This window comes from Pseudomonas sp. NPDC089569 (assembly GCF_050280625.1).
Lineage (GTDB): Bacteria > Pseudomonadota > Gammaproteobacteria > Pseudomonadales > Pseudomonadaceae > Aquipseudomonas.
This window is the reverse complement of sequence record NZ_JBNNVQ010000002.1, coordinates 101191-190935: the sequence shown is the minus strand read 5'-3', so window position 1 is coordinate 190935 and position 89745 is coordinate 101191. Positions and strand designations below refer to the sequence as shown.

Below are 89745 nucleotides of genomic sequence, written 5' to 3'. Positions count from 1 at the left end.
TCAGCCCTGCAGCGGTTGATTCAGGTAGGCACCAGCGCCGGCGGTGCTCGGGCAAAAGCTGTCATCGCGATGAACAAGGCCGGTGAGATCCGCTCCGGGCAAGTCAAAGCACCGAAAGGATTTACCTACTGGCTTCTGAAGTTCGACGTCGCGAAAAACACCGATGTCCTAGCTGACTCCCAAGGCTACGGCCGCATTGAATACGCCTATTCGCTTATGGCCAAGGAAGCTGGCATCACCATGAACCCGTGTGAGTTGCTTGAGGAAGGTGGCCGCGCGCACTTCCTTACCAAGCGATTTGACCGGACTGATGACGGCGACAAAATTCACATGGCCACGCTGTGCGCCTTGGATCACGCTGACTACAAAAAACCAGGCGGCTACTCATATGAGGAGGCTTTTGGGGTTATGAGGAGCCTGGGGCTTTCACGGGAAGAAGCCGTAGAGTTCTATCGTCGCATGGTTTTCAACGTCGTAAGCAGGAACCAAGACGACCACACGAAAAACGTTAGCTTCCTAATGAATGAGGAAGGCACCTGGTCCCTCTCTCCTGCCTACGATGTTTCATGGTCCTATTTACCCGGCAATTTCTGGGTTGAGACACATCAAATGACCGTGAACGGGAAGCGCGACAAGTTTGAACTCGCCGACTTGGAAGCAGTGGCAAAACAAGTGCGTGGCATCGATGCCCACGCCATCATCAAAGAGGTCTGCGCTGCCGTCAAACGGTGGCGCGCGATCGCTGAGTCAGTTGGTGTTGCAGCGAAGATGATCGACGAAATCGAGATAACACACCGTCTCTACCTCGGCGATACCCTAGCCTAGAGAACGCTGCTAGCCCCGTAAAACACTTCCAAATATCAGGGCACCGCGAGTGCCCTACATGGCAAGGCAGCTATGTCGACTGACAAAACAGAATTCACCCTCGATTACTCGATCCTCAAGGTGCCGGCCGAAGGCGGAAAGAACCACACAATCCTCATCACAACGTCTCTCAAGACATCGACGTTCGTAATACAGGAAACAGACCATCAAGTGGTCACCCTCGATATCCTTGCGACATATCTCGACGGCCCGATCACCCCTGATAAATTCACCTCAGGGCTCATCAGCCGAATGGGCGGAAAAGTCGATACGCTGAATAAGAGCGTCAAACTCACCAAGGGTAGCGTGGAGGTCGTGCCGTGCATGCAGGGCTTTGGCGTTGGAACATTCCTATTTAATCAGGTGGTGTGTTGGGCAAAAAAGCATGACCCACAGCTCCAAGTCGTGCCCATCAAGGTCGCGTACACCGATGCTACAGAGGACAACCAGATCAGGCGCAACAAGTTCTACGCCAGCTTTAGCATTTACTTTTCCGATAGTCCAACGAACGAAGGGGTCGTCGACGCTCACTCAATCCCCATGCGGATTGCAGATCTCACACCCCACCAAAGCCAGAAAAACAAAATGCAGGAACAAAGCGTCGAGCAAACTTTACGGCAGATGTGCGAAGAGCAATACGAGTTGGAGAAGCAAATTCGCGAGTTGACTCAAAGCCTACAGGGCAAAGACAGAGTCATCGCGCAGCGCGACAGATCGAAAGCACGCGTGGTCAGGACCTTTCTAATCATCATCGGCGTGCTGTGTCTCGCCCTCCTATGGCGGTGGTGATATCACTTCAGGGGACAAGTGAGACGCGGACGAGTTGCCGGATTTTTAGCCCGGGTTTTGGCTTGCGCCGAGTAGCCAGCCAGACAGACTGGAGTCCCCTTAAGAAGAGGTCCGTCGGTTATGCGCGCGCACTGGTTCATGTCCTTTCTGCTCATATCATTGGGCACCCTCCTACTCGTTTGTTTCGCCGTCGACGGTGTTGTCCTGAACCTTGTGAAATTCTCGGCAGTCGCACAAGGCTTTCCTCTCAACTACTGGAACAAATGCATTGGAGTGGGGCTGATCGGCACTGTGGGCTGCCTTCTGCTCGTTGCAAAAAAACATCCGGTACCGGCGGCCTTGGCGATCAGTGTCTGGTGGCTGCCCGTGGCCCTGCCCGTTTTCACACTCATCGCGTCCTTGTTTTTTCTGAGCCCAAATCGGGTTGCTGTGATGGTCGGACTCCTGGGCTCTCTCGGATTCTCTATCGCGTTGTGCTTGTTGTTGGGCCAGCTACTGGTCGGAGGATTCCTCTTTGCCAGCAATCTCAAATCATCAACGGCTACCGGTGAAATCTAGCCACCAGGCATCCACCCCTTCGCGCCCACCTCGCTTCATTGGCCAAGATTGGGCACGAAAAAGGACGGGATCTCGGCTTGAACCCCGGAGCCCGGCCGTTAATCTTTGAGCGCTGAATCTGGCCCCGATAAGGAACGCTGAATTGAATAGCTGCATTGAAATCGTGCCACCAGCGATATCGAAAACCGAAGAGAAGCGAGCGCGGAAAGCCACCGACGCTTCAATGATCAAGCTGCTTCCGGCACTGATCCAAGCGGCGATCTATCGTAATCAGCGGGAGATGATCTCGGTAAGTACCCAACTGCTGGCCGCGACTGAAGGTACCCATACGCTGGTTCACGAAAAGTTGAAGCGCTTACTGCGGGGGCCGAACACAAGCGCTCAGGTCAAAGAGCCCCCGCACACCCTGGCTAACATTGGCTTGCCCACCATCGCGCTTGACGATGTCGTGCTCGAAGATGACCTGGAAGCCGACGTTCAGGAACTGTTACTGGAGCACCAACGGCGCGCAGAGCTACAAGCGTTTAGCCTTGAGCCTCGTCATAAAATCCTGCTGGAGGGTGCTGAGGGTAATGGCAAGACCATGCTGGCTGAAGCAATGGCACACTCCCTCGATCTTCTTTTCATCCAGGTAAAATTCAGTGGGTTGTTGAACTCCTATCTGGGAGAAACAGGCAAGAAGCTCGACGAGATCTTTGAATACGCTGCCGGCCAACCTTGTGTGTTGTTCATAGATGAGTTCGACACCATCGCCACGCAGCGCGGCAGCAATGCCAATGACGTGGGGGAATCGCAGCGCATTACCAATCAGTTGCTGCTATCGCTGAACAAATTGCCAGCGCATACGGTATTCATCGCGGCCACGAACAATCTGAGCGCTCTTGATAAAGCTGCACGCCGGCGCTTCGACTGTGAACTGTCCTTGGGCAAACCTACCCAGGCTCTTCGTCAAAAGCTCGCCAGCAAAGAACTCTCACCCACGTTGACTCCCGGTTCCGACCTGAGCAAGTGGGTTGCACCGGTGGCCGCACTCGAACTGAGTAATCTCGATGCCCTTGTGAAGCTCTGTCGCCGCATTCGGCGCGACCAGGCTCTCTATCAAGGGGCTGGAATCCAGTCCATTATCTCAAGGGCCCAGGCCCCTCTTCTGCCTGCGTAAGCGAGTTTTGCCCTTGATCGAACAGTTGCAAGAAAATGTCGTTGTCGTGCCGGACCCTGAATATGCATTGGCCTGGGTGGCGTGCTTTAAAAATGGGTTCCCCGAGTTGAAGGATCGCGCGCGTGAAATCTACCTCACGTTGACCGGTCACGTTGATTGGGAGGCGATGGAGAAATCGTGCTCCCCAAGTGCCGAGATCCTCGACTTCGAATCGCTTTCCCCTGAGATGCGGTACCGCAAAAGTTCTCGCATGCGGAAACTTTTAGTCGAATGCTTCAACATGCGTCCGTCGGTTGCCAACCATGTAGCGTGGCTCAATCCGCCCGGTTGCTACATCTGGGAGTTGCACGCTCTTGAATCGTCGGCCCTCCTCCAAGGCGGCACGCCGCCGAACCTTGAGCAGATCTACGCAGATCTCGACACCCTCAACATGGGTTACTGCGCCAGCACCGAACAAGGCCAGGCACGCCTTCATCGTCGCCCAGAAATCGGTGCTCACCTTGGGCTTTGTAAATATCTCGGTTGGGATCTCGAAATATTAGGGGACGTCGATCAACAACTCACGGAGTTGAAGAACCATCGGCAGTTCGTGGCGGAGCCTAAAGGATTCGTCAAAGATCCAGACCTGGGTCGCGTCCCGGTGTTCGTAGCTGGTTTCAGCTCCACCCCCGGGCACGCTCACGACGAGGTACTGGTGGAGTACTTGGCCGCGGCTCTCGCCACTGCCGAGTTGTTAGGTGGCGATGGCGCGCCGGGGATCGTGTTCTACGAGACCTCGGTATGTCGGAAGAAGGATGGGGATTTTTACTCGTGCTTCGGTTCAGTCGTCATCAACAATGACTGGAAGGACTTATTTCTGAACGAGTCCTGTAACTCGGTTGGCGACCTTCTGGTGAACTTGGTGACCTCCAAGTTCCAGGACAGCAACATCGTCACGTTGGCCGATCAAGACCTTTACTTGCAGCAGATGTTCGAGAAGGCAAGGCAAAAGCACCTGCTGCCGCCGGGCACTTCGGGGACGATCTTCGGCATCGAAGGGCCAAGTGGCTGGGCCAACCTCGAATTGCGCCCAAACTCATAGCGATTGGTACCCCGCCAGCACCGTAGGTTTTCAGAATTTTTTGAACTTTTTTCACGATTTTTGGCATTGCAAGCGGAGGTGCTGCGCCGGTTCGCCACGCTCCTCCATACTGGCCTGAAGTACCACACTCCTTAGCCTAAGCTTTGACACTGAGAGGTTGCGTAAACACCAGCGATCACAGACCGGTTCTGCTCAGGAGAGACGCCGATGAAATTTACATGGCCAGGTACCATTCCTCCCCTCCTGACGCTGCTCAGTCTTTGCCTGGTACTCGACGATGCGCCAGCAGACCAGTCAGCCCGCGACAACGGGCCTGCGCCATCGGAAGATGCATTCAGAATTTGTGAGGGTCATAACGAACGAGACCTGATCGATATACCCGGCGACAACGGAGAAGTGTTTCATGGGGTTTGCCTGGAGTATCGCGGCCGCCTGGCGTTGCAACCCGCACACCGACATGGAACCCACCCAACTAAACCGAAACCATCACCAAAGCCGGCCAACTGATCAGTCGGCCGCAAAGAAAATTCCGATCGAGAGAACCGACATGACACAACGTTTTTTCCTGCTGGTGAGCCTTTACCTCTGTGCTGCTTCGAGCACTGCCTTCGCCGTTGAACCGTCGCTTGGAGTAGAAAACGACACGCCCCCGGCGATCGCTGTCCAGGCTTGCGAGGGTGAGGCCGAAGGTGCTGCCGTCGAGTACACCCTGAAGGGCGGCAAAATCTTCCAAGGCAACTGCGCAATGATTGATGGCCGCCTCGTGGCGGTACCGGTGACGCCGATCCAATCCCCGCTGAATGACAGCCCGGTAATAGCCCCCTCCCCGCGCACATAGTCCAGGAAGACTTCGACCTACTACTCATTTCCTCTCGCCAAATTCCTTTTCAGCGGCCCACTCCATGACGTCCATTGAATCATGCTTGATTGAATTTCCACTCACCGAAGACCAAGTGCGGACCTTCAACGTCAATCAGATCCTGGCCGGCTGTAAGCCTGCACAGGGGTTACGCGCGGCCATGCTATGCCCTGAGCATGAAAGCGCCGGCCACGTGCCTGTAGCGGGCGTAGTAGGCTTGATGGTTGCGCTGCGCGGAAAGCTTGTTTGTCCGTGCTGTGAATACACACAGAAAACAATGAGCCGGGAAATGCTCGATGAGCTTCCTGTCACCCATGGTTCGCTGGATGACCCTGAATTTTCAGGCTTGCTCGAGCTTCTCAGGGATGCTGATCGCCAGCTTTCGGACTTACTCAATAGCGAGCGTTGTTACGTTGGGATCAACGTCCTGCAGCCAAACGTCAGCCAGTACCTGAAAGAGTTGTGCAGCAGGTTTCGCCCCAAAGGGCCGGAAGTTGAATCGGTACCGCTAGCCCTTCTGATCACCCTACATAACCAGGCCCCGGCCGATAGCCCAATCCGGCGCACGATTATCGGGTTCATCAAGGCGGACAACGTCCGAAAGCCCCGGCAACATTGGATGGGCGGCCTGTACCTCAATGCTGAGAATGATCTTTGCTTTGACGAGGCGCTGTATGAACGTACGGTGTGGCGAGGGAAGCAGGAGACCTACTTTGAATCGGTAGAAGATGGCTACGCAAAACTCCAACGCGGACTGTCTTTCTTGCATAGTTTCCAAAAGGCGGAGGACGCATCCACCGGTCTACCCGCCCCCCTAAAGCCACTGTTGCCGGTTAGGGACCTTCAGGACCAGGTAGCGCATCTGAAGCGTATTCAACCCCGGATAGAAGCGCTGGTAGGAGCGATGGAAGGCCGATCGTTTGCAGAGTTAGCGTCGAACCTCCGCCCTGAAGCTTCAGTAGTTATTGAAGCCCACGCTGGGCTGATGGGGCTCGAACACGAATAGTGGCATGAACTGAAAAGCCCCGGTTAGTGACTGGGGCTTAGTTTGCGGCAAAGCACGATACTTCTGATTTGTGGGGTTACCTGAGATTGCGCTCACGAAGCCTTTCTTCCTTCAAAAGCTCGTTTGCAATATCTGGGCCCCCAATACTCCAGACCCACCCGGTTGCGTGCTGCTGTCGAAAATACCTCACGCGCGTGACCCCGGGTGGGCTGTTCGTCAGCGGGTTCGCGAAATCCAAGCTCTCACCCTCTACTTCGAAGGTCGCATTTGACACCTCCAGGGTTCCCCCTTTCCACGGTCCATCAATGATCGGCAGTTGACCACGAACGTTTATCTTCATGTTGTCTGTTCATCCCTCATCGCAAGAACCAAACAGAAGATTCAGCTACGCAGCAACGCTACGGACGTGACGCCCCGTCTTCTCAAGTCGGGTTTGCTCCTCGATACACAGCGCTGCCGTGGGGTTCAAGAGCAACCGACGCAGTCCAATTGGTTCACCGGAAACGCACCAGCCGTAGACGTCGTCATCAATACGAGTGAGGGCCTGGTCGATGGCCTTCATCTCGGCACGCTCCCTCAGGAGCAGGCCCATGGTCAAATTGCGCTGCTCCTCGATACTGCCGGCGTCGGCAGCATCCGGGACTTGCTCACAGACGGTCAGGGACGCTTCACGTTCACCAATCCGCGCAACCAGTTCACGTTTCTTGGTTACAAGAAGATTCCGGAAAAATTCCGTCTGGTCAGCTGACATGTAGGCGCTTGCTGGCATGCTCAGCAAATCGTTCTCATCACGGATCATGTGCACTTCTCTATAGATACCTTTGGAATGGACTGAGGATAACCGGCCAATTGCGGCCTTCAACCCAAAACGAGGGCTGGAAATTTCAGCATTCCTGGCCTTGCAGAGGTACTCGTTGGCGTTATGGTTTTGAGTTCACAACCCCGAGGAAATAAACATCGTGAACTTCCGTACCACCACCACAGACAGCACACATTTTGAAAATGTCTTCGGCACTGCCGCACCCAGTGTCCGCAACCAACTAAGCTTGGCGTACGGGATGGCGGCAGGGGAAGAACCATCGGCCTGGGAGAGTCGCCTTTACGAAAATGGCCTGGTAGCCCTCGCACCCGTTGCCGGCACCAGCGAGCTTCAAAAACGCTACGACCTAGTCAATCTGCCCGAGGCGTTCTGTAAAGCAATCGGCCGCGCCGCCGAGGCACTCGCCCATCAGGATGAAGAACACGAAGCACTCGACATGCTCGCATCGGTGATGGAAAAGGCTGAAGAATTGGCTGCCGCGGCGTAGTCTGGATGGCAGAAGAGACAAAGGAGACAAACATGCTTGCCAGCACCCCACAAAATGAACGCGCCGTGCAAATCGGTCGCTTCAGCTACAGCCACAACCGGTTTCTGATCCTGCTGGCGTGCATTGGCGCGCTGGCGTACGTCGTCGCAGACGCCGTCGGCTTGCCAATCCACAGCGGCAGTACCGGCATGTCGAAACTGGCTGAGCAACAGATGATCTGGGCTGCACTGCTCGTACCAATTGCAGTCTTCGGTGCGTGGGCGCTCAAACGAGCAGGACACCCTGACAGTGCCCTATCGTGCGGTTTGATCGCCGCTAGTTTTATGGTCGGGGCCTGTGTCAGAACGTTCTTGTTGTGAGCGCCAGCGTCAGGCTGCGAAGAATTTCTGGCCCCTACTTTGGATTTGATTTTTAAAAAAGCCCCATATACTCGGCTTAGCGATACCCGAAAAGCCTTAAAAATCCGCACGGAGCTGACATCTTGAACAAAACTGAACTGATCGATGCGATCGCCGAAAAAAGCGACATTTCCAAGACCCAGGCCAAAGCAGCACTCGAAGCAATTATCAGCGTAACAACCGACCAGTTGAAGCAAGGCAATGAAGTGGCTCTCGTAGGGTTTGGCACTTTTTTGACAAAGCCCCGACCTGCACGCACAGGCCGCAACCCACAAACCGGCAAGGAAATTCAAATCGCCGCCGCGGTCGTCCCAAGCTTTCGTCCAGGAAAAGGACTGAAGGACGCTTGCAACTAAGCGTACAGTCCGATCCAAAGAACCCCGCTCATTTTCGAGCGGGTTTTTTTTGCCCTGCTATCAGCAAAAGGCCGAATATGGATCACTACCAACCCACTATTTGAGGTAGAGACCTTTAAGGCGGTGCAATGCACACATTTTATACCGACGAAGCCAAGTCACTGATCGACGACACGTACCCCTTCAAGTACGTGACTCTTAGACGAGGGAGCCTTCGTAAATTTCTCCATGACGGTTCAAGCGTGATTTTCGCTTGCCGTATGCATGAGCGTTCCTCGGCTGCCACCCACTTCACAAGCGGCGTTGATGCCGCGATGGCCAAATTGAATGAGATGCTGCAGCCCTACATTCACCTTGAGAGTGCAGGCCTCTTCGATGGCTATACGCCGGCGAATGCCTATCCGGAAGGTATGTGGTACTGGGACACCCTCCTCTGCGCGGCCGACCTCATCACCGTCTTCGATATCCTTGTAGCGCTGACTTACATGTATCCGAAAGAGCTTGGGATGAGCCCAGAGGAAATGCGGAAAAAGGCGATGATCATCACCATGCGCCCTCTTGTTCGGACAGCGCGCGCGACCCGAATCGTCAATAGCGGTCGGCCATTCGAGCAGGGATGAGTATGGAACGAGTAACCGAATCCTCGGATGGGATGGTGCGTGAACAGGCGACATTGGTCGCCATCCAGTTCAAAGACCCAAGCGGCCCCTGGTCCATTTGTACGTTCAAACGTGAGGACGGTACTGTCTTCAACGGTACAGGCAGCTTTGGAAATGCCGTCCTGTACGAGGACTTCATTCTCTATGGGAAGTGGAGTCCGGACATTCCAGGTGGCGACTTCGATACATCGATGTTCAATTCGATGCCGCCGAAGTCGATGGACGCGATGGCCAGCTATCTCTCGACACTGACTCGGGTGTCACGCGCCAGCACCAACAAAGCAGTTCAGCATTTTGGTGAGAACCTCCTGAACATCCTGGAGAAAGCACCGGGGCGTCTGGTAGAGGCTGGTCTAACCGAAGCAGAAGCACTGCGCCTGGGTACCACTTGGGCGGAGCAGAGATCGGAGCAGCTAGCCCTTGCACAGATTGACCTCGAAGGGATTCCGCCGGCAAAGCTATCCACACTCCAGCGGCGACTCGGTTACAACGTCGATCTCAGCCAGGTTCTACGTGAGGACCCCTTTCTCCTCTACGTCCACTTTGACGACATGCTGTTCACAACCGCTCAAAGCCTGGCAAAACGGTTCAGGGTTCGTAACGACAGCCTTTCAGCCGTCAAGGGAGCCATTGTGGCCATTCTGAGGCGTGAAGCCTGGCTTGGACATAGCTACATCGCAGGAAGTCCTCTGATGGAGGCTGTTTGCCGTTTGCTGGGGATCACGCGTGATCAGCTACGCCCTCTGATCGCGGATGCGGTGACCCAGTTGTCGAAGGCAAAGGTTGCGCATGCGGAGGACAAAAAACTTCAACTCTACAACCTATACGAGATCGAGAAATCGCTGGTTCAGAAAACCCTTGAATGGGTCGAACTGAATGCCGATGAACTTGGTGACATCGTTCCTTCCGAGGAAATGGCACTGAAGCTACTCAGGCCCATGAACATGGGTGTGCCGGCGACCCGACAACTCGCAGCTGGCTTATGTTCGCTCTTGGCGGAGCGCTTGGCATTAATCCAGTGCGAAACACTCCATGATCAGTTGGCCATCGTGCGGGGCATCTACCTCATTCTCAAAGCCTTTGGCACCGACGTCGTGTTTACCGCCAACACACTTGAGATGGTTGCAGAGTTGAAGAGGACAGTCGGGGCTGAAGCATCGGCCGTAGGCTACGCCGAGTTGATTGGACTCGACCCAGACACCGGCGTCCCCTTCAACCACAAATCCAGCCCCATCAGTGCGGACGTCGTGGTCTTTGTCGGCGCCGATGCGCTTGGCATCGAGGAGACGAACTTCGTACTCGAAGCCATGCCGGCCAACGGGCGAATTTTCTTCATTGGAGTTCCCAAAGATCTCCCGGCCCAAACTGTTGGCCAGCCATTTGATGAGTTGGCGGAGGTGAAGCAGATCCGCAAGTTTCTAGGTAGCTTCTGGATGCCCTCTGATTCAGATCACCGACAGGCCGTAAACAGGGTTTGGTCAGGGGCCATTCAACCCAACGCGACCTTTGACCCGACACAGCCAATCAGCTGGATCAAAGCCCCGCGGGAAAGCCTGCCAGATGCGCTCAACCTGGTAATCAAGATGTTCAGCGAGGAATGCGAATTCGATCCGCTACATGACATCAAGACAGTGGTGGTCAAGCAACAAGCGGACGTGCCCACCGGAGACGCTGTGACGTGGCTTACGACTGCGATCGCTAAAGAGTTCGTCAATCAGGATGAGCCCGTAGAGTTTCACGGCAAGGAGTTGTTTAAGGGGCTTCCAGTTATCGTTCGACAGCCTGCATCTGGCATACACCCGGCGTTCTCGGTGTTCACCGCTACAGAGTTGAATCCAGAACGGATGGTCGCAAGTCCAAGGAACGGGCCCCCTATCGAGCTCGACCTGAAACGCAACCTGAATTTGTTTCACGGCGCAGTGATGACGCCCAAATTCATCCGCGGCCGCGTATACGAAATTGTTGTGCTGGTCGTGCTGCAAGAACACCTAAAGCTCATCAACGCTGAATTGCTATCGACACTTTTGAACAGCACCAAACGAACCCTGGTGCTGGTCGGCGAGATCGACGACATCGTTGAGCATTTCCCTGGCAGCGAACCGACCCGGGTGCGCTCGACCTTACCAAAATGGATGGCACAGAATGGCGATCAGATCGTCTCGGCTTGATGCCTTAGACAAGAAGCGGGCGGAGATCCAGCGTCGCCGAAATATCGCTATCAGCATCCCACTGGTGGGGGCGGCAATTCCTTTCGTGTCACTGCCGTTGGCACTGTCCATCGCGGCGGCCTGTGCAGCATGGACGTTGTTCCTGCAGCGGGAAGAGGAAGAGCTCGAGACCCCAATGGTTTGGGACCGCAGCTACACTGAGGCCGAGATCCCGGATTGCGACTTCAGACGCTCCACCTTCTTTGGCAAGACCTTGCCATGGGTGGAGTGGAAGGAGCGCCTGGATGCAGTGACCAACGCGAATGGTGTGGCAACTGCGGATGATGTACGCACTACCCTGCTCGATGCATACCCCGGGATGATCCCGTTTTTACTGTCCGATGACATCATGACAAGGCACGTCGCGCTGCTCGCCGCGACCGGGACCGGTAAAACCGAACTGATTCTTAGTATCATTCAGCAACAAATCAAAAAAGGGGCAGGCCTAATTCTGGTCGAAGCAAAATCAGATTCTGATTTTGCGGGTGCCATTTACGGAATGATGGAGGCTGCTAACCGACTCGATCAGCTGAAGCTGATCAACTTCGAATTCCCCGAGCAGAGCCATACCTACAACCCATTCTTCTACGGTGGCGTCCGGGCTAGTCTGTCCACCGCGATGAAGATGCAGGCCAACTCGAAGGAAGAGTTTTGGAAGGACGTCAACCGATACTCGTTGTCCGCGGCGATCCTCTGCATGAAGCTGCAGCCTGGCGAGCCTGCGTTCCATATCAAAGATCTGATGGCGCTGTTGTCGGATTTTGATCTGCTCAAAAAATTCATGGGCCGGATTAGAGAGACTGATTCCATCGCTCACGCTGACGGAAAAGAATTTTTGCTCTCCTACCTTCGCTTCTGGTGGGACGATGACAAGCAAGAATGGGATTCAAAAAAATTCAAAACACTGCTCCAGGGCGCAATCTCGAAACTCTCCGCCTTTGCCCACTCCGAATACTCGCGGATCGTTAACACCTACAACCCAGATGTCGACATCAAAGAGTCGATCCTCAACGGTGAGGTAGTCATCCTCTCGATGTCGTCGCTCGCCGACAAAGACGGTGTGGAACTCTTCGGCAAGCTTTTCATCTCGGACCTGGCCCGCGCAGTCGGCGAAATCCAGCTTGAGAAAACCAAGCCGCTGATGATCTGTCCGGCCATCTTTGACGAATACCCATCGTTCATGGATGAAAGCCAAGTGTCGCTATTCCAACTGGCACGAAGCGCCAACGTCCCAATCATCATTGCCTTCCAAGGCGTCGGCTTCCTACAGGGCATCTCACCGGACTTCGTTGAGAAAGTCTTGGGTAACTGCTGGACACACGTCTACTGCGACGTCAGGGACACAGCAACACGAGAGTTCGCATGCAAGCTTGCGGGTACGGTACTCAGATCGTTTGAGCAGACAACGGAGGCCACAAGTAAGGGCTCCAGCCTCAGCACTGAACAGTCCGGCCTCATTACCAACGACAACGAGGGCTCAAGCTCGAGCGTTGGGGCTAAGGCCACACGCGAGGACCTGCTTCAGCCGGAAGACTTCCAGACCCTGGACCAAGGTGACGGCATCATCATCGCCAAATCGGGCACCTACCGCGTCCGGATGCCGATGGTAAGAAACACATTCCCATCTGTGCACTTCAGGGACATGAAGCTGACGAAGCGCCACCGCCGCGGCCGTGAAGGCGTGGGAGCGTGGAGTTCCTTTACTGATAGCAATCGCCGGCTCCTACAAATTTAAAAAAAACATTTCGCATGCTGAATTTTTTTGAGAGGAACCCATGAACTGGCTCGACTACATCAATCACTGGGATTACAGCGTGGGTCCAGTAATGAACTGGTTCCTAGACATTGCTGAATTCCACATTCAGCGCGCAGGGTGGTCAGCGTATATCGCCATTGCAGCGTTCATCATTGCTGTCGGCCTGAGCTTCCCGGCTACAAGGACGATCACCTCGCACATCGTTACTGGCACCGTTCGAATGTTCTTTACCATCATTCAAGCTGTGTTCGTTCTGCTAATCGTCCAGTTCATTGGCTACCTGGCCAAGGTCTTGATGGCACAGTTCCACAGGACTCGACGCTGGATCGTCGAGATCATTCGCAGGAACTGGCCAGCCGCCTGAATTAAAAAAACCCGGGCAATCCGGGTTTTTCGCTCCAAAGAGCCGAAAAGAGGTCACTCCCTTCCCACTATTACCGGAAAGGAGGATTTCTTAATGATCCCAAAATTTCTGGCTCTCTGCGTCTCAATCTCCGCGATCACTGTGGGGGCACAGGCAACTGCTGCTGACTCCTATGTCATCGACCAGCGCGATCCACGCTACCAGGCTGCTGTAGAGCACCTGGCGAGCGCGGCACAAGCCCTTCGCCTGGCTCAGACCGAACTCAAGCTTGCAGAAGCCAGCCACCCCCTTCCTGGGTTGGATCTCGTCCGGATGCTGAGTCAGGTCCGCCCTATGGAAGAAACCATCAACGTCGTCCTGACACCCGAGCGTAAGCGCCTTCGGTATCAGGAACTCACGCCTGATGGACAGTACTTCACCCCTACCCGAATCGGAGAAAGACGATGACCGTCGAAGGATTCAACATCAACGTTCGACAGGAGGAAATGAGGCGGTTCATGGTCAGTTTGTTTTTGCTGATCATGGTCGCCACGTTTCTTTTCTTCCCTGAAATGGCCCATGCCGAATGGAGCGGAAAGTTTGGTCCAACTTCGGACATCAAAAACAACACAACCGAAAGTTTGAAAGATTGGTGGCACACGGTTGCAGGTTGGGGCCTTTATGTGTCGCTTGGCTGCCTGCTGTTTTCCATCGTATTTGCCAGTGGTAAGTGGTGGTACATACCCGTCTGTGTGTTCTTCCTGTGCCTATTCGGTGAAAAAGTTGTCGTTCAAGTCGCAAGTTGGGCTGAATTCAACACGGCTGGCACGGGAACATAACTATGCGCCTTAGAACTACAACTGAAAGCGACACAATGGCCTATGCAACTTCGCCAATTAACTTTGGCGGATTAGAATTGGAAGACCTCCTCATCTGGCTGATTCCAATGGCTGTCTCCAATAACATTGTGGATGACAGCTTTTATGCATTTGCCATCGGCTGCGCTGCACTGTGGTTCTATAAAAAAATAACGGGAAAACAACCGAGAGGCCATCTCACTCTTCGGGCTTCACTTTTAGCCGGTGAAGCTTTGAAGAGTGATTTTGTTGCTCGAGTTCCCGTATTACGAATTGTGCTGTACCGCCTAAATAGAATGATGTCAAAACTCTGGATTGAAAAGGGTTTGTTGCCATCCCCCACTTATTGCAATCGTTACGAGCCTTGACATGAGCGATAATTACGGAGTTCCGCTTAGATATTTCAATTTGCTGGGTAAAGGCGAATTGCGCTCAGGGCGTATCATTGTCGCTTTCATTGCAGCGACTGCAGTGCTGTCCGCAGTAATCTGGGCCCTGGTCGATCAGAACAAAGAGTTACAGCGAACAAACACGGAGCTCCAGGCCCAGCGAATCATGTACGGATTCCCTAACGCCGATGGCGTGTTCGTTAGCGAATCGCAAATTCCAGACCGGCATATCATTGCGTTTACCTCAGTATTCCTTGATAACTTTTTTAACTTTACTCCGGAATCATCGTTTACAAACGCAAACGAAGCCATGCGCCTCATGTCGCCAAAGATGCGTGCTCTCCAAGAGGACAATCTGAAGAACGTCGCCAAGCAGTCTGCGGATCAGCAAATCACACAAGTATTCGTTCGCACCACTAAGTACACAATCGAATACGACAAAGCAGTCGGCTTTATTGTTTCTTTCGGGGCATCACGTTACCGGGCGACACTTAACACAGTGTTCGACCGGAAGAAGTACAACGTCAAACTTCTGATTAAGCCCGTAAAGGTTTCAAAGCACTTTGAGTGGGCGGTCGTCGCCGACGACATGCAGCAGCAGGAGATCACACAGTGAAAATAAAATTACTGGCCGCGATGGTTGCCGCTGCCTTAACTACTAATGTCTATGCAAATGAGGAATGCAACCGTTCCCCGCGAAGTGTGGTCTACGAGAACTCGCCTGTTGAGGTTTTCATCTCCAATGATACACAGCGTGCAGAAGTTATTTTTCCTGAGACTTATTTGGAAGGGATCAATCCTGAAGTAAAAGAAGGTCTTTCGATTTTCCCCACCCCAATCAACAACAAATTGGCGTTCCAAAGCAAAGATCCAATGTACACCGGAATAGCCTATGTGGATGGCCCGTCCAAGCAAACGTACATCCTTAAGCTTGTTACTCGTCCAGGGTGCGCAGATAGCCAGGTAACAATCACCAATGAAGGGCCCGTGGACCGGTCGCGCCTTTCAAAAGACTCACGTGGCCGCGTAAAGGGTTTGATGAACTACCTCTATAGCGGGAAGGTTCCAAACGGCTACCGTAAAAATGATTTCGCAAAGCTAACTCGCGATCAGCGCGTAGTTTTCCGCCAGGGTTCAGTAGAGTTCATTCTTCAGTCGCAGGTAGTTGGGCCAACCTACGTCGGAACAACCTATGAAATAGTCAACAATGGTCGGACGCCGTTTAAGGTTGCAATAGACCAAATCGACTATTCCAACAAAGACGTCCAGGCATCAATCGGCATTGCTCGACAAGCGGCGATGCTACCTAGTTCCCGCATATTGGGCCCATCACCTGAATTCATTTCTGAGGTATATGGCGACTCCCATCGTGGACTACTTTTCATTGTCTCGGAGAAAGTTCAATGAGCGATGATAAGAACCAAAACGCCAATCCAAAGAAAAAACTCATTCTAGGCTTTGTAATCATCGGCCTGGCAATGATGCTGTACCAAGGTTTTTTTACTAATCCGAAAGCCACACCCAAGAAGACCGAGCAAGCTGCGAACGCGGTGGAACTTGGCGATAATGACATCAACCGTATTAACGCGAAGGATAAAGACGCGGCACTGACTCAATTCCAGAAACAAATGGAGTCATATAAGGACAAATTAAGCCGTTCCGAAGCAGAAGCTATAAAACGTGATTCCGCTTTTAAACAGCAATTGCGTGAATTAGAACAAAAAAACAACGCTCAGGTTCGCACCCTCACCGAGGCGATGGCCGACCTTCGTAAAGATCAGATTGAGGGCGTTTATCAAGGCATAAATGGTAAGGACCAAGGGACAAAGCTCCCAGACCACTTGCCGAAGGCTCCATCAGGCGGCCTTTCCTTTGACAATGATTTTGACCTTGGCCCTGCAGCTGCGCCGGCTACGCCCGTTGTCCCAGCTAACCCTTATGGCCCTAACTACATTGTGCTGAAGCCTCAGGCTCAGGCTTCGTACAAAGGTAAGAGTGGTGGTGGCCAAGGTTCTCAATCAGAAAGCGAACTCTTCGCTGAAATGTCTGCACCTGATCAGAGCACTAACGGGCGTCTGAACACCCAAAACAGTGGCAGCACCGATGCCAATTTTAATGGCGGTTATGGTCAGCAAGCTTCAACGTCACAACAAACGTCTAGCAGTCGCCCTGTAGCACTCACTTCGGAAGAGCAAGCAAAGAAAAAGCTGAAGGACGACTCTTACGTCATCCCTGCTTTCTCATTCGTCGAGGTCACAACACTTCACGGTGTTGCATGCCCAATCGGTGCAAACGCACCTGGTGCATCGGACAGTTCAAAGATTCCAGCACGGCCGGTTGTTCTACCGGTACACGGAATTTTCCATGGCCCGAATGGTGTAGTACGTGACCTTGGAACAATTCACCTGATGGGGCTTTGTTCTGGACGTCGCACTTCAAGCTCGAGTACAGGCCGGGCAACGATCCGGGTTGAGCAACTGAGCTATTGGGATGCGTCCGGCGGCGCACAGATGGTTCCGGCTACTGGTTACATCGTAGACGTCCGCGACAACGAGCAGGACGTGTATGGAAAGGTCGACAAGGCTTCAGGGAGAACCCTGGCACTCCAATCGGCAGCGGCTGCAGCTGCTGCATTTGCAACGACCCTTAGCTCAAGCGAATTTACCAATACCAGTTCTGTTCAGAACGGCACTTCGTCAGCCACGAGCCAACTTACCGGTGATGCCACCAAAGCCGCGGTCTCCCAGGGCATTGGCGCGATGTTCCAGAAAATTTCCGAGCGCTTTGAAGCTGAAGCCAACTCTGCCATCGACACCATCCTAGTTGAACCTGGCATTCGGCTCCAGTTCGTGAGCGACCAACCAATCAGTGTTCTCAAACCCCTTGAACCGTTCGACATCGATTCCTCGATGTACGACACCTTGATTTGACCCGGACTTAAACATGAAAAGAACCCTCTTCGTGACAGCAGCTGTGCTCCTCCTCTCAGGCTGCATGAGTGACCCGGCACCATTCAAGAACAGTGCATCGATGGACCAGATCTACGACACCGTAAACACCAATGGTGGGCAAGACACCGTTCGCCTTCTTCGTGAAGGGTTGCGAGCGCGGCCTGAGCTTGGTTCGTCTGAACCGTATTACCCAATTCGTAACCCGGACGTCGTCGCCCCGGTTTGGATCGTCCCCTATGCAGACCGTAAGACAGGTGTAAAGCACGGCGGCAGCTGGGACTACATCGTGGTGGAGGAAGCAGATTGGGCAAATTGATCGCTGCCCTCGCCCTCATTGCGAGCACGACTGCTATGGCAGAAGGAATTCGCCAAGAGCAAAAAGACGGCATCCGGGAGTACTACGAAAAGCAAATTCTGGGTAGCGGAACAGACCTGACTGCACGCCAGGCAGACGTCCAGCTTTACAGGAAGATTTTTTCGAAGCCAAACACGTTGGACACGCGCGAACTGCCAGAACCGGACGAAATTCCATGGCCGCAATTGTTCAAAAACCAGGACCTTTCATTGGGGCAAATTTTGAAACTTGCCTCTGCAGCAAGTGGCTATGACGCGGAATTCGACCCGCAGATTAACCAGGACGAAATCATAAAGCTCAATACCCAACCGAACTCCCTCGCCGACATTGCTGAATACCTTACTCGTGTCAGCAGCGCCCACGTCACGGTGTACCCAGAGGCGCGAGTCATAGTGGCAACCAAGAAGGTATCGACCAATGGCTGAGAAGGCTGATCTCCATTTATACGACTCTGAACTGCAGGGTCTGGCCCGTCGTAACTACCAGGGTGGGATGCCGATCCAGCTTTTGTCAGACGCCTTCGTGTACGAGCCAAACGGTCGTTACTTCCACACCACAGATGGGCGTTTTGCGAAGATTTGGAAATTTTCAGGCGTGGATGCATCCATGCTCAACAACAACCAGTTGTTTTCGATCACTGGTTACTTTGCTGATGTCCTGAACAAATACCCCGCTGGCAGTTCAGGGCAGATGCTTCGCCATACTCATCGGGACATCCGCGAGGTTCTAGGCCGATACAAGGACCAGATCGACCCCGAAGCTGGAGCGTTCGCTTCAGAAATTGCCCACTCCATCATTGATCGCCAGGCTCGCGCAGCAAGCTCTCCACAGGGCTTCTTCAGCCAGGCATCGAACAGCGTCATGCAGCAAATGAAAGATGACGCCCTTGCGGAGTTGGATGACGCTGATGACGATGTTCGGGAGGAAGCAACTCGAGCAATTGAACGTGAAGTCCGAGAAGGTCGATTTCCCTTCACCAATGACTTTTACCTCGTATTCATGTGGTCGCCAGAATACTTGTTCGGCAAATTCATTGATTCTGCCTTTCGTTCATCGCTAGCTGCCGTCGGACTCGCCGACGCAAACAAAATGGTACAGAAGGCATACAACAAGCAAGCCAAACAATTTGGCCGCTACTGCCACGAAATCGAACAAAGCATGGTGACGTATAACTTCCAGCCAGAGGTACTGACCGGACAGGGATACATCAATCTTCATTACCAACTGCTCAATCCAATTCGCGCCTTTGAAATTGAGCCTCCCAGATATCGTGCCGACATTCCAGTACTGGAAGCGCTTCAGAATCCGAACCTGGTCAATCACAGGGAGAGCCTGTCAGCAACTGCCAGCTTCGCACACGTTGAATCTGAGCCTGAAGGTTGGACCATTCACGACCGGGGTGTGCCCTACTACATCCGTCCCGTTTCGGTCTTGGGTAAACCAGTCCGCAGCATGCCTGGCATGCTTCAGCAAGTCATGGCCGGCGTCGAGTCGGAATGCCTAATCGCCCTGAACTGGACCGTACCAAGCAACATCCTTGTAATGGCACGGCTCTTAGTACGTGGTCGGATGATCGCGGCAAAAGAAGCGATGCGTATCGGTGACAACGTCACCTTGGCACAACAGAAAGACGACCTTAACGCCGTAAGGAACAAGATAAGTTCAGAGAACGTGAACGACAGGTCTCAGTTTTTTGATGTTTCCATACACGTCAACTTAATGGGGTTCGATAAAGACAACATAGATGATCAAGCAATGCAGCTTGAAAATCTGCTTTGGCGAATTGGGCACAAGGAAGATCTTCGCGGCGATGTCGTAATACGAAACAGCCTGCCATTTAACTTCCGTCAAAGCAGCATGAAACTGCTTAAGCGTGATATCCCGCATCTAACTGAAAGCTTATCTCATCTTTCACCGTTATTTGTTGAGTACCAGGGTGTCACAGACCCGGCTATTTTAATGAATAACCGTGCCGGCCAACCAATTTTTCTTGATCTTTGGGGCCGCAACGTCAACACCGCACATTCTCTTATTTGTGGGACAACAGGCTCCGGAAAAAGCTTCACGTTCAACAATCTATTAATGGCGCTGCGCGTCAAATACAGACCGAAAGTTTGGATCATCGACAAAGGTGATTCATATGAAAGCCTTTGCATGGTGCTCGGTGGCAACTACGTAAGACTCGCAACAGAGCCCTTCGTAGACCCTGTAACTGAGCGCACCATCAACCCAATTTGTATAAATCCGTTTTACCTTCAAAAAGATGAGAACGGACGAAACGTCATGCCGTCACTGGAGGACATGTTCTTCATCGCGCGCATGTTGATCATGATGATGGAAGCAGGTGACGGCTCGAGCAATACCAAGTCATCACTTACAAAGGTTACTGTCTCGCTTCTATATCAAGCGATGGCGGAATTTTACGAAGACTGGATCGAAACTAATCCCACAAAAGAACCGCGTTTTAGCGATTACATCCCGTATCTCATCAAAACCGATTTCGATGAGCAGAAGGGTAATGTTCTCGCTCAAAACCTGACCCTTTATTACGGGAACGGCCCATTCGCTGCGCTGTTTGACGGATTCCTTCAGGTTGACTGGGACAATGACTTCACAGTCCTTGAAACTCAGCGAATGGCAAAATCACCCGCTCTGGGTGTTGTGACGCTCGCCCTATTCCGTCAAATCGATATCTATTGCAAATTCAAACTTGAGCGAAGTCGCAAAAAAGTAGTTGCAGTAGACGAGGCCTGGGCGACTCTATCTGATCCGAACGCAGCAAATGCACTTTCAAGTTTCTACCGAGAACTTCGCCGGTATGGCGCTGGGTGCCTGTTGATCAGCCAGACCGTCAAAGACTTCGTAAATCTCATTCGCGCTGAAGGTAACGGTAGCGGTGACACGCAGGACGGCATCCTAGAAAACACCAGCCATTATTTCTTCCTTGCCTGTTCGCAATCAGACTACATGATCGCTAAGACCGAACTTGCATTCACTGATGAAGAAATTGACCTCTGGCAATCATTGGCTTCCCTTCCGCCTATGTATTCGGAGGTATTTTACCGAATGCGAACAAGCCAAAGCCTTTATTACTCAGGTGTATTTCGCCTTTTCTCTAGCCCAATGACACTTTGGATCGCGAGCTCTCATCCTGATGATTATCGCATGCGTGAACTCAAAACTGAGGAACTGATGTCTCAGTATGGTGACGCAACCATCGCTCGCCAAAAAGCCATCAGCTTACTTTCGACTACTCACCCATATGGAGCCCGTTATGGCCAAGTTGCCTAAAGCAGTAATGTGCGCAGCGCTTTTAGTACTGCTGGCTGGCTGTTCGGAAAAATACGAACCGCGCGAGACAATTGTTGATCAGGCAAAGAAACCTGTGAAAGAACTTTATGCGCCTAAAACTGAACTAGAGCGACGGGCATACGCCGAGGGCGTGAGTCAGGTTTTAACTGACATGAAAGGAAAGATGCGCGCAAGAGATCGCTTTACCTGGGACGCCCCGCAGGTTAATTGCGGCGTGAAGATTCCAGGGCGTGTCGTAAACGGCATGCTCATTCCAGAACATGAGGAATGTGTCCAGATCGCCCCCGGCCGCTGGACCGAAGAAGCACCTACCTATCTGCCAGTCTTAGGAGCGCAGTGAACATGAGTGATGATAAAAAAAGCGGCCTTGGCGATTTGGTCAACAGTTTGAAAGTCGGACTTAACGGAATGAAGGGCGCTGGCAAGAATAAAGCTGCACCTGCTGACCCAACAATTACCGAAGATTTCATCGAAGCTGGGTCAGAACCGCAAAATGGACCGGAGCAGCAACATCACGACGACGATCTGCTAGTTGATCCGCTCGAACCATCCAACACCGACAAGAAAAAGCCGAAGCACAGCGGCGGCTTACAGAACTTATCGGCCAAAAAGAAGGCTTTGTTGTGCGCATTGTTGGTGGTCGGTTTCTTCGTAGTGAGAAACGCCATGGTCACACCACAAGTGTCCGTCACTCCTTCAGCATCCCATGACACCCCAACTGCCAAACCTGGCGAATTGGCAATCGACTTTGCACAAGGGGCGTCACAGAAGGGTGAGGCGAATATAGCCTCCACACTGCCCTCTCCTCTTGGAGAGCAACCTCGAGAGGATGACGCTGTAGGAAAGACGCTTGATGATTTGAACCTTGATGGGCCTGCGCATGGACCTGATGAAAAAGCAGATCTGACCGGCACAACAAAACCAACTGCTGAGCCAGCTGCCCTGGACGCTTTCGGATTCCCAACTAGCGCCGAAAAAATCGCCGTTAGTGGCCCTACCCCAGGGACTTCGAGCAATAGCGTGCAGCCAGCAACGGTGGCCGCGCCACAAACTGAACCAGCTGAACTCTACGGTGCGAATGCAACATCAACCACGCCAGGCGCCCAGGAAAACAAAGCCGAAACCAATCCGTTTGGATCTCCGAAACCAGCACCCGCGACCTCCCCAGATACGTCGCTGATGTCTCCCACCATGCTGGGAAAACCAGCCCCTGTTTTGGCTGGCACGCAAATTTCAAACCCGGATAGTGGTAGCCAGCCGAGACTGCAGGACAATTCTGGTGCAGAGCTGGCTTTGATGGGTGCCCAACTGAAGGCCAAAGACGAGCTGATCAAGTCTTTGGAAGACCAGTTAAAAGTTGCGAAGAACGATAAGCCTCTCAAGGCGCAATCCAAACCCGCAAAACCACACGCAGTGGCGCCTGCGAAGCACTCCCCAGTGATTGCCAAAAGGACATCCCCTCAGGTCAAACCTGTGGCGGTGCTTCAACCGAGGCCGAAAGTTTGTGTGAAAGCGGTGGCACCAGCTGCCCGGAACTGCGTCACCTGCGTAGCCCATGCCTTCATCGTCGATTCAGGCGAGGAAAACATGGTAGGCCAAGGCGACAACCTCCATGGGTACCGCGTTTCTATCACCGGCGATCGGCTCGACCTTCAGGACTCGAATGGACAAGTAATGCACAAGTTCTGGAGTCAGCCGTATGGGTGCGCTTTATAACGTACATCAGCAGGTTTCCGAGGCCGACCAAGCATCTTTGAGATGGTTGGCCGAGGACGTAAATCGCTGCTTTTTTAGCTCAAAAATGGACCTCGCTGTGCTCTGGGGTATTCCCAGCGCCAGTGAGGCCGATGAGCCAAAGATGGAAATTGACGGACTCAGTGATGACCTGAAAATAAACCTCCAGTTTGCGCTCGATCGAATGGCCGGCAATGACTACTTGCAGGCCAGGTCGGCACTGCTGCCTCTGGTTGAAATCAAGCACATAGAAGCGACGAAACTCTACGTGAAGGTGCTTCAAAAACTTGACGATTCGTCGTGGGAGAACGTTGCAAGGACCATCAATAAAGTGAGTACAGACACCCTTTACGTCCCTGCCGGAAGCACCGAGTCCCGGGACGGTAAAGAGGTGATCATCATTCACCAGAGCCTCAGCAAGTCAATTGGATATGACGCCCCCAAATGCGTTATCCGGTACGCGTTGCATCACGAGATGTTGCACAGACTTCTCGGTACCGATCCTAGTGACCCGCATCCCCCGTTATTCCGAAGGCTCGAAGCCTGTTTCCCTGAACGCAAACGATGTGTTGTGTGGTTGAAGAAACACCTTTTCACAACGCTTGAGGGGTGATCAACGTGAAGTACATATCAATACTTCTCTTTAGCCTGATCTCAGCCAGCCAGGCCTCCGCGTCGCCCTATGACCCTCTGATCGACTATGTGGCAACTCAAAAAGGAGTTGATCCTATTGTTTTAAGAACAATAGCTGCGCAGGAATCAAACAAAAATCCCTGGACCTTTAATGCCGACGGAGAAGGATTTCAATTTGGGGATAAAAACTCGGCTGTTCAAACACTTTGGGCACTCACAAAGTTCCCATGGATGGTCAAGTTCGTATCAAGCCGAAAGACCATGACTCGCCGGTTTTTTGCTAACCAATTAGAAGCCCAAAGCTTTGCTGAGACTGTACGCCGTTCAAACTCAGGCAACGGTACGGCCTTCCTTTTAAGAACCGATGACAGTAAGGATGTCGAACCAGGCCAGGTGAGGTTCAGACAGCTTCGCTTAATCAACACTGACATCGGAATTGCTCAAATTAATTACAGATGGCATGGCCAAGGTATTGCGACGGTTCAGCAATGGTTTGATCCAAGGTTCAACCTGAATTACGCAGCTGACCATTTAGCCGATCTAAAGAAAAAGTATGGAAGCGATCTGGCAGCAGTCGGGTATTACCACTCAAGCACACCAGCACATCGTAAACGGTACATTGCAGATTTCATGCCGAAATATAAAACGGAGAAACGGAATGCGTCCGTACCACTGGCCATTGGTAATTAGTTTATTAACAACCATGGCATATGCCGAGCAACAGCCTACTACTCAAGACCAACGGGTAGGTGAAGGCTTAATGTTGTCGCTGAAAGGGGAAAAAGAAAAGGCGTGGAATATTCTATTTCCTGAAGCTAAGGCCGGTAATGTCATTGCCATGTATCACCTGGGCGTGCTGATGCTTCGGTCAACTGAATACCCTGACCATCTAGAAAGAGCTAAGAAGTTTTTTTCCGCCGCTGCTGATCGTGGGCACAAGGGCAGCGCGGCAATGTTGAAACAGGTGGAAGCGCTGATGGCTACTGCCGGCGCTCCACCTACGATTGGTGGCACAAGTGGTATTCCTCTGCCCAAGGATATTGAATCCGCAAAAGCGGCGTACGCAAAGGTCCAAGCACAAATAGCAAAATTTCAAGGACCACAACCGACAATCCCCCCGCAGGTAACAGTTAAAGCTTTTATATCGGACAATTCAGGGACTGTTAAAGATCTGATCGAAATGTCAGAACAAACAAAGGTCCGATTTGGCGACAAGGTTGAATTTCAATTTTTCGTGCTGATTGACCCAGAAACTTGGGACCCGAAGCAGGTATTTACGCCCGCATCCGGATCGATGCCAATAGTTGGGTTCAGGCCGGACCTGAATGGCGAAGAAGCCAGAAAATACGGTGTTCGGACAACACCCGCAGTCGTGCTCGTTCCCGAAAATGGAAATGCAAGAATTATCAACAATACGCATAGCTTAATTAGCGAATTATCAATGGTTTTAAGGTAATAACTCATGAACCAGAACCTAAAATTTATCTTAGCTTTTATTGCAGGTGGCATCGCGCTTAACGCATCAAGCGTATTCTCAAACGCATCGAACCCAAATGATGTTCTTGCAGATGCGATCGCCAGCGCAATGGACAAAGTAGACCGAAATTCTCAAGAGCGTGAGAATGCAGCGATTGATAAGCTACCGAATATTCTCGATTGCCAGAATATGGAATGGATGAAGAACTGCACTGAAATGAACAGAGCAGCAAAAAAAAACCCTTCTGCCCCCATGCGCTTCGTGAATAAAACTGGCCTTGAGTTTAATTTCTCACCAGGAACACCTAGCGCCATGATACGGCTTCAGCTGGAGCAGAGCCCTGAAGCTGCGAAAGACTACCTTATGTATATGGACAAAACCTGGGGTGAGTATACGAAGTCGGCAGAGCTTTACAAAATGGCAACATGGCAGGCTGGCGAACTCCAGAATATGAAAGGACTTGATGCCGCTAAAGAGAAAGCCACCGCTGTCAAATACATCAACACAGATCAGATCAGCATGTCGGTATTCGTTGAATCGACATGCCCAGTTTGTGAGCGGCAACTTGATATTCTTTCCAAGCTACAAGAAAAGTACCCAAAATTAAAAATTAAAATTTTCCAACTCGACAGCGATAAAGAAGCATTCATAAAACATGTCACAAATCGTGGGTTGACCGGGCGCATTGTCTCTACCGACGAGCGTGCAAAACTTGAAAAACTCGGCATCACAGCCTGGCCTATTTCTTGGGTTGACAATTCAACCAAATCCGCACGAGCCACGCTAGTTGGTAATAAAACCCTGAGCCAGCTCGAAGATCGGTTACAGGCAATGACATACATTCAAGCCGCAAGCAAGGAATCTGACAAATGAAGTATAAAAACCTCACTAGTTTTCTTGCGGCAGCATTGATTGCGGCGTCCACTTCCGCTTTCGCCAACTATGGATACAACGATGAACCTCAGGCCCCCACATCTGATGATACTCCGTGGAATTTGCGGATGCAGGATGTCAATGGTCTGTTCGGAACCAGGATCAACGGCAGCGCTGTGAACGACGCTAAAGCTGGTGTTGGCTATAGCAGTGACACATTTACACCATTTCAAAATAATCAAACAAAACTTGTTGGCGCATATGGCTCTACAGAAGTTGGGATTGGCTGCAATGGCTTAAATCTGGGCGGGGTACTTGACGGTCAGATGGGTCAATATTCCGGCATGATCGAGCAGTTTATTCAACAAGCCCCAACACTGGCCATCATGTACCTTGCGTACAGCCAGCCAACAGTAAAATCAGTGATTGACCAGATGAACAACGTTGGGCAGTTTGGCCTGGACATGTCCAACATGACTTGCAGCGGGGTCCGCCAGAAAGCGGATCTAGCGTATGAACAGAAGAAACAAGAACTTGCTGAGGCCGACTGTACTGCTGATGCCGGGTACAAAAGTACTGATTGTATGACCGGCGAAGGCATCACACACTCTCTGGTTAAAAAAGCCAGCGAGATGAAATCGATGGCTAGTGATCGCGCTAAGAGCTTAATGGGTACTGTATCAAGTGCATCAGGCGGGCTCGTTGGAGTCAAGAGCGGCGGATCGGGTTCTGGATCAAGCGCTGGCTCTGGTTCTGGTTCTGGTTCTGGTTCTGGAACAGGGTCCGTTTCCGGTTCGAGTGGTAATGCTGGAAAAATCACAAGTAAGTCTTGCAGCAATGCAGATACCGAAGGGTCCCGTGCACTCGTATTGGCTGCGTCAGAACTGGGCTGCGATGATATTAAGAAATACGCCGGGCTGATTCCGTCATACAGCTCGCAAGATGGCGCAACTACAGTAGAGCCTCGAACCACTAATCTTGAAGCGCTATCAAAAGAAATGACTACGGGTTACATGGAAACATATCATGGCATCTACAGCGCTGACCGCAAAACCTTTCAACAAAGCAAAGAGTTCAAAGATCTAGTCAATAAAGCTGATATTGTTGTTACTGACGCTGAATACACGCTTATGCGAGGACTTGCGAAAAACAATCCAGCATTATTTGCATCGACTCAAAGAAATCTGGCGACCCTCGCTATGATGAAGGAACTTGACGGTGTAATTTCTAAAATTGAGATTGGTGTATCTACTGGCGTCGCAAACCAAGCTGACGGGCAACTGCTCAGTCCTGACAATGTCGCCAGGACCAACCTATCAGTTGACGGCCTGCGTAAAGAATATAACGCCTTAAAATCGAAGATTGAGCACGATAAAGAACGTAATCAATTTTTGCAGTCTACTGTAGAGGCAATCAAATAATGACTACCAGTGCCGATTCAACTGTAGACGTTGAAACTGGTATTGCCAATTACGACTTCCTAAAGCTCGTAGATGGCTACTTTCTCGACATTGTCAGCCATTACGTCAACATCTGGCAGGCGTATCACCAGGTCTTTACAAAGGCAGCTTTGGATCTGGTCATGATTGGCGGTATTGCATGGGTTGGTGTATTGGCTCTAAAGTCACCCGTTGATAAGCTTAGAACCGCCGCTGGTGCAATGGTAATCGTTATTTTAACGGGCATGCTTTTACAACCAGGCAACTACAAAGTCGGGCCCAACCAGAGCGAGGTTGGCTTAGCTGCAGGAGCTGGCTATTCATTGTCGATTATTGGGAACGTTTATGCATTATTCAAAAGCGCCTTAGATAGCGTCAATAAAGAAGGCGCTAACGAACTAGCGTTCAATAATGCCTACCACGTGACTAATGAGGGTACAGTCGCACGATACGCGGGTAGTCCACTCGCAACAATGATGAACGACTATATTACTCATTGCCAGAGCGCCGTTGAGCAATCGGCAGGCATGACAGAGGAGACTAGAAAAACTGGGTGGGCAGTCGGCCTATTTGGGTCATCGGGTATTGGTCAAGCAGAAGCACAATTTACAATGAGCAAGGAAATGCTCGAGGCCATTAAAAATAAGGACAAAGACCTGACTAAATACATGTCCAGCTCTGTACCCTTTACAATGTATGACGAGAACATGACGGTGGCCAATTCTGAAAATAAAATTCAGGATGGAATCGCAAAAGGGATTGCAATGTTAAACAGCATCCCCGACACCGCCAATCCTTACTTTAGCGGACAATTTCCAGCTGGAGGGTATCAATTACCATCCCAATCCTACTGGGAAACTGCATTAAAAGGTAAAGGCTCTGGCCCCGAACTTGAAAATGCTGTTTCTGGACCTTTCGGATCTGAATACCAAAATTCCGCATATGGACAGGACGGCGGCTCACCTTTACCAGAAGATCAAAAAAATGCTTTTTACCCTAAGAGCTGTGCGCAAATGTATTTGTTAGTCGCAAAAGGCGTTGCGAATTACAATGCCGCAGCAGCAGCGGTAGGTTTAGGTGGGCAAAAAACAGCCTTAATGCGTGATGGTATGTCAGCTCAAACTATGCTGATACAGCAAATTAATGCAAAAATCGCCCAGGACAAACTAAAAAATACTAGCCTCCAGAATATGAAACCGTATGCCAATCAACTCTACCCAGGGCAAGAAACACCGTCCCTGTTATCGGCAGTAGCGGATAGCACCATGACTGGAATGCAGGATATTGGTATGAAATTCAGAGAATGGATGCTGAAATTCAAAATCCCGGCCATGATTAACGGCTGCGCAATGTTAGCTGGGATGCTTATAGTCCTATTCCCCATCATTTGTATATTCGCCGTTTTTATCTCTCCCAACATTCTAATTAGCTATGTCAAACTTCTGGTTTTTGCTTTCACAATACCCTTCATAAATGATATGTGTCTTACTATGGCATCATCTCTTTTAGCCATGAATGGTGAGCTTATGGAGGGTTACAATGCCGGAAACTACACTGAAAACTGGGCATTGCTCATTTCTGCGGGTTCTGCCCAGTACATTATCTTTATTGCTCTCACGGCCGTTGAAATAATCATCGCAAAAATGCTCATATGGGATGACGTAAAGGGCCTATCCGGCTTCAACCCAGGCGGTGCGGCTACAGGTATGGCAGCAACTGGCCTTGCCATCTCTGGAGCTGTCCTTAAGGCCGCCAGCATGGTGGCCGGCGGTGGGAAATTGTTAGCGAAGGGTGGATCTGCAATCGCAGGCAGTGCAGCTGCAGGCGGAAAAATTTCGGGGGGTGGAAATTCTATTGCCTCGATAACCAATGCGTACGGACAAATGTCAGCCAAATATTCTGTCCCGAACGCCTCTTCCGGATCACGAAACAGCATTGGCCTCAATCCGGTCAAATCAGCGCCTAAGCCTTCAACCAATAACAGTGGTGGATCTTCTGGAGGTGGATCTTCTATTGGCGGTGGCGGTGGCGGTCAGAATAGTGGGCATTCAAATCAAAATGCAGGTAGTAACACCGGCCGGGCGCCCTCTTCCTCCGGTGGATCAACTCCGGGACGAACCCAACCAAATAACAGTGGGCAGACGCCACCAACCAGCGCTGGAAAATATCCGAACCACCCAAAACCACCTCCTCCTAATGGGCCGAAAAAACCCTAAGCAGAAATAACCCGTCGATTGACGGGTTTTTTCTTTCTGATTCTGGGTACTGAACGGTAGGATCTCAAGCGCAGGAGCTGCAAAGATGGACAAACCAACCCTGCGTTCTTCTTTTTTGATTTTTGTTCTTGGAATCCGGGCATTGGCCGTTATACGGATTAACGTCCTCTGATTGGAGATGAATGATGAAGAAATTTTTTGTTGCCACCGTTATCGCTCTCGCACTCTATGGTTGCGGCGATGATAAACAAGAATTACCGGTGATTGGCGGGGACGTAAGCGGGTCGCCAGCGTTTCGTCTGCCTGGCTCAGTTTTCCGGTTGGATTTCAGAACAAACGATAATGCAGCGACAAAACGTGAATGGTTTTTCCAACGAACCACATGGAAACCACGCGGGTGGTCGATTTGGGTTGCTTCAAACGTCTACTCCGATGCCCGAGCGCCAAAAGGTGACTTGGCATTTCTGAACAAAGGGTTCACTAGAGCAGCTACCGCCGCCCAGCGAGCTAAGGAGCAAACTCAGTTTCTTGCACAGATCAGTAAGTTCGTTCGTGACAACAAGGTGCCACTTGAAATCAACTACCTTGGCTACGACAGTCTGCCCGACTCGCTCATAAACCGGGATGACAACTCGAACGGTAATTGGCTGTCGTTCAACAATGAACCTTGCGAGAAAGCATTCCGGCTCTGCATCGACAACTACATGGTGTCCCCTGCTGCTCGGTACTCAGGAACCGATCGTCTCTCGTACAAGGATTGGATCGCACCATTCTTGCCCCAGGGCAATAGTGATCACGCAACCATTCAAAAGTATGTGATCGACCACATGGGAGGTAGCACGGACGAAGCAAGTCCGTTCTATGACTATTGGCCGACCATGGTTTTCCTGGTTAACGGTGATGGAAAAGTAGTCCGAGCCTGGTTACCACAGAAAAATGATACCGCTACTGCCCGTCAGGTAGAGGCGGCAATCGTCACTGATATGGGTGGACCATACAAGGATCTTGAAATTGCAGACAACAGGCATTCTGCTGGGCTTCCAAGCGCCGGCTACTACGGCAAGTACTACATCGAAACAGGCGTCGATCGCGTGCTAGAAACCTTCAAATTAATCGTCGATAAGAAGTAGTCATGATTGGTGAACTGTTTTTTTCATCCAACGGGTCCTCTCATCCTGCTTACGTGCTCGATTGCCTTGGCAACTTGGTGCGTTGCAGCGGTGAGGGTGCCAGCGAGGCTCTGATTCCTTTCTCAGTGGAGCTCGTGTCATTGGCCGCGGACCTGAAAAACCCGTACCCATGGACCATCACAATTGAGGAGGTAGTATCGCGCATTGAATTTGTGGCAGAAGCCTTACCCCAAATTTCTTCGGTGTATCCTGGCCGCAAATTGCAGCAAGCGGAGCATCCATTCATGAGCCCGGGCGCACTAAAGGAAGAGCTGAAACTTATCGATGAGGCTATCAGCATTTTCCCGAACCTCCCCGCAGAACAGGCCGCTCTTCTCCGCGACAAGCTGGGGGAAAATGGCGTCTTTGAGATTCCGTACTGTTCGACGTTCAACGCCCACATCCATGAAGCTGTAGGCGACGGGATTTTCGTTCCACCAATTTCGTATGTCTCTGCAGGCTGGATGTCACACATGAAGGTCTACCGCAAGGCGTTGATTCGATCTGCCTAGGTTACTCACTCATTTCTGTGCCACTAGCGGTGCCGGTTCGTTTTCATAAGAAATTATGCCAACACCAGAAACCGGTAATCCAGGATCACGATTTGTGCATTGGCGATTCAGCATGGAGATTTCAGAATGGGCAAGCAGGAAGTCATCACTGCCGTGGCTGAACACATCGTTCTGCTGGCGATGAAGCAATCCAGCACCACAATGTGCTTTCGCTTCACGCCGAAGACTGGTGAGGTTGAAGAAATCTTGGAAGCCCCCCAACTGCCGTTTGCAACGGTAATGGGCTGCGCGAATGAGCTGAATGCGTTGCTACAAAGCTTTGGAGACTGGGAGGGAGTGTTTAAAATCGGAGTCCTCCCGGACCAAGGACTCCTAGATTTTTGGATTTACTAGCGGGTGGATTCGGCCACCCGGCTAGAATTGCATCGGTGGTATTTCAGCTAGCGGATCGATGCGCACTTTTTCCTCTGGCGCCGGCGCAAGCTTTGAATCCTCCTGAAGCGGATCAACCTTCGGTGACTCAACCTTAGGTTCCGTTGATGGCGACGCTCCAATCTCAACTTTCTCTGCAGGTTCAGCTGCAACAACCTTGGTCTCAGACCCACTGCCAGGCAGCACTCCAAGTTGCCGCTCATGCATCCTCGTCACAGCCGCATTCACGCCTTCCGGGTCCTCAGCTTTGATCATCTGATGGCGATTGAACAAATTACAAAAAATCTGCCCTTTCGACCCCAGACCAATCGAGCGATACAACCGATACAGGTTTGGATGTCTATCCTCGCGGATTGTGAATTTCATCCTCGTTCGTTCCAGCAACTCATCAGACGGAGGCTCATAGTCCGACATGCTAAGTGGCCAGGTTGGCAAACATGCTTCAGATATTGAAAGCACCAGTTGGTTGCCTGCTTTGCGGTGATGCAAATGCAGTACCGCTAGCAATGCATCATGGTGCCCAGGAACAAGGAACTCCCGGAGCTCGATTTTCCTCGGCTTATCCGCGGGCATGCTGCACCACCGCATGCGCTTTGAAGAATTGCGTTACGTAGAACCGGTACAACCCACGCACGATTGAAAGCTCTGGGTCTTTTGCGCGGAGAATTTTCGTTTTGATGTGCTTCTTGAGAAGGTCTGTGCCCAAGATTACTGATCCGCCGCCGGCGCAGATCACAGCTCTCAGAAAGTCAGTGCTTCCCCATTGTTCCTTGATGCAACGCGGTAACACTTCATCTGCAAATTTTGCCCGGGCCGGCAAGCTAATTTCCTCGAGAGGAATCTCTTCTCCCCGCCAAGGAATGCTGCCAGCACGCATCCATTTATCCATAGTGAATACTGTGGTCTGCGAGTCCAACCGGAAGTCTTTGGGAAGCCTCGACTTTGGGGACTTGATCAGTTCATTCAGCGCGTCTGGGGTGGCCAACTGTGTGAACAGGTTTTTGTGGATGTTCGATACACCATGGGACTCGCCATAGCGATGGTCCGCCACTTTGCCATCCTCAAACTGACCGAGATCGGTGGTGCCATGGCCAATATCCAGAATCCCAATTTTGCCGCGTAAGACAAAGTCAGGCTCGATCGGATTTCCATTTTCATCAAGCAGGTTAGGGTCGAACCAGGGAGCTGCATATTGCGGCATGATTTGGATCTTGCTTGGGTTGAACCCTTCATCGATAGCCCACTGTTTGAGTCGATTGGAGAACTCCTCGCGGTGGTTGTTGAAAAACTCCGTCGGCAAGCCAGTCACAATCACAGGGTTCTTGACGTCCACTTCTCTGAGTACTTTAAGGAAAAGCACTCGAATTTCGTTCGACTTATAGAAGCTGGAATCCGTACTTCTAACGAGCGCACCTGATTCGCGGCAGTCTTCACCCACGTAATACGAACTGCCGTCTTTCAGTTTAAAGGCCTCTCGTACAAAGCCACTGCCCAGCCCTTGCCCGCCTTTTGCCGCTGCGACGAGTGAGGAGAAACTTCCACTTTTTCCGTTACCAGCCTGGTAGCTGGTCACCCCATTGCCAAGATCAATGGCAATCAACTGCTCGATCTTATCGGACATCTTCCTTCTAACCCCATTCAAAGCAGCGCTTGGAGGAAAGCTCGGTGTGCCTCCCATTCGTCCATAGCATCTGCGATTTTTTTTTGCAGCCGGAGTATCCCAGCTGAATGTTTACCAAGTTTGCAGTGCGAGATCAGTTCTGATGTGATCTGTGCATTGGGCTTTCTCATTCTCTGTTCAGCCCGACGCGATTCTACCTCAGCCTTCGTTGGCTCACGATCTAGTAGCCGCCTCAAATCAGCAGCAACCCTCGTTGTGGCCATCAGCAGTTTGTAGGACTGCACGTCACGGCTATTCCTCTTTCCGGTCCTACGATCAAAGAACGTGACAACACGAAACTTGGGTGCCGACGGCGCAAGCAGATCAGAACCATGCACATCCCTTCGGCAGATGATCGAGTGGAATCTTACTGGCTGGCGTGCCTCATTGAACTCGAAAGTGAGGGCATTTAATTCCGCGTCGATGTCGAGAAACCGTTCGACAACCCCTGCCACCCGTTTACCAGCGCTTTCACACGTCAGGCAAACACCCTCAATCCAATTGAGTAGGCCAGAGCGAACCCCACCGTTGTTTAAGATTGAAGGTTGGTTGCCGGCGCTACCCCAGCGAGCTGCGAGGTCCGCTTGGACCAAAAACTTATCCAACCCTTTGGAAAAGTGGGCAGCCTTTCTCTTCCCCATTGAAGGAGCCAACAACTCAACACGAGTTGAATGCTCGCGTAGGGAAACCATTCTTTGAGTGCGCGGTGTTTTACTTCGATCATCAATGCAAAGAAGCACCTCAATCGAACGGACCTTCGTCACGTTGCTATGCGGACGCCAGCGCCAGACGATGGTGTGGATTTCGCCGGCATGATTCGCTGGGAACATTTCGAGCTGAGCAAGAAGAGCAACCGCCGACTTCAACAGTTTCTCGTGGGCGAAAGTGATCTGATCGACCAACTCGTGAAGCATGGCGTGCCTAGTTGCGATAGCAGATTTGAGTTTGTCGACAAAGGGACCCACATGGTCCAGGTCACGAATATTCCGGCGCATAGTTGCAATTTCATCCTAAAAACATGGCTTTTCGTTGCTTTGGTAGCAAACGGGTACTGCTAGGCCACTTAGCGCCACGACCAGCCCCTACTCCCCACAACTATCCCTCTACTTACCCCATGCCGCCCCATCCTTCCCTTTTGACCACCTCATAAACCCCCATCCCCTTTCCAGGCGCACCTTGAGCAGCGCCGCCATAAACCCTGTATTAACACCATTTCTCCACGTAAATCCCCGTAACTACCCAATTATCCCTATCACCCCCTTTCGTGCACCTCAAAACACCCCCTAGAATTTCAAATGGATCATCACGGCGCCTTTTGGGTGCAAACATCGCAGGTCTGCTACATAATCGACAAAAAAGGAGGCGCTAATAAACCTGCCCCACGATGGTTGCGCTGTACCTGTGAAACGCTAAATCCCCGTCTAATGTAATAATGAGATAACCGATTGGATTTCTTGAGTTTATTGACCTTCGATAATTTGTCGTAGTCCCGGAAGTAATTCTGAGAAATCAACGTAAGTAGTCGTGGAAATCCGAAGATGCGTCCCTCGTTTTTATGACGATCCTCGACGCACTCCCCCACCTTTTCTCCAACAAGGACTGCCCAGCTTGAAGACATTCACAATCACTCAGGCTGCTGTGTACTTGATGATCTCCAGGCATACGCTTGGCCGCATGGCGGAAGATGGAAGACTTCCAGCTGATTCGCTGTCTGGCTCTGGTAGAAAGCTCTGGAACAAATCGACGCTTGATAGCTACCGACTTGGCAGTTCACGAACGGGATCTGTAGCGCTGGTTGATTGTCCGATGCTTCCGGAAATGGCCGTCACCGTTCTGCCCGGGCAAACACTGCTGGGGTACCGGTGTGTCGTATCACCACTGTCCTCAGCCAATCGTGCTGAAGCCCTCGCTGAACTCGCAGCATTCCTTGTGGCGAAGAAACCAGCTGCGCTGGCACTGCCTTCAAAAAATCATGCCGCCCATGCCGTGCAAACCGTGATCGACATTTGTGGCAATTCAGGTATCGCTGTGCTTCTGCTGCCTTAAGGTCCTGTCCAACACAACGCCCCAACGCCTCTGATTGATGCCCCGCGAGCCCTGCCCTGGGCCTTCCTCTATTGCTGCAAAAGGGCGACACCAGCTGAACGCGTGTGTGTGTTCCAAACCATCACACTCCAGGAACCCATCCCGATGCCAACAGAAGCCGGACTGGTTCATTCAGGCAGACATCACTCAGCAATACACTCACGACCTGCTTTGCTAAATCTGAGGTCCGGCATCCAGAAGGCTTAACAACCTATTTGGATGAGTGGCGGTATCACGGGGCAGCATCGGGGATGGCTGCAGACGTAAGGATGGATCGGGTTGGCGGGGGCTGCTGTTGCCATTTCGCACAGTGAGAAACATGCCGACCTGGCCAAATGATCGAGGAGGATTAACCCGCAACCCAAACCGAGGACTTGCGAGAAGTGCTTAAGCGCCAAACTCCCGCGTGCTTAGTATCGACCAGGGTGACGCCGTGCTCACCACCTTCAACATATGGCCAGCCCAGCCCCAGCCAATTGGACGACACCAGTAGGTTGACCATCATCATTTCGCGTGTCTTGGACTTCACCAGGCCAATACCCTCGCGCCGAGGCCGAGCTGGAGAATTGATGGCGTTGCAGGAAAAGGTTGCTGCGCAGTCTTGCCTTCTTTTTCAATCGGTCCCTGGGAACATCCCGCAGGTGCAGCCGATTCAATAGATCCCTGGCCAACCCCACTTACCGACCTTCCCCTCCAGCACAGCGCTGATCGCCGGCAGGCTTGATCGCAAGACTGTCGCTCAATGCGTCTGGCAGAAACCCACACGCTGGGACTGGCGCTGACAGGCCTAGCGGGTCCTGGCTGACACCATGCACCTGCAGCTCGCCGTTGTCAGTCGATCGACCGTTAGTGCGCTTCACACGCTGATCAGCAGTCAGCTGACGTTGCTTCGTTCAGCAGCGGCCTACATCAGGCTGTGGGCTTCAGGCATGTGGCGCTGGCCAGTGAAACGAACTGGCGATGTGCTGCTATACCGTATGAACCTCTTGCATGCTTTCAAACCGGAATTGATCACCATGAGCAGCCCAATCGTTCATTCGGCTATCACCATTTGCTCGCTCGCATTGGCTGCCTTCGTCATACCCGTGCAAGCTGAATCGGGCCAAGGTTGGAGCAAGCAGACGCTGGATGATTGGCGAACGCTTTCACAGGGCTCTCGCTTCATTCCATTCTCCTGGGCAGTCGCCTTGGAAAAGCCGTCATCGACGGAGAGGTTTTTTACTAAAGACAACATCGAGAGTTACGGCTATATCCCGGTCACGCTGCGGTTTCAAGGTAAGGCATTTGACATGCCATTGGGCTTCATTCCGGACGTTGCCGTCGAAAAAGGACTCAGGCTAACAAAATTGCATTGGTATGACGGCCAAGACCAGAGTGAGCCTTGGCTGGGGTTGAACTGCTCCGCCTGCCACACGACTCATGTGACTTACCAAGGCAAATCCATGCGAGTGGAGGGGGGCCCAACCAACGGCGATTTCCAGCGAATTTTCGAAGACCTCAACAAGGCATTGCAGGAGACGGCCAGAGACCGCAGCAAATTAGAACGTTTTTCGAATGCGGTATTGGGAGCTAACCCTTCTAAAAAAGATGCGGAAATGATGAGCACGGCGCTTGAGACTTTAAATACCTTCTACGCCCAAAGCGCTGCACTCAATGAAACAACACTTCGCTATGGGCCTGGCCGCCTCGATGCAGTGGGCCACATTCTCAACAAAGTGAGCCAAATTAACGGAGCAGCCGTCGCGACGCCGAATCCTTCGGATGCGCCCGTGAGTTACCCCTTTCTCTGGAACGTGCCCCAGCACGACAAGGTGCAATGGAACGGTATTGCTGGGACCGACCGTTTGTGGGCTGTGCGTGGAAACGGACTGGATATAGGCGCGCTGGGGCGAAATACCGGTGAGGTCATCGGAGTCTTTGCCGATGTTTGGCCAGTCAGCAATCCAGGTGTACTGGAAGGCTATAAGTCCAGCGTCAAGACCAAGAATCTTGAGACAATGGAGCACGCACTCGAATCATTAAACGCGCCTGCCTGGCCGTTCGAGGTAACCGAATCAAAACCTATTCAGAAGCCCGACGGTACTGTCGAGACGGGAAGTAGCCTGTATCAGAAGCACTGTTTAGCATGCCACGCGCTTCTGCCACGAACTGATCGCGAGACCCCGATTAAGGCGGTAATGATACCGATTGCCAAAACTGAAACCGTAGACATGCTGCAGCCCGAAAAGTCCACAACGTCAACGGACCCGTGGATGGCCTGCAATGCCTTTCAGTTCACCACTGACGCTGGCGTACTAAAGGGCATGAAGAATGTGCGGGGAAAAGGCGTGATACAAAGCAACGATCATGTCGCCAATATGCTCGCAGTCACGGTTAAAGAAACCTTGATCGGGAAAAAATATGACGTTGCCGCACTCGCGTTTAACGGTTTTCTGGGTATCGAAACCCGTCCAGAAAGAGTACCGGGCGTTGGTGTCCTCTTCACACCTCAAGATGCCAAGGATTTGCGCAAGTACGAATGTTACAGAGAATCCGCCGACATACTCGCCTACAAGGCACGCCCATTGAATGGCATCTGGGCCACTGCTCCATTCCTCCACAACGGCTCCGTACCTACGCTGTACGATCTCCTGCTGCCCCCTCATGAGCGTCCCAAAACGTTCTTCACAGGTACTCACGAATACAACCCTGAGCGAGCTGGCTTCCGCACCGAGCAACGCCCGGACAACACATTCCAGTTCGATACAACACTCAATGGAAACAGTAATGAAGGGCATGACTATGGCGCGGGGTCGCTCACGTCACCAGAGCGCAAGTTGCTCCTGGATTACCTGAAAACCCTGTGAGGGAATCACATGCACCGGGCAATGGACAGGATGAATTGAAATTCTGGCTAGCATGACCTGCATAAACACCCGACCCAACGGGGAGCCATAGCGAGCGTGGAAGGTAAGAGCTCCCTGGATCACACCAGCCAGACATCAGTGAATTGCAATAGAGGTACTGACGCCTCGAGTTGCGGGATCTAAATGCAAGAGCGATCTGCTGGCCGCTCTGCTTGCATATTGCGAAATTAGCGACTCGACCATGGTGACACCAACGCCGGCTTCGCTATTCATGTGAGCAGCGATCATGGTGAGATCTGCGCGCTGCAGATGGTCTACCCAAATTACCGACGCTTCGACCTCCCCTTCTTCTGTATAGGAAAGATTTACCAGTGCCGGACTCCCGTCCACCTCTCGTACCGTCCAGGCACGAAGCCGGTTTCGGGTACTCGGTTCGGCGCTACGGGCAATCTTCAGTGCAGTCTCATTTGCATCGTTCAAGCGATTTTCTCCACTACTTGTGTTGAGAACATAACGGCAAGAAAAATATTTTCCATCGCTCGACGGACGGTAGTCGCAGAGTGAAATCCCGACCAACTGGCCATCAATGTGCCACTAATGGCCATTTTGTGGCGTCAAAATCCTTACACTGCAAGGCTTGTAGGCATTTTCGCGTTGAACGCTACTGCACACAGTCTCATCCGCAATGGCGCACATTCCGCAGCAGGTGGCGGATTTCCTTGGAAAAACTGGCCATTTTTTGAGTTGCCTGTCCCATCTTCGCCCCCTAGAATCGCCAACAAATACCTCTGGACAATCTACGGATGGCCAGCGGAACGAAGCAGCAGAGCAAAGCTCGCTGCAAATAGAAGGAGGGGCGGACACTGTCGCGGTGGCCGCAAAAGCAGTTGAAGGTTTCGGCCTCGCTGCGCTTAGGAGCCGGTCTCACGACCGGAGGAGGGAGGCATGCGCCTCATCAGGAGCAATTGGCTGACAGGCCTTACCTGCCATCAGTTCAAAGAACTGAATCCGTGGGACTTCGTCATACACCCTGAGTCGAAAGAGCAGTGGCTGGCCGAGATTCGGCAGCGGCTGTCCATTCGACTTCAGGATGATGAAGTCCTATCGATTCTCTATCCTGGTCTCTTCAGCACCGTTAAAGCGGCGATAAAGAACTACGGCGATAGGCCCGCAGAAAACCGCGGCAACTTCTTGATCGGTTATGCGCTCGAGTACACCCGCAAGTATGGTCTTGCCCTGGTCGTTGACGAGGTTCCTGGCTCCAACAGCTACAACGTGGCTGAACTGGACACCATTGAGCAGACCCCTCGTGCACACGCGCTGCAGCATGAATACATGCAGAACAGTGCGAATTTCAACGAAGGCCTGGACTCCCAACCTCAATTCCTTTCCGACGGCGTCGTGCTCAGCAACGAAGCCCTCCAAATCCGCCATCAAAATATTGAGCAGATTCGCAGGTACTTGACCCCTCGCGAACATCAGATTTTGCGACTTTCGGTTCTTGAACGACAAGAATCCACCGACATCAGCGACATGCTCGGCCTTGGAAAGCGGCAAGTTTGGAAGGTTCGTCGCTCTCTCAATCGGCGGCTTGCAGAAATCGCGATCTCTCAGGGCGCCTGCCCTAAATACATAGCGAGCATCCATCAGAAAGCAATACAGGCAGAAACAGCATGAGCAGTCCTATTTCGGACTTCATCAAGGAGAAGGTTTACCCGAACCTCGACGCTGTGGAGGCGGGACTGCTGAACTCTTTGCATCCGGCCGCCATGTCATCGAACGGCTCGTACAAGCTAGATTGCCCTGCTTGTGGCAAGCGAGAAGCCTTTTACTACCCAACCCGAAGCCACGTTCAATGCAACCGCAAGATTGAATGTCGGGCTAGCACATCAATATGGGATGTGCTCGTAGCAGAGAGCATGACCAACAACGAGATCCTCCATCTCCTTTGTGAAAAAGCTCGAGTCGACTTGCCGGAGAATAAACAACAAAACAATGGAGCACCTGGTGCTACCTCACGCCCTGCGGGTATGAGCCCTGGCAAGGCGATCATGCAGGTCACCCAATACCTAGCAGAGCAGAATCCAAAGGTTCTGTCGGTCTTTCAAGCCGCCCGCGGTTATAGCGACGAGCAGATGAAGACGATGCGCTTCGGCGTTTACACCACCGCTGAGGAGGTGATGAAGCTGCTCGAAGCCCGCGGCATCTCGAAAGAAACCGCAGGCGAGAAAGGCTACGTCGGCTACGACCACAACAACCCTAACAGGCTTTGGAGCGGCATGGTTGGCCGAGTGGTTGGGTATTGGCCACATCCTGATGGTGAAGTGCGTCTCTGGGGACGCCTACCAACAGGTAAAGGCGATAAACAAAACCCTAAATATCGGTTCGCTGACAGCCTGAAAAAGGACATCCCGTATCTCTTTTCCAAACGTCAGCAAACCTTACTCGTGGCCGTTGAGGGGACCATTGATGCCTGGGCTCTCCAGCTCGAGGAGATTTGGGGAGCCGGTATCGGCCAGGCCTCAATCAATAGTGCTCAAGCTGCTTTCTTTGTGACGCAGGGTATCGAAGAAGCGGCCCACTTCATCGACGGTGATGATGCCGGGTACGAAGGTGCACTTTCTTCAATCAGGGCGTGTGAGTCAGTTGGCATCACTCTTGGAATTGTCGCAATGGGCAAGGGTTTGGATGACCCCGATGCCATGCGTCAAAGCGGGAAGGGAAACGAGTTACGCCAGATGATCGCGAATAGGCTGAACGCTGGTGAGTTCTTGGCTCACTACTGTGCCGCCCTCCTCGCTGAATCTCCCCCAAATCTTCGTGGCGTCGCTCGTGTTCGGCACGCCGCAAGTTGCCTCGGACCCGTTTCAGCTCGCCGCTGGGATGACATGAGCCGAAGTCTGGGAATTCACCTCGACCCTCAGGAGCAAGCTGTACGTCTCTTATCAGGCTACATCAATGCTGGCCTATCAATGACCGACAGTTTGTATCAGGTCCAGAAACGTACCGGATTAAACATCCGCTTTGAAGAGATAACTGCAAATGGCTGAGGGTAACGGAAGTTCCCAGCGTGGCCCGCTCGCGGCCTCACTCACGCTGATCTTACTAGCCCTCCTCATTATTTACGTTGGGAAGATCTGCTTGCGTGCACCGGAGTATCGCTACGTTGAGGTTTGCTACCTCCCCCATAAAGTCGCCCATTGGTTTTGGGTTGACGCATGGGGATCAATCGTTCCTGACGACAACGCGAGTTACATCAAGCACTCGCGCGACCTGACCTCATTTTTCATCTCATGCACCCAACAGACTGCCCGTTGGGATTGGCTGAGAACAATTGGCCCTAACCAGTAAGGTACCCCCCATGGCTAATGAAACTAACCAAAACGGCGACAACGTCGAACAATCCGGAATGCCAACACGCATTCTGCGTATTGACGGCGAGCGAACTGGTCGCCTGTTTACGAACGCAATTCGTGTCGGGCGAATTGATAAAAGACTGCGCGAACTGTCGTTGAGCACTAACGCGGATTCGCGTCGACAGTTCCGACTCGGAGACGAAGGCTTTTCCAAGGCAATCGGTGATTTCGAGAATGCCCTCGATCAAATCGAAAAAGATCTCGCGTTCACCAGACGATCGAGCAAAACCACCCCGCAAGGTAATCGCCAGCAGGCCCAGAGCCCCCAAAGCGATCAACGTACGGAACCAAAGAAAACAACTACACAACGGGTAGTCGCAGGGCTCATTCAACTCATTCAACCTAAAGAGCAACCAATACCTCCTGGCGCAGCAGCTACGCCAGTCGCAAAACCAGCCCTTTCGGGAAATCAACAGTCACAACAACCGCAGGCCCAGACGAAGCCTAAGAAGCGGAAAAAGCGCAAAAAACCTACTACGGCCAACCCGCAGGGTCAGGTCGCCGTCGTTGGGGGCCAGAAGCCTGACGGTGCTAAACAACCCGACGCTAAGGGCGGAACTGTGCAACAAGCACCGACTAAAGCGGGGGCTGCAGGTAAAGCCGGCCAGTCGAAAGCTCCGGGAAGTACTCAGAGCGAAGGCCAGCAGCAAAGGCCAGCAGCTGAGAAAACACCCGCAGTGACCCCTGCCCTTTTGTAACGGAGTTGGACAATGAGCAGTTGGAATAATCTGAAAGACGCGGGCCGAATGCTTCCAGCATGGTTTTTCCCATTTCTGATGTCGGTGGGGGTGATCGGCCTGTACGTGCTTGCGCGGTACACCGCCACCGACAAACCACATGAACTCGTGGCATTCGCCTCGCTGACTGCCATTGTCCTCTCGTTGTTGGCCGGTTTTGCCTTCCTTGTCACCGCAATTGTTAAGGCCAAACCCGGTAACGTGCTCACGGCAGTGGGCGAAGGTTTTCACCGCGGACTGACATACGTTTGGGTTTGTTCCGCCACCAGCTTGTTTATGTATGTCTGCGCATCGCCAGCCTATCGCCTCGTATCGGAAAACATCTACAACAGCCTGACTGTTGTTGTGGTGGCTGCTGTGCTGGGCGTAGCCTACTGGGCCTCGGGCATCCGCATCAAACCGGAACCCATGGTTGATACCATTACCGGGCTTCCAAGCACCGCACTCGCACCGCCGAAAGACTTCGCGCCGTCGGTAGAACAAAGGCCGGCTTTTCAGGTGACCATGGCCGACCAAACGCGTCTGCTCATCCATCTGGCCGGGCGCATCGTTGCTTACCAGGGCAGCAACTGCATCATCTCAGGCAGCTTCAGCGCTTATCTGGATCTAAACGCCCGCACAGGCAAGATCTTCAGCGACATGAATCTGCTCTCTACCAAGGAGATGATCTACTGGCGGCTGCACATGCTCATGATGGGGACAGCTGCCGAGCAGGTCATTCGTGGCACGAGTTCTGACGCAGCCTTTGACGACTTGCAGAACTTTGATGACTTGGCTGTTCAGTACCTGGCGCTCACAGGTAAAGGATCATTCTTCAGACCGGTATCTGAAGTTGAAGCCACCATGAAAGCCAACCGTTTGATGATGATCCGCCAAAGCGTGCTGTCGCGCTGCGCTGCCGCGGCCACGCAAAACAAGTCTCTGATCCTAGACCTGATTCGGCTGATGCGCGGTCGGACTACCCTGCTGTTCGAGGACATCAAGCACATCATCGATCGCGTTGAATTGCCAAGTGACTTCCCCCGTGCTGAGTTCGACACCAACGAAGTAATGGAACGTGCACTACTGCAACTCACCCACGAAGCCCCCGAAACCTTTGACGCAGAAAGTCTGGAGCCGATCCATTTAGCCCCCGAGGCCCCAACAATCCCATCGAATGTGTCTCAATTCCGGCACCAATCGACTCAAGCCTCACTCAAAGCCTAAACCTCGGAAATGAAAAAAGCCCTGCGATGATGCAGGGCTTTTTTTGTTTCCAAGGATTGGTCACCGACCAGCAATGACCACTTGATCCCGGCCGTTGTGCTTTGCCAGGTACATCGCTTCATCAGCAGCCTTGATGCTGTCGGATATCTTGCCATCCAGAATCGCAATCCCTGCGCTAAACGTGCAGCTAAAGGCGTTGTCCGGAACGCTAGATTCCCCCGGTTCAGAATTGAATCGAACAGATGAAAACAAATCCCGAAGACGGTCGATGACCACCTTCGCCGCATCAAGATCAGCTCCTGCCATGACGACCGCGAACTCCTCGCCACCCAACCGTCCAACATAATCCGTCGACCTCAATGAATCACTGAGGATTTCAGCCAGGGCCACGAGGACTTTGTCACCGACCTGGTGCCCGTAGGTGTCGTTGACCAGCTTGAAGTGATCGATGTCGATCATGACAATGGAACTTGCTTGCGCCCCGCCCTTCGCCGTCACCCTGCCGGCCGACGCCATAAATTGGCCGTGGTTCAGAAGTCCAGTCAGGGGATCACGCCGCATCCTGGTCTCGTAACTCTTCGATCGCGAGATAAGGGATTTGAGTGCCTTGATGAAGGCCCCACGCTGAACCGGCTTCTGGACAAACCCATCAGCCCCCTTGGCCAGCGCCATAAGCTGGGTCTCGGCATCGTCCTCGCTGCTGAGAAATATAATCGGCATCGTTGCTTCCCGATCTTGGCGAATGATGCTCGCTACCTGATCCCCATTGGCCCCTGGCATATGGAAATCCGTGACCACAAGGTCAGGCCGGAACTCCTCAATGGCATCAAGCACCTCCCTTGGGTGCTGAATCTGCTTCACCTCAAGACCTTCTTCGCGCATGTACATGCACGCTCGATAACCGTCGGTGCGGGAGTCATCGAGCAACAGCACTTTGAAGCCATTCAATTGAGAGTCTTTGGCGCGACTACGCACCAGACTGCGCAAAACCTTGAGATCGGCTTCGGGTCCGAACAGCGTCACCGGACCGAACGCCGTGGCTTGCATACGCTGCTCAAAGGTGAGATCGACATCCGTTGCGAGGATTACAAGCAGGTCCGAGTCGTGATGGGTGGCCAGGACGGTTAACGCATCCACACCGGCCGGGTCGTCGAGCACACCATTTCCAACCAACAACAGGCCAGTGCGTGGAATTCGTCCCTCAAGATCGGATGCGAAGCCAAGGCTCGCATTCGGGTCCATTGTGAGGACTTTAATACCCATTGAGCCCAAGCCTTCGGCCACGAACTCTGCACGTTTCCCGTATCCGGAAAGGTAAATGACAGCTGGGCCATGATCACCGGCGCGGGCATCGCTTGCCCGCCGGCTTGCTTCCTGGAGCCTGTCCATTTGTTGATCGATACCTTCTAGGTCATGAGTTGAAAATGATTGCGTGCGCCGGACCATCAAAATCAAGTCTGTCAGCACTGCGACAAAATCCTGATCTCGGATCTGGCTTACGTCACGCCATGCCTTGAACACAACGGTGCGAAAGGCCTCGAACGTGAAGTGGTTTGGCCGCGGCAAGACCTGGAATCGCCAGGTGGTCTGCAGGGCCATGTTTAAGGGTGAATGATTCATGCAAGGAGCCTCCACCTTAATAGTGGCTACTGAGTGACTCTTTTTTTGCCATCTGGAGGCCAAAACTGAAAATAAACCTGGTCCTTGGGTACCAACCAAGCAAAAACGGGCTGTTCAGACGGTGATGGTTGCTGGTGGTGGCACGGCCGGGATGAGGGGAAATTGGTGTGGGACAAAAAAGGAGACCTCTCTTGCAGGCGATCAACTCTGCTGCACTCACCAACATCGCGGCTCTCATTCACGCCCGAACGGTCAATCTGGACATCAAAGCAGGTTTGGATTTTTGCGAATCCGTCCACCGCCGGCAGGTGCCAGGCGAGTACGTGTCACAGGTAGACGAAATCATCAAGGCGATCGCCGCGGGATGGTTCGAAATTCCGCGCGGCGTCGACCTCACCTTCAGCAAGGACCAATATGGCCGCCTGAGGCAAATGGCGTCACGCGCTCCCTGGGTGATCGAAATCCAATCTGAAGCGTTGGCCTTTGAAGAATTCCGGTTCAATTTCAGGCCCAAAGGTGGGAAATCATTTGGGGTCAAATCAATCCCTGACATGGCAGAGGAAGCGGCAGTTGTTGGCAACAGGCTCAGCCGTCTGCCTTTGGAACACGCCGCCGGAGAAATCACTGTCGAACTTTGGCTCCAGATCCTGCAAGACACGCAGGCCCGGGCCCAGCAAATTCGCTTGCAGATCGAATGCCTATCCTTGGAATGGATGTGGAATCCGCATTTCACGCTGACACAGCAGGTCGCGCGGCTTCGACAGTTCGACTGCATGCACCTCTTGGCCGAGTACATCTCAGAGACCCGCAACCGCCATTTGGATCGGTTTGAAGGCAAACTCCTGGATACCGTCAAACACCGCAACCTCCCCGTCACGGAATATGAGATGCAACTCGCCATTGAGCTCAAGCGCAGACACGATGAGGCCCGCGCCACATGGCTGAAGAATTTCGCACTCATTAAACGCTTGGCGGCAATCCTGGACGGGGTTACCACTTACCACCATGCGACCTTGAGCCGCCGCCTCAAGCAGGAATCGAAGGGCGAATTTCGCCTACAGCGTTCGCCTATGAATGGCGCCCTAGCGATCGAGATTCGATACCAATATGAGGTTGGCCATACCTACAAATTCGAGACACCTTTCCTACTGGTGAACTACTGCCTGGCGCTGGCAGATGAACTCGAAGGCGTTGAGCCCGAATTTGAACGCTACCTTGAGGCCAGCGATCGCGCACACGCTCGCGTCAAGGATCTGGAGACTGCAGAGTCAGATGGCCAGAGACACCCGGCAACGCGCCGCCCGGACGATATCGAGGGAGCAGCAGCCTGAAGGTGGTCAAGTTCAACGTAGGTCCCCTGCCCTTCCTTGCGACGCTTCTCCCCGGATATGTGCCGCCTACGTCGGTTCGCGTTCAAGGCCCAAGGTCGGATTTCTTGGTGGGCCAGCCCTCAAAGACCAAACCATCAACGGCGACCGCGTAGGGTTTGAATTCAGGTCCGGTCCTCGGGTTTCAACTACGCATGGGACTCAGGAGCTGTCCACGGTTTTGAAGACCCACCTCGTTGATTCCCCATCTCAAACCGCGAAACGTAATTCCTTACCGGCTTCTGGCACGCTGAAAGCTGATGAGAATGGGCGCTCACTTTCGCCAACAAAGAGATCACCCATGACCATCAATGACTCCCTGATTCAGCCAATGAACTTCTCACGCTTTGCGGTGGAACGCTGCATTCGCGTATTGCGGGAGGGCGACGGGTATCTCATTCACCCGATTGACAGCCGCCAGGTTGAGTCCATTCTGGAGCCGATCTGGAGGGACATCGGTTTTGGCCCCAACTTCGATCTCAGCCTGATTGAAACCAACGTCGAAGGTCAGACCTATGCAATGGTCGTTGTATCCGAAAGTGATTTCGACAATATCGCGCGATCGGCGAACGTACCTGGAATTCGACTAGCATCCGGCGAATACGGCGGCGTCTGGTGGCGGGTCGTGGCCTTCGAGGACGGCTTCCCAAATGAACCTTTCGTCCTGGCGACTACCGATTGTGAAAACTCTGCGCAATGCACCTGCATGAGTTTCCAGAGACTGCTGGAGCCGGTACGCGTTGCCGTTCGACTCGTGAATGGCAACCAGATCGAGACTGTCTCTAATCGTCCGGCAGAGGTTTTGCTGCTGAATGAAACGGATGAGGTTTGTGAGGTTGATGAGGAAGAGACATCAGAACGCGACACAGCTTCACCGTGGGCAGGTATCAAAGCCACTGGTGCACTGGTCATTCCGGAGAAAATACAGTCGCTCTGGGACCTCTCCCGATAACAGCCCATTTTCATGCAGCCAAACGGACACCGTTCTCGGGATTGTGTCCGCTTGAATGAACGACTGCCAGTTAACGCGCGGAGCGGATACCAGAGGGTGTTCGCTCCGCGTTTGCATTCAAGAGGAATAGCAGAGGCGTAAGACGCATTCACCACCCTTTCGCCCTGGGCGAGTCCGGGGGCGCATTCGACCCCGGCGCTCGGACATGCAAGGGTCGCGACCACACTCCGGGGCCTGGCATTCAAGCCCAATAGTCGGAATCCATTCCCCGCCCGAGCCTCCTCAAGCGTCCACACAAAAACAACTCAAATTTCTTTTCTGATTGCTCGTGGCACGCGTCAGCACCGGTGAAGATGGCTCCATCAACTTACCGAAGAGGAACTACCCATGAGCAAAACCACTATCGCAGCAAACCAAATGTCTGATGCCGCCCGAGTGGCTCTGGCCGGCTGCACCAGCGTACGCAATATGCACGACGTGTCGAAGAAACTGATTCAGGACAAACAGCTGGGTCTGGATTTCGATCCGAAGCGCCACAACGCTTTCGATATGCCCATCGCGCTGCTGCGGTGCGACATGAAGGAATCGATCCGCAACGGGTTGAACCCTGAGCAGGTGCGAGGCTTCGCCGACACCTACAAAACCGGTGGCTACGTTGAGCCGATCGCGGTAGTGGCAGAGAACGGTACCCTGCGTGTGGTGGGTGGTTTCCACCGATATGAGGGCCTGATGCTGGCGCTCTCCGAAGGCGCAACCCTCAAGCAGGTAGGGGTGATTCAGGTTACCAGCGGTCGTCGTGCCGAAATCACGCATCAGCTGCTCTCCAACACCCATGAAGTACTGGACCCTCTGGAGCGCGCCAACGGTTACCGCATGCTGCTGGACGAAGGCATGAGCGTGCAGGAGATCGCTACCGAGATGCGTCGAAACGTATCTCATGTGAATTACTACCTGGAACTGAGTGCAACTGAACCCAAGGTTCAGGAAATGATCGCGTCCGGTGAGGTGAAACCCACCACGGCGATGAAGGTTGCTCGCCAGTGCCGCAAGGAAGGTACTGACACCGCCGAGGTGCTGAAAAAACAGCTCGCAGTCGCACACAGCAACGGTTCTGCCACGATCACACCGAAGAGCACCAATCAGGCATCGGCGCTGTACAGCCGCAAGGATCTGGAGAACACCCTACCTGCCCTGCTGGCGCTGGCAGAGCAGCTGGAGCAGTCCCTGCCGCTCATGGGCGAGATCCCTTCTGAGGTAACCGTGCAAGTGACCCTCAACGGCGAATTGGCTGAACTCGTCCGTTCGTTGGCTGCCATTCGCGCCGCTTACGTATCGGCCAATCAAGGTGTAAGCACTCGCGTAATGGTGGGCTAACCTCAAGGACAGTCCTTACCCCTTCAGCCCGGCTCACCGCCGGGTTTTTTTTGCCTGCTTCCGGGGTGGAGTGTGGCCGCGGGTTTGGGGTTCGCATTCGCGACCAGGGATTGGAAACAAAAGGGGTAGAGGATAATTCTGGCCGATACCCATCTTATGGGGCGAATCACACTCAGCCATTCGCCTCAAATGATAGGGGTCCAGCAAGTTGCAAGCGCTGGACGAAGGCCGAGGGGTTTATATGAGCTTTCGTTGCTTCTGGCACGGAAGAGGTGGAGGGACCATGGCGTCACAAACCAACTGGAGTCCTCCCATGTCGACTGAAATTGTTTTTACCCATAATGGCCAACTCATTCGAAACCCCTTTCTGACACCAGATGGCTCCCATCTAGTCGATCCGGCCAACTACTACGGATTCGTGATGACGCATACCGGCGGGTGGTGCGCGGCTCTGGTTAAGGACTTGGGCGACGGTCGTGTCATGCTGCTGACCGATAGCAGCGGCAACTCAACTCCGGACCTCCATTCTTGGGAAGAGTCGCGTGTAGGGCTTCAGAACAAGGCTTCCTGCGAAGACTGGGAATCGGAACTTGTTGGTCTTCAGGATTACGTAGAGAACTTGATCGCCAACGTGACGGCCGGGGACCTACCGAAGGGTTGCCTGGCTGCTGAAACACCGCCGCCTAGCTTCGCTTTTACCCATGAGGGCCAAGTCATCCACAACCCGTTTCTGTCCCCAGACGGCTCCCAGCCCGTGGACCCAGTGACATATGGCTTCGAAGAAACGGAAACGAGCAGCGGTTGCACGGCGCTTGTGCGCGACATGGGTGACGGTCGCGTCATGATACTGACCGACAACGGCGGCGCGCATACACCGGACCTCGAGGACTGGGGTTGGTCGCTTGTAGGACTCGATGCTGCCGACGGCGAAGAGTTGGCTTGTGTGTTAGCTCGAGACCTTCCAAAGGGTTGACCGGCCCATGGCACTGGTGAGGTCGCAGTGAACTCATTCAGTGCCAAACACAGCGAGTGGCATCACGGCAGCATGGATCGCGCCCCAGCGGTATGTATTGTCTTCGCCTCCTCCGGTACCGAGCTTAGGCCATATTTTCCTTGGGGGCTGCTGGCACGCAAGGCGTCGGGGGAAGATTTCTCCACTGACCAACAACCACCGAGGAAGTCCCAATGGAAATTCACAGCCTGCCTGTAATCAGTACCGCCCACGTCACTCAGGAAGTCGCCGATCGCCTGACCAAGGAAGGCAACAACAACCCATGGTGCCCTTGTGCATCGTGGGAGCACGGTTTCTTCCTGCACCTCGACGAACTGGAGGCGCGTGAATCGGATGATGTGACCATTCCACAGTGCTTGATCGACATCCGTGATTGGCTGCGTGCAAAGGATCTGCGTAACACCTGCGGCGATTCCACGACGCGTGCCGACTGGGTGCGCCTGGATCAAGACTGCGACACCGTTGAAGGCTTGCCGACTTACGACTGGTAAGGCAGCTATCAGCTTAGGGCGTGATTCAGCGCCCTACCGGCTACCAGCAGGCTGTTCAGATAAAGCGTTGGTTCGAATCAACCTAGTACCCGGCACCCTCTGTGCGCCCCCCAACCAAAACCCTACTTCGGGCCTTTCTGAATTTCTAGCCCAGACTTTGGCTGTGGGAGTCAGGACGGCGCCGGTAGGATACTCACCACACACGCTGGCCACCGGGGCGAACTCTGGACGGCACGCGTCAAAAATCAGCTTCGGGCATCAAAGGAGCCTCAATGACCGACAAATACAAATCGCTGCGCGATAGTTGCGAGGAGCTGCGTACGGAAGCACAAAAGCAGGGTGCGATGAATCCTCGTGCCATGTTGATTCTGGAACTACTTCAAGACTACGACGCCGGCATTGCCCGTGAAGCAGGTTTGCGCACGCTGCTTGAATCGAATGCCGCGGACGCGGAGCTGATGGGGGTCATCAATTCTCGCCGAATCGGCATCGAGCACGAATACGAAGGCCCCACCATCGCCACGGTCTGGGATGACGAAGATGAGGCCGTCGCAAAAGCCGAAGGTCGAACGGCGCAAGAAGCCATCCTAGCCGCCGTCGCCCAGGCCGATGCCAAGGCAGCATCAGAATGAGTACCCAGGCGCGCGCCACAGGCGCAGCAGGTGCCAGCCGAGCATTCCCATGGGTTTCGAACGGGATCACGTTCAGAACTCGTGGGGAGTTTGAGCAGATTGTGGAGCGCTTTGTCACGGCAGGCTCGCCCCAGCACCTGGCCGCGGCGAGAACCTTGGTGAACGAAGCCGTCGCCAACTACAAGCTGACCAAGGATCAATACAACGACCTCAAAGAGCGACTGCAATTTTGATCGGCGATCCGACAAATCTGAGCAGCCACCAACGGACCGTGCAGATCTGTGAGGGTGGCGTGCATAAGGACAAGACACCGGCCACGCAGAAGCCAGCCACCGAACCTTGGGAACGCTGCGCAATGAATCCGAAACCAATGATCAACCTACCCCGCGAGATCATCGAGAGACTGCTGAACAATCCCCCAGGGCACCCTGACGAAGTGAAGGCGCGCGATGACCTTCGCGTCCACCTCGCCGGGGCCGAACTGATCGACAAAGACCCGAATGAAACTGCCTTGCGCCGCGCCCTGCTCTACCTGAAGAGACGCGACACCGGCTGCAATGAGGTGAAAACGTTGCGGCACCTCGTGACGAGTGCACAGCACCAGCGCAGGTCCATCACCGGCAACGTATCCGCATACACACCAGGGATGAACCTGGTGGAGATTCGTTTACCAAAATCGGAACGGATACCCGCATGGCTGGAACTCGGAGAGAAAATTAACCTGGTCGAGATCCCAGCACCGGAGGTCAACCATGAGCAGTGACGAATTGGAGCCAGTAGCGCCAGCGACAAGTACCACCAACACCAGTGGTCGAGGCCACTGCCCGCACTGCGGTGTTTGCCATACCTCCGATGAAACCTGCATTCAGGCCCTACAACGACTGTTGCTGGTGACCAAACCCGGGGCGAATGTTCGCGCCATTGCTGAGTATGTTGCCGACCTAAAGGCAAACCTTCATCCCAAGGAGACGTGCCCAACGTGCAGTGGAAGCAACGATCCCCGCGAACAGATTGAGTGCGAAACCCTCCCCTGTTTGATCGGACGAGATTTTCGCCGGCCGCGGCTGGAAGAAGTCATTCACCGGATTGAATCGTTGCTGGTACCTGGTGCGGACGCCACCGGTGAGGTCGCCGTAGGGACATTTGATCCTGACGCCGCCGGCTGCATCCGCTGGAACGACGGGATTGTCAGGGGCGACTTCAAGGAAGGCGATGTTTTCTACTGCCGCCCGAGTGTCGTCAAGGCTTCCGGTCCAACTGCCAGCTGAATAGAAACCTGGCCACACAGCCTCGCTAACGCGGGGCTTTGTAGGCCCCGAGATTTGGTATCCAACCAAAAAGGAGAATGCAGATGACAGATTCATCGAAGGACGTTCACGACCTCAAAATTGACATGGTTCCCATGGGCCATGGTTCAAGCTGTGCGTCGAAAAGGTTGGTTGACGAAATAATTCGCGATCAAAGCCAAATGGGCCGCAAGTTGAATACTTACCTGATCAAGCCACTGTCACAGACCCGCGGCTACAAGAAGCCCACACCCTGGCCATCGAAGTGAGGGTGAACCCATGACAACCGCACTCGTAATGGTCGACGTGCCCGCTAAGGGCCTATCTGGTGCAGCTCTTGATTGGGCTGTGGCGTTAGCTGAGGGACTTGAGCCCGCACTGACACCACCGAACTATGGCGATCGTGAGAGCCTGGTTTATATCGTCAACACGGAGCCACTCTACCGTCCATCCACCGACTGGAGCCAAGGAGGCCCACTGCGCGATAAGTACCGCGTGGCCGTGTACGAGGTGTATCACGAGGTATACCAGAACTGTGTTGCCGCGATTCTGCGGGGTGAAAACCCAGAGCCCTGGATCGACATAAGCGAGGGGTTTGCCGACGCGTACGGCCCCACAGCGCTCATCGCAATCTGCCGAGCAATCGTCGAATCCAAGCTTGGCGTGACAGTCTCTGTCCCCGGCTGTCTGTAAACTCCGTGCCCAGCACGGCTATTCCAAACCCACACCTCGGGCGTCACTTTACTCATGATCATTTTCAACCTGGTGCTGCTTGTAGCCGGAGCCTTCCTCGGCAGGCAATGCGCACTACATGGTAGTCGTACACACGGGCTTGTCGTATTCACCTGTTTCGTAGCCGCGATTCTATTGGCGGTGGTTGGCCTCAAGTACCCTGTGGTCTCGGATATCGACCTCCAGATGTGGACCTCAACAGGGGCGGGACTCTCGGTCACCATGGGTATAATCGTAGTTGGCCACTGCTTCAGCGGGCCAGGCAACCATAGCTACGAGCTTCGGGTGAACGGGAGGCCAATCGCCAGCGGATGTGCATCGCTGGTCGGGATCTTCCGAGATATGACTGACCCGGATTCCGAAACTCACAAAATTAGTGAGCAAAGCTACTCGGAATACTTGGCTTGGTCGGAGAGTTTTTACTCCTTTCAATCCAAGGGGGCGAAGCTGACCCTACACAAAAACGGCAATGAAACCGCCCAGTACACTCACATCTTCGCCTAGCCAATGGAGCAAGGAGGTTCGTCATGATGATGCTTTTCAGCCAAGTGATTCTGTTCTTCACCGCGCTCACCGCCGGTAAAAAGTGCGCAGCAAGGGGATATCGTAGCCGCGGACTTGTCGCGTTCATGGTACTGGAGGTTGGGTACCTATTGATGGCGTTCCAATCCTGGCTTGCGTCTGTAATCTTGATGGGAGCCGGTGCATGGATCGTTCTGCGATGCATCAACCTGCCTCGGCGCGCCACGCTGCACACCTCCAAGGGTGGCACTGTTTAGTCCTTCCTCCTCACTCCACACTCAGCCTGGTGCTCACCAGGCTGATGCTTTCACAGCGCTCCCAGAGCGCGTCATCCCGCTCGACCTACCGACCTCTGACCCAAGAAGGCCATGCCGACTTCGGAACTTCCAGGGGATGTTTTGGCGTGCGGACGCTTAATACTTGTTCATATAGTCCGTGACCCATGAGGGATTACTGACCTTCCTATCTTCGAAAAGGACAATCCAATGCTCACTGCGTCCCGCCAGCATCAAATACTGGCTTCGATCTCAGGTACCACTCTCGGTATTTCTGCCGCGGCAGCGTGCCTGATCGGCACTTTTTCAAAATCGATCAGCTTCTACCCCACGACTGCAACAGGTGAAGACATTCTGATTTTCGTCGTACTGTTTGTGCCAATGCTTATTGCCTCGGGAGCAGTAAAGCTGACACTGATGGCAGTGCAAACGCACGTATCGTCAGAATCGGATAGCAGCGTGGAGACAATACAACGTAATCAAACGCTTTACCTTGTATGGCAAGGAAGCCTTTTATGGATGCTGGTTATCAGCCAACGACTCGACCCTAGCTGGATGAATTCCGTCAGTTATGTGATCAGTCCAGAGCACATCCAAACCCTGATGTTCGTTTATTGCGTTATGGGTTCGTTTGGGCTGATCGTCTGCTCGCTGCGTAATCTCTTCCTGGAGTTGAAGTCCCCACTTTGTGAGCACAGGACGGTAGCGGGATGACACGTCCTATTGGAGGGTGTTTATACGCCCTCCGATAAGCTCTCTCGGTAAATCAACCAGGCTTCTGGCACGCAAAAAACCGCTCGACACTTCCCTTCGAATCAACCTCAAAGGGAACCCCCAAACCATGTCGCCTTCACTGAACATCCAGAGCACCGCCGGCCAGCAATTGACCCTGGTACCCGTACCAATGAAGTTCCTGCCACGTTCTGATTCCAAAGCCTGGCGCTCATTCGTCACTGACCGGGCCGATCTGGACATCCAGCCTGAAGCGCTGACCCAGATCCAATCGTTTATGGACGCCAATGACACCGACGCCGTGACCGATGGACACCACTTCTACACCGTCAATGCAGGGCTGATGCACTGCGCGCCAGAGCGGATCACAGACAGCGTTCGCTACGAGCTGCGAATCAACGGGGAGACCTTCCTCAGTGGTGATGCATCGCTCCGGGTCATTTTCCGCAACCTCAATGGTGCGAACTTCGAGACCCCCTGTACATGGCGTGCTTTTACACACGAGGAGTACATGGCCATGATGGAGCGCGAGTTCTCCTTTCAGGCGGCAGGGGCTGTTCTGACCTACCACGTTGCCGGCAATGACACTTCCCTCCTCACCCATACATTTCAAGCACCTGAGGTGGTTCTCCAATGAGCGACAAAACACAGATCGAGTGGACTGACGCTACATGGAATCCGATCCGGGGCTGCTCGAGAGTCTCGGATGGCTGCCGTCATTGCTATGCCGAGGGCCAGGCCGCTCGGATTATCCGAATGGAGCGCGGGCGCGGCGTGGCAGAGGGTGAAGGTTCGTACGATGGCTTGCTGGCCAAGGGTGGGCAATGGAACGGGCGCATCAAAATTGTTCCTGAGGCGTTGGAGCAGCCCTTACGCTGGAGCAAGCCCCGATCGATCTTCGTGAACTCCATGTCGGACCTGTTCCACGAGAATGTGCCCAACGATGTAATCGACCGCGTTTTCGCGATCATGGCCAAAGCCTCGCAGCACACGTTCCAGATCCTGACCAAACGCCCAGAGCGGATGGTGCAGTACATGCAGGGCCTGCAAGCCGCTGCCGACGACTGGGCGCCAAGAACCGCCCACGGTGTCTTCACGCCAACCCAGGTGCTGAATTTCCGCTATACGCATCGTAGGAAGGGTGCCCCAGTTTTCAGGGCCCCATGGCCGTTGCCGAACGTCTGGATCGGTGTCAGCGTAGAGAACCAGGACGCGGCCAACGAGCGCATCCCATTGCTGCTGCAAACACCAGCGGCAGTTCGGTGGTTGAGCATGGAGCCTCTGCTGGGACCGGTAGATCTCAGCGCATGGCTGGGTACCGGACTTGATTGGGTCGTCGCCGGCGGCGAATCCGGACCACAGGCCCGGCCGATGCATCCACAGTGGCCCCGGCAGATCCGCGACCAATGCGCGGCGGCGAATGTGCCTTTCCTGATGAAACAGTGGGGAGAGTGGGTTACGCCAGAAGATGCGCCAGCCGAAGGCCTGATCTTCAACAGCGCCACGCGCCAGGCAATCGTGGCAACTGACGGGGCGGCCCGCGATGCCGTCCAGGGCGTTGCCCCTGCCACCGGTGAACGCCTCATGTCACGCCTCGGGAAACGGAAGACTGGCCGGCTGATCGATGGCGCGCTGCATGATGCTTATCCGCCCACCCCTGTACTGGTCACCCTCTGACGCTTCTAGGGCGCTAGACGGACACGAACCGCACTTTTGTGTCCGCCTAGCACCAACTTCGCGCGCCACACTCCCTGGTATCAAAGTCAGAGCCTGCCCGCCGACAAGTGAAAACCAAGGCAGGTTCTGACCACGATTCGACGCCACCCCAATTGATAATGGGAGTGCTTGCTTGGGAAGTGACTGCGTGGAGCGGCAGTCAGCGGTACCAGGTGCCTTTTGGGGATTTCGTTAAGCTCGAAATACGGCCAGTGTCATCACTAATACGAAGGGGATTTATGAAACGTAAACTGACCATGAAACAACGATTCACCGCCATCGCTACCATCCTGGGTCTGTCGTTGTCCTGGTACGCCCATGCCGACACAGGTGCGGCCGCAGCGACTGCCGCTGGGGCATCAGCAAACGATCGCCAAAGGCATTCGTTCATGGGGCAAAGCCTTAACAACACGGGATACGTGTTTGTTATGGGCCAAGGCCAAAAGGATGCGCAAACGCTGTTCTGCGAACCAAGGGTGGGTCATTACATCTATGGCAAGACAGACTACAGAGGGTTCGAGGTCAAAGCTGGAAAATGCTTTTCAAAAGTCATACTCGGTTACGATAGTCGCGAGTACCGGGCACTCTCTGCGCAAGAATATCTGGATGAATTGATTGGGCCAGGAGTTGCTGAGCCAGTTGGGATCGCGCCAGCAACTACCCCAGACGGAGGGCTCTTAGCGATCATTTACTACCGAGCCATCAAACCAAACGACGGCGACTGCAATAACCAGCCAGGCGCATGCAGTGGGTTCTAACCGAAACACCAGACTGGCATTGATTGGCTTAGCCAGGCAGGACATCTACCCAGGACCATCCGCCGCACGCTGATAACCGACGCGAATCGGACATAAAACCTCGCGTTTATGTCCGCGCATGGCTATCCGCCTGATTCAATACCCTCCGCCTACTCAACACCAAGGCACGCAAGTCCCGTCGCTGCAAAAGGCACCACTTGGAAAACGAACGCCGGCTTTGGCTACGGAGGACCGAGCATGCGAGAGATAATGCGGCCCTCGCACTGGAAACGATGGGCGCATCAACTCGTACGGAACGATGTACCTGGTGGTGCCTCGCTAAAGGCCAAAAAGCGGCTCTTCAGAAAGAGCAGGTTATGAAGGATCTGGCGAATACTTGGAGTGTACCGGCAGCCCGCCTTGGGCCTCACTCGGTGTAGGTGGGGAAACCGACTGGGGTTTTGGATGGCACCACCTGGCGAGCGTTGATATCGTCCGCCAGCATCACCGACATGTCACATTCAAACCCTGTCCCCGGATCTGAAAGATGGAATCAAAAAGCCAAAAGGATCAAGGCGTGCTTCGTCTTCTTCGCACCGCAGCGCGAAGGACTCGAGATGTGCTGGGTGTTTTCATGATCTATGTGGTGGGGATGTTTGCGCTGAGCGGTTTTGCGGACCTGGTGCTGATTGGAAAGGACCTACCTCCGGTGGGTGTGATCGTCTTCCCGCATGAAACCCATGTGTGCCTGGCGGTGGCAATCGTCTGGTCGCTCTGGAAAATCCGCAGCTACCTTCGAACCCGGGCCCTTCGTGCGACCGCCCTCACTACAAATCAACAAGCCCAGTAGAACCATGGCTGAACAGCACATGTCACTCTGGACGGTCAATGACAAGCCCATCGATTACCCGACCCAGTTCATCGCGTGTCGCTGGCTGGCCACCCTGTCGCCGACGCCCACAAGAGACATATTGGTTGCCGATGATCTGTACTCAATACGCAAGATGCTGCCGCCGGGTTTGTTCTGCATCCCCTCTTCGCCGCTTGACGGCCCTTCCATAGTCGAAACTTGGATCTAACTGCGCCACGAGGACGGCAAGGCGATTTGGGGATCTACGTTTACTTCATAAGGCTGGCTTTCACTTCGGCAATAGCGGCGATGGCCTGATTACGAGCAATGCCCAGCGCCTCAGATGGAAAATCCCCGATGCCTGTGAAATCAACGGTTCCTTCGTGTTCCAGGAACGCCTCCAGTGCTCGCAGGAGCAAATCACGTTGCGCCGTCATTAGGATCAACTCCGAGTTAGTTTTGTCGCGGTCAGACAGTTCAGTTTCGTGCTGGCTCATCGGTTCACCTCAATCGGTTCAGGGGCGTTGGCTGCGTTTGTTGATGCTGTCGATGTTCGCTTTGAAATACGCGAGGCAAGCGTCAAACCCATCATTGAGCAATCCAGCGTAGGCGGCCCGATGGTCACCATTGAGGATGTAGAACGCCTGCATCTGACCAAAGACCAAAGCGGTCGTTACGTCGCCATAGAGGGACGGGGCCGTGTCATGGTCATTGAAGCTGATAAAGAACCCGTCGCCTCGCATTACGGAGTTGTAGGTGAAGACAGGAACAGTCACCCCGGACGACAGGGCTACGAGGTTGCAGGTTGGCATTGTGGCTTCCTTGTTCAATTCGCGGATGGGGTTAACACCCCGAAGGTGGTTGGATACTGACGCCCATCATCTGGCCACCCAGCGCGTGCCACCACCGACATAACCATTATTTTGTTCGTCACTCGACGACCTGGTTACTGGCGCTTCCCGCTATTCGACATCGCCGGTCCGGAAATGAATTGGACGAGTAAACACTGATGTTTGGAATTCGTTCGTGATGGACCCACCGGCTGGGATGTCGAACCAGGTGCGGTCGATCAGCTCCAACCCTTCATGGATACCAACGACACCGACGCGGTGTCAGATTGAATTGAGATCCGACGTCTGCCATTCAACCAGCCAGCTGTTGCTGCAAAACGCTGGCGCTGGCCGGTGCCCTCGAATCGCGTGTTGTTCCCAATGTTGGGTTCTGGATAGCGAATACCCCCCGGGCGCGGCCGCAAGCAGGTTTGAAAAGGGTTAATTTCAGTCCCCGGCCTGGCCGCTGTATCGCGGTGCAAACCTCACTAATAATTTTGATGCCTAGGTTCTGGCACACCTTTTCCGCCCTCATTCTGGTGATCACTTGCTGACAACCAACTACAAGCCGAGAGCGATCACGACATGACTACCTTCAACATCTACTTCAATGGCACCTGCATCGATGCTCTGGAGAACAGCACCGCGCGCAAGGCCCGCAACTACGTCAATCGCACCTACAAGAAGCCAGAGCAGTGCGTGGTTGTCGGGGCAGATGTAGACCAGAGCGAGGCGATCGCTCGTTCCAAAATGCTGCACGTAGTAGACCCGGCCTTCAAGGCCGAATGCGCAGAAGTGCTGAGCGACGAACAATTGACTACGGCAGCTCGCAAACGCAGCGGCGAGACTGTCTGCTTCAGCAACAAGGACGCTGGACCAACTCATGGGGTCGTTGTTCTGACCACTGACCTCAAGTGGGTAACTCTGCTGGAAGGGGTGACGCGAGAAGAAGCACGGGAATTCATGAGCAACTTTAACGGCCGGCCTGAGCACGTCCCAGCCAAGGTCATTAAGACCAAGATCGGCATTGTTGCTGGGTTCAACCGGGCGCATCAAATCGTTCAGACAACTGATTGCCAAGGCTACGAAAAGCGTTTCGTGAACGCCAAGGCCGCCCAGAAATTCATCAACACCTACGGCGATGCTGGATACGGCCTGACAGTGGCTGATTGCGAAATCGTGGACTTCTCCTACGATCTGTTTTCTGAATAAGGGATTTGACCATGGCACCCTCCAACGCCAAATTGACCGGCAAGCATGTAAAGAAGCTGGAAAGTGACAAGGCGAAACTCCTTGCCACGCTGCGTGAACTGGCTGATTACTGTGGTGGTTCAGACCTTCCAAAGAGCCACCCGCTGGGCGCGGCGCATATGCTGCTCAGAGAGTTTGAGCGCCGCGAGTCAACATCAGGGGCCGATACTGAAGGCCATTGAAATACCCAGCTAAGGCACGTCAGCGCGCTGGCATTGCGTTGACGCCATACTCGCCCGGAAGAGTTCAGGCTTAACGCTTCGCCAGCACTCCGCAGGCCGCGCAGCACGTCGCTCAATCTTGTGAGATGTCTCATAAATTTCAGGACCGACTATGAGGTATCAGGTTCGCAGCATGCCGGCTTCTGGCACGCTCCATTGGGCCTGACTATGGGTGCTCTCACATTTGGAGCGCCAGCAATGACTTGGACTATCAAAACTCACCCCGACGTTACTCACGCTAAGCTCGGCAATCAAAACCTTCCCTATCTGCTCGATGGCGGCCCGGTACCGGTCCTTCTGGCGGGCAGCTGCGCCGCCGACTACTGGCTGCTGGACGAACACGGCAACCGCCCCAAAGCCCATGTGATCATTTCACTCTTCCGCCGGGAGTGTTCGCCGCTGCACGCCGTCCACCTGACCGTCTACAACTCAGGGCTCTATGCGATCGACTACATCAACAACTCTCCGGATGACTTCCAGACACTGGAACACTTGCTGGAGTACCTGCAGGGGGAAATTCACCACGCCAAGGTCGCCGCCGAGCACCTTCCGAGCCTGAGAGCGGAAATGAAGGCCGTGGTTGACCGTATCAACAGCGAGATCACTGCCGATACCGGCCGGGCCGGGTACGAGAAGATGTGCTACCTGTTTGGTCTGAAACCCAAGAGGGATGAGCAGCTCGTTGAAGACGGTATCCTTCCCTACGGAGCACTCAACGCCCTTGAGTACCCTGACTGGACCCGCGAAGAGATCTACGAGAATTCAATCGACTCAGCGCGGTGCACCGTTCTATACCTCGCGCAGGGGTTGCACGTCGAAGCTGACGAACGTTGCCGCTGTGAACACTGCGTTGACCGCATGAACGGTTAACTGGCCACCGGCCGCCAGCGATCTGGATCGATTCGAACCCGATCCTGGCCCTCAAACCGTGGGACAATCCTTCCTGCAAAGCTCACCCCTTAGATTGTTCTCTGCCCCTTCTGGCACGCACAAGACGGCCTCAGACTTTACTCATCAACTACAGAACACCCTTGAGGCCAACCCCATGACCACAACCACTACCGCCGCTACCAACCCAGCCACCGCAAGCTTCCACTTCATCAAGTTCCAGGTGCAGCGCTGCATGCGTCTGGTGGGTCTGCAAAACGACTATTTCCTGCCGATTGATGCCCGGCAGGATGAAACTGTGCTGGCCCCCATCGCTCTGCAGAATGAGCTTTACGCTGCAGACTCGCGTTTGCACCTGATCGTCAATGAAGTTGATGGCCAACAATTCGCGATGATCGTCCAAGAGGGCGACGAATTGTTTGATATCGCCGGCTCTTTCGCAGATCCAGCTTGCAGCTTTCCCTCGGCCGAATACGGCGGTGTTGTCTGGCAAGCCCAGGGTTTCGCCTCGGATAAACCGAACGATGCCTTCACTTTGTCGAGTGGGAACGATGAAGCCGGGGTCCGCAACATCTGCGCAGCCATGCAAACGCTGGTCGATGCGCGGGATAAAGTCCGAAACTACAACGATCAACTCAATGCTGCGGGTCGCGCGCCTGACGGCAATGACTACAACGCCGTGCTCGGCATCTTCAACCTCTGAGCCGCGACTGCAGAAGCCCGGGCATTTCGGGTGAATAGGCACCGATAACAGAAAGCCCCACCCTCTATCCTCAATAGCTGAAGCGCGAAGGTTGGGATCGAATGGTGGGGCTTTCTGCTTTGAGTGAACACCGGTGACGTGTCGTGACAGCATTCTCAGGTCTCCCCCTTTACTGAGGCTGCACAATGACTACAACCCGCCGTTTCCATTGCCCACTACTCAATCGCTCTATCACACTCACCCGGGAGCGGCTCAGGTTCGCATTTTCCGGAATCGGTAGCTCTGAGTCCTTGCGCCAAACGAATGTGTATTGCGATGCCTGGGAGAGTTGCCCCTTCGGCGGCAGCGAGGACTGCCCCCGTCGGATCTACGAGAAAAACCTCAACAAGGAGTGAAGGCGAGCAGTGTTCGCGAACAGCCACAGGGAACGTCCGGCGCTAATCCCTTGAGCACCAGCGCGAGGAATAAAAGCGCTGGTGGTTCTGGCACACAAAAATCACCCTGATCATGGCTCCAGTGTCCAAAGACAGATACGGAGCCTCACACATGAACCAAGCATTTCAAGAAGCCCTCGCTGCCCGCCTGCGCTGGATCGATGTTGTCGCCTTTGAGAACATCGAAGGGTGTGAGGCTATGGTCGAAGCGGCACTGCAGGCCTCCTATGAGGCGGTACATCAGCTCGCTGCTAACGATGTACTCATGCACCGCTACTACGGCCCCAAAGCGCCCCAGCTGCTTTTAGACGTCCCCGAGCTGGCAGACCAGTACGAATTGGCCCACGAGGTCTATACCGACCTCACGAACCACAAAAACGGGTCGATTGGAAAACTTTCAGCTGCTTGGATGACGCAGGCTGTGCCGATGATTCAACCCCACAGCAAATGGCTGGCTGCAGTTTCTGTTCAACTGGCTACCCGGATACAAGGGAGCGCCCTAACGGTAGATGACGTGATCAAGGGCCACGCCAGAATTCTGCTGCTGACCTGGAGCGAAGGTCTTTCGGTAGAAGAAGCCGCAAATGAAGTACTCGAGACGTATGAGGAAAACCGCCTTTGGGTGGAAGAAGAAGCACATCGCCGGCACTGTGAAGACATCGCCGACACCTACGCATTCATTGAGGCCGAGTTGTGGGCGGGTTGGCGCGAAGACTGCGCCGATGTTGGGATGGCAGCCTGAGAAGGAATTGCCGGCCGGCTCTTCAAGATAACAATCCCAGTTACCCACTATTCAGCCGATCTTTAACCGATTCAGTCAGCGCACTAGGAAACCCAATGTCGGCTCCGAAAATCCACAAGTACAGCTCGCACGTCGCAGCTGCCTCGATCATGCCGGACTACGTTCGCGACCAGTACCAGCGTGAAGGACTTCGAGGCACTCTCTGCGGTTACATGCGACCATCGCCCCAGGTGCCCTACTCGCACGACAGTGAAGCCACGGCGATAACCTGCAAGCTGTGTCTGCGGGAGAAGGCAAAGGCCGCGTGACACCTCCTGCATCAATCCCAAAGCCCGGCATGGTCCGGGCTTTTTCATGCCCGGTCGCAGGGTACTTTTCATTTCCAAACTGAGGAATCCGAGCGCCAGCTAAAGGCTGGAAGAATCGTTAAGAGGGGTTCTGGCACGCCGGGATCGACCTGAAACTGGGCACATCAAAACTCAGTCTTCCAACCATCCAGGAGCAAATCACATGGGCGCTACAGTAAGCACATGCAAGCTGGTAGGAGCATTTCGCGGCAGCAACGGCCAACCCTGCTATGTGATGTTCGAGCAAACCTATTCGAAGAACGTTTATCCCCATACTCCAAAGTGGAATGCACAATGCTTTGGCGACCTCGCAGCCACCCTGAAGATGATCTTCGCTTCTGCATCGTCGTGTGAAGGCGGCATGCTACAAGGCGCTGGTGGCCGCAGCATCACCCCTGAAGGCTACATCGCCGGTTGGCTGAAAGAACTGGAAAACCCTGTTTCGATGCCTGACTGCCTAATCGAATTGAACGTTGCTGATAAGCACTACTCTCCTATTGCCCAGGGCGACTTTGACCGGGTCAAAACTGTGATGCAGGCGATGGGCAAGCAGGACATGGTGACCGAGCTGGAAGCCGGTAATACCATCGCGGTTTCGCTTCACCGTGACAATGAACTTCTGAGTGAGGTTTTCGACGGTGTGCACGCCGGCGCATGGCGTGTCATCCCCTCCTACGAAATCCCAGTGCAGGGCATTCGTGACGCCAGTCTTGGCTACAAGCCACAGAAAGCCAAAGTGTATGACGTGACGGTGCCGCGATTCCTGAAAATCCATGAAGGTGACAGCAACATCCTGATGCAGGGCGCGGATGGCCGCTGGCGATGCGCAGGCTGGGCCTACAGCATCATTGCCGAATATGTGACCGGGCTATGGCAAGCCGAACTGGATGAGCCAGGCAGTTATCGGGCCCGGGTAAAGGCGTACCGCAATGCCGTGGAGGCTGCTGCCAGCATCCCCGCCAGTGGGATAACCGTGGTCGTGGACACCACCGTGCCCCTCGAGAGCTACCAGCAAAGCAACGTGGAAGGAGTTCTCAAAAAAATCGCACATACCCGCGTAGGCGGCGAGGTGCACCTGTGCGTGCCAACAGACCAAGACGAGCTTTACTACGTCGCCCGGCTGCCCTCAGCTTGCACCTCGTGGGTTATGACAGGAAGTGAACCCACAATGGGCGCTCCGATCGTGACAGCACCCATGGAGCAGTTGAGCCTGTTGGCCTGATTTCGGATCGTTGCCACGCGCCGGCCACAAAGCTGGCGGTGCGTGGCAAATTGGCCGATCGCGGAGCTCTACCACTTAGCCAGTGTTAACTGGTTGATCCGCCCCTGAAGAGTCGACAAAAGGGCAAGAATATCCGCGATGGGGTACACGTGACCATTGAGCATCCCCGACCCCTGCATCTCGCGGTAATCATTTTCTAACCGTACGAGGTTCTCGGAATCGGGCATCAAGTTCAATTCCCCAGTGAGGCATCGATCGTACTGAGCCGAAGCACTCCGATAGAACACTTTCTTGAGTCCTACTACATCCGCAAGCAGATCCAGATCCTCCATGGCACGCCGACCCGCCTCATGTTGAGCGAGCATTGCGAGGTCATACCAGTGCCTGGAAACACGATTGCGATCATCGGCAAGCGGTCGATTACATTCAGCGTGTACCAGGGTCACTTTTTCCCAGAATGTGCGCTCTGGGGCGAGTACGACAACACCCTCTGCAATGGGGAAGTCGATGTTTGGAAATAGCGCTGCAATGTCCGGCTTAATCGTGTAGTGGGAGTTAGGGTTTATGAGGTTCCGGCCTCCAAACTCGACGAGCACATGCTCACGCATGTATTGGCCACGTGCAAAGGCACGAGTGGGATAAACGACGTACAACTTTTCCCCGTTCTCGCTGACCGTGACATCACACTCCTGTCCACACGCCAGGCTCGCCAGCTGCGACTGTAGGTATGGGCGCACAATCTCATGGGTATATTCCCTGACCTTGGCTTTAAGAGCTTCACCGATCTTGTCGCGTTTACCCCCCGAAAGACGTGATAGCTCAGCGACCGATTGCTCGCATCCAAGCTCCCGGTAATCGATGGTGACATCGACGTCCTCAGAAAAACGCTGGATTACGGAGTAGACCTTGGAAAGCGAGGTGCCCCCTTTGAATGCCATAGCCTTTCGACCAGGCATCGCAAAGAGATCTTTTAAAACGAGGGTAATCCAGATGTCTTTCTCGATCACAGCAGTCGCACGGTGGGTCTCTGCTGCGGCGTTTGCTAGGAGTTCGCTTTGAACTGAAGATGGTAAATCGAAATAGGAGGTTGCCACTCATGTTCCTTAGCGCCCCGGCTCAGCGCCGACCGCATCCATTCCGGCATCCTGCAGGCCCGGAGTTTTTTGAATTCTTCTTCAGTCAGCGATTTCACAATCTTGGACATGACTTCTTCGGTGGCTTCTTCCTTACCCAGGTAGTAGAGCGCCGTGAGGGCAACCCCCACCTGAGTGCCGGCATGTTGTAGGCGTGCTTTGGAAACGTGACACAAGCGCACCACAGCGTTGCCTACCCTGATTTCACGGGTCGAACCGCTGGTGTAGTAGGTCGGCAACACCTGCATTTGGGTACTGAGGCCCAGTCGCCGTACAGCTTCGGCCCCGTGGATCTGGACGGTCTCACCCTTTGCCCGGGTGATCACTTCCATTACCTTCACAGGGTTGGCACGAATCTGACCGATGTAGACGCTTACTTTCGGGCGCATGTAGACACCGCGAGTAACGCGCTCGAGGCTGCCGATTTTGACCAGCCTGGAAAGTGCTTTGTCTACAGCCGCGCGCGGGCCTTCCTCAGCGAACATTGCGCCAGCGAAGGGCCGACCTTTCTGCATGTGCTTGATGCGCTTGGATATGGATTCTGCGACAGTCATATGAATCTCCGAGGTCAGAAAAAAGACACAAGTTCCTGACAGACCACCAAACTATAAGCGTTGTTCCATGGGGTTTCCAGAGGGATGACCCTTCATGAGCAACATCCAACGGTCTTTCGGACGAAGCGCCCCCACTCCCCTTCAAAACCCTAAGATCGTCAACAAAGCAAATCATGCCGAGCTTTGCCCTTCAAAACCACTCTTGGGATTTGGTTTCAGGTTGATGCAGGTGTCATTGAAAATTGCTCAACCCAGGGTTCTGGCACGCGCAACCCAACACGAAACTGTGCTCATTCCGAAATTGAACACAGCGAGCTCGCCATCATGACCAACGCCCAGACCAAGCTGAATGAGTCCATCCAGGCCGGCCTCTTTGAGGAAATTGAGCCGGTGACCATGCACACCCTTCTGGTGGAAATGAGCTTTGAGGAAAAGGTGGCCAGCGCGGTTGAAGCAATCAAGCAGCAGGTGCGCGAAGGTCGTCACCCGCTGGTTGCATGGTCTGGAGGAAAGGACAGCTCAGTTTTGCTGAACCTTACCTTCACAGCATTGCGCGAGATGAAAGCTGAAGGGTACGAGGTGCCTACCCTGCATTTGCTGCATTCGGATACCAAAATGGAGAACCCCAGAATTTTGATGTACAACAAGGGCCAAATCAAATCGATTGAAGCCTATGCGAAGGCATCCGAAATTCCCACCCGAGTGTGGGTCGCCTCCCCCAACCTGAGTAACGACTATTTGGTTGCCGTCTTGTCGGGTCGGTCAATCATGTCAGTTGGGGCGAACACGAAGTGCCAACAGATGGCCAAAGCGTCAGCGTTGGACCGGATCAAGCGCCAGGTTCGCGCCTACGTGGCCGAGAAAGACGGCGTGAAGCCGAAGGATGCAAATCTGGTCAGCCTAATCGGGACACGCTTTGAGGAGAGTGTATCGCGCGGCATCAGGATGAAAGAACGCGGTGAAAGCTCCACCGAAGCCGTGGATGTCATGGACAACGGCCAGATGGTGCTGAGCCCAATCGCTGACTGGACTACCTTCGATGTTTTCACCTACATCGGGTATGTGCGTTCGAATCAGCTACCGGCATACGACTCATTCGATGAGCTTGTCGAAATCTACCGCGACGCCAATGGCGGCGAATGCATGGTTAATTTGTACATAAGCGGTGTTGAGCAAGCCCGGCCGGCATGCGGTGCCAGGACCGGATGCTGGACCTGCGGGCGTATTACAAAAGACACGAGCGCTGACAACATGATTGCCACCGATGGTGGTAAGTACGAATGGATGGCACCTCTGCGAGATCTGAGGGCATTCATGCTCGCCAAACACTTCGATCCATCGGCGCGCTGCTGGCTGGCCCGCACGCTCAATGAGGAGACCGGGACCATCAAAATCGCGCCGAACGCGTACTCGCCGGCACACGTACTGGACCTACTTCGGATCATGCTGACCATCCAGATCCGCGAGGAGATCGCCGCCAGCAGCCTGGGCATCGCCCCACGCTTCACCCTACTGGATGAGCGTCAGCTGATCGCGATCGACTTTATCTCGGCTCGCTACGGCTACCAAAATTCATTCGTGGCGCTGCGCACCTACAAAGAAATCTACGAGGGTGGTAAGCGTTACGAGATCCCGGCTTTGGATTCGATTCCGACCTTCACCGAGAAAGACGTGTCGTTCCGCGCTGAAGTCCCGTTTGCCGACGCTGACTATCACAGCGCCTGGCGCGGGTTCCGCAACTTGGCTCACGCCATGGTCGACTGGGAGGCCACCACTACCCTTGCCGACGGAACCATTGTTCAGAACGCCAATCTTGGGGATTCATTTGAGATCGACCTCGAAGGCTCCGAATTGTTTATGGCATTTGACTTGGACTACGCACTAAAGCGCATTGGCCTGTTGGACAATCCGATGGGAGTGGTCGACTACTTCGTTGGGCTGGGCACCGTCACACTCTTCAAAGGCAGCCTTGGGGAATGGGACCGAATGGCGAAAATGAGCAATCAAATCTTTGTCCATGGGATCAAATCGATCCTTCATGATCCGCATGCACTGGTTAAGGCACTTCAGGAAAAATTCAACGTTGAGCCGCAAGCCGAAGCTATTCAGCCTGCGCAAAATGGACAATTTCAGCTGGGTTTGTGTCTGTGAGGCGTTGGAACTGAGTGAGGGTTCTGGCACGCGTTCGATGCCATGAAACTGGACTCATCAAAAGGAGCCTCTCATGACCCAGACCGCACCAGCACCAGCACCAGCACCAGCACCAGCACCAACGATCATTCCCTGTGACGCAAAAACAAACCTCAGCAAGCTTGGGGTCAAGCCCGGATGGTTCGTCCGCTTCGCTTGCTGCTCGATCTGGTTCGAGATCACCTACGTGGCTAATCGGTGGGTGCAGTGCGTTTCCCGCGACCCACACAAAAAAACTGATATTGCGTTTGTCGGCGATCACTACAGCGCCATCAACGACCTCTGCGACGGTAACCCAGGCCCGTATAAGAGTTGGATCGACAAGGACCGCCGGAAATCGTTTTTCGACAAGTTCCACCCTGAGCGCGAGAACATAGTGCGAGCGGAGCCAGTTGGAGCATCACAATGACTACTACTCCCAACACCCCGATGCCAATTCAAACCCTGAGGCAAGCCAGCATGTCGCTATACGATGATCTGGAGAAAACCCTTCGCTCCACCGGCTACGTCACCGGTGGCCAAGCAAATGAGTTGGCGCGTGCTGTAGAGGTGCTCATCAACGTCCGGGAAAAGGCACTTCATGACGGTGTGGCTGCGCTGCAAGCTCGGTTGGAAACCGTTCAGGCTTTGCTAAACACTGCGCAGGAAGGAACCGACGCCATGAACTCGGATGAATACCGAACCCGGGCCGTGGAGACAATGGACGCCCTGTCAGACGCCGGTCTGTTTGAGCCGATCGACGTGAATGCCATCGTTTCCCAAAGCAAGACTCCACTCGGCCGTGTGCGGCTCGTGATCGACAACACCGGCGGTACCGTCCACTCAACACTCTCCAATTATCCGGTAGACATCGTCATCGTGCGCCGTGACCAAGAAGAGGTCGACGACTCCGACAACGGCTACATGGATCTCAATAGCGTGCCGGTTGCACTCTTTGAGGCAACAGCAGATGGCTATGGCGATAACGAAGAGGTAGAGCACTTCTTCTTCGAAATCACGAGCGGAAAGGCCGTGAAGGCCCGCGAAGGCCGTTAGGGCGCACCGCTTAGGTACTACTTCCACCGGGGCGATAAGTACCGCCTCAGCTCGATCTCATCTGCCGAAAGCCGTTTTGTTTGCACCAGGTAGCGCGCTCACCCTCGCGCAGCTCCAACACGTTTTCGTAGGGCTCATCGACAATTAGGTAGCGCTTTGTTTCAGGGTCCTGACAAAGAGTCGAGTGGTCATTCCCAGGGGGCGTGATTGCCTCATGAACGTGTTCCCTTGCCAATGAAATGTCTGATTCGCTTTCTATCGGTTCCTAACCCTCCACCAATCACAGATACTGGCCGTAGGTCCCCATCCAGCGGGGGCGATTTCCTTGAGTGACGGAACACCCATGAGCACACCGGCCAGAAAGCCCAAGGCCAAGCCTAGTCAGAAGCCATTCAAGCCCACGCTGCAAGTACCGCGGTTGATTGGTTACCGTTCCTGGGTGAAACACGTTTACGACTTTACGCGGTACGTCCAAGACGACCCAGATGAGCAGGACCAGTTTGCCTATGCGGAGTGGGTCAGCTCTGGAAGCAGCCTAACTGGTGATCTCCCTTACCTGCTGCACCTTGTCACGCTAGAGACAGGCTGGAATCGTGGGTTGCAACTTGGTGCTGTCGAAGAAGCTCCCCGGCACCTGTACGTCCACGATGTTGAGGATCTTCTGGAGTTCACGACCGATGACATTCGTGCGGCATGGGCGCTTCGCCCCCAGTGTTGCGGATCGATGGAAGCCGCAGCCGAGCTTTATGCTCTATATCGAGTTCTCAATGGCGACGACGAATTCTATGCCGGCCCCACCACCTATCTGGGCCATCCTGACGTTGTCGCCATATTTGCTGAGCCGGAGAGCGAAGAACAGGCAGTTCAGATTGACGCTTCACTTTCCAGCACAGTTCACGATGCTGGGCCCATGGTTGAATTCGAATCTGGAGCAGTTACAGGGCTGAGCCTTGCCGATGTTTGCGATTTAACCACGGAGGGGTTGAAGGCGGCATGGGCCAACAGACCCGAGAGCTTTGCTTCGCTGGAGGCCGCAGCAGAGACGCTGGCCATCCTTCGATCCCTGAACGCAGAAGATCCTGAGCGGCCCAGCTTCCACCGCATGATGCAACACCAGCTTGTGCAGGAACTGGAAGATGCACTACCACTTGAACTTCAGGCCGCTAAGCCATCCCCGACAATAGAGCTTGCACTCCTACGCGCCGATCGCCGGACAGTGCGCAACCAGGTGTCGGTCATTCGCCCTGGCCAGGGAAACTTCAGAGCCAAAATGCTGGAGCGGTACGGTGGAGAGTGCTGCATTACTGGATGCCGGGTCGACGCCCTAATTGAGGCTGCGCACATCATTCCCTATCGCGGGGACCAGTCGGATGATCCAACTAACGGCCTCCTGTTGCGTGTCGACCTACACCGACTCTTCGACGCACACCTGGTGTCGATTGACCCCACCACACTCACTGTCGCAGTGGCCGCCGCGTTGGACGACGACGGGTATCAGTCCTTCCACGGAAAACGTCTGTTCGCATTCAGCCCAAAACCTCGGATTTTATTCCTTGAGACCCACTTCTCGACATTCAAGTCTCAGACCAAACCTGGGGTGCTGCGGACAAAGTAAGGAAGTGAACAGGTCATTATCCCGGGCCTAATGTTCGGATCGCAAGCGGGCGAAGACTTTGGATGGGCTCGGCCTGGGTTGCTTTGGGAATTACGTGAAAGACGCCGGGGCCAAGACAGTGCGTAAGTCAAAGGCGCTGCAACTGAGTGAGGGTTCTGGCACGCGATCGATGCCATGAAACTGGGGGCATCAAAAGGTGTGGTACTACCTAACCAGATTCTGACGGTTGACTATTAAGCTCGCGGGGCAAAGCGCATCGACGTTGCCTCCGGGCTTTCAATTGACAACACGCTGTCAGGCGATATCTGAGTAACGAGGAAAACAGGAGTAGGTCATGGACATTCAATCTCTGAAGCTAAACCTGAACAATGTAATGCCGATTCTGGATGTGAATCTCGGTGCCGCATATCGGGAGTATATGTCCGGAGATCTTCCCGCAGGCGCGTACCACTATGTCCGATCAAGGCATGAGGCGGCTCTTGCAGTGCTGTCCAGAGACGACCTGGAGCCCGAAGCCGCTTATAGGTCTTGTGCCTTGCTGGCAATTGATTTGCGCGGTGGACTGAAAGAATCAGCACCAAACACTTCAAGTCCTGAGGCTCAGGTGGAAGCGTGGTGGCAGTGCTACCGGGAGGCTGGTTTCACCGAAGTAAACCAGTTCTTTGATGCACCCATGCTGCCTTTGCCAGTTAATAGTGCCGAAAGTTAAGGGAATTGACCGATGTTTACCAAAGGGAACATGACAGTTTTCTTCTCCGAGAAGGATCAGTTTTCAAACTGGTTCATTTCGGAATTTGTGGTCAAAGGTGTGCGTTTCAACTGCGTTGAGCAATTCATGATGTATTGCAAAGCGAAGCTCTTCGGAGACGAATTGACGGCAGACAAAATCATGCGCGCTGCGCATCCCCGTGATCAAAAGGCGCTAGGCCGTAGCGTGGCTGGGTACAATGATGCCGCTTGGTGTGAGCGAAGAGGTCGAATCGTTGCACACGGTTGCTATGCAAAGTTTTCTCAAAGCCCTGTTCTACGTGATGCCCTTTTAGCCACAGGTACAACGGTGTTGGTCGAGGCAAGTCCCTATGATCGCATTTGGGGAGTTGGTCTAGGGGAACATGACCCGCGAGTCCTTGATCCTCGTCAATGGAAAGGTAAGAACCTGCTTGGCGTTGCGCTGACGGAAGCGCGGGAAAAACTGGTCGCTGACTTATCAGCAAAGACTACCGACTAAATCGAGGCGCAGCCGAAGCACACTCATCCGCGCCAGGTCACGACAAAGTGAATATCCGGTTTTCGGTTCCACGCACCAGTGTGAGAGGAAACCCAAACCGTTCGCTACCCGGAATGACTACCCAACCGAAGAAATGAAGCGTGGTTAAGCGCTTCATGTCCTCCTCACCGATGTGCAGATCTGGAAGCACCCTGTGAAGGTTTTCAGCTGCCTCGGCGTGGTTTTTAAAACGGCAAAGCGAGACGTACGACGGCGGTGCGGTTTCGTTGTTTGGCTTTGTCACAAGCCAAACTATGGCGTTCAGGGTCAGTATCGGTGCAAGCAAGCCGCCAATCGCGCCCATCAACCCGAACCTCGACATTCCTTCAATAAACCCAACAACCGACAGGGTGACCACTGTGATCGCATAAATAGCTATGAACGGCATTTAGAACCCTTGTATTTCTATTTTGGTGTGCCCGCGCACAAAGCCTTAACCAGCAACAACGGGGAACGATTTGGTTTCGGTACCGCGCACCAATGACAGTTGATGTCCCTCACTGCCCGGCGCGATGTCCCAACCGAAGAAATGAAGCATCACCAAACGCTTCATCTCTTCATCGCCGATCTGCAGTCCTGGGTGAGCCAAAGACAGTGCAGCCGCCGCGTCAGAGTAGTTCTTGTAGCGCCAGACACGTTTGGCAGTAGGTTTAGCAAAGCCATACAGTGCTACCCAACGGAGCCAGAGGAACAACCCGGCAATAATGAGGCCGATGCCGACTTGTAATGCCACTTGTTGAAGGAGTCCCAATTCAGTACCTATAGGTTCAAGGAAGACATCGGCCAATGTACCGAAGCTGGATGGAGTCGCCAGTCAAAACCAAGGCTGGAAATTCACGCCTCGAACCTGACAGGTAACCGAGGTGAAGTAGCCGGCAAAAGGAGCGGCCATTCAGAGGAGAGTGGGTGAGAGGAAGACCATCCGTTAAACTTAAGAACTGATCGAAAACCTTCTGAAACCAGGGCGACAGGGAATCATATTGTGACTTTGAACCAAACATTCGAAACGCCTAAACATCTGGTCGACGTTCTCGAAAAACGGCCATGCAATAAAGCTGAATTCCTCACATTCGTGGCCAACTGGACGGTGTACGGCGATTTCCTGTTGAGCCAGGCTAAGACCCGCAAAGATCTGCCACATCACCCACTCAACACCGAAGACGGCCAATCCAAATTTGTTGCCGAGGTGACGCGCATCCAGGAAACGTACAATCAGGTTTCAGCAGATGTGCGTGCACAAAAATTCAACCTCTCAGGCGCTGAGATGCGTCGGATTGGTGACCATTTCAGCCAGACAGCTCTGACAATGGAGCAGGCCTTCGCAATCTTCCAAATGCCATAGGGGCACCCGCCGCCTTCCGCCATCTAAACCTGGTCATCGACCTAGCATGGCTTGCGGTCGAAATGGTGGACCAGTTCCGAGTAGATCCTGGGGAGATTGTCCATGTGGACATCTGTAATTTAGTAGCGCCGCCAGGGTATGACACAGCGCACACACCCTAGCAACGGCTCACCCGATATGGAGACACCCATTGAATAGCAGAACTGAATCGCCCGGCGGGCAGCCCACAGCGACACCGGCGGATATTGTGCTGAACGCGGACGAGCAGGCCGTGGTGGTTCGGGAAGTCAAATCAATGGCCTCAACGCTGGGTATCCTGGTACACCTGACCGCCAACGGTAGTGAAATCTCCCACGAGACCGCCGCAAGTGCTTTACGCAGTGTGGAGTACACGATTCAAAAGGTGGGAAAAATCCTGAATGTGGAAACACAGACTGCCGCCGACATCGAAGAACGCCATGCAAAGTTGCGCACCGCGAACCAGCGCGTGCGTGAACTGGAAGCACAACTCGGCCAGGCCCAAACACCGGCAACGATATTGATGGCATTGCGCTGCCTCAAGGAGAAGCTGACTCGGTGGTGGGAGTTGGAGGGATTTGGTCACGTAAGTGAGGTTATCTTTGAAGCGTACGGCTGCCGGGTAAAGCTATCCTGTCATCTGTTCGGTGACTTCCCACTCGTTGATTCCCCAACACCACTAACCGACAGGGAACGCAAAGTCCTGTGGTACGAGAGCCTGCGCGATCGAGGGTACGAGCTTGAAACCTCCAGCGGAGATACTGCTATCGTCGACAATGACGCAAGCCGCAAGGCTCTGGCAGCTCTGATCGCCAGTCGCTTCCCTTCCGGGACTATTATTGGCATCAGCAACATTGGCCGCCGTGGCTCGAGCACACTCACCATGCGTGATATCGAACTAATGATCACCAACCTCGAGGACATCGCTGCCCTTCCGGCAAGTACCCAGTAACTTCGATCATCGTCTAGGGCATGCTGGATGATGGTAAATTCGGGCATCGGGGACGAAGATCTCTCGCCACATCGGATTTCAACGACTTGAAGGTAGTGACCGCGTTTGCCGAAGCCATGCGAGAGCAGAACCACCGTGCACACTGCACTCGGCCGAATGCTCTGCTGCATAGAGGTGGCGTCTTTTTACAACCTACACATTCCATCTCCCGCGCTTGGAAGTGGCCTGGCGGCCCAGGACAAGCGGCACTTCAGGAAGAAGCCATCGATGCGCATGTTTGACGATATCTCCCCACGCTGGAGCCAGGACGCTAAGCGTTCGACCAAGCCACTGACCATACTGTCGCCGTATATCACCGGTGACGTCGCCCTCGGCCTGGTCAAGGGCAAGGTCGGCGCGCGGATCTACACGCTCTTTGACGCAGAGGTATTCGCCGCCGGCGGATCTTCGCTGAAAGACATCAAAGGTTTAATGAACGCGCACCAGGTGTATCGACTAGACGGACTGCACGCAAAACTGGTGACCGATAACGCCAGCTTTGTCACCGTCGGTAGCCAGAACCTCACCAGAGGCGGCCAGTTGAACAATGAACTCAGCGTTTACCTCAAGGATGAGCCGGCGCGCCTGCAGGCCATGGCCGTGGTTGAGCCCTGGCTAGAGAAGGCCTCGCTGATCACACCAGCAATGGTCGCTGACATGGAAAAGGACATCGAGCGGCTCCGGGCGATGTACCGCAAGTTCAAGGAAGAATGTGACAAGCACCAGGAGAAGGTTGATGCCGCGGCAAAGCAGCTTGCGCGCCGGGAGCGCCAGGCGGCTCAAGCGAAGACCCGTGCTGCGATCGGGGCCAAACTGAATAAGGCCCTCTCAACGGGTACGACGAAGACCGGTCAGGTGACGCGAAAGGACGTGGAGTCCACACCATTTCTCAAGATCGACAACAACGCGAGTCTATTGAGGTGGGAGCGCAAGCGTGGCAACGATATCGTCCTACGCAAAGGGATGAGGTATTTGTGCTTCCAGGACTCAAACGCCTTCGGATGGGCCCGGGTGGCGGAGAAGCAAATCACACGGATCGGATTGTCAATCCTGTACGAAGCGGGCGCGCTCAAAGAATTCCCAGAGCTCACGATGATACTGTCGGCGCGCCCACAAGACCTGACGGGCAAACCGGACGGTACAAACCTGGTGGTCAAGCTTTTGGACGGGAAGAAAATGGTCTGCACAGTACCGGTGTCATTCCTGCTTGATGAAGTCACGGCTTTCCCCGCGCGCCGACCAGGTTACCCACAACTTCCAAGACGCTTTGGCACTCCTGCCACGCCGCCGCCAGCCAGCCCTACGTTGTCCAAAGCTGTGGCGGCCTGGATTGCCGCCAACAAAGCAAAGTTCGAGTTGCTCGTGTGCAAACACGTCACGGAGAGCTTCGAGTATGCCGACGGGGACAAACTGGCCGGCGTGAACGCTGCTAGTTTCTTCGGGAAGATAGGTAGTCGAGTCGACGTAACCGTCACCAAGCTGGGCAACCATCCAATCCTGCATGTAGCACCACAGGAACGCCGCGGGTAACAGGACGCACCTGCAGCGGTCTATCATAGGGACAGACCGCTGAGAGAGCTCTGAAATGTGCAGCCACTACGAAGCCCCAACGACAGATCGCCTCTTGCTAGGCTACGGCGTAACCCCTGATCAGCCGTTCAAAAATGACCTGTGGCCAACGTACAGTGGTCCGTTCATTCGTGCCCGACCTGAGGAATCCGTTGACGAGGGTGATCACAAGTTCGAGGCCCTGATCGGACAGTTTGGTCTGCTCCCCTTCTGGGCGAAGGACAAAAACCTGGGCCGTCGAACTTATAACGTGCGCGCAGAAACTGCCGATAGTAAGCCCTCGTTTCGCTCAGCCTGGAAAAAAGCTCAACATTGCGTGATACCAGCGGCCGCGATTTATGAGCCAGACTGGCGAAGCGGCAAGTCGGTACCGACCAGGATCACACGCACTGACGATGGCGTCATGTCGATCGCGGGGTTATGGGAGCAATGGAAGAGCCCAGAGGGCGAGATAGTACATAGCTACTCGATGTTGACGATCAACGCCGCAGAACACGACCTGATGAAGAACTACCACAAACCCCAGGATGAGAAGCGCATGGTGGTAATTCTCAGCAATGGACTCATCGAGGACTGGTTGAATGCCACTACTGATGAGAGCCATGAATTCTTGCGGATGTATCCTGCTGACCGTCTGAAGGCGGAAGCCCAATCAAGCTGATCAGCTTGGCTGGAGGTGCTGCATTCAGCCCGTGATTGGTCCCAGGCGAGTGCTTCCGCTTACTCAAATGCGCTTCGCTCATTGGCCAGTTGTTCGTAGTTCTCAATCTTGTAGGTTGTGGGCCATGCGAGTGATCCACTCAGGATGGTGCTACAGCGCATGAAGGTGCCGTTGTCTTTCTCGAAGAAATCCCAACCACCGCGCCTGTGGCAAAGTTCTGTTAACCCGCTAATTCCGTTATCACCTTCTGAGGCGACGGTAACCTTGTGGCTCAACAGATCTGGATAATGCTTCCCGTTGACCATGTACAAGTGATCGATTAGAAGTGCGCCGTAGTACGCCATAAAACAAGCGAACGCTGCGACGATGATGGTTTGAAACGTGGATAGAGTTACTACTTGTTGATCTTGCATTTTTGGATTCCTATGGCGGGCGGCTGAACTGCGGCCTGGCCCTTGCTCGAGCTGATCAGCTTGACCGGAGGGTGACTTTCATCAACGTGCCGGCCGGGATCGGTTGCAACATCTCGCCGAGATTGATGGTGCCATTTACGGTTTCAATGATGCCATCGCCACACTGTTTGCGCTGTAGGGTCAGTGTCCAATTTTGCAACGGTCCATCACCAACGGTGTCCATAACATGTTGGCCCAGACGCGCCAGGAACCCGTCCGCATTGGGTTGCTCCTCGCTTGACAGCGTGCCCACATACCTGCAGCCATTGACGCCGACCAGTGACACCCCGAGACGGAGATCCGGATAGATCTCATGGGCTGGCATGACAACTTCCTCGGCAGCGAATGCAGCGGTTGTAAAACTCGCCAATGCCAACGCAATCAGTAGAACGTGTGAGCGGCGAAATGTTTTGTGCATGTGGTCATTCCTTAGATTGAGATTTGATTGGCCCAGCGCCAGCGCGGGGAAGTTATTTCGACGGCAAACGATCGAAGGCCTTCAGCCGTTCCTCACGCGCCCTCTTTTCCGCCATGTATTCAGGTGTCTGAGCAATCCCCAGCTCATCGATGCCATAACGTTGCTCATCGCTGAGAAAGACCGGAAGGACGTAGCGCAGAAAGAGAGCAACCAACCCTATACTGATAAGCGCGCCCAAGAAATTGAGCAGCAAGATCATTCCTATTTCTTCCATAGTCTCTGCAGTCCCTTTCAGTGCCTTGACTGCGCCGTCGACGGGCCAGAGACCAAGTGAAAGTTTCGCCCGATCGCCTGCTCAGAAACGTTACGCCGGAATTTCGAAGGCGTATTGGCGCTGAGCTCAGGCTGAGCATCTACCCTGGTCATCCAGTAACCGCGACCTGACTCCCAGGAATCGCAGTAATACTGATGCCCGTCCCAGGCATGGAACGTGCGGCCAATGGTGCGGTGGGCCGGGTGAGTCTCCGGCGTTTTGATTACGGTCTGAATCACGATGTTCAATCCTCAATCCGGGTATTACGCCTTCAGCGCTTATGCAGACGGGGCAACGCTGGTGACTACAAGCCCCAACTCAGTTGCATAGGCCAGTGCCGCACTTTTGGATTCGACACAATCAATCCAGTACGCTGGATCTTGAACAACGGCGATCGCAAATGGGGGGACTTCTGACACTTCATCTTGAAGGTAGATGTAAACCTCCACGCCCTGGCGAAGGTAATCTGCCATTGACGCCCGACTTTCAGGGAAGACCCGCATGACGTGATCCTTTTGGGACTGGCTGAGGCCATCCAGGTTGGGTTCCCGCGACGCGTACAGCTTGTGGTTCTTCTTCATTGTTCCTACCTTGCCGAGATGGCAGCTGCGATGTCACGGCGGCTTACAGTGCCATCTTGATTGATCCGATATGACTCGTTAAGCGGGGATAACACCTCGTCCGTCAGTTCGCCTGCCCTGCACATCACGCCCCCGAACAAAAAATCCCAATCCAGCGTGCTTGAATCAACCAAATCGTCCTGTTCAAGCACATCCAAGATAGGTGCTACACCAAGCACTTCGGCTGCAGCCATCTGATGCGTCCCCTCCAAAGCAATATAGAAGTCTACGCAATCGACAACACGAATCCTTGGCGCGCCCAAGCCACGCATTTTATGAATAACTTCGGTCAGCTTGTCCTGGTCCACACAATGGATGGTGAAGAGGCTATTCATGAGGAAATCCTATGATTCTTGGTTATGCATGTCAGTGGTCTCTTCCCACTCGACCACATCCCAGCTGTAGTCGATTTCTGAGCCATCATCAGCTGTTCGCCAGGTGCAGTCATCCTCATCAACATGGATCAGACGGTGATCTTTGATGCTCCCGCTGAAAACGTGCTTGAGCCGGCATAGCACCTCCTCACCCGGATTGGGGATTCGATCCTTCGACTTAATCCATGCCATGGCGGATTCCCCTAACTCTTGGTAACAGAGGTGTCGCGTGTCAGAAAGTCCATCAGGAACTCAACCCACAGGCCTGAGTTGTCGTCGCCAAGCTCAAGTGGGAAGTGATCGGGATTGGCGGAGTGCTGGGCACGGTAGTCCGCGCCAAACGCTTCGATATCTTTCCGTACCTCAGCGAGGAACTAATCTAGATGCTGCGCCATTGGTATTTTCCTCGGAATTTCATTTTGCCGGCCCATTGTGGTTTGGTGCCAAGGCAAGGTTGTTCAACTGGCTGGCTGGCCCGGGCGAAAAACGCATTTATTTTCGTCGAAGTGTGCGATGACCTTCCCGTCCTCATCGAAGTACTTCACCTTCCACGTTGGGTGAAAGCTGCGGGCTGTCTTCCCGTATTTCAGCTGGTTTGCCATTTGCACGTTCAAGTTGGCACTGGCATTCAAGCCAACGATTGTGCCCATCTTGCCGTCCACCTCGACCTGCATGCCCAGGCGAGCGAACTCAATTCCACGGGTGCGGTTCATATCGTCGACAAACTGTTGGGCAATGACTTGTTGTTTTGGAGAGGCCATTTTCTATTCCTAAAAGCGGCACTTCAGGATTGATCTGTTTTTAGCCCGGCTACTGGGGCCTAGCTGGGCGCAGTCGCACAGATCTAGCGCCGCAGGGTGCGATCAATGGCGTAGCAAAGCTCTTCGCCAACAACCACCAAATCAGCGGCCCCAGATTCTACGTGCAGAACTGGGATGCAACCATCCGCACCCTGAGGGCCCACGGTGAAGGTCATGCCATCCACCCTCACGGTTTCAACGCCCTGAGCGTCGCAGCCTAGGTACTCACCATAACGCCCGTTACCTTTCATGCTAATGATGGTTTCAACCGCTTCACCAATGCTGGTGGTAGGGAATTCTTCCTGAACACTTGTGGTCATTTTCGCATTCCATGAATTTTGAATTTTAGTTCGAGACGGAGGCCACAGAGCCTTCATCGGTGCTATCTACGCGCTCCCACTCAGAGAAGTACCCGTGATCGACCAGACGTTCGACGCGGACCTGGCCGGGGGTATCAACCCACTCGGCAGAGCGCAGCCATTCGACGAACTCTTCAGGGGACTGCCCAGATCGCATCTGGAAGGTTGCCAGTGAGCCTTGAAGCTCTATTTGAGACCATTCGTTCCCCTCATCGTCATATCCACCACCCCAGCTTACCTGGTCCCAATCACGGAGCATTTTTGCGACGTGGTCGCCATAAAAGCGGCGCACATTGGTCTCGCGCCAGCCGGCGTCGAGCAGATAAGCGCGATCGACATTGTCCGTGAGGCTATAAAAATCGGGACCATTCACGCTCGCTTCACTGACGAAGTACCAATAGAGCGAACCTACAACTGGATGGGTGGCCGTTACGACCACACCAGTACGGGTTCGCACGTCGGAAGTGTTGTAGTTGCTCATCTGATGCGTCCTCAGTGAATTGCTTTAGTGACGTCATCATCGAGCAGGTCGAAGCGTGCCAGAACCCGTCACTCACACTTTTTTGCTTCTAAATCACCATCCGGTCCGGACCCCACGAGTGTCCGGTTACCCACACTTCTCACCTCAGCATTCAGGTCGGAGCTTTGGAACTGAAGCCTTGGTATTCAGATTTGGGGTTCCAACCAAATGACACTCGATTCAAGTTCAAAGAACGGAACCACACGCTCCGATGCCCGGGCGACCTCAATGTGGGTCACAGGATGCAAAACCGTATCCTTAGCCATGACCCTTTGGAATTCTTCGCTGGAAAGCTTGTGTCGATGATTCTCTTCATCAACGAACTCGCCGCAGGCGCGGAAGATCGCGTATTCGGATTGAGTCAAAATCGCAAGAGCGGCAACTGCGTCTGGGGTTAGCGCGGCCGCATCGAGCAAATTCAGAATGTCCGCCATGCGCCAGGTTGTTTCTGGCGTTTCTTTCGTTTCAATGGCGTCAATGATTTTCAAAGCCATAGCGGCGGCCGGCACATTCTTCCAATGCTCACTGATCGCGGATTTCAACTCGGCAATGCTACGAGCTTTGACCATACCGCCTTTTCCGTTCATGCGTGTTTTCCTCTGTTTTCGATATGGGCCAAACGGCTCGCGGGTAACTGGAAACGCATGCCTACGATCGATCCTTTCCAGGTGTGCCATAAGCACTGCTTAGAGAAATTTCTGCTCAAGGAAAGACCTGATAGTTACGACGCTGCCACCGGTCCAGCCCCGTACCGAGGCTAGAGGTGATGCAGATCTGGCTACCCGTCGTAGCCCGTGAGTGTGAATACGTTCTCCCACTTCTTATCGCAGTCATCGCAGGACGAGGCCTGGCCGATAGAGTCACCGTGAAAGGTCAGGTTAGTGCCTGAGAACGTAACGTTTGGGCTCTCACACCATGGGCAGACGTAACCCTTGGGATGATTGACGAATTGGTGGTCTGTCATCGGTTTTAACGCCATGTTCACTCCCCCTCTTCTTCAGTCTCGACGGTCAAGCCGAGGGTCACGATTTCAGCTGCAGCGGTCGCCAGGCCGTCGCCCGCAACGATCAACGCTTCACCTAACCTAAGGCCCTCGGGAGTTGCTTCGCCGTAACCGTGTGAGCAAACAAAATCTTGCAGCAGGTCGACATCGATCGCCGGCTTCGGGATCGAAGAGTTAGCGGCTGCGGCATCACCCTGGGCCTGGACTGCATCAATCTTGCGCATCAGCTCGGCGTATTCTTTCGGTGATGTCAGAGTCGGGTTTTTGACCCATTCCGCAAGGGTGGTAAACGGGCCAAAACGCTCCAAGCACGAAGCATGGCCGTAGATGCCACCTGTGAGCTCGCCGGTGTACGCTTCGCCGTTGTCGCGCTTGTAAACCCGTTTTGTATGAGCAACGAATGCCTCAGACATCGGCTTGCCGCACTCTTCGCATGGCCCCAACTGATCCCCGCCACGGTTCGCAGGCCGGATGGTTTTGATTACGTTGCCGGTGAATGTACCCATGATTGTTCTCCAGTGATAAAGGACTGTGGCCATCATCAGGTGACGCAAGGAGTGCCAGAAGCGGGCGACATGACTATTTCTGTGACGTTGATTAACGGCCGGCAGCCGAGGCAGGGCCTGTAGTGGTCGTTAAGTACCGAGGATCAGGAATGGTGGAATGACAAAGCCCCGGACAATGCCGGGGCTTGGGAGGGTGGAATGGCCGATTACTTCAGATCATATTGATCAACGTAGCTCCCCGGCCCCAATTCGTGTTCTTTGCCATTGCCATTCGATTCAGTGACAACGAATGTCTGGTCGAGTCCGTGGGTGTCGCCCTCCAGTCTCACCCCGATTGACACGTTATGCCGTACCAGCAACTCGCGAAGCTCCTGACGGAAGACATCAACATCAAATGCCATTATCCAATCCTTCTTTTACGGTGGTGTTGGCTTGAGCCAGGGCAGCAGCCTCAACCTTCGCGGTGACGTCCTGTTGGTCAGTTAGCGGATTCCCGCAGCGGCGAATGGAGCGTGGACCGGTACGGATCTCAGATTTGCAGCTGGTCGGCTTGCTCTTCTGTTTGACCTTGACGATGCCGCAAGCGCTGCAGGTACCCAGCCAATACTTCAGGGTGCTGCCCGGGTTGTTGATAGCCGTTTCAACCAATTCACTGGCATGCACCAAATCAGATGCATAACCCTCACTCACCAGCCACTCACAAGTGGTGGTAACGGCTGAACTCTTCACCGCAGCCTTGATGGTTTTGATCAGCGACTTCGACATGGCGCGCGGATCAACGATGCGCCCTTGAGGAACCTCTATTGCTTTGGTGGTCATAGCGTAACCCTACGTTTTCGGAAGTGACTCCATCTTCACGGTGGTCAACGCGTGCCAGAAGCCGCCTTTGAAAGATTTTTTGAGCCGGGCCGGGCCGGGCCTGCCAATATCCCTAGTGCCATTCCCCTAATGACGGCTTCTTCAGATCGGAACTTGCACGCCTGGGACAAGCGAAGTCCCGTGATCGGGCCGCCATCACTAGTTCAGGAGAGCCGGGCGATTTCGTCATCAAGCGCGGTGGTGTTCCATTTGAGCTGGAACTCCTTGCAGGCTTTAAGGTACTCAGCTGCGCGCGTATTGCTATCGAGTATCTCCTTGTCCACCACTGACCACATTGGATCGTGATCGCAGCAACGACGGTGCTGCACGACGAAAACATCAGGCAGTTCATGAGAGCGGAATTGCCCTTCACGAATTGATTCCCTGCATACCGAACAAATCATAGGCCCGTGCTTTTGCTGCTTAGCGTCCACGTATTCGTAACGACGACTCAACTGAATGAAAATCAGCGCGAGCCACGGCATATGACTTGTCAGCGACGTTTCCGTGTCCTCCTGTTCGTAGTGCTCAACGGTATCGAGCCAGTCGTAAAACCCCTCAAAGCTGTTGAACGTCGAAAGAAATGAGGCCCCTCCGAGATCAGCGATCGTGTCCAGGACGTAGGCATGCAACTTTGCAAACTCATCCTGGGAAATGTCAGGGATTTCAACGAAATCTATCTGCGGGACAATTTCGCCCCGTGTGGTCGGCTTCATGAACGCCAGCGACTCTGAAAGTTCTGTGAGGCTGATGCAATCTTCAATTTTGAACATCGTTGGCGTCCTGTGTAGAGGTGCAGTTAAAGTCCGGTGGGCTCAGTAAAGTGAGGCAATCATCCGGCTGTTTGCGCCGTGCCAGTACCCCCTCTCAGAAATTTCTGTGATGTACCCGCCCGCTTCTGCGCTCCTCTCAGGAACACCGCCACGCTCACCGGCTTGGCCGTTCAGTCCTTCACTTGGGAACTCATTGCAGCGTGTATTTCGAACTCCAGATGCGGATATAAAGCGGGGCTATGCTGGCCATCGGAAACCGGCAGCAGGAAAACAATTTGTAGGCCTGCTGCTGGCACTGCCAGAGCAACTACAGAATCCTCACATCCCAGCGCCAGCTCCAAGGAGAACGATGTGAGCAGACCTACGAAATTTCAGAACAGAACGGGCGGAACGTGGAGCAGCGTTTCCGTCACCAATGATACTGGCGACGTTATCGGAACCATCCGCGAGTCCCAACGCCGGAACAAAACAAAATGACCCAACAACAGGCACAGAAAAACCCTTTGCATGACGTCCCACCTGGTACCTATTACGGATCGGGCCCGGTGTGTGGTATTCACAAATACTTCGGGCCCGGCGGCGCTGAGGTTACGTTCACGCGCAAGTACGCCCTTGGAGGTGATTATCCGGGCACCCCAATTCCGCTGACACTGCAGGGCATCGAGCTGGAACAAATTCTGCGCACCTGTGGCGAGCGGATCAATATTGCCCCCCGGCGGCCGGGCGCGCTAACTCCACAATCACCGCCAGACGGTCGTTGCGACATCCAGCCTTCGGGGATAGATTGGTTAGCATAGGAATGCTATTGCACAGATAACCTAGGAGATGGGTATGGCGTTCAGTTCAGACACAGTAGAACTCGATCGTGAATCGCCTGATGTTAAGATCAAAGCCTCAGAAGACAAGGTGATCATTACTGTTGAGGTGAAGTCACAGCTGATCGCCGACGCCTATGTAGCCTCGTTAGATTTGTTCACCAGAGTGTTCCTTGCTCAAGCGGAACCCATCCCTGCCGAGACTATTTCTTCGATTGTATCTCTGATGGTGCCAAAAAAACCTGTGTCCTCGACATTGCTGCGCGAGGCCCGAATGCTCGCCCAGGCCAAAACTGAAATACTTCAGAGCCAGGATTGGGTGACCTCGAATGAAATCGCATGGCTCGCAAATTTCAGCAGCAGCAACCCAAGCTCCCAGCCCAACAAATGGAAGAAGGCAAGAAGGATTTTCGCCTTAAACCATGAAAGCATTGACTACTTCCCGCTCTACGGACTCGACCCAGCCCATGGATTTCGCCCTTACTCTGCCCTAGAGAGTGTGATCTGTGTTTTGGACGCGATAAAGGACGGATGGGGCATGGCCTTCTGGTTTGCGTCGCCAAACACCTTCCTTGGTGGGAAGCTGCCAAAGGACGCACTCCCTGATAATCCTTCAGGTGTGCTGTCTGCTGCTAAGGAAGAGGTGGCTGGGCTTGCTCATGGATGACAAGCCTCCGAATCTGCCGCCCACGCCCGGCGAACCGATGCACCTACGCTTCTACACACTTGGAAACGGATTGGTACTGCTACACAGGTTTCATTTGAAGAAATACCAGGACAGACAGTTCAATGACACATCCCTGGGTAATGCCCGATTCAGCCCCATTCGTAATTCGTCGGGAGACATCATCCCCACAATCTATGCTGGCAGCAGCTTTGAATGCGCAGCAATGGAAACCGTCTTCCGGGACGTTGCCTATGGCCCACCCCCAAAGTACTTCCAGAAATCAAAACTTAAAGACTTCATGTTTTCCACGCTACTGACGTGGGGTGAGGATTTACGTTTGGTTGATTTATCCTCAAAAGCATTGCGCGCCCTCAACATCAGCCGCAACGAACTGATAGACACCGATGGGGATATGTACCCGGTTACTCGGAAATGGGCTGAGGCGATCCATGCATATGCCCCAGACGCGCAGGGCCTGCGTTGGACTTCCCGCCAGGATGATACTGCCCAGTGCTTTGTTTTGTTTGGGGACAGAATTCGACCAGAGATCTTTGCTCTCAATCGGCACAACACCGTCAGCGTCCTCGATGATGAGGCGACATACAACAAGCTGCTGGACTTAGCCGAAATGATTGGCGCGCGTATCGTTCCCTGACTACTGGCTTTTTCTTAAGTCGTCGCGGTGTACCAGCCCTGGTAATAGCGCATGGGCTCAATTCCAATGCTGGCTGGCTCGTTAAGCCTGGCGGAAATACGTTTCACCGCGGTGAAGACGATATCGATCGCATCGTGGTGCGCCTTGAGCATGCCCTCGGCCGTCGTTGGATGCTCGGTTTCGAAAATCATCCAGTGCGTCCCGACTACATTCCCCCTGATGATCAACCTGCAGACTGAACCTTGCGAACTCGCATCAACTTCAATTTGCAGATACGCCGCGAAGGTCTCTCGACCGAATATTTTCCGTCTGGAGTGAATGGCTACGTGCTCTCTGATCAGAGCGTTGATGAATCGCGCTTTGGTCAATCGATCATGCATACGGTCATTCCTTCGTTTCATCGGTCGCCGCTGTCTAAGGACCGGAGGGAAATGTTGAGCATTCCATTTGTACTAACTGATCCCATCGGGTTTTCAGCATCTTCAGGTAAAGCTCTCCTGGAACGTTGTCGTAGGCGTCTATCGCAAAGGCATCATTGACTTCGATTAACGCCGTTTCACCAGTAGAGATTAGGCCGAAATCAATTGCATAGCTCACCGGTGCGCCAGGATTAAGGGACATTGCACGTACTGCCGAGGAAACCGTATCCCAATCTGGGATGCAAGCACGATCCCCTTCGTAAAAGCCCAGGAAAGCCACTGAGCCATCGACAACGTACGCCCGCCACTCACTTGCCCAACTGACGACATCACTACACCACACCGGTTCACTTGGTGGGGCACCGGCCGCGCGATGGTCATTGAAGTAATCGAGAACATAACCACTGAAGAGCTTGGGCCGCTTTGAAGGCTTAACAAAGACTCGGGTACCGGCCTTTGCAACCGATAACGCATCTCTTAGCCGGGCCTGCCAGACCCTACGGTGTAGGTAGCTCTCCAGTACCGCCGGGTAAGAATCAATCACGGGCATGGTGATATCGCGCTGGCGCAATGCAGCTTTAATGAAGCCCATGCCGCCCACAACAAGATCAGCATGACGGGTATCCACCCTCCCCCGGTAAATCTGAGACAGGGCCGCGATTTGAAAGGTCGTACCTGCCGCTGCCAAAGCTTCGATGACAAGCTTCTCCTCTGCGCCCAAGCGGTACCCAGATTTGTGTTCCAGGATGACGGTCATGCTTTCCTCTGACGCTCACTGGGGGTGTGCACCAACACTCGTGCGGTGCTGTGGCATCCAAACAGCGGCTAACTAATACTGCCCTGATGGGCTTGAAGACGAATCCGCCACCGCCGAAGCCAAAGTCGCATCGTCCAGGTACCGAGATACCCGCGTAGCCGATTCAGTAACTCTTCACGGTGGGCATCGTGGTACCGGCCACCACAGAGCGAGATAGAATCAGGTAATTTCGCGATCGCGCGCTCTGCGCCATCCCCGCAGAACTCAGCAATCCGGCGTTGGCTGTTGATGGGGGCATCCGTGAAATCGCTGACCTGTAACGGTCGGCCCACGCGGTTTTCAAGACAAGGGAGACAGAGCATCCCATGTCCGTTGGGATGAGCGCGGTTCCATAGGTCGTTGTGCACCATGTAATAGTCGCCACCGAGCGTGTCCTGGGGACAGTCCTGGCAAGCGAATCGCGCCATATCACTGAAAAGTTGCAGGGCCTCAAGGCACAAGCGAATAGCTACCTGATCATTGGAGATCAATGACAAAGATTGCTCCCCGCCACGCAATTCACCGTTCCATGCCCCCGAAGGGCAGCGCCCACCCAAAGGTGGCTGCGCGCCCTCACCGGCTCCACACTTGAATTGAAAGACCAGTCCCGTCGCATGCGTCATTATCCGACCTACAACATCAACACTCCAGGCGAAGTGCCAGTTGTATTCGCCATAGTCGTATGCGCTTTTAGGCTGCGAAACCCTTTTCTTGACGGTCATGATCACGAAATCGGTTATTGCTGTTCATCGACCAACGGGATTCTGATTGCGCTCTGCACCACAAAGAATGCATGAGTGCCGACATCAACGTTTTTGAGGCCCGTTGTCCCGGTGCTATCGACAAGTGTCCCGGGTACAACTGTTTCGATCAGAGTTTCACCGTCGCGGCGCATACAGGCAATGGCTGCTGTTCCTTCCTCCGGATCGATACGGCCTGTGGAATTTTTTACAACGCCAAAGTTGATGCCGCATGTCTCTTGAAGCATGTTCACTGCACGATCGGTCACGGCGGTGAAGTTGCCATTTTCCTTGCTCAAGGAACCCCAGTTTTTGATGTGGCCACTGGGCCTGTCGCCCGAGCTGCTCAAGACAAACGGAATCGCTGTTAAGCTGGGGACAATGATGACGTCATTTTCTGCTAATGCCGGGGATGCCAGGGCCAACAAAACCAACGCTGCTACTGCCTTATTCATTGCTACTCCAATGGGGATTGAGGGATCAGAAAATTGTCATGAGCTGCCTACGATTTAGCTCGGGTCTTGCACTGCTTTCCACTGCTTAGCTTTAGTTAATGCTGCTTCCGTCTCTTTGGCTTCTTTACGACAATCACTCGCGATGCCCCATAAGTCTCCATGAACCAACGGGGAGCCTGCGTTAGTCATCGCCAACGCATGGGTCACCTTGATTTGATGGCAAGGTGCTTCAGAAACGAAGGCTTGAAGATCCTCAGTGGATACCGGATGGTCTTCCTTCCAGATCCCATAAGCTATGCCCCCAGCGATCAACGCCGCAGCGAGCACGCTCAGCCTGGCTCTGTTCAAAGCTTTCCCCTGTTTTCGATTTCTGCACTGCAATCAGGATAACGGCCTGGCACAAAACCCCAAAGGCAATTCCTGTCGAATTTCACACGATGAAGACTCAACGTGCGGCCTGGTACCAAATGGGATACGGCGCTTCGTCAATGACGCGTAAAGGCGAGATTATCTCGAAAATTTGCCACCCAGCATTTGAATAGCGGCATCCGGAGCAAGCGAATAAACTTCCGGTAATTGATCGGCCTTGGAGTTACCAGATGAGCAGCTTTTTACGATGGACGCTTTTATCCGCGGCGCTGTGCTGCTTTGTCGCGCTGCTGTACTTCAGGGAGTCCCCTTACTTTCCCACCCTCGGCCTGCTGACCTTCGGAATTCTTGGTATTCCAGAACTCTTGCTCATGTACCGCTCGCTGAAAGCACGATCGGTAAGGCCTGGGGCTAGCCGGTTTTTGAACCCGAACCTGGTGTGCATTTGTTTTTGTCTGCTTTTTACCCTGCTCTTGGCCGTCACCCTGTTCGCTCCGTCCCCTGTGGGTGCCTACACATTCGTCGCCTGGCTTTTGACGGTCGAAGTGCCCCTTCTGGTCCGCCGTGTAAAAGCCAACCGAAAAGTGAAAGCACGTTAACTCCTGGCCCTACGCCTGCCGGCCAAGGACATACGCAAACCAAGCCTTCGCGACAACCGCCAGCCACTGGAGAAGCATCAAGGATGGAAGAAGAGCAATTTCTTCGGTGGCTGAAGTCCAGGCACGCAAACTGTGCCCCGGGCGATCCTGAAAACATCGTCGCGGAAATGAAACGCACCGGGCGCTGCAAGTGGAAAGACAAGTCCGGCCGCGATTACAAAGCGGTATTCCAGTCGATCCACGGGCTGTTCATTGTTGAGTACTGATTCCCCCCACCCCGCA

Annotated in this window: 111 protein-coding genes; 80 read left to right on the top strand and 31 right to left on the bottom strand. The window is 53.8% G+C overall.

Going from position 1 to position 89745, the window contains the following annotated elements:
- The 7 genes from ACQKP2_RS02325 to ACQKP2_RS02295 form a co-directional block, all read left to right on the top strand.
- Positions 1-825, top strand: an 825-nt coding sequence (locus tag ACQKP2_RS02325; RefSeq protein ID WP_427574048.1) for a type II toxin-antitoxin system HipA family toxin, incomplete at its 5' end; no start/stop codon positions are given.
- A 72-nt stretch (positions 826-897) separates the two neighbouring features.
- Positions 898-1653: a hypothetical protein gene (locus ACQKP2_RS02320; protein WP_427574047.1), complete on the top strand. Its 756-nt coding sequence runs from the start codon at positions 898-900 to the stop codon at positions 1651-1653.
- Positions 1654-1773: 120 nt separating this feature from the next.
- Positions 1774-2211, top strand: a complete 438-nt coding sequence (locus ACQKP2_RS02315) for a hypothetical protein (RefSeq protein WP_427574046.1) — start codon at positions 1774-1776, stop codon at positions 2209-2211.
- Between the two features lie 142 nt (positions 2212-2353).
- Positions 2354-3370: an AAA family ATPase gene (locus ACQKP2_RS02310; RefSeq protein ID WP_427574045.1), complete on the top strand. Its 1017-nt coding sequence runs from the start codon at positions 2354-2356 to the stop codon at positions 3368-3370.
- 13 nt (positions 3371-3383) lie between these two features.
- A complete protein-coding gene (locus ACQKP2_RS02305) occupies positions 3384-4451 on the top strand; it encodes a hypothetical protein (protein ID WP_427574044.1) in 1068 nt (355 codons plus the stop codon).
- Positions 4452-4854: 403 nt separating this feature from the next.
- A complete protein-coding gene (locus ACQKP2_RS02300; protein WP_427574043.1) occupies positions 4855-5289 on the top strand; it encodes a hypothetical protein in 435 nt (144 codons plus the stop codon).
- 64 nt (positions 5290-5353) lie between these two features.
- Complete coding sequence (locus ACQKP2_RS02295) at positions 5354-6316, top strand: hypothetical protein (protein WP_427574041.1); 963 nt, start codon at positions 5354-5356, stop codon at positions 6314-6316.
- 385 nt (positions 6317-6701) lie between these two features.
- On the opposite strand, the gene ACQKP2_RS02290 is transcribed toward ACQKP2_RS02295, so the two are convergent.
- A complete protein-coding gene (locus tag ACQKP2_RS02290) occupies positions 6702-7115 on the bottom strand; it encodes a TraR/DksA family transcriptional regulator (protein WP_427574040.1) in 414 nt (137 codons plus the stop codon).
- A 160-nt stretch (positions 7116-7275) separates the two neighbouring features.
- Here ACQKP2_RS02290 and ACQKP2_RS02285 point away from each other — a divergent pair, with 160 nt between their 5' ends.
- The 27 genes from ACQKP2_RS02285 to ACQKP2_RS02155 all read left to right on the top strand — a co-directional run bounded on the left by ACQKP2_RS02285 (position 7276) and on the right by ACQKP2_RS02155 (position 31652).
- A complete protein-coding gene (locus ACQKP2_RS02285) occupies positions 7276-7623 on the top strand; it encodes a hypothetical protein (protein ID WP_427574038.1) in 348 nt (115 codons plus the stop codon).
- 32 nt (positions 7624-7655) lie between these two features.
- Positions 7656-7982, top strand: a complete 327-nt coding sequence (locus ACQKP2_RS02280) for a hypothetical protein (RefSeq protein ID WP_427574036.1) — start codon at positions 7656-7658, stop codon at positions 7980-7982.
- Between the two features lie 122 nt (positions 7983-8104).
- A complete protein-coding gene (locus ACQKP2_RS02275; protein WP_427574035.1) occupies positions 8105-8377 on the top strand; it encodes an HU family DNA-binding protein in 273 nt (90 codons plus the stop codon).
- Between the two features lie 128 nt (positions 8378-8505).
- Positions 8506-8997: a hypothetical protein gene (locus tag ACQKP2_RS02270; RefSeq protein ID WP_427574034.1), complete on the top strand. Its 492-nt coding sequence runs from the start codon at positions 8506-8508 to the stop codon at positions 8995-8997.
- 2 nt (positions 8998-8999) lie between these two features.
- Positions 9000-11204, top strand: coding sequence for a helix-hairpin-helix domain-containing protein (locus ACQKP2_RS02265; protein ID WP_427574032.1), 2205 nt, complete (start codon positions 9000-9002; stop codon positions 11202-11204).
- The gene (locus ACQKP2_RS02260; RefSeq protein WP_427574031.1) at positions 11179-12978 is read left to right on the top strand and encodes a type IV secretory system conjugative DNA transfer family protein; all 1800 of its coding nucleotides are present in this window, start codon (positions 11179-11181) and stop codon (positions 12976-12978) included. Before ACQKP2_RS02265 ends, ACQKP2_RS02260 begins: the two co-directional genes overlap by 26 nt.
- A gap of 40 nt (positions 12979-13018) precedes the next feature.
- A complete protein-coding gene (locus tag ACQKP2_RS02255) occupies positions 13019-13363 on the top strand; it encodes a hypothetical protein (RefSeq protein ID WP_427574029.1) in 345 nt (114 codons plus the stop codon).
- A gap of 93 nt (positions 13364-13456) precedes the next feature.
- A complete protein-coding gene (locus tag ACQKP2_RS02250; RefSeq protein ID WP_427574028.1) occupies positions 13457-13810 on the top strand; it encodes a hypothetical protein in 354 nt (117 codons plus the stop codon).
- Positions 13807-14181: a hypothetical protein gene (locus ACQKP2_RS02245; protein WP_427574026.1), complete on the top strand. Its 375-nt coding sequence runs from the start codon at positions 13807-13809 to the stop codon at positions 14179-14181. Before ACQKP2_RS02250 ends, ACQKP2_RS02245 begins: the two co-directional genes overlap by 4 nt.
- A 2-nt stretch (positions 14182-14183) precedes the next feature.
- A complete protein-coding gene (locus ACQKP2_RS02240) occupies positions 14184-14567 on the top strand; it encodes a hypothetical protein (protein ID WP_427574025.1) in 384 nt (127 codons plus the stop codon).
- A gap of 1 nt (position 14568) precedes the next feature.
- Positions 14569-15204 (top strand): hypothetical protein, encoded by a 636-nt coding sequence (locus ACQKP2_RS02235; RefSeq protein WP_427574024.1) that lies wholly within the window; start codon positions 14569-14571, stop codon positions 15202-15204.
- A complete protein-coding gene (locus ACQKP2_RS02230) occupies positions 15201-15995 on the top strand; it encodes a hypothetical protein (RefSeq protein ID WP_427574022.1) in 795 nt (264 codons plus the stop codon). Before ACQKP2_RS02235 ends, ACQKP2_RS02230 begins: the two co-directional genes overlap by 4 nt.
- Positions 15992-17518, top strand: coding sequence for a conjugal transfer protein TraB (locus tag ACQKP2_RS02225; protein WP_427574020.1), 1527 nt, complete (start codon positions 15992-15994; stop codon positions 17516-17518). Before ACQKP2_RS02230 ends, ACQKP2_RS02225 begins: the two co-directional genes overlap by 4 nt.
- A gap of 13 nt (positions 17519-17531) precedes the next feature.
- Positions 17532-17855, top strand: a complete 324-nt coding sequence (locus ACQKP2_RS02220) for a TraV family lipoprotein (protein WP_427574019.1) — start codon at positions 17532-17534, stop codon at positions 17853-17855.
- A complete protein-coding gene (locus tag ACQKP2_RS02215) occupies positions 17843-18319 on the top strand; it encodes a hypothetical protein (protein WP_427574017.1) in 477 nt (158 codons plus the stop codon). The genes ACQKP2_RS02220 and ACQKP2_RS02215 overlap by 13 nt, the downstream gene beginning before the upstream one ends.
- On the top strand, positions 18312-21185 hold the full coding sequence (locus ACQKP2_RS02210; protein WP_427574015.1) for a VirB4 family type IV secretion system protein: 2874 nt from the start codon (positions 18312-18314) through the stop codon (positions 21183-21185). The genes ACQKP2_RS02215 and ACQKP2_RS02210 overlap by 8 nt, the downstream gene beginning before the upstream one ends.
- The gene (locus tag ACQKP2_RS02205) at positions 21169-21546 is read left to right on the top strand and encodes a hypothetical protein (RefSeq protein ID WP_427574013.1); all 378 of its coding nucleotides are present in this window, start codon (positions 21169-21171) and stop codon (positions 21544-21546) included. The genes ACQKP2_RS02210 and ACQKP2_RS02205 overlap by 17 nt, the downstream gene beginning before the upstream one ends.
- 2 nt (positions 21547-21548) lie before the next feature.
- The gene (locus ACQKP2_RS02200) at positions 21549-22922 is read left to right on the top strand and encodes a hypothetical protein (protein ID WP_427574012.1); all 1374 of its coding nucleotides are present in this window, start codon (positions 21549-21551) and stop codon (positions 22920-22922) included.
- Positions 22906-23553: a hypothetical protein gene (locus ACQKP2_RS02195; protein ID WP_427574011.1), complete on the top strand. Its 648-nt coding sequence runs from the start codon at positions 22906-22908 to the stop codon at positions 23551-23553. Before ACQKP2_RS02200 ends, ACQKP2_RS02195 begins: the two co-directional genes overlap by 17 nt.
- 5 nt (positions 23554-23558) lie before the next feature.
- Positions 23559-24263: a lytic transglycosylase domain-containing protein gene (locus ACQKP2_RS02190; RefSeq protein ID WP_427574010.1), complete on the top strand. Its 705-nt coding sequence runs from the start codon at positions 23559-23561 to the stop codon at positions 24261-24263.
- Entirely contained in the window at positions 24232-25029 is a 798-nt protein-coding gene (locus tag ACQKP2_RS02185; RefSeq protein ID WP_427574008.1) for a sel1 repeat family protein, read from the top strand. The genes ACQKP2_RS02190 and ACQKP2_RS02185 overlap by 32 nt, the downstream gene beginning before the upstream one ends.
- Positions 25030-25035: 6 nt before the next feature.
- On the top strand, positions 25036-25923 hold the full coding sequence (locus ACQKP2_RS02180; protein ID WP_427574007.1) for a TlpA family protein disulfide reductase: 888 nt from the start codon (positions 25036-25038) through the stop codon (positions 25921-25923).
- Complete coding sequence (locus ACQKP2_RS02175) at positions 25920-27344, top strand: hypothetical protein (protein WP_427574005.1); 1425 nt, start codon at positions 25920-25922, stop codon at positions 27342-27344. The genes ACQKP2_RS02180 and ACQKP2_RS02175 overlap by 4 nt, the downstream gene beginning before the upstream one ends.
- The gene (locus ACQKP2_RS02170; RefSeq protein WP_427574004.1) at positions 27344-29578 is read left to right on the top strand and encodes a hypothetical protein; all 2235 of its coding nucleotides are present in this window, start codon (positions 27344-27346) and stop codon (positions 29576-29578) included. Before ACQKP2_RS02175 ends, ACQKP2_RS02170 begins: the two co-directional genes overlap by 1 nt.
- Before the next feature lie 185 nt (positions 29579-29763).
- The gene (locus ACQKP2_RS02165; RefSeq protein ID WP_427574003.1) at positions 29764-30708 is read left to right on the top strand and encodes a hypothetical protein; all 945 of its coding nucleotides are present in this window, start codon (positions 29764-29766) and stop codon (positions 30706-30708) included.
- 2 nt (positions 30709-30710) lie between these two features.
- Positions 30711-31259, top strand: coding sequence for a hypothetical protein (locus ACQKP2_RS02160; protein WP_427574001.1), 549 nt, complete (start codon positions 30711-30713; stop codon positions 31257-31259).
- 126 nt (positions 31260-31385) lie between these two features.
- Positions 31386-31652, top strand: a complete 267-nt coding sequence (locus ACQKP2_RS02155; protein ID WP_427574000.1) for a hypothetical protein — start codon at positions 31386-31388, stop codon at positions 31650-31652.
- A gap of 21 nt (positions 31653-31673) precedes the next feature.
- Here ACQKP2_RS02155 and ACQKP2_RS02150 read toward each other — a convergent pair whose 3' ends face one another.
- Genes ACQKP2_RS02150 through ACQKP2_RS02140 form a run of 3 tightly spaced genes read right to left on the bottom strand, consistent with a single transcriptional unit; the run spans position 31674 to position 34346 of the window.
- On the bottom strand, positions 31674-32264 hold the full coding sequence (locus ACQKP2_RS02150; protein WP_427573998.1) for a hypothetical protein: 591 nt from the start codon (positions 32262-32264) through the stop codon (positions 31674-31676).
- A complete protein-coding gene (locus ACQKP2_RS02145) occupies positions 32251-33312 on the bottom strand; it encodes a hypothetical protein (RefSeq protein ID WP_427573997.1) in 1062 nt (353 codons plus the stop codon). Before ACQKP2_RS02145 ends, ACQKP2_RS02150 begins: the two co-directional genes overlap by 14 nt.
- 17 nt (positions 33313-33329) lie before the next feature.
- On the bottom strand, positions 33330-34346 hold the full coding sequence (locus ACQKP2_RS02140; RefSeq protein ID WP_427573996.1) for a hypothetical protein: 1017 nt from the start codon (positions 34344-34346) through the stop codon (positions 33330-33332).
- 613 nt (positions 34347-34959) lie between these two features.
- Here ACQKP2_RS02140 and ACQKP2_RS02135 point away from each other — a divergent pair.
- Positions 34960-35397: a helix-turn-helix domain-containing protein gene (locus ACQKP2_RS02135; RefSeq protein ID WP_427573995.1), complete on the top strand. Its 438-nt coding sequence runs from the start codon at positions 34960-34962 to the stop codon at positions 35395-35397.
- Positions 35398-36245: 848 nt separating this feature from the next.
- Positions 36246-38282, top strand: coding sequence for a di-heme-cytochrome C peroxidase (locus ACQKP2_RS02130; RefSeq protein WP_427573993.1), 2037 nt, complete (start codon positions 36246-36248; stop codon positions 38280-38282).
- Between the two features lie 135 nt (positions 38283-38417).
- On the opposite strand, the gene ACQKP2_RS02125 is transcribed toward ACQKP2_RS02130, so the two are convergent.
- Positions 38418-38762, bottom strand: a complete 345-nt coding sequence (locus ACQKP2_RS02125; RefSeq protein WP_427573992.1) for a hypothetical protein — start codon at positions 38760-38762, stop codon at positions 38418-38420.
- 465 nt (positions 38763-39227) lie between these two features.
- Between ACQKP2_RS02125 and ACQKP2_RS02120 the strand changes: the two genes are divergently transcribed.
- The 4 genes from ACQKP2_RS02120 to ACQKP2_RS02105 all read left to right on the top strand — a co-directional run bounded on the left by ACQKP2_RS02120 (position 39228) and on the right by ACQKP2_RS02105 (position 43641).
- Positions 39228-39959, top strand: a complete 732-nt coding sequence (locus ACQKP2_RS02120; RefSeq protein ID WP_427573990.1) for a hypothetical protein — start codon at positions 39228-39230, stop codon at positions 39957-39959.
- Positions 39956-41332 (top strand): hypothetical protein, encoded by a 1377-nt coding sequence (locus ACQKP2_RS02115; RefSeq protein ID WP_427573989.1) that lies wholly within the window; start codon positions 39956-39958, stop codon positions 41330-41332. The genes ACQKP2_RS02120 and ACQKP2_RS02115 overlap by 4 nt, the downstream gene beginning before the upstream one ends.
- 311 nt (positions 41333-41643) lie before the next feature.
- Positions 41644-42396, top strand: coding sequence for a hypothetical protein (locus tag ACQKP2_RS02110; RefSeq protein WP_427573988.1), 753 nt, complete (start codon positions 41644-41646; stop codon positions 42394-42396).
- Between the two features lie 12 nt (positions 42397-42408).
- Entirely contained in the window at positions 42409-43641 is a 1233-nt protein-coding gene (locus ACQKP2_RS02105; protein ID WP_427573986.1) for a hypothetical protein, read from the top strand.
- Positions 43642-43701: 60 nt separating this feature from the next.
- Here ACQKP2_RS02105 and ACQKP2_RS02100 read toward each other — a convergent pair whose 3' ends face one another.
- Positions 43702-45261, bottom strand: coding sequence for a diguanylate cyclase (locus tag ACQKP2_RS02100; RefSeq protein WP_427573985.1), 1560 nt, complete (start codon positions 45259-45261; stop codon positions 43702-43704).
- Positions 45262-45452: 191 nt separating this feature from the next.
- On the opposite strand from ACQKP2_RS02100, the gene ACQKP2_RS02095 reads away from it, so the two are divergent.
- The 18 genes from ACQKP2_RS02095 to ACQKP2_RS02010 all read left to right on the top strand — a co-directional run bounded on the left by ACQKP2_RS02095 (position 45453) and on the right by ACQKP2_RS02010 (position 58168).
- On the top strand, positions 45453-46592 hold the full coding sequence (locus ACQKP2_RS02095) for a hypothetical protein (RefSeq protein WP_427573983.1): 1140 nt from the start codon (positions 45453-45455) through the stop codon (positions 46590-46592).
- A 337-nt stretch (positions 46593-46929) separates the two neighbouring features.
- The gene (locus ACQKP2_RS02090; RefSeq protein ID WP_427573981.1) at positions 46930-47580 is read left to right on the top strand and encodes a hypothetical protein; all 651 of its coding nucleotides are present in this window, start codon (positions 46930-46932) and stop codon (positions 47578-47580) included.
- Positions 47581-47967: 387 nt separating this feature from the next.
- Positions 47968-48954 carry a ParB/RepB/Spo0J family partition protein gene (locus tag ACQKP2_RS02085; protein ID WP_427573979.1) on the top strand — a complete coding sequence of 329 codons (987 nt, stop codon included), beginning with the start codon at positions 47968-47970 and terminating at the stop codon, positions 48952-48954.
- Between the two features lie 313 nt (positions 48955-49267).
- Positions 49268-49927: a hypothetical protein gene (locus ACQKP2_RS02080; RefSeq protein ID WP_427573978.1), complete on the top strand. Its 660-nt coding sequence runs from the start codon at positions 49268-49270 to the stop codon at positions 49925-49927.
- Positions 49928-50139: 212 nt separating this feature from the next.
- Positions 50140-50457 carry a hypothetical protein gene (locus tag ACQKP2_RS02075; RefSeq protein ID WP_427573976.1) on the top strand — a complete coding sequence of 106 codons (318 nt, stop codon included), beginning with the start codon at positions 50140-50142 and terminating at the stop codon, positions 50455-50457.
- Between the two features lie 272 nt (positions 50458-50729).
- The gene (locus ACQKP2_RS02070) at positions 50730-51089 is read left to right on the top strand and encodes a hypothetical protein (protein WP_427573974.1); all 360 of its coding nucleotides are present in this window, start codon (positions 50730-50732) and stop codon (positions 51087-51089) included.
- Positions 51086-51322 (top strand): hypothetical protein, encoded by a 237-nt coding sequence (locus tag ACQKP2_RS02065; protein ID WP_427573972.1) that lies wholly within the window; start codon positions 51086-51088, stop codon positions 51320-51322. Before ACQKP2_RS02070 ends, ACQKP2_RS02065 begins: the two co-directional genes overlap by 4 nt.
- The gene (locus ACQKP2_RS02060; protein ID WP_427573971.1) at positions 51319-51852 is read left to right on the top strand and encodes a hypothetical protein; all 534 of its coding nucleotides are present in this window, start codon (positions 51319-51321) and stop codon (positions 51850-51852) included. Before ACQKP2_RS02065 ends, ACQKP2_RS02060 begins: the two co-directional genes overlap by 4 nt.
- Entirely contained in the window at positions 51842-52357 is a 516-nt protein-coding gene (locus ACQKP2_RS02055) for a hypothetical protein (protein WP_427573969.1), read from the top strand. Before ACQKP2_RS02060 ends, ACQKP2_RS02055 begins: the two co-directional genes overlap by 11 nt.
- 297 nt (positions 52358-52654) lie before the next feature.
- Positions 52655-53068, top strand: a complete 414-nt coding sequence (locus tag ACQKP2_RS02050) for a phage protein NinX family protein (RefSeq protein WP_427573967.1) — start codon at positions 52655-52657, stop codon at positions 53066-53068.
- 54 nt (positions 53069-53122) lie between these two features.
- Positions 53123-53611 carry a hypothetical protein gene (locus tag ACQKP2_RS02045; protein WP_427573965.1) on the top strand — a complete coding sequence of 163 codons (489 nt, stop codon included), beginning with the start codon at positions 53123-53125 and terminating at the stop codon, positions 53609-53611.
- A 23-nt stretch (positions 53612-53634) separates the two neighbouring features.
- Entirely contained in the window at positions 53635-53886 is a 252-nt protein-coding gene (locus tag ACQKP2_RS02040; protein ID WP_427573964.1) for a hypothetical protein, read from the top strand.
- 228 nt (positions 53887-54114) lie between these two features.
- A complete protein-coding gene (locus tag ACQKP2_RS02035) occupies positions 54115-54618 on the top strand; it encodes a hypothetical protein (protein ID WP_427573962.1) in 504 nt (167 codons plus the stop codon).
- Positions 54619-54745: 127 nt separating this feature from the next.
- Entirely contained in the window at positions 54746-55273 is a 528-nt protein-coding gene (locus tag ACQKP2_RS02030) for a DUF7688 family protein (RefSeq protein WP_427573960.1), read from the top strand.
- The gene (locus ACQKP2_RS02025; RefSeq protein ID WP_427573959.1) at positions 55270-56313 is read left to right on the top strand and encodes a DUF5131 family protein; all 1044 of its coding nucleotides are present in this window, start codon (positions 55270-55272) and stop codon (positions 56311-56313) included. The genes ACQKP2_RS02030 and ACQKP2_RS02025 overlap by 4 nt, the downstream gene beginning before the upstream one ends.
- A gap of 278 nt (positions 56314-56591) precedes the next feature.
- A complete protein-coding gene (locus ACQKP2_RS02020; RefSeq protein ID WP_427573957.1) occupies positions 56592-57110 on the top strand; it encodes a hypothetical protein in 519 nt (172 codons plus the stop codon).
- Positions 57111-57636: 526 nt separating this feature from the next.
- Positions 57637-57939 carry a hypothetical protein gene (locus ACQKP2_RS02015; RefSeq protein ID WP_427573956.1) on the top strand — a complete coding sequence of 101 codons (303 nt, stop codon included), beginning with the start codon at positions 57637-57639 and terminating at the stop codon, positions 57937-57939.
- 4 nt (positions 57940-57943) lie between these two features.
- Positions 57944-58168, top strand: coding sequence for a hypothetical protein (locus tag ACQKP2_RS02010; protein ID WP_427573954.1), 225 nt, complete (start codon positions 57944-57946; stop codon positions 58166-58168).
- Between the two features lie 40 nt (positions 58169-58208).
- On the opposite strand, the gene ACQKP2_RS02005 is transcribed toward ACQKP2_RS02010, so the two are convergent.
- Complete coding sequence (locus ACQKP2_RS02005; protein WP_427573952.1) at positions 58209-58436, bottom strand: hypothetical protein; 228 nt, start codon at positions 58434-58436, stop codon at positions 58209-58211.
- 18 nt (positions 58437-58454) lie between these two features.
- Entirely contained in the window at positions 58455-58751 is a 297-nt protein-coding gene (locus ACQKP2_RS02000) for a hypothetical protein (RefSeq protein WP_427573951.1), read from the bottom strand.
- A gap of 603 nt (positions 58752-59354) precedes the next feature.
- Between ACQKP2_RS02000 and ACQKP2_RS01995 the strand changes: the two genes are divergently transcribed.
- From ACQKP2_RS01995 to ACQKP2_RS01965, 7 genes are all read left to right on the top strand, one after another.
- On the top strand, positions 59355-59981 hold the full coding sequence (locus ACQKP2_RS01995) for a hypothetical protein (RefSeq protein ID WP_427573949.1): 627 nt from the start codon (positions 59355-59357) through the stop codon (positions 59979-59981).
- An 11-nt stretch (positions 59982-59992) separates the two neighbouring features.
- Positions 59993-60202 carry a hypothetical protein gene (locus tag ACQKP2_RS01990; protein ID WP_427573948.1) on the top strand — a complete coding sequence of 70 codons (210 nt, stop codon included), beginning with the start codon at positions 59993-59995 and terminating at the stop codon, positions 60200-60202.
- Positions 60203-60439: 237 nt separating this feature from the next.
- Positions 60440-61111 carry a hypothetical protein gene (locus ACQKP2_RS01985; RefSeq protein ID WP_427573946.1) on the top strand — a complete coding sequence of 224 codons (672 nt, stop codon included), beginning with the start codon at positions 60440-60442 and terminating at the stop codon, positions 61109-61111.
- A 253-nt stretch (positions 61112-61364) separates the two neighbouring features.
- Complete coding sequence (locus ACQKP2_RS01980) at positions 61365-61832, top strand: hypothetical protein (protein ID WP_427573945.1); 468 nt, start codon at positions 61365-61367, stop codon at positions 61830-61832.
- Positions 61833-62378: 546 nt separating this feature from the next.
- Positions 62379-63008, top strand: a complete 630-nt coding sequence (locus tag ACQKP2_RS01975; protein ID WP_427573943.1) for a hypothetical protein — start codon at positions 62379-62381, stop codon at positions 63006-63008.
- 95 nt (positions 63009-63103) lie between these two features.
- Positions 63104-63316 (top strand): hypothetical protein, encoded by a 213-nt coding sequence (locus tag ACQKP2_RS01970; RefSeq protein WP_427573942.1) that lies wholly within the window; start codon positions 63104-63106, stop codon positions 63314-63316.
- 202 nt (positions 63317-63518) lie between these two features.
- Complete coding sequence (locus ACQKP2_RS01965; protein WP_427573941.1) at positions 63519-64577, top strand: hypothetical protein; 1059 nt, start codon at positions 63519-63521, stop codon at positions 64575-64577.
- A 68-nt stretch (positions 64578-64645) separates the two neighbouring features.
- Here ACQKP2_RS01965 and ACQKP2_RS01960 read toward each other — a convergent pair whose 3' ends face one another.
- Positions 64646-65671 (bottom strand): nucleotidyl transferase AbiEii/AbiGii toxin family protein, encoded by a 1026-nt coding sequence (locus tag ACQKP2_RS01960; RefSeq protein ID WP_427573939.1) that lies wholly within the window; start codon positions 65669-65671, stop codon positions 64646-64648.
- Complete coding sequence (locus ACQKP2_RS01955; protein ID WP_427573937.1) at positions 65620-66264, bottom strand: DUF6088 family protein; 645 nt, start codon at positions 66262-66264, stop codon at positions 65620-65622. The genes ACQKP2_RS01960 and ACQKP2_RS01955 overlap by 52 nt, the downstream gene beginning before the upstream one ends.
- 324 nt (positions 66265-66588) lie before the next feature.
- Here ACQKP2_RS01955 and ACQKP2_RS01950 point away from each other — a divergent pair, with 324 nt between their 5' ends.
- The 6 genes from ACQKP2_RS01950 (at position 66589) to ACQKP2_RS01925 (ending at position 72332) form a co-directional block, all read left to right on the top strand.
- Positions 66589-68415 carry a phosphoadenosine phosphosulfate reductase family protein gene (locus ACQKP2_RS01950; RefSeq protein ID WP_427573936.1) on the top strand — a complete coding sequence of 609 codons (1827 nt, stop codon included), beginning with the start codon at positions 66589-66591 and terminating at the stop codon, positions 68413-68415.
- Between the two features lie 73 nt (positions 68416-68488).
- The gene (locus ACQKP2_RS01945; RefSeq protein ID WP_427573934.1) at positions 68489-68863 is read left to right on the top strand and encodes a hypothetical protein; all 375 of its coding nucleotides are present in this window, start codon (positions 68489-68491) and stop codon (positions 68861-68863) included.
- On the top strand, positions 68860-69489 hold the full coding sequence (locus ACQKP2_RS01940; protein ID WP_427573932.1) for a hypothetical protein: 630 nt from the start codon (positions 68860-68862) through the stop codon (positions 69487-69489). Before ACQKP2_RS01945 ends, ACQKP2_RS01940 begins: the two co-directional genes overlap by 4 nt.
- A 343-nt stretch (positions 69490-69832) precedes the next feature.
- A complete protein-coding gene (locus tag ACQKP2_RS01935) occupies positions 69833-71104 on the top strand; it encodes an HNH endonuclease (RefSeq protein WP_427573931.1) in 1272 nt (423 codons plus the stop codon).
- Positions 71105-71438: 334 nt separating this feature from the next.
- Positions 71439-71813, top strand: coding sequence for a hypothetical protein (locus ACQKP2_RS01930; protein ID WP_427573929.1), 375 nt, complete (start codon positions 71439-71441; stop codon positions 71811-71813).
- Positions 71814-71825: 12 nt separating this feature from the next.
- A complete protein-coding gene (locus ACQKP2_RS01925) occupies positions 71826-72332 on the top strand; it encodes an NADAR family protein (protein ID WP_427573928.1) in 507 nt (168 codons plus the stop codon).
- A gap of 37 nt (positions 72333-72369) precedes the next feature.
- On the opposite strand, the gene ACQKP2_RS01920 is transcribed toward ACQKP2_RS01925, so the two are convergent.
- Entirely contained in the window at positions 72370-72759 is a 390-nt protein-coding gene (locus ACQKP2_RS01920) for a hypothetical protein (RefSeq protein ID WP_427573926.1), read from the bottom strand.
- A 45-nt stretch (positions 72760-72804) separates the two neighbouring features.
- Positions 72805-73158 (bottom strand): hypothetical protein, encoded by a 354-nt coding sequence (locus ACQKP2_RS01915; RefSeq protein WP_427573925.1) that lies wholly within the window; start codon positions 73156-73158, stop codon positions 72805-72807.
- Positions 73159-73353: 195 nt separating this feature from the next.
- On the opposite strand from ACQKP2_RS01915, the gene ACQKP2_RS01910 reads away from it, so the two are divergent.
- The 4 genes from ACQKP2_RS01910 (at position 73354) to ACQKP2_RS01895 (ending at position 76952) form a co-directional block, all read left to right on the top strand.
- On the top strand, positions 73354-73713 hold the full coding sequence (locus ACQKP2_RS01910) for a hypothetical protein (RefSeq protein WP_427573924.1): 360 nt from the start codon (positions 73354-73356) through the stop codon (positions 73711-73713).
- A 190-nt stretch (positions 73714-73903) separates the two neighbouring features.
- Positions 73904-74683, top strand: a complete 780-nt coding sequence (locus ACQKP2_RS01905; protein ID WP_427573923.1) for a hypothetical protein — start codon at positions 73904-73906, stop codon at positions 74681-74683.
- A 267-nt stretch (positions 74684-74950) separates the two neighbouring features.
- On the top strand, positions 74951-76252 hold the full coding sequence (locus ACQKP2_RS01900) for a hypothetical protein (protein WP_427573922.1): 1302 nt from the start codon (positions 74951-74953) through the stop codon (positions 76250-76252).
- 55 nt (positions 76253-76307) lie between these two features.
- The gene (locus tag ACQKP2_RS01895) at positions 76308-76952 is read left to right on the top strand and encodes an SOS response-associated peptidase (protein ID WP_427573920.1); all 645 of its coding nucleotides are present in this window, start codon (positions 76308-76310) and stop codon (positions 76950-76952) included.
- A gap of 59 nt (positions 76953-77011) precedes the next feature.
- On the opposite strand, the gene ACQKP2_RS01890 is transcribed toward ACQKP2_RS01895, so the two are convergent.
- The 14 genes from ACQKP2_RS01890 to ACQKP2_RS01825 form a co-directional block, all read right to left on the bottom strand.
- Positions 77012-77365, bottom strand: a complete 354-nt coding sequence (locus ACQKP2_RS01890) for a hypothetical protein (RefSeq protein ID WP_427573919.1) — start codon at positions 77363-77365, stop codon at positions 77012-77014.
- A gap of 55 nt (positions 77366-77420) precedes the next feature.
- On the bottom strand, positions 77421-77822 hold the full coding sequence (locus ACQKP2_RS01885; protein ID WP_427573917.1) for a hypothetical protein: 402 nt from the start codon (positions 77820-77822) through the stop codon (positions 77421-77423).
- Positions 77823-77874: 52 nt separating this feature from the next.
- A complete protein-coding gene (locus ACQKP2_RS01880) occupies positions 77875-78081 on the bottom strand; it encodes a hypothetical protein (RefSeq protein ID WP_427573916.1) in 207 nt (68 codons plus the stop codon).
- Positions 78082-78413: 332 nt separating this feature from the next.
- Positions 78414-78716 carry a hypothetical protein gene (locus ACQKP2_RS01875; protein WP_427573915.1) on the bottom strand — a complete coding sequence of 101 codons (303 nt, stop codon included), beginning with the start codon at positions 78714-78716 and terminating at the stop codon, positions 78414-78416.
- A 5-nt stretch (positions 78717-78721) separates the two neighbouring features.
- On the bottom strand, positions 78722-79090 hold the full coding sequence (locus ACQKP2_RS01870; RefSeq protein WP_427573914.1) for a hypothetical protein: 369 nt from the start codon (positions 79088-79090) through the stop codon (positions 78722-78724).
- Between the two features lie 9 nt (positions 79091-79099).
- Positions 79100-79321: a hypothetical protein gene (locus ACQKP2_RS01865; protein WP_427573913.1), complete on the bottom strand. Its 222-nt coding sequence runs from the start codon at positions 79319-79321 to the stop codon at positions 79100-79102.
- A 266-nt stretch (positions 79322-79587) separates the two neighbouring features.
- Positions 79588-79890, bottom strand: coding sequence for a hypothetical protein (locus tag ACQKP2_RS01860; RefSeq protein WP_427573912.1), 303 nt, complete (start codon positions 79888-79890; stop codon positions 79588-79590).
- An 83-nt stretch (positions 79891-79973) separates the two neighbouring features.
- Positions 79974-80249 carry a hypothetical protein gene (locus ACQKP2_RS01855; RefSeq protein ID WP_427573911.1) on the bottom strand — a complete coding sequence of 92 codons (276 nt, stop codon included), beginning with the start codon at positions 80247-80249 and terminating at the stop codon, positions 79974-79976.
- Positions 80250-80274: 25 nt separating this feature from the next.
- Positions 80275-80769: a hypothetical protein gene (locus ACQKP2_RS01850; RefSeq protein ID WP_427573910.1), complete on the bottom strand. Its 495-nt coding sequence runs from the start codon at positions 80767-80769 to the stop codon at positions 80275-80277.
- A 185-nt stretch (positions 80770-80954) separates the two neighbouring features.
- Positions 80955-81395, bottom strand: a complete 441-nt coding sequence (locus ACQKP2_RS01845; protein ID WP_427573909.1) for a hypothetical protein — start codon at positions 81393-81395, stop codon at positions 80955-80957.
- A 394-nt stretch (positions 81396-81789) separates the two neighbouring features.
- Entirely contained in the window at positions 81790-82317 is a 528-nt protein-coding gene (locus tag ACQKP2_RS01840) for a hypothetical protein (RefSeq protein WP_427573907.1), read from the bottom strand.
- 206 nt (positions 82318-82523) lie between these two features.
- A complete protein-coding gene (locus ACQKP2_RS01835; protein WP_427573906.1) occupies positions 82524-82718 on the bottom strand; it encodes a hypothetical protein in 195 nt (64 codons plus the stop codon).
- On the bottom strand, positions 82708-83136 hold the full coding sequence (locus ACQKP2_RS01830) for a hypothetical protein (RefSeq protein ID WP_427573905.1): 429 nt from the start codon (positions 83134-83136) through the stop codon (positions 82708-82710). The genes ACQKP2_RS01835 and ACQKP2_RS01830 overlap by 11 nt, the downstream gene beginning before the upstream one ends.
- Before the next feature lie 203 nt (positions 83137-83339).
- Positions 83340-83948, bottom strand: a complete 609-nt coding sequence (locus tag ACQKP2_RS01825; RefSeq protein ID WP_427573904.1) for a hypothetical protein — start codon at positions 83946-83948, stop codon at positions 83340-83342.
- Positions 83949-84421: 473 nt separating this feature from the next.
- On the opposite strand from ACQKP2_RS01825, the gene ACQKP2_RS01820 reads away from it, so the two are divergent.
- Genes ACQKP2_RS01820 through ACQKP2_RS01810 form a run of 3 tightly spaced genes read left to right on the top strand, consistent with a single transcriptional unit; the run spans position 84422 to position 86085 of the window.
- Positions 84422-84745, top strand: a complete 324-nt coding sequence (locus ACQKP2_RS01820) for a hypothetical protein (RefSeq protein WP_427573903.1) — start codon at positions 84422-84424, stop codon at positions 84743-84745.
- 34 nt (positions 84746-84779) lie between these two features.
- Positions 84780-85430, top strand: coding sequence for a hypothetical protein (locus ACQKP2_RS01815; protein WP_427573901.1), 651 nt, complete (start codon positions 84780-84782; stop codon positions 85428-85430).
- Positions 85423-86085: an RES family NAD+ phosphorylase gene (locus tag ACQKP2_RS01810; protein ID WP_427573899.1), complete on the top strand. Its 663-nt coding sequence runs from the start codon at positions 85423-85425 to the stop codon at positions 86083-86085. The genes ACQKP2_RS01815 and ACQKP2_RS01810 overlap by 8 nt, the downstream gene beginning before the upstream one ends.
- A gap of 14 nt (positions 86086-86099) precedes the next feature.
- Here the strand turns inward: ACQKP2_RS01810 and ACQKP2_RS01805 are convergent, their stop codons facing one another.
- From ACQKP2_RS01805 to ACQKP2_RS01785, 5 genes are all read right to left on the bottom strand, one after another.
- Positions 86100-86465 (bottom strand): hypothetical protein, encoded by a 366-nt coding sequence (locus tag ACQKP2_RS01805; RefSeq protein ID WP_427573897.1) that lies wholly within the window; start codon positions 86463-86465, stop codon positions 86100-86102.
- 34 nt (positions 86466-86499) lie between these two features.
- A complete protein-coding gene (locus ACQKP2_RS01800) occupies positions 86500-87261 on the bottom strand; it encodes an ATP-grasp domain-containing protein (RefSeq protein WP_427573895.1) in 762 nt (253 codons plus the stop codon).
- Positions 87262-87329: 68 nt separating this feature from the next.
- Entirely contained in the window at positions 87330-88022 is a 693-nt protein-coding gene (locus ACQKP2_RS01795; protein ID WP_427573893.1) for a hypothetical protein, read from the bottom strand.
- 14 nt (positions 88023-88036) lie between these two features.
- Positions 88037-88495 (bottom strand): hypothetical protein, encoded by a 459-nt coding sequence (locus ACQKP2_RS01790; protein ID WP_427573892.1) that lies wholly within the window; start codon positions 88493-88495, stop codon positions 88037-88039.
- Between the two features lie 54 nt (positions 88496-88549).
- Positions 88550-88843, bottom strand: coding sequence for a hypothetical protein (locus ACQKP2_RS01785; RefSeq protein ID WP_427573890.1), 294 nt, complete (start codon positions 88841-88843; stop codon positions 88550-88552).
- 251 nt (positions 88844-89094) lie between these two features.
- Here ACQKP2_RS01785 and ACQKP2_RS01780 point away from each other — a divergent pair, with 251 nt between their 5' ends.
- Entirely contained in the window at positions 89095-89463 is a 369-nt protein-coding gene (locus ACQKP2_RS01780) for a hypothetical protein (RefSeq protein WP_427573888.1), read from the top strand.
- 83 nt (positions 89464-89546) lie between these two features.
- A complete protein-coding gene (locus ACQKP2_RS01775) occupies positions 89547-89729 on the top strand; it encodes a hypothetical protein (protein WP_427573887.1) in 183 nt (60 codons plus the stop codon).
- Positions 89730-89745: the final 16 nt, after the last annotated feature.

Excerpts from the sequence above, each read along its gene's own strand:
- ACQKP2_RS02130 (WP_427573993.1), top strand. The coding sequence starts at position 36,246 with ATGCACCTGCAGCTCGCCGTTGTCAGTCGATCGACCGTTAGTGCGCTT.
- ACQKP2_RS02055 (WP_427573969.1), top strand. The coding sequence starts at position 51,842 with ATGAGCAGTGACGAATTGGAGCCAGTAGCGCCAGCGACAAGTACCACC.
- ACQKP2_RS02185 (WP_427574008.1), top strand. The coding sequence starts at position 24,232 with ATGCGTCCGTACCACTGGCCATTGGTAATTAGTTTATTAACAACCATG.
- ACQKP2_RS01990 (WP_427573948.1), top strand. The coding sequence starts at position 59,993 with ATGGCACCCTCCAACGCCAAATTGACCGGCAAGCATGTAAAGAAGCTG.
- ACQKP2_RS01890 (WP_427573919.1), bottom strand. The coding sequence starts at position 77,365 with ATGCAAGATCAACAAGTAGTAACTCTATCCACGTTTCAAACCATCATC.
- ACQKP2_RS01970 (WP_427573942.1), top strand. The coding sequence starts at position 63,104 with ATGTCGGCTCCGAAAATCCACAAGTACAGCTCGCACGTCGCAGCTGCC.
- ACQKP2_RS02000 (WP_427573951.1), bottom strand. The coding sequence starts at position 58,751 with ATGCCAACCTGCAACCTCGTAGCCCTGTCGTCCGGGGTGACTGTTCCT.
- ACQKP2_RS01855 (WP_427573911.1), bottom strand. The coding sequence starts at position 80,249 with ATGACCACAAGTGTTCAGGAAGAATTCCCTACCACCAGCATTGGTGAA.
- ACQKP2_RS01925 (WP_427573928.1), top strand. The coding sequence starts at position 71,826 with ATGTTTACCAAAGGGAACATGACAGTTTTCTTCTCCGAGAAGGATCAG.
- ACQKP2_RS02300 (WP_427574043.1), top strand. The coding sequence starts at position 4,855 with ATGGGGTTTGCCTGGAGTATCGCGGCCGCCTGGCGTTGCAACCCGCAC.
- ACQKP2_RS02115 (WP_427573989.1), top strand. The coding sequence starts at position 39,956 with ATGAGCAGTCCTATTTCGGACTTCATCAAGGAGAAGGTTTACCCGAAC.
- ACQKP2_RS01800 (WP_427573895.1), bottom strand. The coding sequence starts at position 87,261 with ATGACCGTCATCCTGGAACACAAATCTGGGTACCGCTTGGGCGCAGAG.
- ACQKP2_RS02140 (WP_427573996.1), bottom strand. The coding sequence starts at position 34,346 with ATGCGCCGGAATATTCGTGACCTGGACCATGTGGGTCCCTTTGTCGAC.
- ACQKP2_RS01780 (WP_427573888.1), top strand. The coding sequence starts at position 89,095 with ATGAGCAGCTTTTTACGATGGACGCTTTTATCCGCGGCGCTGTGCTGC.
- ACQKP2_RS02220 (WP_427574019.1), top strand. The coding sequence starts at position 17,532 with ATGAAAAGAACCCTCTTCGTGACAGCAGCTGTGCTCCTCCTCTCAGGC.
- ACQKP2_RS02110 (WP_427573988.1), top strand. The coding sequence starts at position 41,644 with ATGGCTAATGAAACTAACCAAAACGGCGACAACGTCGAACAATCCGGA.
- ACQKP2_RS02045 (WP_427573965.1), top strand. The coding sequence starts at position 53,123 with ATGATCATTTTCAACCTGGTGCTGCTTGTAGCCGGAGCCTTCCTCGGC.
- ACQKP2_RS02180 (WP_427574007.1), top strand. The coding sequence starts at position 25,036 with ATGAACCAGAACCTAAAATTTATCTTAGCTTTTATTGCAGGTGGCATC.
- ACQKP2_RS01870 (WP_427573914.1), bottom strand. The coding sequence starts at position 79,090 with ATGAATAGCCTCTTCACCATCCATTGTGTGGACCAGGACAAGCTGACC.
- ACQKP2_RS01880 (WP_427573916.1), bottom strand. The coding sequence starts at position 78,081 with ATGATCTTGCTGCTCAATTTCTTGGGCGCGCTTATCAGTATAGGGTTG.
- ACQKP2_RS01975 (WP_427573943.1), top strand. The coding sequence starts at position 62,379 with ATGAACCAAGCATTTCAAGAAGCCCTCGCTGCCCGCCTGCGCTGGATC.
- ACQKP2_RS02035 (WP_427573962.1), top strand. The coding sequence starts at position 54,115 with ATGCTCACTGCGTCCCGCCAGCATCAAATACTGGCTTCGATCTCAGGT.
- ACQKP2_RS01775 (WP_427573887.1), top strand. The coding sequence starts at position 89,547 with ATGGAAGAAGAGCAATTTCTTCGGTGGCTGAAGTCCAGGCACGCAAAC.
- ACQKP2_RS02085 (WP_427573979.1), top strand. The coding sequence starts at position 47,968 with ATGAGCAAAACCACTATCGCAGCAAACCAAATGTCTGATGCCGCCCGA.
- ACQKP2_RS01860 (WP_427573912.1), bottom strand. The coding sequence starts at position 79,890 with ATGGCCTCTCCAAAACAACAAGTCATTGCCCAACAGTTTGTCGACGAT.
- ACQKP2_RS01820 (WP_427573903.1), top strand. The coding sequence starts at position 84,422 with ATGACCCAACAACAGGCACAGAAAAACCCTTTGCATGACGTCCCACCT.
- ACQKP2_RS02030 (WP_427573960.1), top strand. The coding sequence starts at position 54,746 with ATGTCGCCTTCACTGAACATCCAGAGCACCGCCGGCCAGCAATTGACC.
- ACQKP2_RS02195 (WP_427574011.1), top strand. The coding sequence starts at position 22,906 with ATGGGTGCGCTTTATAACGTACATCAGCAGGTTTCCGAGGCCGACCAA.
- ACQKP2_RS01995 (WP_427573949.1), top strand. The coding sequence starts at position 59,355 with ATGACTACCTTCAACATCTACTTCAATGGCACCTGCATCGATGCTCTG.
- ACQKP2_RS02240 (WP_427574025.1), top strand. The coding sequence starts at position 14,184 with ATGCGCCTTAGAACTACAACTGAAAGCGACACAATGGCCTATGCAACT.
- ACQKP2_RS02245 (WP_427574026.1), top strand. The coding sequence starts at position 13,807 with ATGACCGTCGAAGGATTCAACATCAACGTTCGACAGGAGGAAATGAGG.
- ACQKP2_RS02080 (WP_427573978.1), top strand. The coding sequence starts at position 49,268 with ATGTCGACTGAAATTGTTTTTACCCATAATGGCCAACTCATTCGAAAC.
- ACQKP2_RS01900 (WP_427573922.1), top strand. The coding sequence starts at position 74,951 with ATGCGCATGTTTGACGATATCTCCCCACGCTGGAGCCAGGACGCTAAG.
- ACQKP2_RS01825 (WP_427573904.1), bottom strand. The coding sequence starts at position 83,948 with ATGTTCAAAATTGAAGATTGCATCAGCCTCACAGAACTTTCAGAGTCG.
- ACQKP2_RS02270 (WP_427574034.1), top strand. The coding sequence starts at position 8,506 with ATGCACACATTTTATACCGACGAAGCCAAGTCACTGATCGACGACACG.
- ACQKP2_RS01875 (WP_427573915.1), bottom strand. The coding sequence starts at position 78,716 with ATGAAGAAGAACCACAAGCTGTACGCGTCGCGGGAACCCAACCTGGAT.
- ACQKP2_RS01940 (WP_427573932.1), top strand. The coding sequence starts at position 68,860 with ATGACTACTACTCCCAACACCCCGATGCCAATTCAAACCCTGAGGCAA.
- ACQKP2_RS01810 (WP_427573899.1), top strand. The coding sequence starts at position 85,423 with ATGGATGACAAGCCTCCGAATCTGCCGCCCACGCCCGGCGAACCGATG.
- ACQKP2_RS01885 (WP_427573917.1), bottom strand. The coding sequence starts at position 77,822 with ATGCACAAAACATTTCGCCGCTCACACGTTCTACTGATTGCGTTGGCA.
- ACQKP2_RS02280 (WP_427574036.1), top strand. The coding sequence starts at position 7,656 with ATGCTTGCCAGCACCCCACAAAATGAACGCGCCGTGCAAATCGGTCGC.
- ACQKP2_RS02265 (WP_427574032.1), top strand. The coding sequence starts at position 9,000 with ATGGAACGAGTAACCGAATCCTCGGATGGGATGGTGCGTGAACAGGCG.
- ACQKP2_RS02170 (WP_427574004.1), top strand. The coding sequence starts at position 27,344 with ATGACTACCAGTGCCGATTCAACTGTAGACGTTGAAACTGGTATTGCC.
- ACQKP2_RS02090 (WP_427573981.1), top strand. The coding sequence starts at position 46,930 with ATGACCATCAATGACTCCCTGATTCAGCCAATGAACTTCTCACGCTTT.
- ACQKP2_RS01845 (WP_427573909.1), bottom strand. The coding sequence starts at position 81,395 with ATGAACGGAAAAGGCGGTATGGTCAAAGCTCGTAGCATTGCCGAGTTG.
- ACQKP2_RS01965 (WP_427573941.1), top strand. The coding sequence starts at position 63,519 with ATGGGCGCTACAGTAAGCACATGCAAGCTGGTAGGAGCATTTCGCGGC.
- ACQKP2_RS02065 (WP_427573972.1), top strand. The coding sequence starts at position 51,086 with ATGAGTACCCAGGCGCGCGCCACAGGCGCAGCAGGTGCCAGCCGAGCA.
- ACQKP2_RS01955 (WP_427573937.1), bottom strand. The coding sequence starts at position 66,264 with ATGACTGTCGCAGAATCCATATCCAAGCGCATCAAGCACATGCAGAAA.
- ACQKP2_RS02075 (WP_427573976.1), top strand. The coding sequence starts at position 50,140 with ATGGAAATTCACAGCCTGCCTGTAATCAGTACCGCCCACGTCACTCAG.
- ACQKP2_RS02150 (WP_427573998.1), bottom strand. The coding sequence starts at position 32,264 with ATGCCCGCGGATAAGCCGAGGAAAATCGAGCTCCGGGAGTTCCTTGTT.
- ACQKP2_RS01790 (WP_427573892.1), bottom strand. The coding sequence starts at position 88,495 with ATGAATAAGGCAGTAGCAGCGTTGGTTTTGTTGGCCCTGGCATCCCCG.
- ACQKP2_RS02120 (WP_427573990.1), top strand. The coding sequence starts at position 39,228 with ATGCGCCTCATCAGGAGCAATTGGCTGACAGGCCTTACCTGCCATCAG.
- ACQKP2_RS01895 (WP_427573920.1), top strand. The coding sequence starts at position 76,308 with ATGTGCAGCCACTACGAAGCCCCAACGACAGATCGCCTCTTGCTAGGC.
- ACQKP2_RS02315 (WP_427574046.1), top strand. The coding sequence starts at position 1,774 with ATGCGCGCGCACTGGTTCATGTCCTTTCTGCTCATATCATTGGGCACC.
- ACQKP2_RS01945 (WP_427573934.1), top strand. The coding sequence starts at position 68,489 with ATGACCCAGACCGCACCAGCACCAGCACCAGCACCAGCACCAGCACCA.
- ACQKP2_RS01840 (WP_427573907.1), bottom strand. The coding sequence starts at position 82,317 with ATGGGTACATTCACCGGCAACGTAATCAAAACCATCCGGCCTGCGAAC.
- ACQKP2_RS02040 (WP_427573964.1), top strand. The coding sequence starts at position 53,635 with ATGATGATGCTTTTCAGCCAAGTGATTCTGTTCTTCACCGCGCTCACC.
- ACQKP2_RS02235 (WP_427574024.1), top strand. The coding sequence starts at position 14,569 with ATGAGCGATAATTACGGAGTTCCGCTTAGATATTTCAATTTGCTGGGT.
- ACQKP2_RS01815 (WP_427573901.1), top strand. The coding sequence starts at position 84,780 with ATGGCGTTCAGTTCAGACACAGTAGAACTCGATCGTGAATCGCCTGAT.
- ACQKP2_RS01920 (WP_427573926.1), bottom strand. The coding sequence starts at position 72,759 with ATGCCGTTCATAGCTATTTATGCGATCACAGTGGTCACCCTGTCGGTT.
- ACQKP2_RS02200 (WP_427574012.1), top strand. The coding sequence starts at position 21,549 with ATGAGTGATGATAAAAAAAGCGGCCTTGGCGATTTGGTCAACAGTTTG.
- ACQKP2_RS02160 (WP_427574001.1), top strand. The coding sequence starts at position 30,711 with ATGATTGGTGAACTGTTTTTTTCATCCAACGGGTCCTCTCATCCTGCT.
- ACQKP2_RS02320 (WP_427574047.1), top strand. The coding sequence starts at position 898 with ATGTCGACTGACAAAACAGAATTCACCCTCGATTACTCGATCCTCAAG.
- ACQKP2_RS02025 (WP_427573959.1), top strand. The coding sequence starts at position 55,270 with ATGAGCGACAAAACACAGATCGAGTGGACTGACGCTACATGGAATCCG.
- ACQKP2_RS02255 (WP_427574029.1), top strand. The coding sequence starts at position 13,019 with ATGAACTGGCTCGACTACATCAATCACTGGGATTACAGCGTGGGTCCA.
- ACQKP2_RS02290 (WP_427574040.1), bottom strand. The coding sequence starts at position 7,115 with ATGATCCGTGATGAGAACGATTTGCTGAGCATGCCAGCAAGCGCCTAC.
- ACQKP2_RS02260 (WP_427574031.1), top strand. The coding sequence starts at position 11,179 with ATGGCGATCAGATCGTCTCGGCTTGATGCCTTAGACAAGAAGCGGGCG.
- ACQKP2_RS01980 (WP_427573945.1), top strand. The coding sequence starts at position 61,365 with ATGCGTCTGGTGGGTCTGCAAAACGACTATTTCCTGCCGATTGATGCC.
- ACQKP2_RS01850 (WP_427573910.1), bottom strand. The coding sequence starts at position 80,769 with ATGAGCAACTACAACACTTCCGACGTGCGAACCCGTACTGGTGTGGTC.
- ACQKP2_RS02165 (WP_427574003.1), top strand. The coding sequence starts at position 29,764 with ATGAAGAAATTTTTTGTTGCCACCGTTATCGCTCTCGCACTCTATGGT.
- ACQKP2_RS02225 (WP_427574020.1), top strand. The coding sequence starts at position 15,992 with ATGAGCGATGATAAGAACCAAAACGCCAATCCAAAGAAAAAACTCATT.
- ACQKP2_RS02295 (WP_427574041.1), top strand. The coding sequence starts at position 5,354 with ATGACGTCCATTGAATCATGCTTGATTGAATTTCCACTCACCGAAGAC.
- ACQKP2_RS02100 (WP_427573985.1), bottom strand. The coding sequence starts at position 45,261 with ATGAATCATTCACCCTTAAACATGGCCCTGCAGACCACCTGGCGATTC.
- ACQKP2_RS02010 (WP_427573954.1), top strand. The coding sequence starts at position 57,944 with ATGGCTGAACAGCACATGTCACTCTGGACGGTCAATGACAAGCCCATC.
- ACQKP2_RS01950 (WP_427573936.1), top strand. The coding sequence starts at position 66,589 with ATGACCAACGCCCAGACCAAGCTGAATGAGTCCATCCAGGCCGGCCTC.
- ACQKP2_RS02005 (WP_427573952.1), bottom strand. The coding sequence starts at position 58,436 with ATGAGCCAGCACGAAACTGAACTGTCTGACCGCGACAAAACTAACTCG.
- ACQKP2_RS02210 (WP_427574015.1), top strand. The coding sequence starts at position 18,312 with ATGGCTGAGAAGGCTGATCTCCATTTATACGACTCTGAACTGCAGGGT.
- ACQKP2_RS01935 (WP_427573931.1), top strand. The coding sequence starts at position 69,833 with ATGAGCACACCGGCCAGAAAGCCCAAGGCCAAGCCTAGTCAGAAGCCA.
- ACQKP2_RS01985 (WP_427573946.1), top strand. The coding sequence starts at position 60,440 with ATGACTTGGACTATCAAAACTCACCCCGACGTTACTCACGCTAAGCTC.
- ACQKP2_RS02250 (WP_427574028.1), top strand. The coding sequence starts at position 13,457 with ATGATCCCAAAATTTCTGGCTCTCTGCGTCTCAATCTCCGCGATCACT.
- ACQKP2_RS01930 (WP_427573929.1), top strand. The coding sequence starts at position 71,439 with ATGGACATTCAATCTCTGAAGCTAAACCTGAACAATGTAATGCCGATT.
- ACQKP2_RS02020 (WP_427573957.1), top strand. The coding sequence starts at position 56,592 with ATGAAACGTAAACTGACCATGAAACAACGATTCACCGCCATCGCTACC.
- ACQKP2_RS02050 (WP_427573967.1), top strand. The coding sequence starts at position 52,655 with ATGACAACCGCACTCGTAATGGTCGACGTGCCCGCTAAGGGCCTATCT.
- ACQKP2_RS01830 (WP_427573905.1), bottom strand. The coding sequence starts at position 83,136 with ATGACCACCAAAGCAATAGAGGTTCCTCAAGGGCGCATCGTTGATCCG.
- ACQKP2_RS02205 (WP_427574013.1), top strand. The coding sequence starts at position 21,169 with ATGGCCAAGTTGCCTAAAGCAGTAATGTGCGCAGCGCTTTTAGTACTG.
- ACQKP2_RS01805 (WP_427573897.1), bottom strand. The coding sequence starts at position 86,465 with ATGCATGATCGATTGACCAAAGCGCGATTCATCAACGCTCTGATCAGA.
- ACQKP2_RS01795 (WP_427573893.1), bottom strand. The coding sequence starts at position 88,022 with ATGACCGTCAAGAAAAGGGTTTCGCAGCCTAAAAGCGCATACGACTAT.
- ACQKP2_RS02175 (WP_427574005.1), top strand. The coding sequence starts at position 25,920 with ATGAAGTATAAAAACCTCACTAGTTTTCTTGCGGCAGCATTGATTGCG.
- ACQKP2_RS02105 (WP_427573986.1), top strand. The coding sequence starts at position 42,409 with ATGAGCAGTTGGAATAATCTGAAAGACGCGGGCCGAATGCTTCCAGCA.
- ACQKP2_RS02145 (WP_427573997.1), bottom strand. The coding sequence starts at position 33,312 with ATGTCCGATAAGATCGAGCAGTTGATTGCCATTGATCTTGGCAATGGG.
- ACQKP2_RS02015 (WP_427573956.1), top strand. The coding sequence starts at position 57,637 with ATGGAATCAAAAAGCCAAAAGGATCAAGGCGTGCTTCGTCTTCTTCGC.
- ACQKP2_RS02155 (WP_427574000.1), top strand. The coding sequence starts at position 31,386 with ATGGGCAAGCAGGAAGTCATCACTGCCGTGGCTGAACACATCGTTCTG.
- ACQKP2_RS01835 (WP_427573906.1), bottom strand. The coding sequence starts at position 82,718 with ATGGCATTTGATGTTGATGTCTTCCGTCAGGAGCTTCGCGAGTTGCTG.
- ACQKP2_RS01865 (WP_427573913.1), bottom strand. The coding sequence starts at position 79,321 with ATGGCATGGATTAAGTCGAAGGATCGAATCCCCAATCCGGGTGAGGAG.
- ACQKP2_RS02070 (WP_427573974.1), top strand. The coding sequence starts at position 50,730 with ATGACCGACAAATACAAATCGCTGCGCGATAGTTGCGAGGAGCTGCGT.